General features: G+C 47.0%; 105 protein-coding genes, 2 tRNA genes, 3 pseudogenes and 1 riboswitch (1 of these 111 running past the window's edge). Of the genes and pseudogenes, 76 read left to right on the plus strand and 34 right to left on the minus strand.

Translation table 11 applies throughout. The features are described 5' to 3' along the window. Positions 1-196: 196 nt before the first annotated feature. The 9 genes from ET33_RS31640 to dnaA all read right to left on the minus strand — a co-directional run bounded on the left by ET33_RS31640 (position 197) and on the right by dnaA (position 11,250). The gene (locus ET33_RS31640) at positions 197-1,264 is read right to left on the minus strand and encodes an HD-GYP domain-containing protein (RefSeq protein ID WP_036691721.1); all 1,068 of its coding nucleotides are present in this window, start codon (positions 1,262-1,264) and stop codon (positions 197-199) included. Positions 1,265-1,420: 156 nt separating this feature from the next. Then, positions 1,421-3,904, minus strand: coding sequence for a DNA gyrase subunit A (gene gyrA, locus ET33_RS31645; protein WP_036691724.1), 2,484 nt, complete (start codon positions 3,902-3,904; stop codon positions 1,421-1,423). Between the two features lie 63 nt (positions 3,905-3,967). Next, positions 3,968-4,831 (minus strand): polysaccharide deacetylase family protein, encoded by an 864-nt coding sequence (locus ET33_RS31650; protein ID WP_036691728.1) that lies wholly within the window; start codon positions 4,829-4,831, stop codon positions 3,968-3,970. Between the two features lie 10 nt (positions 4,832-4,841). Continuing rightward, positions 4,842-6,752, minus strand: coding sequence for a DNA topoisomerase (ATP-hydrolyzing) subunit B (gene gyrB / locus ET33_RS31655; protein WP_036691730.1), 1,911 nt, complete (start codon positions 6,750-6,752; stop codon positions 4,842-4,844). Positions 6,753-6,810: 58 nt separating this feature from the next. Next, entirely contained in the window at positions 6,811-7,059 is a 249-nt protein-coding gene (remB, locus tag ET33_RS31660; protein WP_010502242.1) for an extracellular matrix regulator RemB, read from the minus strand. Between the two features lie 29 nt (positions 7,060-7,088). After that, complete coding sequence (gene recF, locus ET33_RS31665) at positions 7,089-8,195, minus strand: DNA replication/repair protein RecF (RefSeq protein WP_036691737.1); 1,107 nt, start codon at positions 8,193-8,195, stop codon at positions 7,089-7,091. Positions 8,196-8,293: 98 nt separating this feature from the next. Further along, positions 8,294-8,509, minus strand: a complete 216-nt coding sequence (gene yaaA, locus ET33_RS31670) for a S4 domain-containing protein YaaA (protein WP_036691741.1) — start codon at positions 8,507-8,509, stop codon at positions 8,294-8,296. Positions 8,510-8,526: 17 nt separating this feature from the next. After that, a complete protein-coding gene (gene dnaN, locus ET33_RS31675) occupies positions 8,527-9,669 on the minus strand; it encodes a DNA polymerase III subunit beta (protein WP_036691744.1) in 1,143 nt (380 codons plus the stop codon). 210 nt (positions 9,670-9,879) lie between these two features. Next, on the minus strand, positions 9,880-11,250 hold the full coding sequence (gene dnaA / locus ET33_RS31680; protein ID WP_036691747.1) for a chromosomal replication initiator protein DnaA: 1,371 nt from the start codon (positions 11,248-11,250) through the stop codon (positions 9,880-9,882). Between the two features lie 506 nt (positions 11,251-11,756). On the opposite strand from dnaA, the gene rpmH reads away from it, so the two are divergent. The 12 genes from rpmH to ET33_RS31740 all read left to right on the plus strand — a co-directional run bounded on the left by rpmH (position 11,757) and on the right by ET33_RS31740 (position 22,811). Then, positions 11,757-11,891 (plus strand): 50S ribosomal protein L34, encoded by a 135-nt coding sequence (gene rpmH, locus ET33_RS31685; RefSeq protein ID WP_010502230.1) that lies wholly within the window; start codon positions 11,757-11,759, stop codon positions 11,889-11,891. Between the two features lie 116 nt (positions 11,892-12,007). Further along, positions 12,008-12,373 carry a ribonuclease P protein component gene (gene rnpA / locus ET33_RS31690; RefSeq protein WP_036691752.1) on the plus strand — a complete coding sequence of 122 codons (366 nt, stop codon included), beginning with the start codon at positions 12,008-12,010 and terminating at the stop codon, positions 12,371-12,373. A 115-nt stretch (positions 12,374-12,488) separates the two neighbouring features. Continuing rightward, positions 12,489-13,223, plus strand: a complete 735-nt coding sequence (yidC, locus tag ET33_RS31695; RefSeq protein ID WP_036691755.1) for a membrane protein insertase YidC — start codon at positions 12,489-12,491, stop codon at positions 13,221-13,223. A gap of 12 nt (positions 13,224-13,235) precedes the next feature. Continuing rightward, the gene (gene jag / locus ET33_RS31700; RefSeq protein ID WP_036691758.1) at positions 13,236-13,853 is read left to right on the plus strand and encodes an RNA-binding cell elongation regulator Jag/EloR; all 618 of its coding nucleotides are present in this window, start codon (positions 13,236-13,238) and stop codon (positions 13,851-13,853) included. 84 nt (positions 13,854-13,937) lie between these two features. Beyond that, on the plus strand, positions 13,938-15,314 hold the full coding sequence (gene mnmE, locus ET33_RS31705) for a tRNA uridine-5-carboxymethylaminomethyl(34) synthesis GTPase MnmE (RefSeq protein WP_036691760.1): 1,377 nt from the start codon (positions 13,938-13,940) through the stop codon (positions 15,312-15,314). Between the two features lie 30 nt (positions 15,315-15,344). Further along, on the plus strand, positions 15,345-17,234 hold the full coding sequence (gene mnmG, locus ET33_RS31710) for a tRNA uridine-5-carboxymethylaminomethyl(34) synthesis enzyme MnmG (RefSeq protein ID WP_036691762.1): 1,890 nt from the start codon (positions 15,345-15,347) through the stop codon (positions 17,232-17,234). A gap of 2 nt (positions 17,235-17,236) precedes the next feature. After that, positions 17,237-17,959, plus strand: coding sequence for a 16S rRNA (guanine(527)-N(7))-methyltransferase RsmG (gene rsmG, locus ET33_RS31715; RefSeq protein WP_036691766.1), 723 nt, complete (start codon positions 17,237-17,239; stop codon positions 17,957-17,959). Between the two features lie 159 nt (positions 17,960-18,118). After that, complete coding sequence (noc, locus tag ET33_RS31720; RefSeq protein ID WP_036691769.1) at positions 18,119-18,940, plus strand: nucleoid occlusion protein; 822 nt, start codon at positions 18,119-18,121, stop codon at positions 18,938-18,940. A gap of 480 nt (positions 18,941-19,420) precedes the next feature. Next, positions 19,421-20,179, plus strand: coding sequence for a ParA family protein (locus tag ET33_RS31725; protein WP_036691772.1), 759 nt, complete (start codon positions 19,421-19,423; stop codon positions 20,177-20,179). Continuing rightward, the gene (locus tag ET33_RS31730; RefSeq protein WP_036691776.1) at positions 20,176-21,036 is read left to right on the plus strand and encodes a ParB/RepB/Spo0J family partition protein; all 861 of its coding nucleotides are present in this window, start codon (positions 20,176-20,178) and stop codon (positions 21,034-21,036) included. The genes ET33_RS31725 and ET33_RS31730 overlap by 4 nt, the downstream gene beginning before the upstream one ends. 105 nt (positions 21,037-21,141) lie before the next feature. After that, entirely contained in the window at positions 21,142-22,296 is a 1,155-nt protein-coding gene (locus ET33_RS31735; protein WP_036691778.1) for an aminotransferase class V-fold PLP-dependent enzyme, read from the plus strand. 20 nt (positions 22,297-22,316) lie between these two features. Next, positions 22,317-22,811, plus strand: coding sequence for a DUF4446 family protein (locus tag ET33_RS31740; RefSeq protein WP_036691780.1), 495 nt, complete (start codon positions 22,317-22,319; stop codon positions 22,809-22,811). Here ET33_RS31740 and yyaC read toward each other — a convergent pair. Further along, positions 22,786-23,400 (minus strand): spore protease YyaC, encoded by a 615-nt coding sequence (yyaC, locus tag ET33_RS31745; protein WP_036691782.1) that lies wholly within the window; start codon positions 23,398-23,400, stop codon positions 22,786-22,788. The two genes, ET33_RS31740 and yyaC, sit on opposite strands and share 26 nt — an antisense overlap. Before the next feature lie 128 nt (positions 23,401-23,528). Between yyaC and ET33_RS31750 the strand changes: the two genes are divergently transcribed. From ET33_RS31750 to ET33_RS31765, 4 genes are all read left to right on the plus strand, one after another. Beyond that, positions 23,529-23,771 carry a DUF3343 domain-containing protein gene (locus ET33_RS31750; protein WP_036691786.1) on the plus strand — a complete coding sequence of 81 codons (243 nt, stop codon included), beginning with the start codon at positions 23,529-23,531 and terminating at the stop codon, positions 23,769-23,771. A 14-nt stretch (positions 23,772-23,785) separates the two neighbouring features. Next, positions 23,786-24,685: a mechanosensitive ion channel family protein gene (locus ET33_RS31755; RefSeq protein ID WP_036691789.1), complete on the plus strand. Its 900-nt coding sequence runs from the start codon at positions 23,786-23,788 to the stop codon at positions 24,683-24,685. After that, positions 24,685-24,918: a DUF951 domain-containing protein gene (locus tag ET33_RS31760; protein ID WP_036691794.1), complete on the plus strand. Its 234-nt coding sequence runs from the start codon at positions 24,685-24,687 to the stop codon at positions 24,916-24,918. Before ET33_RS31755 ends, ET33_RS31760 begins: the two co-directional genes overlap by 1 nt. A gap of 74 nt (positions 24,919-24,992) precedes the next feature. Next, positions 24,993-25,083 (plus strand) — tRNA-Ser (locus ET33_RS31765). Between the two features lie 120 nt (positions 25,084-25,203). Here ET33_RS31765 and ET33_RS31770 read toward each other — a convergent pair. Further along, the gene (locus ET33_RS31770; protein WP_268808343.1) at positions 25,204-25,446 is read right to left on the minus strand and encodes a helix-turn-helix domain-containing protein; all 243 of its coding nucleotides are present in this window, start codon (positions 25,444-25,446) and stop codon (positions 25,204-25,206) included. A 173-nt stretch (positions 25,447-25,619) separates the two neighbouring features. Here ET33_RS31770 and ET33_RS31775 point away from each other — a divergent pair, with 173 nt between their 5' ends. Continuing rightward, entirely contained in the window at positions 25,620-25,934 is a 315-nt protein-coding gene (locus ET33_RS31775; RefSeq protein WP_036691802.1) for a hypothetical protein, read from the plus strand. A 186-nt stretch (positions 25,935-26,120) separates the two neighbouring features. Here ET33_RS31775 and ET33_RS31780 read toward each other — a convergent pair whose 3' ends face one another. Both ET33_RS31780 and ET33_RS31785 read right to left on the minus strand, forming a co-directional pair. Continuing rightward, positions 26,121-26,375, minus strand: a complete 255-nt coding sequence (locus tag ET33_RS31780; protein ID WP_036691805.1) for a hypothetical protein — start codon at positions 26,373-26,375, stop codon at positions 26,121-26,123. Between the two features lie 78 nt (positions 26,376-26,453). After that, positions 26,454-26,639 (minus strand): YjzC family protein, encoded by a 186-nt coding sequence (locus ET33_RS31785; RefSeq protein ID WP_036691808.1) that lies wholly within the window; start codon positions 26,637-26,639, stop codon positions 26,454-26,456. Positions 26,640-26,879: 240 nt separating this feature from the next. Here ET33_RS31785 and rpsF point away from each other — a divergent pair, with 240 nt between their 5' ends. The 12 genes from rpsF to ET33_RS31845 all read left to right on the plus strand — a co-directional run bounded on the left by rpsF (position 26,880) and on the right by ET33_RS31845 (position 38,061). Next, positions 26,880-27,164, plus strand: coding sequence for a 30S ribosomal protein S6 (rpsF, locus tag ET33_RS31790; RefSeq protein ID WP_036691811.1), 285 nt, complete (start codon positions 26,880-26,882; stop codon positions 27,162-27,164). An 82-nt stretch (positions 27,165-27,246) separates the two neighbouring features. Then, positions 27,247-27,732, plus strand: coding sequence for a single-stranded DNA-binding protein (gene ssb / locus ET33_RS31795; RefSeq protein WP_036691814.1), 486 nt, complete (start codon positions 27,247-27,249; stop codon positions 27,730-27,732). 44 nt (positions 27,733-27,776) lie between these two features. Beyond that, a complete protein-coding gene (rpsR, locus tag ET33_RS31800) occupies positions 27,777-28,058 on the plus strand; it encodes a 30S ribosomal protein S18 (RefSeq protein ID WP_036691817.1) in 282 nt (93 codons plus the stop codon). 111 nt (positions 28,059-28,169) lie between these two features. Continuing rightward, positions 28,170-29,882: a DUF4091 domain-containing protein gene (locus tag ET33_RS31805; protein ID WP_036691821.1), complete on the plus strand. Its 1,713-nt coding sequence runs from the start codon at positions 28,170-28,172 to the stop codon at positions 29,880-29,882. Between the two features lie 149 nt (positions 29,883-30,031). Further along, complete coding sequence (locus tag ET33_RS31810; RefSeq protein ID WP_036691825.1) at positions 30,032-30,448, plus strand: CBS domain-containing protein; 417 nt, start codon at positions 30,032-30,034, stop codon at positions 30,446-30,448. Positions 30,449-30,496: 48 nt separating this feature from the next. Further along, positions 30,497-30,808, plus strand: coding sequence for a MazG-like family protein (locus tag ET33_RS31815; protein ID WP_010501566.1), 312 nt, complete (start codon positions 30,497-30,499; stop codon positions 30,806-30,808). Between the two features lie 5 nt (positions 30,809-30,813). After that, the gene (locus ET33_RS31820; RefSeq protein ID WP_036691829.1) at positions 30,814-31,737 is read left to right on the plus strand and encodes a DUF2232 domain-containing protein; all 924 of its coding nucleotides are present in this window, start codon (positions 30,814-30,816) and stop codon (positions 31,735-31,737) included. A gap of 28 nt (positions 31,738-31,765) precedes the next feature. After that, the gene (locus ET33_RS31825) at positions 31,766-33,727 is read left to right on the plus strand and encodes a DHH family phosphoesterase (protein WP_036691832.1); all 1,962 of its coding nucleotides are present in this window, start codon (positions 31,766-31,768) and stop codon (positions 33,725-33,727) included. Next, positions 33,724-34,167: a 50S ribosomal protein L9 gene (gene rplI / locus ET33_RS31830; RefSeq protein WP_036691836.1), complete on the plus strand. Its 444-nt coding sequence runs from the start codon at positions 33,724-33,726 to the stop codon at positions 34,165-34,167. The genes ET33_RS31825 and rplI overlap by 4 nt, the downstream gene beginning before the upstream one ends. Before the next feature lie 117 nt (positions 34,168-34,284). Next, positions 34,285-35,643: a replicative DNA helicase gene (gene dnaB / locus ET33_RS31835; protein ID WP_036691841.1), complete on the plus strand. Its 1,359-nt coding sequence runs from the start codon at positions 34,285-34,287 to the stop codon at positions 35,641-35,643. Between the two features lie 272 nt (positions 35,644-35,915). Further along, positions 35,916-37,199: an adenylosuccinate synthase gene (locus tag ET33_RS31840; protein WP_036691843.1), complete on the plus strand. Its 1,284-nt coding sequence runs from the start codon at positions 35,916-35,918 to the stop codon at positions 37,197-37,199. Between the two features lie 166 nt (positions 37,200-37,365). Continuing rightward, positions 37,366-38,061, plus strand: coding sequence for a hypothetical protein (locus ET33_RS31845; RefSeq protein WP_036691847.1), 696 nt, complete (start codon positions 37,366-37,368; stop codon positions 38,059-38,061). A gap of 41 nt (positions 38,062-38,102) precedes the next feature. Here ET33_RS31845 and ET33_RS31850 read toward each other — a convergent pair whose 3' ends face one another. Next, entirely contained in the window at positions 38,103-38,366 is a 264-nt protein-coding gene (locus ET33_RS31850) for a hypothetical protein (protein ID WP_036691849.1), read from the minus strand. 307 nt (positions 38,367-38,673) lie between these two features. Between ET33_RS31850 and ET33_RS31855 the strand changes: the two genes are divergently transcribed. The 6 genes from ET33_RS31855 to ET33_RS31880 all read left to right on the plus strand — a co-directional run bounded on the left by ET33_RS31855 (position 38,674) and on the right by ET33_RS31880 (position 45,894). After that, on the plus strand, positions 38,674-40,245 hold the full coding sequence (locus ET33_RS31855; protein WP_036691851.1) for a M23 family metallopeptidase: 1,572 nt from the start codon (positions 38,674-38,676) through the stop codon (positions 40,243-40,245). A gap of 187 nt (positions 40,246-40,432) precedes the next feature. Beyond that, positions 40,433-41,170, plus strand: coding sequence for a response regulator YycF (yycF, locus tag ET33_RS31860; protein ID WP_036691853.1), 738 nt, complete (start codon positions 40,433-40,435; stop codon positions 41,168-41,170). A gap of 15 nt (positions 41,171-41,185) precedes the next feature. After that, complete coding sequence (gene walK, locus ET33_RS31865) at positions 41,186-43,030, plus strand: cell wall metabolism sensor histidine kinase WalK (RefSeq protein WP_036691855.1); 1,845 nt, start codon at positions 41,186-41,188, stop codon at positions 43,028-43,030. Beyond that, entirely contained in the window at positions 43,027-44,310 is a 1,284-nt protein-coding gene (locus ET33_RS31870; RefSeq protein WP_036691857.1) for a YycH family regulatory protein, read from the plus strand. The genes walK and ET33_RS31870 overlap by 4 nt, the downstream gene beginning before the upstream one ends. Positions 44,311-44,323: 13 nt before the next feature. Next, on the plus strand, positions 44,324-45,070 hold the full coding sequence (gene yycI, locus ET33_RS31875; protein ID WP_036691860.1) for a two-component system regulatory protein YycI: 747 nt from the start codon (positions 44,324-44,326) through the stop codon (positions 45,068-45,070). A 20-nt stretch (positions 45,071-45,090) separates the two neighbouring features. Beyond that, entirely contained in the window at positions 45,091-45,894 is an 804-nt protein-coding gene (locus ET33_RS31880; RefSeq protein WP_036691864.1) for an MBL fold metallo-hydrolase, read from the plus strand. 193 nt (positions 45,895-46,087) lie between these two features. Here the strand turns inward: ET33_RS31880 and ET33_RS31885 are convergent, their stop codons facing one another. Further along, a complete protein-coding gene (locus tag ET33_RS31885) occupies positions 46,088-46,318 on the minus strand; it encodes a hypothetical protein (RefSeq protein ID WP_051775895.1) in 231 nt (76 codons plus the stop codon). 174 nt (positions 46,319-46,492) lie between these two features. Here ET33_RS31885 and ET33_RS31890 point away from each other — a divergent pair, with 174 nt between their 5' ends. Both ET33_RS31890 and ET33_RS37085 read left to right on the plus strand, forming a co-directional pair. Continuing rightward, positions 46,493-47,719 carry a S1C family serine protease gene (locus tag ET33_RS31890; protein WP_036691871.1) on the plus strand — a complete coding sequence of 409 codons (1,227 nt, stop codon included), beginning with the start codon at positions 46,493-46,495 and terminating at the stop codon, positions 47,717-47,719. A gap of 119 nt (positions 47,720-47,838) precedes the next feature. Next, positions 47,839-48,006, plus strand: coding sequence for a CxxH/CxxC protein (locus tag ET33_RS37085; protein ID WP_010501530.1), 168 nt, complete (start codon positions 47,839-47,841; stop codon positions 48,004-48,006). A gap of 102 nt (positions 48,007-48,108) precedes the next feature. Here the strand turns inward: ET33_RS37085 and ET33_RS31895 are convergent, their stop codons facing one another. Further along, positions 48,109-48,825, minus strand: a complete 717-nt coding sequence (locus tag ET33_RS31895; RefSeq protein ID WP_036691873.1) for a hypothetical protein — start codon at positions 48,823-48,825, stop codon at positions 48,109-48,111. A gap of 167 nt (positions 48,826-48,992) precedes the next feature. Here ET33_RS31895 and rlmH point away from each other — a divergent pair, with 167 nt between their 5' ends. Both rlmH and ET33_RS31905 read left to right on the plus strand, forming a co-directional pair. Beyond that, entirely contained in the window at positions 48,993-49,472 is a 480-nt protein-coding gene (gene rlmH / locus ET33_RS31900) for a 23S rRNA (pseudouridine(1915)-N(3))-methyltransferase RlmH (protein ID WP_036691876.1), read from the plus strand. Between the two features lie 335 nt (positions 49,473-49,807). After that, positions 49,808-50,188 carry an Imm1 family immunity protein gene (locus ET33_RS31905; RefSeq protein WP_036691879.1) on the plus strand — a complete coding sequence of 127 codons (381 nt, stop codon included), beginning with the start codon at positions 49,808-49,810 and terminating at the stop codon, positions 50,186-50,188. 705 nt (positions 50,189-50,893) lie between these two features. Here the strand turns inward: ET33_RS31905 and ET33_RS31910 are convergent. Continuing rightward, positions 50,894-51,436, minus strand: coding sequence for a hypothetical protein (locus ET33_RS31910; protein ID WP_036691882.1), 543 nt, complete (start codon positions 51,434-51,436; stop codon positions 50,894-50,896). Between the two features lie 100 nt (positions 51,437-51,536). Next, entirely contained in the window at positions 51,537-51,965 is a 429-nt protein-coding gene (locus ET33_RS31915) for a DUF4259 domain-containing protein (RefSeq protein WP_081890591.1), read from the minus strand. 351 nt (positions 51,966-52,316) lie between these two features. Beyond that, positions 52,317-52,401: riboswitch (cyclic di-GMP riboswitch) on the plus strand. A 146-nt stretch (positions 52,402-52,547) separates the two neighbouring features. Between ET33_RS31915 and ET33_RS31920 the strand changes: the two genes are divergently transcribed. From ET33_RS31920 to ET33_RS31950, 7 genes are all read left to right on the plus strand, one after another. After that, on the plus strand, positions 52,548-54,680 hold the full coding sequence (locus ET33_RS31920) for a sensor domain-containing diguanylate cyclase (RefSeq protein WP_036691890.1): 2,133 nt from the start codon (positions 52,548-52,550) through the stop codon (positions 54,678-54,680). A 79-nt stretch (positions 54,681-54,759) separates the two neighbouring features. Further along, on the plus strand, positions 54,760-55,893 hold the full coding sequence (locus tag ET33_RS31925) for a hypothetical protein (protein ID WP_051775898.1): 1,134 nt from the start codon (positions 54,760-54,762) through the stop codon (positions 55,891-55,893). A 270-nt stretch (positions 55,894-56,163) separates the two neighbouring features. Beyond that, positions 56,164-57,465, plus strand: coding sequence for a DEAD/DEAH box helicase (locus ET33_RS31930; protein WP_036691894.1), 1,302 nt, complete (start codon positions 56,164-56,166; stop codon positions 57,463-57,465). 128 nt (positions 57,466-57,593) lie between these two features. Beyond that, positions 57,594-57,950 carry a nucleotide excision repair endonuclease gene (locus tag ET33_RS31935; protein WP_036691897.1) on the plus strand — a complete coding sequence of 119 codons (357 nt, stop codon included), beginning with the start codon at positions 57,594-57,596 and terminating at the stop codon, positions 57,948-57,950. Positions 57,951-58,142: 192 nt separating this feature from the next. Continuing rightward, positions 58,143-59,699: a hypothetical protein gene (locus ET33_RS31940; protein WP_036691902.1), complete on the plus strand. Its 1,557-nt coding sequence runs from the start codon at positions 58,143-58,145 to the stop codon at positions 59,697-59,699. Between the two features lie 286 nt (positions 59,700-59,985). Then, on the plus strand, positions 59,986-60,624 hold the full coding sequence (locus ET33_RS31945; protein WP_036691907.1) for an HD domain-containing protein: 639 nt from the start codon (positions 59,986-59,988) through the stop codon (positions 60,622-60,624). A gap of 124 nt (positions 60,625-60,748) precedes the next feature. After that, complete coding sequence (locus tag ET33_RS31950) at positions 60,749-61,639, plus strand: LysR family transcriptional regulator (RefSeq protein ID WP_235206873.1); 891 nt, start codon at positions 60,749-60,751, stop codon at positions 61,637-61,639. A 145-nt stretch (positions 61,640-61,784) separates the two neighbouring features. Here ET33_RS31950 and ET33_RS31955 read toward each other — a convergent pair whose 3' ends face one another. After that, the gene (locus ET33_RS31955) at positions 61,785-62,177 is read right to left on the minus strand and encodes a MerR family transcriptional regulator (RefSeq protein WP_036691915.1); all 393 of its coding nucleotides are present in this window, start codon (positions 62,175-62,177) and stop codon (positions 61,785-61,787) included. An 86-nt stretch (positions 62,178-62,263) separates the two neighbouring features. On the opposite strand from ET33_RS31955, the gene ET33_RS31960 reads away from it, so the two are divergent. The 3 genes from ET33_RS31960 (at position 62,264) to ET33_RS31970 (ending at position 65,867) form a co-directional block, all read left to right on the plus strand. After that, a complete protein-coding gene (locus tag ET33_RS31960) occupies positions 62,264-63,118 on the plus strand; it encodes an SDR family NAD(P)-dependent oxidoreductase (protein WP_036691920.1) in 855 nt (284 codons plus the stop codon). Positions 63,119-63,956: 838 nt separating this feature from the next. Continuing rightward, the gene (locus ET33_RS31965; protein ID WP_036691925.1) at positions 63,957-64,805 is read left to right on the plus strand and encodes a protein kinase family protein; all 849 of its coding nucleotides are present in this window, start codon (positions 63,957-63,959) and stop codon (positions 64,803-64,805) included. 474 nt (positions 64,806-65,279) lie between these two features. After that, positions 65,280-65,867, plus strand: a complete 588-nt coding sequence (locus tag ET33_RS31970) for a DUF4291 domain-containing protein (protein WP_036691929.1) — start codon at positions 65,280-65,282, stop codon at positions 65,865-65,867. Positions 65,868-66,248: 381 nt separating this feature from the next. Here the strand turns inward: ET33_RS31970 and ET33_RS31975 are convergent, their stop codons facing one another. After that, a complete protein-coding gene (locus tag ET33_RS31975; RefSeq protein WP_036691934.1) occupies positions 66,249-66,440 on the minus strand; it encodes a valine--tRNA ligase in 192 nt (63 codons plus the stop codon). A gap of 732 nt (positions 66,441-67,172) precedes the next feature. Between ET33_RS31975 and ET33_RS31985 the strand changes: the two genes are divergently transcribed. From ET33_RS31985 to ET33_RS32000, 4 genes are all read left to right on the plus strand, one after another. Beyond that, positions 67,173-68,108, plus strand: a complete 936-nt coding sequence (locus tag ET33_RS31985) for a LytTR family transcriptional regulator DNA-binding domain-containing protein (protein WP_036691941.1) — start codon at positions 67,173-67,175, stop codon at positions 68,106-68,108. Between the two features lie 138 nt (positions 68,109-68,246). Continuing rightward, on the plus strand, positions 68,247-69,092 hold the full coding sequence (locus tag ET33_RS31990) for an ABC transporter ATP-binding protein (protein ID WP_036691944.1): 846 nt from the start codon (positions 68,247-68,249) through the stop codon (positions 69,090-69,092). Further along, positions 69,089-69,799 carry an ABC transporter permease gene (locus ET33_RS31995; RefSeq protein ID WP_036691945.1) on the plus strand — a complete coding sequence of 237 codons (711 nt, stop codon included), beginning with the start codon at positions 69,089-69,091 and terminating at the stop codon, positions 69,797-69,799. Before ET33_RS31990 ends, ET33_RS31995 begins: the two co-directional genes overlap by 4 nt. Positions 69,800-69,854: 55 nt before the next feature. Continuing rightward, positions 69,855-72,149 (plus strand): preprotein translocase subunit SecA, encoded by a 2,295-nt coding sequence (locus ET33_RS32000; protein WP_036691948.1) that lies wholly within the window; start codon positions 69,855-69,857, stop codon positions 72,147-72,149. A 352-nt stretch (positions 72,150-72,501) separates the two neighbouring features. On the opposite strand, the gene ET33_RS32005 is transcribed toward ET33_RS32000, so the two are convergent. After that, the gene (locus tag ET33_RS32005; protein WP_051775900.1) at positions 72,502-75,594 is read right to left on the minus strand and encodes a hybrid sensor histidine kinase/response regulator; all 3,093 of its coding nucleotides are present in this window, start codon (positions 75,592-75,594) and stop codon (positions 72,502-72,504) included. 138 nt (positions 75,595-75,732) lie between these two features. On the opposite strand from ET33_RS32005, the pseudogene ET33_RS32010 reads away from it, so the two are divergent. Both ET33_RS32010 and ET33_RS32015 read left to right on the plus strand, forming a co-directional pair. Continuing rightward, positions 75,733-76,250: pseudogene (locus ET33_RS32010) on the plus strand (DbpA RNA binding domain-containing protein); the annotation flags it as partial. A gap of 29 nt (positions 76,251-76,279) precedes the next feature. Next, complete coding sequence (locus tag ET33_RS32015; RefSeq protein WP_036692130.1) at positions 76,280-76,636, plus strand: nucleotide excision repair endonuclease; 357 nt, start codon at positions 76,280-76,282, stop codon at positions 76,634-76,636. Positions 76,637-76,756: 120 nt separating this feature from the next. Here ET33_RS32015 and ET33_RS32020 read toward each other — a convergent pair. Next, positions 76,757-76,833 (minus strand) — tRNA-Met (locus ET33_RS32020). A gap of 781 nt (positions 76,834-77,614) precedes the next feature. Here ET33_RS32020 and ET33_RS32025 point away from each other — a divergent pair. The 5 genes from ET33_RS32025 (at position 77,615) to ET33_RS32045 (ending at position 83,528) form a co-directional block, all read left to right on the plus strand. Then, entirely contained in the window at positions 77,615-79,051 is a 1,437-nt protein-coding gene (locus ET33_RS32025; RefSeq protein ID WP_036691954.1) for a helix-turn-helix domain-containing protein, read from the plus strand. A 167-nt stretch (positions 79,052-79,218) separates the two neighbouring features. After that, the gene (gene deoD, locus ET33_RS32030) at positions 79,219-79,926 is read left to right on the plus strand and encodes a purine-nucleoside phosphorylase (RefSeq protein ID WP_036691957.1); all 708 of its coding nucleotides are present in this window, start codon (positions 79,219-79,221) and stop codon (positions 79,924-79,926) included. Between the two features lie 4 nt (positions 79,927-79,930). Beyond that, entirely contained in the window at positions 79,931-81,226 is a 1,296-nt protein-coding gene (locus ET33_RS32035; protein ID WP_036691961.1) for a purine/pyrimidine permease, read from the plus strand. Positions 81,227-81,312: 86 nt separating this feature from the next. Then, on the plus strand, positions 81,313-82,494 hold the full coding sequence (locus ET33_RS32040) for a NupC/NupG family nucleoside CNT transporter (protein ID WP_036691964.1): 1,182 nt from the start codon (positions 81,313-81,315) through the stop codon (positions 82,492-82,494). A 266-nt stretch (positions 82,495-82,760) separates the two neighbouring features. Further along, positions 82,761-83,528 (plus strand): class I SAM-dependent methyltransferase, encoded by a 768-nt coding sequence (locus ET33_RS32045; protein ID WP_036691966.1) that lies wholly within the window; start codon positions 82,761-82,763, stop codon positions 83,526-83,528. 645 nt (positions 83,529-84,173) lie between these two features. Here the strand turns inward: ET33_RS32045 and ET33_RS38065 are convergent. Both ET33_RS38065 and ET33_RS32050 read right to left on the minus strand, forming a co-directional pair. After that, a complete protein-coding gene (locus ET33_RS38065) occupies positions 84,174-84,599 on the minus strand; it encodes an exosporium protein C (protein ID WP_081890592.1) in 426 nt (141 codons plus the stop codon). Positions 84,600-84,868: 269 nt separating this feature from the next. Beyond that, complete coding sequence (locus tag ET33_RS32050; protein WP_036691969.1) at positions 84,869-87,223, minus strand: M13-type metalloendopeptidase; 2,355 nt, start codon at positions 87,221-87,223, stop codon at positions 84,869-84,871. Between the two features lie 385 nt (positions 87,224-87,608). Between ET33_RS32050 and ET33_RS32055 the strand changes: the two genes are divergently transcribed. The 4 genes from ET33_RS32055 to ET33_RS32070 all read left to right on the plus strand — a co-directional run bounded on the left by ET33_RS32055 (position 87,609) and on the right by ET33_RS32070 (position 94,458). Beyond that, positions 87,609-91,364 carry an NACHT domain-containing protein gene (locus ET33_RS32055; protein WP_036691973.1) on the plus strand — a complete coding sequence of 1,252 codons (3,756 nt, stop codon included), beginning with the start codon at positions 87,609-87,611 and terminating at the stop codon, positions 91,362-91,364. Positions 91,365-91,498: 134 nt separating this feature from the next. After that, positions 91,499-92,827, plus strand: coding sequence for an SMI1/KNR4 family protein (locus ET33_RS32060; protein ID WP_036691976.1), 1,329 nt, complete (start codon positions 91,499-91,501; stop codon positions 92,825-92,827). Between the two features lie 142 nt (positions 92,828-92,969). Then, positions 92,970-93,584 carry a hypothetical protein gene (locus ET33_RS32065; protein ID WP_235206874.1) on the plus strand — a complete coding sequence of 205 codons (615 nt, stop codon included), beginning with the start codon at positions 92,970-92,972 and terminating at the stop codon, positions 93,582-93,584. A gap of 40 nt (positions 93,585-93,624) precedes the next feature. Further along, positions 93,625-94,458, plus strand: coding sequence for a hypothetical protein (locus ET33_RS32070; RefSeq protein WP_036691984.1), 834 nt, complete (start codon positions 93,625-93,627; stop codon positions 94,456-94,458). A gap of 76 nt (positions 94,459-94,534) precedes the next feature. Here ET33_RS32070 and ET33_RS32075 read toward each other — a convergent pair whose 3' ends face one another. Together ET33_RS32075 and ET33_RS32080 are read right to left on the minus strand one after the other, a co-directional pair. Then, a complete protein-coding gene (locus tag ET33_RS32075; RefSeq protein WP_036691987.1) occupies positions 94,535-95,701 on the minus strand; it encodes an MFS transporter in 1,167 nt (388 codons plus the stop codon). Between the two features lie 138 nt (positions 95,702-95,839). Beyond that, a complete protein-coding gene (locus ET33_RS32080; RefSeq protein ID WP_036691990.1) occupies positions 95,840-96,430 on the minus strand; it encodes a TetR/AcrR family transcriptional regulator in 591 nt (196 codons plus the stop codon). Positions 96,431-96,623: 193 nt separating this feature from the next. Between ET33_RS32080 and ET33_RS32085 the strand changes: the two genes are divergently transcribed. The 6 genes from ET33_RS32085 (at position 96,624) to ET33_RS32110 (ending at position 103,379) form a co-directional block, all read left to right on the plus strand. Continuing rightward, positions 96,624-97,202: a TMEM175 family protein gene (locus ET33_RS32085; RefSeq protein ID WP_036691995.1), complete on the plus strand. Its 579-nt coding sequence runs from the start codon at positions 96,624-96,626 to the stop codon at positions 97,200-97,202. Between the two features lie 333 nt (positions 97,203-97,535). Next, on the plus strand, positions 97,536-98,426 hold the full coding sequence (locus ET33_RS32090) for a hypothetical protein (RefSeq protein ID WP_036691998.1): 891 nt from the start codon (positions 97,536-97,538) through the stop codon (positions 98,424-98,426). 336 nt (positions 98,427-98,762) lie between these two features. Continuing rightward, a complete protein-coding gene (locus ET33_RS32095; RefSeq protein ID WP_036692001.1) occupies positions 98,763-100,262 on the plus strand; it encodes a malate:quinone oxidoreductase in 1,500 nt (499 codons plus the stop codon). 278 nt (positions 100,263-100,540) lie between these two features. Further along, the gene (ahpC, locus tag ET33_RS32100) at positions 100,541-101,104 is read left to right on the plus strand and encodes an alkyl hydroperoxide reductase subunit C (RefSeq protein ID WP_036692003.1); all 564 of its coding nucleotides are present in this window, start codon (positions 100,541-100,543) and stop codon (positions 101,102-101,104) included. Between the two features lie 13 nt (positions 101,105-101,117). Continuing rightward, on the plus strand, positions 101,118-102,647 hold the full coding sequence (ahpF, locus tag ET33_RS32105; protein ID WP_036692007.1) for an alkyl hydroperoxide reductase subunit F: 1,530 nt from the start codon (positions 101,118-101,120) through the stop codon (positions 102,645-102,647). Between the two features lie 150 nt (positions 102,648-102,797). Further along, positions 102,798-103,379, plus strand: a complete 582-nt coding sequence (locus ET33_RS32110; protein WP_036692009.1) for a Crp/Fnr family transcriptional regulator — start codon at positions 102,798-102,800, stop codon at positions 103,377-103,379. An 11-nt stretch (positions 103,380-103,390) separates the two neighbouring features. On the opposite strand, the gene ET33_RS32115 is transcribed toward ET33_RS32110, so the two are convergent. Both ET33_RS32115 and ET33_RS32120 read right to left on the minus strand, forming a co-directional pair. Continuing rightward, positions 103,391-104,086, minus strand: coding sequence for a DUF4386 domain-containing protein (locus ET33_RS32115; protein ID WP_036692012.1), 696 nt, complete (start codon positions 104,084-104,086; stop codon positions 103,391-103,393). Positions 104,087-104,157: 71 nt separating this feature from the next. Next, positions 104,158-105,024, minus strand: coding sequence for an alpha/beta fold hydrolase (locus ET33_RS32120; protein WP_036692016.1), 867 nt, complete (start codon positions 105,022-105,024; stop codon positions 104,158-104,160). A 153-nt stretch (positions 105,025-105,177) separates the two neighbouring features. Between ET33_RS32120 and ET33_RS32125 the strand changes: the two genes are divergently transcribed. The 3 genes from ET33_RS32125 to ET33_RS32135 all read left to right on the plus strand — a co-directional run bounded on the left by ET33_RS32125 (position 105,178) and on the right by ET33_RS32135 (position 107,281). Beyond that, positions 105,178-105,897 carry a MerR family DNA-binding transcriptional regulator gene (locus tag ET33_RS32125; protein ID WP_036692018.1) on the plus strand — a complete coding sequence of 240 codons (720 nt, stop codon included), beginning with the start codon at positions 105,178-105,180 and terminating at the stop codon, positions 105,895-105,897. Positions 105,898-105,984: 87 nt separating this feature from the next. Beyond that, the gene (locus ET33_RS32130) at positions 105,985-106,305 is read left to right on the plus strand and encodes an ArsR/SmtB family transcription factor (RefSeq protein WP_036692021.1); all 321 of its coding nucleotides are present in this window, start codon (positions 105,985-105,987) and stop codon (positions 106,303-106,305) included. Positions 106,306-106,369: 64 nt separating this feature from the next. After that, complete coding sequence (locus tag ET33_RS32135) at positions 106,370-107,281, plus strand: DMT family transporter (protein ID WP_036692022.1); 912 nt, start codon at positions 106,370-106,372, stop codon at positions 107,279-107,281. 44 nt (positions 107,282-107,325) lie between these two features. Here ET33_RS32135 and ET33_RS32140 read toward each other — a convergent pair whose 3' ends face one another. After that, a complete protein-coding gene (locus tag ET33_RS32140; RefSeq protein ID WP_036692026.1) occupies positions 107,326-108,195 on the minus strand; it encodes a DMT family transporter in 870 nt (289 codons plus the stop codon). Between the two features lie 434 nt (positions 108,196-108,629). Between ET33_RS32140 and ET33_RS32145 the strand changes: the two genes are divergently transcribed. Next, positions 108,630-108,899, plus strand: a complete 270-nt coding sequence (locus tag ET33_RS32145; RefSeq protein ID WP_036692031.1) for a hypothetical protein — start codon at positions 108,630-108,632, stop codon at positions 108,897-108,899. A gap of 2 nt (positions 108,900-108,901) precedes the next feature. Here the strand turns inward: ET33_RS32145 and ET33_RS32150 are convergent. After that, positions 108,902-109,207, minus strand: a pseudogene (locus tag ET33_RS32150) (IS1634 family transposase); the annotation flags it as partial. Positions 109,208-109,211: 4 nt separating this feature from the next. Between ET33_RS32150 and ET33_RS40070 the strand changes: the two are divergent. Continuing rightward, positions 109,212-109,394: pseudogene (locus ET33_RS40070) on the plus strand (transposase); the annotation flags it as partial. Between the two features lie 877 nt (positions 109,395-110,271). On the opposite strand, the gene ET33_RS32155 reads toward ET33_RS40070, so the two are convergent. The 4 genes from ET33_RS32155 to ET33_RS40835 all read right to left on the minus strand — a co-directional run bounded on the left by ET33_RS32155 (position 110,272) and on the right by ET33_RS40835 (position 114,917). Next, complete coding sequence (locus ET33_RS32155) at positions 110,272-110,475, minus strand: DUF4177 domain-containing protein (protein ID WP_036692035.1); 204 nt, start codon at positions 110,473-110,475, stop codon at positions 110,272-110,274. Positions 110,476-112,170: 1,695 nt separating this feature from the next. Further along, positions 112,171-112,839, minus strand: a complete 669-nt coding sequence (locus tag ET33_RS38075; protein ID WP_081890595.1) for an ATP-binding cassette domain-containing protein — start codon at positions 112,837-112,839, stop codon at positions 112,171-112,173. A gap of 206 nt (positions 112,840-113,045) precedes the next feature. Beyond that, on the minus strand, positions 113,046-113,270 hold the full coding sequence (locus ET33_RS32165; protein WP_036692042.1) for a hypothetical protein: 225 nt from the start codon (positions 113,268-113,270) through the stop codon (positions 113,046-113,048). A gap of 690 nt (positions 113,271-113,960) precedes the next feature. Next, positions 113,961-114,917 (minus strand): EamA family transporter, encoded by a 957-nt coding sequence (locus ET33_RS40835; protein ID WP_456093754.1) that lies wholly within the window; start codon positions 114,915-114,917, stop codon positions 113,961-113,963. A 337-nt stretch (positions 114,918-115,254) separates the two neighbouring features. On the opposite strand from ET33_RS40835, the gene ET33_RS32175 reads away from it, so the two are divergent. Continuing rightward, on the plus strand, positions 115,255-115,343 hold the 5' portion of the coding sequence (locus ET33_RS32175; RefSeq protein WP_036692135.1) for an NUDIX hydrolase. The gene runs 376 nt beyond the window's last position; 89 of the gene's 465 nt are visible here — the first part of the coding sequence; it begins with the start codon at positions 115,255-115,257; its stop codon lies beyond the right edge, outside the window.

Here is a 115,343-nt window from a genome sequence, read left to right on the forward strand (position 1 = left end):
TCAGTTTTCAAAGGGCAATTTCCTTGTCGCCTTGTTTAGCGGCGACTTAATTAATATATCACATTCGCCTATTCAATTGCAAGTACTTTTTTTCTACCAAGATGATGTGGGAGAGAAAAAAATCTTCGCCTTTTGAGGGGCGAAGACTAATGTAACATATGATCGAATCTAAAGTCAAGCCTTGATCCGAATTTTTTTATTTATGAATAACCTCTTGAATATACAAATGGCGTTCTACCGTAAGATTAATGATTTTGCCGTTCACGTTAACCCATGGTCTCGTCGGATGCGTACGGTCGGAGAACACGATTTCGCCAAGCCGGTTATCGCTCAGTCGGACAAGCATGCCATTGTGGAATGCGGTTACTTTGCTTATAAACGTCTGAATGATAGCAGGCTGCATTTTGCCGAACGACTCTTTTTGAAGCTGCTCCAAAACAAGGTACGGCGAGACAGCCTTTTTGTGAAAACGGTCGTTCGTCATAGCGTGGAACATATCGGCAACGGCTACGATTTTGGAATACACATGAATTTTATCGCCATGAATACCAAGCGGATACCCGGAACCGTCCTCCCGCTCGTGGTGCTGGAGGGCACACAGCTTGACCCCTTCGTTGATCGCCGGAACAAGCTTCAACATGTTATAGCCGATAATAGTATGCCGCTTCATATCTTCGGCTTCCTCGGCGGTAAGCTTGGTAGGCTTGAACAAAATGGCGGCGTCCACTTTGGCATTGCCGATATCATGCAGCAATCCGGCAAGCGCAACCTGCATTAACTCCTTCGAAGATAACCCGTGCCATTTGGCCAAAAGATAGGAGGTCAAGCTAACCATAATGCTGTTGTGGTAAATAAAATCATTCAGTTGAAAGTGACGCGGATTGAATGTCAGCACGTTATACTGGTTAATATTTTTAATAAGCGCTTCAAGCGTCGAACGAATGTCCAGAATCGGCGGGTTATGTCCTCCCGATGCGGCAGTATTAAATACGCGGCGAAGCAAATGCAGCATTTTATGATAGTGCTCATGAAAAGGCAGGACGTTGTCGGCTTGCTCCTCAGACGTCGCTTCCTGCGCGTCAGGCTCCGCTTCCCCGTCTTTGGATTCGATCTGAACGGATGGTATGAGGAATGCCCGCAAAATATCCAGATCGCGCTCCGATACGATTTTTCCTTTCATGAACAAAATATTGTTAAACTTGGTGAGCACATTCTCGATAATTCTTTCGCCGGGTTTCAATTGGGAAACAGGAACGGTTACCATGGGATTCCCTCACCTTACCTCTTGTCAGCTTCCGCGGATCAAAGATTTTCAATAAAAATAATACTTTAGACCCATATGCTGTTATTATAAACGAAAAAGAATGGGGATGTAAGCCCCATTCTTCTCATCTTTCGTCTAAAATATTTAAAGGTTTTGCTATTCTTGCGTTTCTTGGCCTTCCGAAGCATCCTCGCCCTCTTCGAGCTCCGGCTGCTCCTCGCTCTTATCCACACGAGCCAAGGTAGATACCTCGTCCTCTTCACGAATGTTAATGAGCTTGACCCCTTGCGTGTTACGACCCATAAGCGAGATGCCGGACATGCTGGTCCGAATGATCGTGCCCAAAGCGGTAATGATCATGAGGTCTTCTTCTTCCTGGACAATCTTGAGACCGACAACCGGACCGTTCTTCGGCGTCACGTTAAGCGTCTTGATCCCTTTGCCGCCGCGGGATTGGAGACGGTACTCGGAAACCGGCGTGCGCTTACCGAACCCTTTGGAGGTTACGATCAGCACGCTGTTATCCTCATGCACGACATCCATATCGATGACCGCGTCGCCCTCGTCGAGATGAATCCCTTTGACGCCGGTGGCGCCCCGGCCCATCGCTCTGACTTCCTGCTCGGGGAAATGGATGGACATGCCCTGCTTCGTTCCCATAATGATCGATTGGTTGCCGTCCGTCAGCTTGACGCCGATCAAATCGTCGTCTTCCCGAAGGGTAATGGCAATGAGTCCGCCCTTGCGGATATTGGAATAATCGTCAAGCGGCGTCTTCTTCACCAAGCCATTCTTCGTCGCAAAGAACAAATACTTGTCGGAATCGAAGCTTTCGACCGGGATAACCGCATTGATCGTCTCGCCTTGTTCGATCTGAATCAAGTTGATGATCGGTGTTCCCCGTGCGGTACGGCTTAGATCCGGAATTTCATACGCCTTAAGACGATATACTTTCCCCTTGTCCGTAAAGAACATCAAATAATGGTGCGAGTTTGTTACGAACAGGTGTTCCACGAAGTCGTCGTCTTTCGTATCCATCCCGATCACGCCTTTGCCTCCGCGTCGCTGGCTGCGATATGTCGATACCGGCAGTCGCTTGATATAACCGGTATGTGAGATGGTAATGACAACATCGGTTTGAGGAATCAAGTCTTCGTCCTCGATGCTGTCTCCGCCGATCGTAATTTCGGAACGGCGGTCATCGCCGAATTTCTCTTTGATTTCGTTCAGCTCTTCGCTGATGATATTCAAAACGAGCTTCTCGTCGGCAAGAATCGCCTTGAATTCGGCAATTTTCTTCTGCAGCTCGGCATATTCCTCTTCGATCTTCTCGCGTTCCAACCCGGTGAGGCGCTGCAGACGCATGTCCAGAATCGCCTGGGCTTGATCGAAGCTGAGACTGAAGCGCTGCATCAAGCCGTCACGGGCCTCTTCGGTCGTACGGGACCCGCGGATCAAGGCAATGACTTCGTCCAAATGATCCAAGGCGATGCGGAGTCCTTCCAAGATGTGCGCGCGCGCTTCCGCTTTGCGAAGCTCGAATTCGGTTCTGCGGCGGATAACGACTTTCTGGTGCTCCAAGTAATGGAACAGCATATCGCGCAGGTTAAGCACTCTTGGCTCGCCGTTCACGAGCGCAAGCATGATGATACCGAAGTTCGACTGCATCGCTGTATGCTTATACAAATTGTTAAGCACAACATTCGGGTTCACGTCGCGGCGCAGCTCGATGACGATACGCATCCCGTTGCGGTCAGATTCGTCACGCAAATCGGTAATGCCGTCGATTTTTTTATCGCGGACCAGCTCGGCGATTTTTTCAATCAACCGGGCTTTGTTTACTTGATACGGCAGCTCGTGCACGATGATCCGCGCTTTATTGCCGTTTTCTTCGATCGTCGCTTTCGAGCGCATGGTCACGGAACCGCGTCCGGTCGCATACGCCTGCTTGATTCCTTCGCGGCCCATAATATAGCCGCCGGTCGGGAAGTCGGGGCCTTTGATCGATTGCATCAAATCGAGCGGCGTCACATCAGGGTTTTCGATCAACTGCTGGACACCATTGATGACCTCGATCATATTGTGCGGCGGAATATTGGTTGCCATACCGACCGCGATCCCGGACGCTCCGTTCACAAGCAGGTTCGGAAAACGCGCCGGCAGGACAGCAGGTTCTTGTTCTTCGCCGTCGTAGTTAGGCACAAAGTCGATCGTTTCTTTGTTGATGTCGCGAAGCAGCTCCATCGCAATCTTGGACAAGCGCGCTTCGGTGTAACGCATGGCCGCGGCCATGTCGCCGTCGATGGAGCCGAAGTTTCCGTGGCCGTCGATGAGCATGTAGCGCAAGGAGAAATCCTGCGCCATCCGGACCATGGTTTCATAAACGGCCGAGTCGCCATGCGGATGGTATTTACCGATGACTTCGCCGACGATTCTGGCGGATTTTTTATACGGCTTGTCCGGCGCCATACCCAGCTCAGACATCGCATACAAAATACGACGATGCACCGGCTTAAGCCCGTCCCGTACATCCGGCAGAGCGCGGCTGACAATGATGCTCATTGCGTAATCCATAAAGGAGGTGCGCATTTCCGAGCCGATATCGATTTCTCTAATCTGCGAACGAGATTCTTCCGACATGTGTACCCCTCCTACATGCTATCTGCTCTTAAGAACTACTGCTATGAAAGGTATAAGACGTTGCTATGAAGACTTACGGGCAATCGATTTAATAATTAAATTATTCAATGAGTTCTCTTTAACAAATGGACTGCCTGCGTTAATACGCGGAATTTGCATCGGGTCCGCATTCCGGCCGGTCAAGCCGCTTGCCGTCGTAAAACCGTAACGAATGCCTGCCTTGCGAAGCAAAGCGACCGATTGCTCGTCATAGTAGCCGAATGGATACGCATAAGCATCCACCGGGCGATCGTAAAGCTCTTTCAGCTTGTTGACGCATGCTTTCGTATCATCCGTAATCCGCTGTTCGTATTGCGACGTCCCTTCGAGGCCCCCATCCTTTGGCAGCCGGCCGGTCAGCAGAGGGCTGCCGCTAGGCCCCCGATCATGCAGACTGTCCGAGTGGCACTGGGCGTCGATGTCTTTCATTTCCCGGGTCATAAAACGGATCTGATCCCTGGAAAGCGAGGGAATCAGGCTCTGATCGGGATGCTCAAGATCTTTCGTGATAACAAAGTTCACGGCAGGAATATTCAGTTCTTTCAAGATCGGGTAAGCATTCGTATAGAAGCTCCGGTATCCGTCGTCAAACGTGACCAGCACGGCATTGGGCGGCACCTGCCCGCCGGCCATAAAATCGCGAAACTGCTGCAGCGATATGAAATGGTATCCCCGCTGCAGCAGATCGGTTAGTTGGCCACGAAAGCGCGCCGTCGTTATCGTAACGTCGCCCTGTGTGTGATCGTCGATATGGTGATAGGCGATGACCGCTACCCGGTCCGTGTACCAGACGTCCGTTCCGCGTACTTGGAACATGCCCGGGACGAGCAGCAGCAAAGCGACTGCCGAGAGCAGCCACAGCAAGCCGTATTTTTTCAAATGTCGCATGGCTGAGCCATTAAACATCCAAGTTCTGGACGAATTTGGCATGCAGCTGGATAAAGTCGCGCCGCGGCTCGACATTGCTGCCCATCAGCGTATCGAACATCGTATCGGCTTCGATCGCATCTTGAATGCTGACTTGAAGCATCGTACGGCTTTCCGGGTCCATGGTCGTCTCCCACAGCTGCTCCGGATTCATCTCGCCTAAACCTTTATAACGCTGAATATTTACTTTAACGCCGTCGCCGTATTCGGCCAAGATCGTTTCCCGCTGCTTGTCGTTGTAAGCGTAGCGCACCGTTTTGTTCCGTTCTAGCTTGTAAAGCGGTGGCTGGGCAATGTAGACGTAGCCGGCTTCGATCAGCTTGCGCATGTAACGGTAGAAGAACGTCAGGAGCAGCGTCCGGATATGGGCGCCGTCGACGTCGGCGTCCGTCATGATAATGATTTTATGGTAACGCGCTTTGGCAATATCAAAATCTTCCCCGATTCCCGTACCGAGCGCCGTAATGATAGCCCGGATTTCGTTGTCGGACAAAATTTTGTCCATACGCGCTTTTTCCACGTTAAGAATTTTACCGCGCAGCGGCAAAATGGCTTGGAAATGCCGATCGCGTCCTTGCTTCGCGGAGCCGCCGGCGGAGTCCCCTTCGACGATATACACTTCGCTGATCGAAGCGTCCTTGGAGGAACAGTCGGCCAGCTTTCCCGGCAAGGAGCTGACTTCGAGCGCGCTTTTGCGGCGCGTCAGCTCACGAGCTTTCCGTGCGGCTTCCCGAGCTCTTTGCGCCTGAACGCCTTTCTCGATGATTTTGCGTGCTACTGTCGGGTTTTCATCCATAAATTCCTGCAGCTTCTCGGCAAAAAGCGACTCGACAATGCCGCGAACTTCGCTGTTGCCGAGCTTCGTCTTCGTCTGGCCTTCGAACTGCGGTTCCGGAATTTTGACGGAAATAATCGCGGTGATTCCCTCGCGCACGTCGTCACCGGTCAAATTGGCGTCGCTGTCTTTAATCGCATTGAATTTCCGCGCAAAATCGTTCAATATGCGCGTCAATGCGCTTTTGAAGCCGGACTCGTGCGTACCGCCTTCGTGCGTGTTGATGTTGTTGGCGAACGAATAAATGTTCTCCGTATAGCTGTCGTTGTATTGCAAGGCGACTTCAACCTGGATATTGTCTTTTTGCCCTTCGACATAGATCGGCTGATGCAGCGCTTCCCGGTGCTGATTCAAAAACTCGACGAACGAAACGATCCCGCCTTCATAGAAAAACGATTGGGATACGTCCGTACGTTCGTCGGTCAGTGTAATTTCGATGCCTTTATTTAAGAACGCCAGCTCCCGAATCCGCGCTTGGAGCGTCTCGTACGAGTACTCCGTCGTTTCCGTGAAGATCTGTTCATCGGGCCAAAACGTTACTATCGTCCCCGTTTCATCGGACTCGCCGATGACTTGCAATTCATGCTGCGGAGCACCGTAACGATATTCCTGCTGGTGCACCTTGCCTTCCCGCTTGACCTCCACGATCAGCTTCTTGGAAAGAGCGTTAACGACGGAGACGCCTACCCCGTGCAAGCCGCCGGACACCTTGTAGCCTTCGCCGCCGAATTTGCCGCCGGCATGAAGCACGGTAAGGACGACCTCTACCGTCGATTTTTTCAGCTTCGGATTCTCGCCGACCGGAATGCCTCGTCCATTGTCGATAACGGTAATACTGTTATCCTGATGAACGATGACATGGATTCTGGTGCAGTATCCTGCCAAAGCTTCGTCTATACTATTGTCGACGACTTCCCATACCAGATGATGAAGGCCGCGGCTGCTCGTCGAGCCGATATACATCCCCGGACGCTTGCGAACGGCCTCCAGACCTTCAAGCACCTGGATTTGACTTTCGTCATAAGTTGTACCTGGATTCACAGACATGCAGACACCCACTTTTCCGTAGTTAAGAAAAGCTTCCTTACGAAGCGTTTCAAAAAATCTAGTTCGTTAACAGATGATGAGCCCGTTTCTTCAAGGTCATGGACGAAATCGGAGAATAGTATACTTTCGTCTGGGTCACCACGAGCGACTTGCTTTCCTCCTCGCCGATGACTTCCACCTTCTTGTCTTTATTGGCATACGTTATAAATTGTTTCGATATTTTCGATGATTTCTCAATGGAAAGGTCAAAAATGGCGACAAGCTCTGCGGCGCGAATAATTTTTTCTCCGCCCAAATGGATAAACACGCTGACCCACTCCTTATCGGCAAAACTATCTATGTCAAGCTTCCGTCCCGAACCTGAATCACAGAAGCGCTTTCCAGTTTTGACAAATCTATGCTTTCAATGCCAGTGGTTGTTATGAAGGTTTGGACCTTGCGTTGAAACGTCTCGATAAGCTGGGTTTGGCGGTAGCGGTCAAGCTCGGAGAGCACATCGTCGAGCAAGAGCAGGGGATATTCGCCGACCTCCTCGCGGATCAGCTCGATCTCGGCCAGCTTAAGCGACAAAGCCGTCGTCCGCTGCTGCCCTTGGGAGCCGAACGTCTGCACTTCTTTGTCGTTGATATAAAATCGCAGATCGTCGCGGTGCGGCCCGACCAACGACACGCCCCGGCGAAGCTCCTGATCCTTCACCTGTGATAACTTTATCATAAAATAGTCAAATAAAACAGCGTCTTCTTGTTCCAGCGCGTGGGACAAGGTGCAGTCGTACTCGATGCGAAGCTGCTCGGAGCCGTTCGTAATGCCGGCATGGATCTTTTCGGCCCATGCTTGCAGCTTCTTTATAAAGCTTTGACGTTTTTTCATAATTTTAACACCAAACTGCATTAATTGCTCATTCCATACGTCCAGCATGGAAGCTTTGCCCGGCGAGGAAAACAGCTGCTTCAAGTAATTGTTGCGCTGCTGCAATATTTTGTTGTACTGCGACAGGTCGTACAAATAGGACGGATAGACCTGCCCGATCTCCATATCGAGAAAGCGCCTGCGGATGCCGGGAGAGCCTTTGACGATCTCCAAATCTTCAGGCGCGAACATAACGACGTTTAAGGCCCCGATGAAATTGCTGAGCTTTTTTTGCTCCAGCCCGTTCACCTTGGCCTTTTTGCCTTGTTGCGATATGGATAAATCGAGCTGTACCGTACCGTAGCGCTTTTCGACTTCGGCGTGCAGCAGCGTGGAGGAAGCGTTCCACCGGATCAGCTCTTTGTCCTGATGCGTCCGGTGGGATTTGGTCAACGCCAGCACGAAGATCGATTCGAGCAGGTTCGTTTTGCCTTGCGCGTTCGGTCCGACAATGATGTTGACCATGTTGTCAGTTTGGAATTCCATCTGGTCGTAGTTACGGTAATCCTGCAATGAAAGCCGTTTTAACTGCAAAAGAGTTCCTCCTAAGGGCTTTGCGCAGCAAAGCCGACTTCGAAAGCATGTGCTTGGGCTTGCGAAACAATGCCAACTTCGAAAGCATATGCCGGGCTTTATTCTTGTATGACTTGGAACTCGCCGCAGCCCGCAACGTTGACGATGTCGCCGGCCACCAGCTTGCGGCCGCGGCGGTTATCCGGTTCGCCGTTGATGATGACGGTAGCCTCCTGCAGGAAGCTCTTGGCTTGTCCGCCGGTGGAAATACAGTCGGCGAGCTTCAAAAATTGCCCGAGCGTAATATATTCGGTGCGAATGCCGATATTTTTCATCCGTGAAAGGCGCTCCTTTAGCCTGTAGTCCGGTACGGCAAAATAAGCTGCAGCAGGCTCGAATTTTCGTCGGGACGAATGATGATCGGCTGCATCGCACCGGTAAAACCGATATGAATCTGCTCGCTGTCCATGACTTTGAGCGCATCCAGCATATATTTGGAGTTGAACGAAATGCGCAGCAGCTCCCCTGTAAGGCTGGCCGTCGTCAGATCCTCGGTGACTTTCCCCAGTTCGGACGAGCTTGAGGAAATTTCAATGGTTTGGTCCTCGTGCATGACGAGCTTCACGATATTCGTTTTTTCTTCCCGCGAAAGCAGGTAGGCGCGGTCGATTGCGTCCGCCAGATTGTCCGTGTTGACAACGAGCTCGGTCTGATACGCCTGCGGAATGAGCTTCGACGTATCCGGATACGTTCCGTCCAAGATACGGGTATAGAAAAGAATCGAGCTCATTTTGAACAGCACCTGATTTTCAGCGAACACGACATCGATCATTGTGTTTTGATCGGGCAGAATTTTGGACAGTTCATTCAAAGTTTTCCCAGATATGGAAACATTATTAAGAGAAAACTCGACATCGGTATCGATGGCCGTTTCCCTGGAAGCCAGACGGTGACGGTCACAGGCGGTAAATTTCAGCTTCCCGTTTGAAATGGTCCACAAAACTCCGGTCAAAATCGGCGTCGCTTCGTTCGTAGACACGGCAAACGACGTTTGTTTAATCATCGTTTTAAGCAGATCGCTCGGGATTTGAATCCGTTTGTTCTCTTCAATGCCCGGCATGATCGGATATTCCTCCGGATCGAGTCCGACCAGCTGAATTTCCGAAGAGCCGGAACGGATCGTCGTTTGGAAATGGTCTTTGACCTCAATCTCAATCTGCTGCGCCGGAAGCTTGCGGATAATTTCCACGAAAAACTTGGAAGGGAGCACAACACTGCCGGATTTCTTCAGATCGATGACTTGGAGCTCATTTTTTTCGTTGGGAATGAAGCTCTGAATCGAAATGTCGGTATCGCTGGCCGTCAGCGTAATACCGGTGGAATCGGCGTCTATTTTAATTCCGCTTAAAATGGGAATCGTGGTTTTGCTGGAAATGGCTTTGGAAACGTGCTGAATCGACTCATTTAAAAATTCTTTCAGTACGGTTAACTTCATAATTTCACTCCTACGGGTTCTAAAATGGGAGAGTCGCGCATATACCTCTATATTACATGTTTTTTTATAGTAATAGTAGTAGGGCCTCGGGATATGTGGATAAATGCGTGAACAAGGCAAAAAGAGAGCCTATCCACATGTGAATAAGTGTGTGCATAGGCTCCCCTTTATTCAGTTGTGGATTGAGGGCAGTGAATTAGACGCCAATCGTTACATCGTCACATTTTTCACTTTTTCGGTAAGGTTCTGGATGATCTTATATAATTCCTGGTCGGACTTGAGCGCTGCGGATATTTTTTCGTGCGCATGAATGACGGTCGTATGATCGCGTCCGCCGAACGCTTCGCCGATCTTCGGCAGTGAAAAGTCGGTCATCTCGCGGGCCAGATACATGGCGATTTGCCGCGGGAAAGCCACGGTTTTGGTTCGTTTCCTCGCTTTGAAATCCTCCAGCTTCAAGCCGTAAAATTCGCCGACCTTCTGCTGGATGTCATGAATCGTGATCACCCGCGGACGGCTGCTCGGGATAATATCCTTGAGCGCTTCGGCCGCCAAATGCGACGTAATGTCTTCGTTAATAAGCGACGAGTAAGCGACCACCCGAATCAAAGCGCCTTCGAGCTCCCGAATGTTCGAATCGATCTGGTTCGCTATGTAGACCATCGCTTCGTTAGGAATATCCAGGTTTTCGGCTCTCGCTTTTTTGCGCAAAATGGCAATCCGCGTCTCCAGGTCCGGAGGCTGAATGTCCGTGATGAGCCCCCATTCGAACCGGGAGCGCAGCCGTTCTTCGAGCGTCGGAATTTCTTTCGGCGGCCGGTCGCTGGAGATGATGATCTGCTTCCGCTCTTCATGCAGCGCGTTAAACGTGTGGAAAAATTCTTCCTGCGTCGATTCTTTTCCCGCAATAAACTGAATATCATCTATAAGAAGCACGTCGATATTGCGGTACTTGTTGCGGAAGCTTTCCCCCCGGTTGTCCCGGATCGCATTGATGAATTCGTTCGTAAATTTTTCGGACGAGATGTAAACGACCTTGGCGCTCGGATTATGCTCAAGCACGTAATGGCCGATCGCATGCATCAAGTGCGTTTTTCCCAGTCCCACGCCGCCATACAAAAACAGCGGGTTGTATGCTTTGGCCGGCGCTTCGGCAACCGCGAGCGAAGCGGCATGAGCGAAGCGATTGCCCGATCCGATGACGAATGAATCGAACAAATACTTGGGATTAAGCATGTGGCTTACCGTTTCCTCGGAAACGGCAGTTTTCGGCGCGCTTGCAGGAATGGTTGACGGGGAGGAAGAGCGGCTGAACGAATCGGCTTCGTCTTCGGACTCGATGATGAATTTTAATTCGACCTGCTTGCCGCAGTAATCGAATACGGCTTCCTTTATATGTTTGGTGTACCGGTTTTCAAGCCATTCCCGGGAAAAATTGTTGGGGGTACAGATGACGACCGTGGAATCGTTGAATGCCACGGCTCTTGTGGAAGTCAGCCACGTCTCGTAGCTTGGCTTGCTCACCCTTTTTTGCAATATGGAAAGAACTTGCTGCCACTGGTCGTTGGGATGGCTTTCCACAATCTATTCACTCCTTCAAAAAAATAACCGGTATGGCATAAGCCGCGACCCTGTAGAAAAAAATCAGATGCTGTCGAAACTATCCACAATGTGCAGGTTTACGAAAATTACATTATACAGAGGCACTGAAAATTGTTCACAGAGATATCCACAGGCTGTTGATAACATTGTTGAAAAAAATCCGTATCCACAAAAGAAAACATATTCATGATATCAAAAAAGACCCGCGTTCGCAATGGAATGTTTGGGATTATCCACATACCCAAGACCTTGTGTATATAAGTTATCAACAGCACTAGATATTGTTTATAATCTGTTTACAATTCGACAAGGGCGGTGGAAAACGCGATTTTTTTATTCACAGGGGAGAAATGGTCGAATTTGGCCGGCGTCTGTGCATAACTTTTTTGTAGGCTGGAAGTTGACTTTTGACACGTAAAGTGGTTTAATGTAAAAAGGTATTTTTGGGGATTGGGAACGAAATCCTTCGAGGAGGTGCACGATAGATGAGACCGACTTTCAAACCGAACGTTAGAAAGCGCAAAAAAGTTCATGGCTTCCGTAAAAGAATGAGCACGAAGAACGGCCGTAAAGTATTGGCTGCTCGCCGTCTAAAAGGAAGAAAAGTACTGAGCGCATAAGACGAGAGACCACTTCCAAGTGGTCTTTTTTGTTGCATTCGTTTAAATCGGGACAAATTCGCGAACGATAGGGAAGCCTAGGCGACCCAAGGATTGACCAAATGGAGCGATGCCTCGTGGAAAAGAAAAACCGACTGACCAAAAGAGAATATTTCGATAAGGTATATCGTCACGGCAAATCCGCTGCGAATCACCAGTTCGTTCTGTATTATAAAGCGCAGCCGCAGCAGGCTTCGTTTCGGCTTGGGGTTTCGGTCAGTAAGAAGGTCGGCAACGCCGTTGTGCGCAATCGGATCCGGCGCCTTTTAAAGGAGATCGTGCGATTGAACGCTGCCCGGATTCCGGGAGGGCATGATCTGATTATCATTGCGCGGAAGCCGGCTGCGGAAATGTCTTATCACGAGATGGAAAAGAGCGTACTGCACGTGTTCAAACGCGCGTCGCTACTGTTGCGTAAAGAAAATACTCCGGGACCCAACTGAGCTTTGCGATGGTTCGCTGCCTCCGGCGCAGGCGATTCGTGAGGATCGGTTTCTTTGTGTCCAAAGATATGATATAGTTGATTATTGGAAAAGATGATACTGGGAGGATACTCTTTTGACGCGTCGATTACTGAAATATATACCGCTCGTGTCGGTATTGCTGCTGCTGGCTGGATGCAGCCCCGCCAACGCCCCCATCGACCCGAACAACAGCATGTGGGACAAGTATGCCGTAGGGCCATTGGCCAATACGCTCGACTGGTTCGCCAACCTGTTCGGAGGGCAGTACGGATTATCGATTCTTGTCGTAACGATTATTATCCGGCTCATTATATTGCCGTTGACGTTGAAACAATACAAAAGCTCGAAGCGGATGCAGGAGCTGCAGCCGGAACTGCAGAAGATGAAGGAAAAATATAAAGACGATGCGAAGAAGCAGCAGGAAGAGACGATGAAGCTGTTCCAGAAGGAAGGCGTCAATCCGCTTGCCGGTTGTCTTCCGGTGCTTGTGCAGATGCCGATTTTGATTGCGCTTTACAACGCGATCATGCGCAACCATCACATCGGCGAGCATTCCTTCCTGTGGATGCAGCTCGGTACGAAAGATCCTTATTATATCCTGCCGATCCTGGCTGCGCTAACGACGTTCTTGCAGCAAAAAATGATGTCGTCGCAAATGAACCCGCAAATGCAAAGCCTGATGTTTATTTTCCCGATTCTTATTTTCGTGATGGCGATGAATTTCGCTTCGGCGCTGCCGCTTTACTGGGTATACAGCAACCTGTTCACCGTTGTTCAATCTTACTTTATTTATGGTGTACCTAATAAAAAGGGCGGATCTAAAAAGTAAGGGTGCGATGATATGAAGAAAATCGTGGTTACGGGTAAAACGATTGACGAGGCTGTCAAAAACGGACTCGGGCAGCTGGGCGTGCCGGAGGAACGAGTGAAGATCAGTGTGCTGGAGCAGCCCTCCAAGGGCTTGTTCGGCCTCATCGGGGCGAAGGACGCCCGGGTGGAGCTTGAACTGCTGCCCGATGCGATCGAGGAAGCGGTCGCGTTCCTGCAGGAAGTTCTTCGCAGCATGAAGCTGGATGTGCGGATCGAACAAAAGCAGGACAAAGACGGTACGCAGCTTCATCTGCACGGCTCGGAGCTCGGCATGCTGATCGGGCGCCGCGGCCAGACGCTGGATGCGCTGCAGTACTTGGTCAATATTGTCGCCAACCGCTTTTCGGACCGTCATGTGCGCATCGTTCTGGACGCCGAGCAGTTCCGCGAGCGCCGGACCAAGACGCTGCAGGAGCTGGCCGACCGGCTGGCGGAACGCGTCGTCCGGACGCGCAAGGAAGTGGTGCTGGAGCCGATGTCGCCTGCGGAGCGCAAGGTGATTCACGCTTGGCTGCAGCAGCACGACAAGGTTCGCACGTTCAGTCGAGGAGACGAGCCGAACCGTCGAATCGTTATCGTTTTACGTTGATTGCCACATTGCAATGATGTCATGTCCGTAATGACCTCATTGCTTTTTCTTTAATTACGAAGAAAGTCAGATAGAGGTGCTATCATGAATCAAGACACCATTGCGGCGATTGCCACCCCGATGGGCGAAGGAGGGATCGCGGTCATTCGCGTCAGCGGCGATGAAGCGGTACCCGTGTGCGATAAAATTTTTGCAGGGAAATCGAAGCTGACGGAAGTGCCGACGCATACGGTGAATTACGGCTATATCCGCGATCCGGAAACCGGTGCCGTAGTGGAGGAATCGCTCGTGACGGTGATGCGCGCGCCGCGCTCGTTTACGAAGGAAGACGTAGTCGAAATTAGCTGTCACGGGGGCTTCGTCTCGGTGCGGAAGGTGCTGGATCTGCTGCTGGAACACGGAGCGCGGCTTGCTGAGCCGGGCGAGTTCACGAAGCGTGCTTTTTTAAACGGCCGGATCGACTTGTCCCAGGCGGAGGCGGTCATCGACCTGATCCGCGCCAAGTCGGATCGGGCGTTTCGCATTGCGCTCAAGCAGTCGGAGGGCAGCTTATCGAAAACGATCAAGGAGCTTCGTCACCGTCTGGTCGAGCTGATGGCGCACATCGAGGTCAATATCGATTACCCGGAGCACGATGTGGAAGAGATGACGAACGCTTTTATTAAAGAAAAGTGTGCGGATGCGCTGTCGGATATCGAACGGATGCTGACGACGGCCCAGCAGGGTAAGATTTTGCGGGAAGGTCTGGTCACGGCGATCGTCGGCCGGCCGAATGTCGGTAAATCGTCTCTGCTCAATACGCTGGCGCAGGAGGAGCGGGCCATTGTCACCGATATTGCCGGGACGACCCGCGATGTGGTGGAGGAGTACGTGCATGTGAACGGTATTCCGCTCAAGCTGCTCGATACGGCCGGGATTCGGGAAACGTCGGATCTGGTCGAGCAGATCGGTGTGGAAAAGTCGCGCCAGGCGCTGTCGGATGCGGATTTGATCCTCTTCGTATGCAATGGGGCGGAGCCGCTGCAGCCGGATGAGTATGTGCTGATCGACCAGTTGAAGGACCGTCAAGTAATCGCGATTATCAACAAGCAGGATCTTCCGCAGCTTATTGAGGAAGAGGTTTTGAAGGAAGCATTCGGCGAGGACCGGGTTGTGCGGATGTCGCTGCTTGCCCAGCAGGGCATCACTGACTTGGAAAAAGCTATCGCTAGTATTTTTTTCAGTGGTCAGGTAGAATCAAGTGACCTGACGTATGTGAGCAACGCTCGGCATATTCATCTGCTGAAGCAGGCGAGATTGGCCCTGACGGAGGCACATGAAGCAGCGGAGGCTTTCGTGCCGATCGATATGATTCAAATCGACATTCGTAACGCTTGGGAGCACCTCGGAGAAATTATCGGGGACTCGGTAAGTGAATCTCTAATAGATCAGATTTTTTCGCAATTTTGTTTGGGTAAATAACTTCTCGTAAAGAGTTAGGAGGTTGGAAGAATGACTTACACTGCAGGTCAATATGATGTCATTGTGATCGGAGCCGGTCATGCCGGCAGCGAAGCGGCTTTGGCGGCGGCCCGGATGGGCTGCGAGACGCTGCTTCTTACGATCAATCTGGATATGATCGCCTTTATGCCGTGTAACCCTTCCGTCGGCGGACCGGCGAAAGGGCACGTTGTGCGCGAAATCGATGCGCTCGGCGGTGAAATGGGCCGCAACATCGACAAAACGTATATTCAAATGCGCATGCTGAACACAGGAAAAGGACCGGCTGTGCATGCTTTGCGGGCGCAAGCCGATAAATTTTTGTACCAACACGCGATGAAGGAAACGATTGAGAAGCAGGACCGCTTGACGCTTCGTCAAGGTATGGTGGAAGAGCTGATCGTCGAAGATGGCGTGTGCAAGGGTGTCATTACGAAAAGCGGCGCCGTATATATGGGGAAAACGGTCGTGCTAACGACCGGAACGTATCTACGCGGCAAGATCATTATGGGCGAGCTGATGTATGAGAGCGGACCGAACAACCAGCAGCCGGCCGTCAAGCTGTCGGAAAATCTGCGCAAGCACGGTCTGGACCTGGTCCGTTTTAAGACGGGGACGCCGCCGCGGGTGCATGAGGATACGATCGATTTTAGCAAAACGTCGATTCAGCCTGGGGATGAGAAGCCGAAATTTTTCTCCTACGATACGACGGAGGAAGTACCGAATCAGCTGCCTTGCTGGCTGACCTATACGTCGGAGGAAACGCACCAAATCATCAACGATAATTTGCACCGGGCTCCAATGTTCTCCGGAGCGATCGAAGGTACGGGACCGAGATACTGCCCGTCCATCGAAGATAAGATCGTGCGCTTCAGCGATAAGCCGAAGCACCAAATTTTCTTGGAGCCGGAAGGACGCAATACGAAGGAGTATTATGTTCAAGGGCTCTCCACGAGCATGCCTGAAGATGTGCAGCTGCAGATTCTCCGCTCGATTCCAGGGCTGGAGAAGGTCGAAATGATGCGCACCGGATATGCTATCGAGTACGATGCCGTGATTCCGACGCAGCTGAAGCCGTCGCTTGAAACGAAGGTGATCGATGGGCTGTTTACCGCTGGTCAAATTAACGGCACCTCCGGCTACGAAGAGGCGGCAGGACAAGGGATTATGGCGGGGATCAATGCGGCTCGCAAAGTGCAGGGCAAGGAACCGGTTGTTCTGGATCGTTCCGAAGCTTATATCGGAGTGATGCTCGACGACTTGGTGACGAAGGGGACGAACGAGCCTTACCGCCTGCTGACGTCGCGTGCCGAGTACCGTTTGCTGCTCCGCCACGACAATGCGGATCTGCGGTTGACCCAAATCGGCTACGATATCGGGCTGATAAGGGAAGACCGGTATGCGCGTTATCAGGAGAAAGTACGTCTTGTCGAAGCCGAGCTTGAGCGGCTCAAAACGACCAAGACAAAGCCGACGCCGGAGGTTCAAGCGATGCTTGCTTCGCTCGGCAGCGCCGAACTGAACAACTCCGTCGATCTGTTGTCTTTACTCCGCCGACCGGAAGTGACTTACGAGCACATTCATGGCATTTCTCCGGCTCCCTACGAGCTGACGGAGGACATGAAGGAACAAGTGGAAATTCAAGTGAAATACAGCGGCTATATTGAGAAGCAGCTCGCGCAAGTGGAACGGCTTCGGAAGATGGAGAAAAAGCGGATTCCGGACGATATCATTTACGATGAAATTCACGGAATCGCCACCGAAGCGAAGCAAAAGCTGGCGAAAATCCGCCCGATCTCTATCGGTCAAGCGTCCCGCATTGGTGGCGTTACGCCAGCGGACATCTCCATTTTGCTTGTTCACTTGGAGCATTACAATAAAGTCGTTGCAGCCAGAGGATAAATATGGACGCCGTACAACAACAATTTACCGAACTGTTAAAAGAGAAGGGCATCGAACTGACGGAAGCGCAGCTTCATCAGTTCGAGCTCTATTACCGGGAGCTCGTCGAATGGAACGAGCGAATGAATTTGACGGGGATTACAGAGAGAGAACAAGTGTACGTGAAACATTTTTATGATTCTCTCTCTGTTTCTTTTTTTATTCCGATGGAACACATTCGTTCCGTTGCGGATATAGGATCGGGAGCCGGATTTCCGAGCATTCCTTTGAAAATTGTTTACCCCCATTTACACATCACGATCGTCGACTCACTCAATAAGCGCATACAGTTTTTAACGCATCTGGGAAATACGCTTGGATTAACGGACGTGCGGTTTATTCATGGACGTGCGGAAGACGTTGCGCGGATGCCCGAACATCGGGACCGTTACGATCTTGCCACCGCGAGGGCTGTTGCCCGGCTAGCTGTTCTTAACGAATTCTGCCTACCCTTCGTGAAATCTGGTGGGAGGTTTGCTTCCATGAAAGGGCAGGACGTTCAAGCGGAGTTAGAGGAAGCGGCACTTAGTCTTAAAGAGTTGAAAGGTAAATGGAACCATACATATCGTTTTCAGCTTCCTTTGGAAGAATCGACTAGACACATTATCGATATAGAAAAGACAGCTTCAACTCCCAAAAAGTATCCCAGAAAATCGGGAACTCCTTTGAAAACGCCGCTAGTTTGACGGTGTTCCACGTGGAACATTTTGGAGCAGGCGGCTTCTTTTTTTGTGAAAGTCAATAATAAACTTCTTCGGAGACTTTTGCAGGATTTTGGGCATATTTGGAGAATTGTTATAGAGTGGAGATTCATTATCGGTGAAAAAGATCGGGTGGTTATCGTAATGAAGGAACAAATCTCAAAATTGTTTGGTTTTGCTGAAAAGGCGCCGACTGACGAAGTGAAAAATGTTCCTGTCAATGACATCGTTCCAAGTCCCTACCAACCTCGAACGATATTTGACGATGAGCGGATTGATGAACTGTGTCAAACGATTAAGACACATGGTGTTATTCAGCCGATTGTTGTGCGTCTTCGGAACAACCGTTACGAATTAATTGCCGGAGAACGCAGGTGGCGCGCTGTCAAAAAGCTGGGGAATGAAACAATCCCGGCTATTATTCGCGATTTTAACGATTCGCAAGCGGCATCTATCGCTCTGATCGAGAACCTGCAGCGGGAAGGCTTGACTGCGATCGAGGAAGCGATAGCTTATCAGCAGTTGATCGATCTGCACAGTTTGACGCAGGAAAGTTTGGCTCAGCGCCTTGGTAAAAGTCAATCGACGATTGCGAACAAAATCCGGCTTCTTCAACTGCGCGAGCCGGTGAAGAATGCGTTGATGGAACGAAAAATTACGGAACGGCACGCCAGAGCGTTGCTGGCTTTGGATCAAGAGGAGCAGCAGCTTCGCGTTCTGGAGGATATTGTAAATAAAGAGTTGAACGTAAAGCAAACGGAAGCGAGAATCGCCTTTTTGAAGGAAGCGGCGAAAATTAAAAACAGCAAGACGAAACGAGTCTCGTTTTCCAAGGATGTACGGTTAGCCCTGAATACGATTCGTCAATCGGTGGATATGGTGACTTCATCCGGCCTTACGATCAATACGACGGAACAGGATCACGAAGATCACTATGAGATTGTAATTCGGATTCCAAAGCGGTAAAATAGAGTGTAGGGATTTATTGAAGCCTCGAATGAGGCTTTTGTTTAGCTGTCAGAATACATATTCTCGCAAAAGCATCTATGAATTTCTGATAGTGAGGCCTGATTAAGGTACACAGCATAATGGTTTGTGTAAAAATGGATGGGTGTAGTCTCGTTTTCTATCGTTTCAAGTTGATTTGAATGGATATAGGGCATCTTTGACATGACATCGATTTGAGTTTTTCTGTCTTGATGGGAATGTTTGAGTTTGATAGAGCATTCTATCTTTACTGGAAAAGCTTTAGCTGAGGCACGAACGTATTTTCCTCAAAAAGGCTTCTATTCGAAGAAGCTTTTCTTACCAACCGATCATTGGGGAGGGAATGAAGCTCTCCAATGATTCTTTTTTTTCGCTACTGTCGCTAGCTGTATGTCTTCTATTCGACTCCTCGAAAGAATCGTTTTTACTCTAGTTTTTATTATTTGAGGTGAACAGATTTTGGCTAAAATCATCGCCATAACCAACCAGAAGGGTGGGGTTGGCAAAACAACGACATCCGTCAACTTAGGCGCATCATTGGCATCCTTGGGAAAGAAAGTGCTTCTTGTCGATATCGATCCGCAAGGAAATACGACAAGCGGGCTCGGCATTAATAAAGCAGATGTCGTTCACTGTATTTACGACGTTCTTATTAACGATATCCATCCGAATGAGGCTATGGCTGACACGGCACTGGAGAATTTGAAAATCATACCTGCAACGATTCAATTGGCCGGTGCGGAAATTGAACTTGTTCCGACCATTTCTAGGGAAGTGCGCTTAAAAAAGGCACTGCAGCTGGTCAAACATATGTTCGACTACATTTTAATCGATTGTCCGCCATCCTTGGGGATATTGACCGTCAATTCGTTAACGGCTGCCGATTCGGTAATTATTCCTATTCAATGTGAATATTATGCTCTGGAAGGATTGAGCCAATTACTTAACACGGTTCGGTTGGTTCAAAAACATCTCAATACGACGCTGCAAATTGAAGGCGTGTTGTTGACCATGTTCGATGCGAGAACGAACTTGGGCATGCAGGTCATTGAGGAAGTGAAAAAGTACTTCCAACAGAAGGTGTATCAGACAATCATACCAAGAAATATCAGATTGAGCGAGGCGCCCAGTCACGGTCAGCCGATCATTACGTATGATCCGAGATCGAAAGGGGCAGAGGTATACTTGGAGTTGGCAAAGGAAGTGATCGCACTTTGAGCAAAAAAATTGGATTAGGTAAAGGATTGGATGCACTGTTGCCTGCATTGAGCATTAACGAAGATGACAAAGTAGTAGAAATTCCATTGGCACAGCTTCGGCCAAACCCATATCAGCCTAGACGCAATTTCAACGATGAGACGATTCAGGAATTGGCCGATTCAATTAAAGAGCATGGTGTCATTCAGCCGATCATCGTTCGCAGTGTTCTCAAGGGATATGAAATTATCGCCGGTGAGCGAAGATTCCGAGCTTCTCAAGTTTGCGGAAAACCGACGATACCAGCAGTTGTGAAAAAATTCAGCGATCAGCAGGTTATGGAAATTGCGCTAATCGAGAACGTCCAGCGCGAAGACTTGAATGCCTTGGAAATCGCGATAGCTTATCAAGCTTTGATCGATCAATTTAAATTGACACAGGAGGAGCTGTCCTTAAAGGTAGGGAAGAGCCGTTCGCACATTGCAAACTTTCTTCGCCTGCTGCAACTCCCGGAAGATGTTAAAGAATATGTTTCACGTGGAACATTATCGATGGGACATGCTAAAGCGATCGTAGGCTTGAAGGATAAAAAGGTCATTAAAGCTTTAGCCGATACCGCGATAAAAGAGCAGTGGAGTGTTCGTGAGCTTGAAGAGGAAGTAAAGAAATTAGAAGAAAATGCGGATTCGAAAAAGACGAAGCTGAAGCCGAAGCGTAAAGACCCGTACATTAATCAACTGGAAGAAAGCTTGAGAGAAATGTACCGGACGACGGTGAAAATCAAACATAGCAATAACAAAGGGAAGATCGAGTTATTGTATTATTCGAAAGATGATTTGGATCGTCTGTTGGAGCTGCTCCAAGGGAAAACTTCCTAAATGATTATGGTATAGCATACCCGGGTCATGCCTGATAAGTACAGGTTAAACTAGGTATGCTATATTTGTGTAACGGATCTGAATTGACAGTAGAGGTGAGAACAAATGTCGGTCATCTACTTGGATCATGCGGCGTCCTCCTGGCCAAAGCCGCCTGAAGTGTTGAAAGCGATGCATGATTGCATGGAGCAGTATGCTGCCAATCCGGGGAGAGGCAGTCATGAACTGGCTGTCAAAGCTAGCCGCGTATTGTTTGAAGGACGGAAGCAGCTAGCCAAGCTGTTTAATATCAAAAATCCTAACGATATCGCATATGCTCACAATACGACCTTCGCCTTGAATCTGGCAATTAAAGGGTTCGTCAAAGAAGGGGATCACATTCTTTGTACGGCCGTCGAGCATAACTCCGTTAGAAGACCGTTGGAATACTTGAAGAGAACCAAAAATGTCCAAGTGACCTATGTAAAAACCGATGAACAAGGACAGCTGAACTTGGATGATGTGCGTCACGAAATTAGACCGCATACAAGCTTGATTGTAAGCACACACAGCTCCAATCTGTTAGGCAGTATTATGCCAATCGAGGAATTGGGACAGTTGTGCAGAGATCATCAGATTAAGCTGCTGGTCGATGCTGCGCAAACAGCCGGGACGATGGAAGTCGATGTACAGAGGCTGGGTATTCATATGCTTGCTTTTCCGGGACACAAAGGTTTACTCGGGCCGCAAGGAACGGGCGGACTGTATATCGATCCTGAGATCGATCTGGAGCCGCTGCTTCACGGAGGTACTGGCAGTCAATCCGAAGCCGCGGAACAGCCTGACGTTCGCCCAGATCGGTATGAAGCCGGAACACAAAATACGGTAGGGGTTGCCGGACTTGTGGAAGGCGTGAAGTACATACACAAGCAAACGGTAGAGCAAATTCATGCGAAAGAATGGAAGCTCACCCAAAGGATCATGCATGGATTGATGGAAATTGATGGAGTGACCATTTTGGGACCGCAAATCGGGCAAAATAAAACAGGAATTGTTGCCTTTACCATTGCCGGTGCCGATTCGTCCGAAGTCGCTTTCATCTTGGATCAATCGTTTCATATTGCGGTTCGTGCCGGCTTTCATTGTACGCCGCTTGCTCACGAGATGGTCGGCACATTGGAACGCGGAGCCGTAAGGGCTAGTGTCGGCTGCTTTACAACGGAACAGGAGACGGATCAACTGCTCTATGCGGTTCGTGAAATTGCCAAGCATTTTAAATAGGAGAGCAGGAGGCTTTTAGCGTGGGGGATGTCATACTGGAAATGCCCGTGGAGGTGCTGTTGTTCATCACAGCAGCCATCTCTTTGTTGTTTTTAATTTTTGTTATCGTATTGTGGGTAAAATTAAATAAGCTCCGCCGAAATTATAAAAGCATGCTGAACGGGACAGGGAGCTTGAGTATCGAACAGATTTTGATTGAGCTGCAGGAGAAAGGGAATATTTTGCAGGAAAACGATAGCCGAAACGAACAGCAAATTCAAACGATACGCCGGGACATGTCCACAATGAAATCGCATGTCGGCATACACCGGTACAATGCTTTTGCGGAAACGGGAAGCGATCTGAGCTTTTCCGTAGCGATCTTGGACGAGCAGCAGACAGGAGTCGTTCTTTCGGGCATTCATGGTCGCGATGAAACGTATGTGTATGCGAAGCCGATCGAGCAGGGCCAGTCCAAGTATGCTTTGTCCCCAGAAGAGAAGGAAGCGATTAGTCGATCCGTACCAAAGAGGTAGGTGACCATTGGCGTTTGCCGCTGAATGCGGTTTGAAACGATTTGGCAATAACCTCGGCCATGCTCACAACCAGACTCAATCGGGTGTTTTGCAGGACGAAGTACTCCATAAATCCGCCTACATTCACAATACCGGTAACGTGCATATGACCGACGGGAGGGAGCTCTTTGTTAACGCCGGCGCCCGGTTTGACCGGACCGTCGCCTACTTGGATAAAGCCGACGCTGGTCAACTGGCCGAGACAGGCATCGATCGCGATGACGAAAGGATCGTTGAAATGCTGTTGAATCGTCGTTAAGGTTTCGTTCAGATTCATGGCGTGAACCGGATGCTCCAATGTGCCATATAGATGGAGGCCCTCGATGCCTTGCTTTTGAAGCTGACTCCCGACCAGAGGTCCGAGCGCATCGCCTGTGGAACGGTCCGTGCCTACGCAAACGATGACAATGGGCTGCTGAGCCGGAATCGTTCGCAAAACAGCGCTTAGTCTATCCGAAAGTAGGTCGATGCTGTTCGCTTCGGAGTGCATAATTTTTAAGGTTTCGCTGGCTTTAGGCTTGTGAGCATCTCTCTGAAAGGGCAGTTTCATAGGAACGCCTCCTGCGGAAATGGGTAGAGTGATAATCAGAAACGCCAGAAAATGGGTTGTTACTAGTATACGGTTGCTAGGAACGAAATATACGCGGGGCAGAAAAAAAGAGAAAGGGGGTGGGAAGGGTGCTGCTGATGGCTTTCGATTCAACACAACAAGCTTTGAGGGCGGAAATGCTCCTCGATTATGCGGATATCGAAAACGATATGTGTCCTACCCCCAAAGAAATTACGGCTGGGTGTGCGTTATCGCTGGAATTTCAGGAGGCGGATCTTTCGGAGGTAAAGCGCATTATTAAAGAAGAACGGGTGGATATCCACGGGCTCTATAGTAAAGAGGACGGGCATTATGTTAACATAGAGTTGTAAGGTGGGAGATCTTAATGGATGAAATGCTGAAAGAAAGTGGTTTATCCACATGGGGACAATTTCAAGAAAAGCTGATCAACTATGTTTCCAACCCCGAATTGTGGACAGGACTGCTGTTCACCGTCATAAAAATCATACTGATTTATATCGCGGCGAGGGTGATCATTAAGGTTGCGGAGAAAGCGCTGCAGCATATGATGGTGGCACGGGATAAAGGGCCGATCAAGTTCGATGCGAGACGTTCGAAAACGATAGGTAAGCTCGTGGGAAATATTATTACTTACGTTGTTAACTTTATTATGATTTTAATGATTTTAAGCCAATTTCAAGTGAATCTCGGACCGGTCTTGGCTGGCGCCGGGGTGGTTGGGCTAGCGATCGGTTTCGGCGCGCAAAGCTTGGTGAAGGACGTCATCACCGGATTTTTCATTATTTTTGAAGACCAGTTTGCGGTAGGCGACGTTATTCAAGTAGGCAATTATAAAGGAACGGTCGAAGAAATCGGCCTGCGGGTAACCCGGGTGAAAAGCTGGACAGGGGAAGTGCACATCCTACCGAACGGGACGATTGCGCAGGTGACCAACTTTTCCGTCAATAACTCGCTTGCCGTCATTGATGTCTCGGTATCGTATGAAACGGATATCGATTTTGCGATGAAAATTCTTGCGGATACCGTCAAAGCATTTTACGATACAAGTGTGGACATGGTAAAACAGCCTGAAGTGCTCGGGATTCATACGATGGGAGCAACGGAAATTACGCTGCGGATTACGGCGGAGTGCAAGCCTAACCAGCAGTCCGGGGTAGCAAGGAAGCTGAATGCGGAGATCAAAAAAGCGTTCGAGGCCAACGGGATTCAAATTCCTTATCCACGGATGATCACTTATCATAGAACGGAAAAGGCGGAATCGTGATGGAAAAGAAGCAGTATCAGTTAGGCGACGTCGTACAGATGAAGAAGCCGCATCCCTGCGGTACGAACGAGATGGAGATCATCCGGATGGGGATGGATATTCGCATCAAGTGTGTCGGGTGCAAGCACAGCGTGCTCGTTCCCCGGTCCAAGTTCGAGAGCAAGCTGAAAAAAGTGCTTCGTTCCGCCGCGCCGGCTGAAGATTCTGCGGCAATGGATGAGGGAGAAGCTTGATCGCTGGTAAATATTAAAAAGCACTTGCATACATGCGGGTGTGTATGCTATTATATTTCTTGTCCCTTTAATGCGGAAAGGTACCCAAGAGGCCCAAGGGGGCTGACTCGAAATCAGCTAGGCGGCGCAAGCCGTGCGTGGGTTCGAATCCCACTCTTTCCGCCATAACATAAAAAAACGAGACGACCACGTGGTCGTTTTTTTGTTTGTGTGGAAAGTGGGAAGGCAAAAGACAATTTACTAGTACATAAGACAAATCCCCGTTTTCAGGACTTTATGTCGCTGTTACGGGGATTTTGTGTTATGGTCGTCAGGTGTATATTCTAGCAGGTCTCCGGGTGTGCAATCTAAGACTTGGCATATTAAATTAAGTACCTCAACGCTTATAGCTTTAACGTGCTTATCCTCTTCTCGCAGTTTGTCATTATTAACCCATTGACTAAGTGTATTGGGGCGAATCCCTGTTTTCTTACTAAGTTGGTACATTGTCATTTGACGTTGATCTAATAAATCGGCAAGCTTAAACACGATCAATTTAACATCACGCTCCCAATAATTAAGTCTAGCATAAACATAACGCTTGACGTTATTATCAAATAGAGTTATTATCAATTTAAGTTATTAACTTTAAAGGTTATTATTTCGTGCACTACGCATAAAGCGTAGCCCAAGAGATTTTTATTAGAGGAGGGACAAGGATTATGCTCAAACGAATTAAAATGGTGATTGAGCAAGGGGAAAACGAATTTGAATTAGTTGACGCTTATTTAACTCCTGATGGGTCGCACGCGTTTTATATTTACGAAGGCATCATTAACTATACGATAGCCGTCCGGACGCAAAACGAACGGGTTTATGTTGAAAGTCAGGTATCCATGCAATTAGGGGATACGAACCGAGGAGAGGTAACCATTTATGATTTACATGATAAATTGATCGGTATGAGCGCATACCAGCTTTTAAATTTTCATGTCATTCACCATATGGATGATCTCAAATTAATAAGCGAAAACTAACGTTAAGTTCGGAATAAAAAAGGAAATTTGAATATACGATGGCTAGGGGATGGGACCCGGCAGAAGACCAACGATAACAAGAGGACGAAAAAAGAGGATCTTCCTGAATGGATATTAAAAAGGAACCCAGTCAAGGTTCCTTTTATCTTTATGTCATAAATTGTTAGTATACTTTAGCTTAGGGACTCATTCCCCGTCCTTCGCCCGTCTATATACAGAGAATCGGTCAACGGCATAACCGATGATCGTCCACGAAAGAATGGTGAGCAGATAAAGCGGCCACGGATTGATATTGGTGTAGGTGAAGATCGGGTAAAACCAAGCGGGCACGCTGAGTGAATAGAAGAGCAGATACACCGGATCGTATTCATGTCCGATATAATGGATAAAACACAGCACAATGCCCACAACGGTTAAGATTTTCGTATATTTATAGCGCATCGGTTGCGCCTCCTTTGTCCAAGTTGCAGAGGAAGCAGGCTCCCCGCCGATCATCCATCCGGAAGGGAGCAAGCCGCTTTAGCCTCGAAACAGCTTTTTCCACTTGCGGTTGTGGTTCGTTGTTTCCGGGAAGGGATCTCCCTTTTTCAAATTGATGATCTTCGGATTATTGATGCCCATATGAAAGGCATTCTCGCCGACTTCCATATATTCGCCGTCGTTCGGCGCTTTGTCTCCCGGACGGAACTGACTCCATTCCCCCACAGCAAGCCACCTCCTGTACTGAAGTCTAATGTTAGATTTTCCATAAAGCTTCGGAAGCATGCGGGCTAATAATTGGCAGGACACCGCATAAAAAAGGGCGCGCGTGCGGATTTTGCTTGCGTTGTGTGCTCGATTTTGCTATAGTATTATGGTGCGAGTTTGGATATTATCGATTCTCGCTCCTTGCTCCTGACGGTACAAGCCGACTCAGGGGCCGTTAGTCCAAAAGGAGGTGGCAACATGCGCAAATACGAAGTGATGTACATCATCCGTCCTGACCTGGAACAGGAAGCTGTTCAGGCTACGGTGGAGAAGTTCCAAAACATCATCAACAACGGTGGCGAAATTACGAAACACGACCTGATGGGTAAGCGCCGTCTTGCGTATGAGATCAACAAGCTGCGTGACGGTCATTATGTGTTGGTTCATTTCAACGCAACCAATGAAGTCATTAGCGAGCTTGACCGCGTAATGAAGATTTCCGACGAAATCATTCGTTACCTGATCGTAAGAGACGTAGCCTAAGGCTTCGTGCCGTAATTGAGTTTGTTGACAACGAGCATCGTCAGACGATGCGGCCGTTGCAACGATCCGGGAGGGAATGCGGATGTTGAATCGTGTAATTCTGATCGGAAGGCTGACACGTGATCCCGAATTACGTTATACGCCGGCAGGTGTAGCTGTAACCCAGTTTACGCTTGCGGTAGACCGCCCCTTCTCAAGCAACCAAGGGCAGCGGGAAGCGGATTTCATTCCGGTCGTAACTTGGCGCCAGCTTGCGGAGACTTGCGCAAACTACCTTCGCAAAGGGCGTTTGGCTGCAGTCGAAGGCCGTATTCAAGTACGCAACTATGACAACAATGAAGGACGTCGCGTCTATGTGACTGAGGTCATTGCGGACAATGTGCGTTTCTTGGAATCCGCGAACAGCGCAAACCGCGACGACAGCGGTATGGGCATGAGCGGCGGTGGTGGCGGTGGCAACAGTGGCGGCGGGAACCGCGGAGGCTACGGCGGAGGACGCGAACAACAGGATCCTTTCCAGGATGACGGCAGACCGATCGACATTTCCGATGATGATTTGCCGTTCTAGTGATAGAGCGGTAGGACAATCTACGTAGAGAGGACTGAAAACAAGTGGAACAAAGAGAGAGACGTAATCCGGAAGAGCGCGGCGAAAGAAAATTCGGCGGTCGCGGCAAAAAAGGCGGCAAGCGCCGGAAAGTGTGCTACTTCACGGTTAACAAAATTACGCACATCGACTACAAAGACATCGAGACGCTCAAGAAGTTCATCAGCGAGCGCGGCAAGATTCTTCCTCGTCGTGTGACAGGTACTTCCGCTAAATATCAGCGTATGCTGACCGTTGCGATCAAACGCTCGCGTCAAGTAGCACTGCTGCCTTATACAACGGAATAGAAAGATTGGAAAAAGACAGCTGGCATCATGCCGACTGTCTTTTTCTATATCTTCTTCAAGATGCTCTTCAGATCCTGCATGCCTAATCTGAACCGGAGGACGATGACCTTGATGCATTATGGCCTGCAAAACATGTTCTACAAATACATATGGTCGGCAAACTGGTGGAATCAAGGGGCGAAGGATGCGGCGGTTTCCCATCTCGATCTTCGCTGCCAGAAGCGCGATAGCGCTGCATTTCAGGCGCTGGTCAGCTCGGATCAGGACGAGTTCCTGCTGACGATCGGCGGGGATGCGATCCTGAGCAAAAGCGGTCCGATTCAGATCGTACGCTGTGAGGTAGAGACTGACGCGCCATGTGAGGTAGAGGTCAAGCTGATCGGCTTGATCGAAGACGACGATCGGACGCTCAAGTCCGATGTGCTGCTGGAGGACCGGTATGCCTATGTGCAGAAGCGGAAAATTCAATCGCTTTGGATCGAGCTGCATGCAGGGGAGTTAGCCGCGGCCGGAACGTACGGTGGGAAGGTGAAGTTTTACGCGCATTCGATGTTCGAGGACGAGGTGCTGGAGCGGGAGCTGACATTCAGCTTGACGATCGGCGACCGCGTGCTGCCGGAACCGCGGGAATATTCGTTTTACTTGGATCTGTGGCAGCATAACTGCAATATTGCCAGGAAATATAATGTGGCCTACTGGTCGGACGAGCATTTTGCGATCTTGGACTCCTACCTGCTCAGCCTAGGCCAGCTCGGGCAAAAAGCGCTGACCCTGATCGTATCCGAGGAGCCATGGTGCGGCCAGCGCTCGTTCATCGACTCGGAACCGTCTGATTTGAACGAATACAGCATCGTGCCCATCGTGAAGCGCCACTCCGGCGAGTTCGCGTACGATTTTTCCCGGTTGGACCGGTACGTCGAGCTTGGGGAGAAGCATGGCATTCGCGAGGAACTGGAGATTTTCGGCCTGATTAACATCTGGGAGCATGAAGAGGAGGGCTTCGGAAGCCTCGTGCAGGACTACCCCGATGCGATTCGCGTTCGTTATTACGACGAAGCTGCGGGAAGCTACCGATTCATCCGCGATCAAAACGATCTTGCGGCCTATGTGCAGGCGCTGGAGCGGCATTTCATCGAAAAGGGATGGATCGATCGGGTTCGGGTCGTGGCCGACGAGCCGGAGGATTTCGATTTGTTCGCCAAACGGATGGCATGTTTACGGGAGATGGCGCCTGCTTTCCAATACAAGGCGGCGATTCATCAAAGCGAATTTATTCGTAAAGGGGTCCAAGGCATCGTCGATTATGTGCCGATTCTGGACTGCGCGGCGGGCGAGTTCGAGCAGCTGATGCAGGTGCGCTCGGAGGCGAAAGGACGGATGATGTATTACGTCTGCTGCGTGCCGGACAAGCCGAATACGTTTGTCAGCTCGCCGGCGATCGAATCGAGGGTCATTCCTTGGCTGGCGGAAAGGCTGCAGATGGACGGATTTTTGCGGTGGAATTATACGGTTTGGCCGGACAATCCGCTCGAAAAGCTGTCTTACCGGCCTTCGCTGTGGAAGGCGGGAGACACGAACTTCGTTTATCCGGGCAAAGGGGGCCGGCCGCTGCTGTCGCTTCGCTACAAATGGCTGCAGCGGGGGATTCGGGATTTCGAGTATATGCAGCTGCTCAAGCGAAGCGGCCTTGAGGAGCACGTGGAACAGGCGCTGAAGCGCGTTTTCAAGTTCGATCATCCGGCGCAATTATGTCCCGGTTCGGGAAAAACGGCAGAGCAATTATACAGTTTTCATCTGGAGGATTACGACCGGCTTTATATGTAAATGGCGCCAACCACAGGCTCAAGGGCTTGTGGTTTTTGCTTATCCCGGCGAGTCTGGCACGATTTTTCTTCGGGGCTCGTATCATGATATGATGGAAGAGTGGACCGCCCGGCCTCGGGGGTCAAGTAAGAGGAAAGTAGGGAGATCCGTTGAATATTGCATTTTTCCTTGTCCCGAAGGACGATGTCATTTATTTTTCCCCTCATCATACGATGCGTCAAGCGCTGGAGCGCATGGAATATCACCGGTATTCGGCCGTTCCGCTCGTGGACGATCACGGCAAGTATGTCGGGACGATTACGGAAGGGGACTTGCTCTGGAAGCTGAAGCATTCGCCGGAGATCGGCTTCGAGAATGTGCATAAGGTGCAGCTCAAAGACGTGCCGCAGCATATGATGATCCATCCGGTGAGAATTAACCAGCAGATGCAGGATTTGATCACGCTGGCTACCAACCAGAACTTCGTACCGGTACTCGACGACAACGAGGTATTCATCGGCATTATCCGTCGCCGCGAAATCATCGATTATTGCTTCAAGCTGTGGCAGTCGGAACAAAAGGTGTAAATATGTGTTATAATTAACGAAAGCGTCTGGGTAAGGGGAGAAGCGCCCATGTCCAATCTGGATCGTGACGTCGATTTGGCGAAACGGGCCAAAATCATCGAATGGCTCAAAACCGAACTGGTCGATCAGCTGGCTCATCTGCTGAAAGGCATGTGGGAAGGCAGCCATGCCAAAATTGTTGACGGGCTGTCCAGTCTTATCGCCTGCTGCTATATCCTGGGAAGACGGCTTGGCATCTCTTCGCGCAGTTTGGATGAGGCGGTATTGGATAAAATGAAAAAGCACCGCGAAGAAGGACATCAATTGGAAGAGTGGTATGGCGACATATCCGCCGTGGAAGATCATTTGCGTAAGAGGTGAAGTGCTTGGAAGGAACCCAAAAACCGCGTATGCTCGGGTGGAGCATTGCGTATATCATTTTGCTTTTATCGATCTTTTTGCCGCCGCTGAGCTTGATTACGGCCGCTCTGCTGATGGTGCCGGTGCTGATCATGTATGTGAAGCTCGGAACCCGCCGGTTTTTGGTTCATTACGTCGTTAGCTTGGCTGTCGTGTATTTCGTCGCCTCGCTGCTGGCCGGATGGCTCGGGGCGCTGCTCGTCTCGGTGTCGATCTTTTTCCTGCCGCCGGTCATTCAGATGGGCAATCTGTATAAAAAGCGGGCTGCGGCGCGAACGGTGCTAACGGCAGGAACGCTTACCTTGCTTGGCGAGCTGCTGCTTACTCTGGTCGTCTGCTCCATGTTCGGCCTGAATCCGATCGGGAGCATAAAACGGTCCATGATGGACAGCGTGCAGACGCTGCCGGCTCAGGTGCAAGGCCTGATGGCTATCGATATGGACACTCTAGTGCAACTGATGGTTCAGATGCTGCCGCTGTATATGATCGGCTTTTCGCTGTTCTACGTCGTCATATCGCACTGGTTGGCGCGTAAGGTGCTGGTACGCTCGGGCGAGTCGATTCCGGCGTTCAAACCGATTAAGGATTGGATGCTGCCCAAATCGTTCGTATGGCTATATCTGCTTGCGCTCATCCTGGAGATGTTCGTGAAGGACTCGCGATCGATGGTCTTCACCGTGATTCTCAACCTGCTTCCGCTGCTGATGGCGGCGTTTGCGATTCAGGCGATTGCTTTTTTATTTTTCGTTGCGCATGTGAAACGATGGAACAAAACGCTGCCGATTGTGGGCATTCTTCTTCTATTCCTCCCGCCGGCTTACTTTATGTTCAGCTTGCTGGGCGTTTTCGACGTAGCTTTTCCGATCCGTGACCGTATGACCAGCAAATGACTTATCTTAGGGATTAGGAGCGAATGAAATGCCGAAGTTCCTGTTGAAGCGTTGGCACGGAATGCATATCGTATGGATTTTTGCGCTGCTCACGGTGCTGATTCTCATTCTTTTCTTGTACTCGTGGATCATCAGCGTGATCGCGCTGGTTCTGTGCGGCGTTCTGGGGTACTACACCTTGCAGGCGGAACAGGCGTTCCGTAAGGATTTGAACGAATACGTCAGCACGCTGTCCCATCGGGTCAAGCGGGCGGGGAGCGAGGTCATTCACGAGCTGCCGCTCGGGATTCTTTTGTATAACGAGGATAAGATCATCGAATGGCACAACCCGTTTGTCGCCAAAATGCTGGGCAAAGATTCGCTAATCGGCGAGTCGATCAACGAGATATTTCCCGTGCTCAAAACACGCAAGGACAAAGAGCTTAAGCTTGAAATGACGATCGACAAGCAGATTTATGAAGTGCAGGTCCGCGCGGATGAGCGGCTGCTTTATTTTACGGATATCACGGCGCTGAAATCACTGCAGCTCCGCTATGAGGAAGAGAAGCTGGCGATCGGCATCGTCATGATGGACAATCTTGACGAGGCGACGCAGGGGCTGGACGACCAGACGCGCAGCATCATGATGGCTAAAGTGACGGGCGAGATCACCGAATGGGCGCAAAAGCATCAAATGTACCTGCGCCGGACGGCGTCGGACCGTTATTTTATCATGATGGACCAAAAAGGGCTGAAGGCGCTGGAGCAGTCGCGTTTTGAGATTCTCGACGAGGTGCGGGACATCACGATTGAGAACAAGCTGCCGATGACGCTGAGTATCGGCATTGCCTCGGGCACGTCGTCGCTCACCGAGCTCGGCCATTGGGCGCAAACGAGCTTGGATATGGCGCTCGGGCGCGGCGGCGATCAGGCGGCCGTGAAGGTCGGGGAGCGGCTGTCGTTCTACGGCGGCCGGACGAATGCGATCGAGAAGCGGACGCGGGTGCGGGCCCGGGTCATTTCCCATGCGCTGCGGGATTTGATCAAGGATTGCGATAAGGTCGTGATCATGGGGCATCGGATTCCGGACATGGATGCGATCGGCGCAGCCATCGGGGTGCTTAAGATGGCGCACGTCAGCAACAAGGAAGGCTATATCGTGCTGGAAGGGGTCAATCCGTCCATCCAGAAGCTGATGGAGACGATAAACGAGGACGAGAAGCTGAACCGGTGGTTCATTACGCCGGATCAGGCGATGCAGATTACGAATTCGCGCACGCTTGCGGTCATTGTCGATACGCACCGGGCCTCGATGACGCCGGAGCCGCGGCTGCTGCAGCTCACGCCGCGCAAAGTGGTGGTCGACCATCACCGCCGCAGCGAGGACTTCATCCACGATGCCACGCTCGTCTATATGGAGCCGTACGCTTCGTCCACCTGCGAGCTGGTGACGGAGCTGCTGCAATATTTCCACGAGCGGCTGACGATGGGCGTGTTGGAGGCGACGGCGCTGCTGTCCGGTATCGTCGTCGATACGAGAAGCTTCAGCCTGCGCACGGGCGCACGGACGTTCGAAGCCGCGTCGTTCCTGCGTCGGAGCGGGGCCGATTCTTCGTTAATCCAGCGGCTGCTGAAGGAAGATCTGGAGCATTACATTCAGAAGGCGGACGTGATCAAGAACGCCGTCGTGATCTTCGACCATATTGCGCTTGCGGTGAATGAGCCGGGACGTAAATATTCACAGTTGCTCATTGCCCAAGTTGCTGATACATTGTTAACTATGACAGGAATTATGGCGTCGTTCGTCATCAGCGAACGGCCGGACGGCCTGATCGGCATCAGTGCGCGGTCGCTCGGCGAGATGAACGTTCAGGTCGTGATGGAGCGGATGGGCGGCGGCGGCCATTTGACCAATGCGGCTACGCAATTGGAAGGTACGCTTGCGGAAGCCACGCAGCGGTTAAAGCAAATACTTAGCGAGATTCATGCGGAGGAGGGGTTGTTCGAATGAAAGTCATTTTGTTGAAGGACGTCAAAGGCCAGGGAAAGAAAGGCGAAGTGAAAGAGGTTTCCGAAGGCTACGCGACGAATTTCTTATTTAAACAGCAGTTGGCCGCACCGGCCAGCGATGCGGCGATGAAGACGCTGGAGCAGCAGAAGAAGGCCGAGGACCGTAAAAAAGCGCAGGAGAAAGCGGACGCGCAGGAGCTCGGCAAGAAGATCGGCGAGTTGACGGTTCAGCTGAAAGCAAAATCCGGAGCGGACGGCCGCTTGTTCGGTGCCGTATCGAACAAGCAGGTAGCGGAAGCGCTGGAGAAGCAGGGGATCAAGCTGGATAAGCGCAAAATCGTAATGGACGAGCCGATCCGTACGCTCGGCGTGACCGAAGTGGTCGTCAAGCTGCATCCGGAAGTGACCACCAAGCTGAAGGTTCAAGTGGTGGAAGAATAGATCGGCTGGACCGATGATTATACGGTATTTTGGGGAAATGACAGTGCAGGAGCGGGCGGTGAAAAGCAGCCGGCTCCTGCGTCGTTATAAGGCAGTATCCAGTGGGGAGGATAACGGATGAACGAGAGTTTGTTTATGGATCGCATCCCTCCGCAAAATTTGGAAGCCGAGCAGGCGGTGCTCGGCGCTATTTTGCTTGACGGCGACGCGCTGGTCACGTCGATGGAGCGGGTGACGAGCGACGACTTCTACCGCGGCTCGCACCAGCGCATCTTCGAAGCGATGATCGAAATTGCGGAGGCGAATGAGCCGGTCGATTTGATCACGCTAACGGCCCGGCTGCAGGATAAGAAGCAGCTGGAGGAAGTCGGCGGCATCAGCTATTTGTCGGAGCTGGCCAATGCGGTGCCGACGGCAGCCAACGTCGATTACTACGCGCAGATCGTGGAAGAGAAGTCGATGCTCCGCCGCCTGATCCGCGCCGCGACCCAGATCGTCACGAACGGGTATTCCGGCGAGGACGAAGTGGGAACGCTGCTCAGCGACGCCGAGCAGCGGATTATGGAGATTTCGCAGGCGCGTTCGGGGTCAGGCTTTATTGCCATCAAAGACGTGCTGATGGAGGTTTTCGACAAGGTCGAGTTCCTTTTCAACCAGAAGGGGAGCACGACGGGAGTCCGTTCCGGCTTTGCCGATCTCGACAAGATGACGTCCGGGTTTCAGCGTTCGGACCTCATTATTGTTGCGGCGCGTCCTTCAGTAGGGAAAACGGCCTTCGCCCTGAACATCGCGCAGAACGTCGGGGTGCGGGAAAAGGAAACCGTGGCCATCTTCAGTCTCGAGATGGGCGCGGCCCAGCTCGTGCAGCGGATGATCTGTGCGGAGGCGAATGTGGACGCCGGCCGGATGCGGACGGGCTTTCTGGAGCCGGACGACTGGGAGAAGCTGACGATGGCGATCGGATCGCTGTCGGAGGCGAATATCTACATCGACGATTCGCCGTCCGTCACGGTGGCGGACATTCGGGCGAAGTGCCGTAGGCTGAAGAAGGAGAAAGGCCTCGGCATGATTCTGATCGATTACCTGCAGCTGATTCACGGCCGCGGCAAGGGCGATAACCGGCAGCAGGAAGTATCGGAAATTTCGCGGACGCTGAAGCAAATCGCGCGTGAGCTGGACGTGCCGGTCATTGCACTGTCGCAGCTCAGCCGGGGCGTAGAGCAACGGCAGGATAAGCGGCCGATGATGTCCGACCTTCGGGAATCCGGTTCGATCGAGCAGGACGCCGATATCGTGGCGTTCCTGTACCGGGACGATTACTATGACAAGGAATCCGAGAAGAAGAACATCATTGAGATCATTATCGCCAAGCAGCGGAACGGCCCGGTCGGGACGGTGGAGCTGGCGTTTCTCAAAAATTACAACAAATTCGTCAATCTCGACCGGTCGCACCAGGAGATGGCGATGGCGCGTTAACCGTAGCAATGGTACATTTTGTTGCACGGGGAACATTTTTGCGGAAATTGGTTTAGGTTAGCATAAAGGACGGCATCCTGCGGTAGAATACGCGCAGGTGCCGTTTTTTTGCGTTAGAAGGGTTCGTCGATGTTTTCCGAACAATGCTGGGCGATGGATTATAATTGTTCGTTTTTATTGACTTTGTGCTAGTCAACTGCTAAACTATTCATGGTGCGTTGCACCGTAAAGGCTAATATTAGGTGGTTTCCCACCTCACGGGGGTAGTGAAGATGTCAACGGTAGTGGTTGTCGGAACCCAATGGGGAGACGAAGGAAAAGGAAAGATTACCGACTTTCTGGCAGAGTCCGCTGAGGTTGTCGCGCGCTATCAGGGCGGGAACAACGCAGGACACACCATTCTCATTAACGATAAAAAGTATAAGCTGACGATGATTCCTTCCGGCATTTTTTATGAAGATAAAGTATGTGTCATCGGCAACGGGATGGTTATTAATCCGGGTGCGTTGCTTGAAGAAATCCGCTATATTCACGAGAACGGCTTCTCCACAAAAAAACTGCGCATCAGTGACCGCGCGCATGTCATCATGCCGTATCATTTGTTGCTCGACGGTCTGGAAGAAGAGCGCAAAGGCGATAACAAAATCGGCACGACCCGCAAAGGGATCGGCCCTTGCTATATGGACAAAGCGGCGCGTAATGGCGTCCGGATTGCCGATCTGATGGATGCGGAAGAATTCGAGAGCAAAGTGCGCCGGCTCGTCGCCGAGAAGAACACGCTGATCGAGCAAGTATACGGCTCCAAAGGGATCGACGCCGATTCGATCATTCAGGAATACCTCGGATACGCCGAGCAGCTTCGTCCTTACGTAACCGATACGTCGGTGGTCTTGAACGATCTGATCGACGCCGACAAGAAGGTGCTGTTCGAAGGGGCGCAGGGCGTCATGCTCGACATCGACCAAGGCACATATCCGTTCGTTACTTCGTCGAACCCTTCGGCGGGCGGCGTCTGCATCGGTTCGGGCGTCGGTCCTTCGAAGATTCAGCAAATCATCGGCGTGGCCAAATCGTATACGACGCGCGTAGGCGATGGTCCGTTCCCGACCGAGCTGATGAACGAAACCGGCGACTGGATTCGCGAGCGCGGCAACGAGTACGGCACGGTAACCGGCAGACCGCGCCGCGTCGGCTGGTTCGACAGCGTCGTCGTCCGTCACGCCCGCCGGGTGAGCGGCATCACGGGCTTGTCCTTGAACTCGCTCGACGTGCTCGCCGGTCTGGAAACGGTCAAAATCTGCACCGCGTATACGTTCCGCGGCGAGACGATCAGCCATTATCCGGCAAGCCTGAAAATGCTGGCCGAGTGCCAGCCGGTGTACGAAGAGCTCCCGGGCTGGAGTGAAGACTTGTCCGGCGTCCGCAAGCTTGAGAATTTGCCGGAGAACGCCAGACGTTACGTCGAGCGCGTGTCCGAGCTGACAGGCATTCCGATCGCGATCTTCTCGGTTGGCCGCAATCGCGAGCAGACGAATCTGGTGAAGCCGATTTATTAATTCGGAAGTTGAAATACGCAACCCCTCGCACCGTTCTTGAATGACGGCGGCGAGGGGTTTTTCATGTCCGCAGTTGCATTTTTCCCCGGCATCCCCCGGTTGGTTTCCCAGAAAAAGGTCAATACTGTGAATACAGTAGCAGAAGGCAAGATGGGAGATGTCTGGGATGAAATGGCTGATAGGGATCGCCAAGCTGGCGGTCAGTGCGGCGATTACCTCGCTTTGCTGTGTGGCGCTGACGTTCGCCGCTGCCAATACCTATGTGGACTTATTGCTCGACCAATATCATATTCCGCGTCCGGTCGGTCAGAAGATCGAATGGGGCGCCTTCATGAGCCGGTTCACGGCGCAGCTGGGGCTTGGCGCGGGGGGCGGGAACGGTGTGCCCACGAAGCCTAAAGACTTGGCGGTATCCGTGCCTCCAGCCGGAAATACGCCTTCCTCTTCGGAAACCGGCACGAAAGAGCGCACGCAGACGGACGGCAAAACGACGGCCCCAGGCAGCGGCAAGGCGAACGACGACCCTTATAAGGTGCCGGAGGACGCGGTCGCCGTCTGGAGCCGCCAGTCCGGGAAGACGAGCAGCAAGAAGGACAGTCTCACGGGGCAGGAACAGAGGATCGTGGTCTCGAGCGAGGAAGTGACGAAGAAGAAGGAGCAGTTGTCCGAAGCGGACAAAGCGAAAATCTTTTCCTTGATGGTCTCGCGCGTGCCGCAGGAAGACATGCAGACGATATCCAAGCTGATGGAGGACGGCATTACGGCCGGCGAGCTGAAGGAAATCGAGCGGCTTCTCCAAAAATCGTTGAAGTCTGACGAGTATAAGCAGTTGATGGATTTAATTCAAAAGGAAACGCCCTGACGAGAGCAGGGCGTTTATTTTTTGCCTCGTTCGGAGTCCCCCTATTCAATCGATCCCCCGAAGCGGGTCACCGTGTCTTCGGCTTGTCGAATCCGCGATGATTCGACAACGACCTGCAGCAAGCAGCCGGGACTTTCGGCTATTGACAAATGAGATAGTCCGCCGCCCAGAAGGGATGTTGACATCGGCTGATGCGGTTCCACCCCCGGCTCGATCTGGAGATCGATGACGCCCTGCTTGCGCAGCGCATCTATGGCTTGCTGCAGGTCATGTTCGCTTCGGAAAGACGCCGTAAAATTTTCCATCGATTGTCTTCACACTCCTGTCACTTTCTCCGCCTTCATGTGGGATAAGATACGATTTTGTTGAAATCGGCAAAGTCAATGTGGTAAATTTATAAAGTAGTTTTTAACCCATTGGGTTATTGTCCCTTTTTTTAGTGTTTTTATGTGCACATCGTAAGCGAACCTGAGAACGTACGCCCAGACAACATGAGACTATAGACTTAGAGAGAAGAAACGTGTCATCAGGAGAAGCATCGCATCCGTCGGTCTTAAGACCGGGGAAGCTGAGGTTCGAATGCGGCAAAAAACGGCTTAAAAGGAGAAGAACATGAAATTTTTCAAAGGAGCGGATCGAATCAAGGGCCTCTTGGACAAGCTTCGTACTCCAAGGTCTGCGGATCGGTCGAACAGTTTGGATGAAAGCGTAAAGCCAGCTGCGGTGTCGGAAGCACCGGGAGCGACAGCGCTTGAACGGATGAAAAATCGAATTATTTTACATAAATGGCTGGTCATCAAATCGGTCTCTGCGCTGGGCTTGATGGCGGCAGTTGTGGTTAGCGGACATGAATTGGTCGAAGCTAATATGAACGATTATTATCAGGTATATGCGAACGGAGAGCTGGTCGGAGTCGTATCCGATCCTTCCAAGGTCGAGGAATATAAGCAAAAGAAGCGGGAACAGTTGTCCAAGGGCGAGTCCGATCTTCGGATGGTCGTAACGGAACCGAAGCTCGAATTAACCCCTGAAAGGGTTTTCAATCACAATACTCAAGACGAAGCCGTGCTCGATAAGCTCAGCGGCTATTTCTCCTCGTACCCCGTAGGCGTGCAGCTTGTGGTGGACGGCAAACCGATGGGGATCGTAAAGGACGAAGCGACGGCGAAGACCGTGCTGGAGCAAATCAAGAACAATGCGATCGCATCAATGCAAACGAAGAAGATGTCGGGGCGCGTAAGCATCTTGTCGGCGACACCCGCGGCGAGTACACCTGCGCAAACGGAGCTGCAAAAAGCGGACTTCGTGCAAAAAGTCGATCTTCAGGAAGTGAAGATCGAGCCGAAGCAACTGGTGAATCCGGAGGACATGCGCAAAAAGCTGGAGACCGGCGATGTTCAGCCGACGAAATATACGGTGGAGAAGGGCGATTGCGTCTCATGCATCGCAAAGAAGTTGGATATTCCGAAGCAGGTCATTTATCAGAATAATCCTACGATCAGCGACGATATGATCAAGGTCGGCCAGCAGCTTGACTTGACTGTCTTGAAGCCGACGCTTGCCGTGCGGACGGTCGAAAAAGTGGTGGAAAACCAAGAGATCGCCTACGAGACCGAAGTGAAGCAGGATGATAATATGCGTCTCGGCGAGTCCGAGGTATTGAGTCCCGGTAAGAACGGTCTCAAGAAAATGACCTATCAACTTACGAAAGTAAACGGGCTATTGGAGGCGGAGACGGTCTTAAGCGAAGAGATCGTTCAACAGCCGGTCAAAGCCGTCGTGAAGAAAGGCACCAAAGTGATCAAAGGCGAAGGAACGGGCAAATTCGCTTGGCCGGTACTGTCGGCATCGATTTCAAGCACGTTCGGCACCCGTTGGGGCGCGTTCCATAAGGGTGTCGATTTGACCGGCAACCGCAACATTATGGCGTCGGATAACGGCAAAGTCGTGTTTGCCGGCGAGAAGAGCGGATACGGCAACTGCATTATCATCGATCATATGAACGGCTACCGCACGCTGTACGGCCATTTGAACCAGATCAATACGAGCGTCGGCAAGATCGTCGAGAAGGGTGAAAAGATCGGTTATATGGGCAGCACCGGAGATTCGACGGGTGTGCATCTGCACTTCGAGGTGCAGAAGAACGAAACACCGGACAATCCGCTGAAATATTTGAATCAATAAGAAAGCTGGAGAGATAGAGGGGCATGGAAGTCACAGGAAACCTGGGCTTCCGTGTCTCTTTTTGCTTCAGGATGTGGTAAAATAATAGAATAGCTTACCATGGATAGGATATCGTTGACATTCGGCCGCGCGAAGTAAGGAGCGTAGTACGGATGCAACGCAGTCTCTGACAGGCGGTGAACGAAGCATGGCCAAAATTCTCGTCGTCGACGATGAACAGCCGATTGCCGATATATTGAAATTCAACTTGGAAAAAGAAGGCCACGAGGTCATCTGCGCTTATGACGGCGCAGCGGCCGTGGATCTTGCCTATTCCGAAAACCCGGACCTGATTCTGCTCGACCTGATGCTGCCGGTCAAGGACGGTATGGACGTCTGCCGGGAGGTGCGGGTGAAGCTGAACACACCGATCATCATGCTGACAGCCAAGGATAACGAAATCGACAAGGTGCTCGGCTTGGAGCTTGGAGCCGACGATTACGTGACGAAGCCGTTCGGTACGCGCGAGCTGTTGGCCCGGGTGAAAGCGCATTTGCGCCGTCATACGAAGTCGGCGATGCCGGCGGCAGCCCAGATGCAGCCGAACGAAGAAGAAGCCCGGCAGGGTCTGCGTATCCAGAGCTTGTTTATCGATACGGACATGTATGTTGTATATAAGGACGACGTTCCGCTCGATCTGACGCACCGGGAATTCGAGCTGGTGCAGTACATGGCCAAGAACAGCGGCAAAGTCATGACGCGGGAGCATCTGCTTCAAGCGGTATGGGGCTTCGAGTATTTCGGCGATGTGCGGACGGTCGACGTGACGATCCGCAGACTACGCGAGAAGCTTGAGGACGATCCGAGCCGTCCGGAGTACATTATTACCCGACGTGGGCTCGGGTACATGATGCGCAATTCGAAAGCAAGCGCCGGCGGCTATTAAGCAGAGGCCGCGCCGATGAAACCGATCCGTTTCTTCCAATCGATTCAAGCCAAGCTGATTATTATTTATTTGCTGATGATTTTGGTCGCGCTCCAGCTCATCGGGGTTTATTTTATTAAGACGCTGGAAACGTCGCTCAAAAACGAGTTTATCGAGAACCGGAACTCGCAGGCGCAGCTGCTCGCGCAGTATGCGGAGACATACCTGACGGAAAATCAGGAAAATAAAAACTCGGACACGACCAAGAAATCGTATGCCGATTTGAACGATTTTGTAAACAGCCTCTTCGCGACGAGCAAAGCGGAAATCCAGATTATCGATGCGAACGGTGTCGTGCTTACGACGACCAGGCCGATGAACCAATCGGTCGTGAACAGCAAAAATACGCAGACCGAAGTAACACGGGCGTTACAGGGGATTAAGGATAACCAGCGTCTATTCACCGACTTCGACGGCGTCCGCAAAATCGTTATCGCCAAGCCGATTGGCTCGGGCGTCAAGGTGCTCGGCGCCGTATACATCATTGCTTCGATGGACGATGTCTACAAAACGCTGACCCAGATCAATAACTTCTTCATCTCCGGTACGTTAATCGCGCTCGCGCTTACGGCGGGTCTCGGCGTGATTTTGTCGTCCACGATTACGAACCCGATCAAGGCCATTACGAGACAGGCTACGGCCGTAGCCGAAGGCCGGTACGAATACGAGGAAAAAATCCGGGTGATGGGCGAGGACGAGATCGGTCAGCTCGGCAATACGTTCAATTTCATGATGGAGCGGCTGCGAGAGGCGTTATCCCTGAACGAAGAGGAGAAGGAAAAGCTCGCTTCGATCTTGTCCAACATGAACGACGGGCTGATCGCCACGGACGACCACGGACGCATCATTGTGATCAATCGGCGGGCGAAGCAGATCCTGCAGGTCAACGAGGATACGACGCTGGGCATGTCGCTTGGCGAGCTGCTCGGCATGCAGCAGGAGAAGATGCAGGTGCTGGAAGGCACGGAGGATCATTCGACGATGCTGCATCTGTATCATGAGGCCGAGGAAGATCCGCTGTTTGTTAAAGTGACGTATACGACGATTCACAGCAAGGGCAAAGGTTCCGCCGGGACGATTGCGGTGCTGCAGGATGTCACCGGTCAGGAGAAGCTCGAACAAGCGCGCCGGGAATTCGTAGCGAACGTATCCCACGAGCTGCGGACGCCGCTTACGACGATCAAGAGCTATCTCGAAGCGCTGGAGGACGGAGCCCTGGAGGAGCCGCAGCTTGCAGGCAAGTTCGTCAATGTAGCAAGGAACGAAACGGAGCGGATGATCCGGCTCGTCACGGACCTGCTGCAGCTGTCCAGGCTCGATTCGAAGCAGGCGATTATCAGCAAGGAAACGACCGATGTGACCGAGATGCTCGAGGAAGTGGCGGACCGTTTCTCGTTTCAACTGGAGCAGCGCATGATCGCCATCGAAATCGACGTCGAGAAGCACGTGGGCGAAATTATGCTGGACCGCGACCGGATCGACCAAGTTCTTGACAACCTGGTCTCCAATGCGATCAAATACACGCCGGAGGGCGGGCATATCCGCATTCATGCGGGCCGTAGAGAACACGCCGTGCTGGAAATTTCCGTTCAAGATAACGGCATCGGGATTCCGCGAAAAGATTTGAGCCGGATCTTCGAACGCTTTTACCGGGTAGATAAAGCCCGTTCCCGCAGCATGGGTGGGACAGGTCTCGGCTTATCGATTGCCCGGGAAATAGTGAAGGCGCACGGCGGCACCATTCAGTTGGAGTCGGAGCTCGGGCAAGGGACGCGGGTAACGTTCACGCTGCCGTATCAACAGGAGGAGGCGGCCGTATGATCGAGAAACTGAAAACCGCCGCGCTAACGCTGCTGGTGCTGCTCAGTCTTCTGCAAAGCTACCTGCTGGCTTACAGCTACCCGAAATACGACCCGGTCAAGCCGGAGGAATACGTGAAAACCGACATCCTCGGCACTCATGCATCCCTGAAGGATATGCTGTTTCCGGATCAGTTGGTGCTGCATCTGGGCAATCAGCAGCATACGGTGCTCTACCCGAATACCGTGAAGTACAATGAAGTGATGGAGATTTTGAAGCAGCGGTTTTTGGAAGGGTTCCGGAAGACAAGCGTCACTTCGCTCGGTTATAACTGGGACGATGTGCGGAATAAGCAGCAGGGAGTCGAGATCCGGTTCCGCGACGGACTGCCGATGAACGTTCTTCAGGAGGTTATGCAGCTGAAGGGCGATCTGCAGGGCGAGAACGACTTGATTACACGCATTTTGATTTTTGCCAAGGATACGAACGAGGTCAGAGCGATTCTGTTTACGGATACGGCGAACACGGTATACGAAGCGATCAAAGCCGACTTTACGGTGAAGGACATCGAGAAGTTCGTACAGACGGACGAATCGTTCACCCCTTATAAGGCGATGACCGGGGACTATTATTTGCCGATGAAGCCTCTGACGATCCCAAGCTTCAAGATGACGTATACGCAGTTCACGGCGGATCAATTGAAGCGTACGTTTTTTGTCGATCCGACGCTGACGCGCAATGTGACGGAGCGGGACGGCTCGGAAATTTATACGGACGGAAAGCGCGGGCTGAAGCTGAGAAACGAGCAGCACTGGATGACGTATACCGATCCGGTGGCCGCGACGGAGAACAATAAGGTCGATTTGCGTGAGAGTCTGTTGTCGGCCGTGCAGTTCATCAACCAGCATGGGGGATGGAACGGCAAGTACGGGGTGCAGAAGGTACCGCAGCGGCTGCTTCCAGGCAGTCAGCAGTATGTGTTCCGGCAGTACTACGATTCGTACCCGGTCATCAATACGCGGAACGAGAATACGGGCTTTATGAAAATATCTTTGCAAAAAGGCATTGTAGCCAGCTACGATCGTTCACTGCTTACTCCCGATCTGCGAAGTGCTGTCCGTACCGAAGTGCAGTTGGCGGGAGGAGAGCAGTTGGAGCAGAAGCTGGCCGCGTTCGCTAAAAAGGCGCGGGTGTATACGATCTTCCCGGCTTACCGCATGGTCGTGACGGAGCAGGCAATGATTCTTGTTCCGGCCTGGGTCGCCGAGCTGCAAGACGGGACGTACGAATTTTTGGACTAAGGAGGATGCCGGCGTGGAATGGGGACGGGCCAAAACGATATTGATATTGTCCTTCCTGCTGCTGAACGTGGTGCTCGGCATCCAGCTGTGGTCCAGCCGTGCGGACCTTCTCGATCTGGAGACGAACGCGATCGGGGCGGCGGAGGAGATTCAAAGGCTGTCGAAGAGTAAAAATATACAGGTGCCGCCGGATATTCCGAAGGATGTGCCGAAGCTGCGGGAGATTGTCGTCCGGTTCGACGATAATTTCAATCCGGAGAAGGCGGTGCCGCTGGCGGCGCCGTTCAAATTCGATCCGTTGATCAGCAAGGGTTCGTTCCGGGACGTATTGGCGAAAACGGGAATTCCGAAGATCGAGTCGTACCAATTCGATCCGATGACGAGTCTTGGCGGTACTTATGTGTTTCACCAATTGTACGGCACGTTACCGATGTTCGACGTGCAGCTGAGGCTGTTCGAGAAAAACGGGCAAATCACTTCCTACCAGCAGGGTTATGTGGAGGTGCAGTCCGACGGGCAGCAGAAGGAGCAGAAGGTCATTACCGCCTATATCGCTTTGCGGAGTCTGATCGAGAACTACTTGCCGTCGGGAGCGGTCATTACGAGCGTCCGGCTCGGGTATCACGGACAGGTGTACAATTCGCAGACGTTGAATATGTGGCCGTCCTGGCGGGTGTCGCTGGGGAATGCGGACGGAGACGTGTATTACGTTCATGCTTTGAACGGTGCGGTGGAAGGGCCGCAGAAGAGCAAAAAGTAAGCGGCTAAGGAGTTTTGAACATGGGGATACGGTTTTGTGTGCTGGGCAGCGGCTCGACGGGCAACGCCACGGTCGTTGCGACCGAGGAGGGCAAAGTGCTGATCGACGCCGGGCTCAGCGCAAAAAAGATAGATCAGCTGTTGAAGGAACGGGGCATGTCGGCCAGCGAGCTGGATGCGATTGTGGTGACGCACGAGCATGCCGATCATATTAAAGGGCTGGGTGCGGTGGCGCGCAAGCACGACCTGCCCGTCTATGCCAATGAGAAGACATGGGCCGAGCTCGACCGGCAAATCGGCGAGATTGCGGAGGAGAATCGCTGCGTGATGAAGACGGGGGAAATGCTCGAATTCGGCTCGCTGCAGGTGGAATCGTACGGCATATCGCACGATGCGGCCGAGCCGGTCGGCTACTGCTTTTATCACGAGGAAGAAAAGCTGAGCGTCGCGACGGATCTCGGCTATATGAGCTCCAAGGTGAAGGAAAAAATTCAGGACAGCGACGTGCTCGTCCTGGAGTCCAACCACGATATCGAGATGCTGCGGATGGGCCGGTATCCGTGGAACATCAAGCGGCGCATCTTGAGCGATGTCGGCCACTTGTCCAACGAAGCGGCCGGGATCGGCCTCGTCGACGTGATGACGGCGAAGACGAAGCGAGTGTATCTCGCGCATCTCAGCCGGGACCACAACCTGATGGATTTGGCCAGGCTGACCGTGAATAGTATGGTAGAGGAGCGGCTCGCTCCAGACGATCACCGCGCCAAGCTGATGGACACGTATCATGACCGGGCGACGGAGTGGGACGTAGTGAAGGACGATTAGCCGTTCCCGAGATAAGGGAGCGGGGATGAATGCTTTTGGAGCCTCGTAAGTAAGGATCGGGTCGGATGAAGCGCTGTACATAAACGGTTCGAGCAGGATGTCGCATGGCGAATCACAAGGGCGGTTCAAGTGAAGCTTGTTGATGTTGTGTTGGGGAAGCTCCGTGTTTTTTGGCGGTCCGCGGCGAATGGCATTAATGCCGGTGACGGTTGCCGTTGCTAGTCGGGAGGATGGACTGATCGGATGCCTCCAGCGTGTGGATTTTGGCGGCTAATTCTTGGGCGGTGAGAAGCCCTTTTTCCAGCAGCAGCTCGAGAATGGCTCCCAGTAAAAGGGAGTTCCGGTAATGGTCTTCCTTGAGGTCCGCAAGCTTGGCGATCCAAGCGACTTCATCCAGATGGGACGATATGCGGCGGTTCGACATCTCCATCATCCTTCCTTGATCGGGTACAGGTTATGTTCTTATTCTAGTCTAGCTTTAGGAAAATCATTCCTCTTTTTTAGTTTTTGAGATTGTCAGATTTTGAGGTACAATGGATACAGCAGATTTTTCGGCCTCAGATGGGGCGCGGAACGGGATGGAACAGGGGGCGGCAGCGTGAGTTTGTTTGACGACGATTTTTATTCGACGAAGGCACCCCGAAAGGAGACTTGGCGCTTGCCGTCCAGCCGGTCCGGTATCAGGTTGCCGACGTGGCTGCTTCCGGCCGCTGGCGGGGCCGTTGTCACGGCGGCCTTGTTCATGCTGTTCGATCGGGAGGCAGGGCGCAATGTGATGCCGCAGGCGGTTTCGGTGATGGCCGCACCGGCTCCAGGAGCGGCGACCGGCGGAGGCGTCGACACCGAGCGGCTGACGAGCGATTCAGTGGTAGGTGCGGCAGCAAAGGTATCGCCGACGATTGTGAGCATTATCGGCTCCCACCGGGAGGGAGAGAAGGAAAACTCGCGCGGCGGCGCGGTGGGCCTCGGGTCGGGCGTTATTTTTGTCCGGGCGGGGGATCAGGTGCGCATTGTGACGAACAACCACGTCGTGGAAGGGTTCCAGCAGCTGGACGTCATTACGATCACCGGCGAGCGCCGTAAGGCGACGTTGGTCGGGCGCGATCAGATTACGGATCTGGCCGTACTGGAGATTGACGGAAGCGGGATCAAGCAGATTGCCGAATTCGGCGATTCGGATGCGCTCAAGCCGGGAGAGACGGCATTAGCCGTAGGCAATCCGCTCGGACTCGGGTATGCGCCGACGGTGACTCGGGGCATTATCAGCTGGCCCAAGCGGACAATTCCCGTATCGCTTGGGAAGGACGGCGAGTTCGACTGGGAGATGGAGGTCATCCAGACGGATGCGGCCATCAATCAAGGGAACAGCGGAGGCGCCCTCGTGAATCTGGACGGCAAGGTCGTCGGCATCAACACGCTCAAGGTCGCCGATATGGGCGTAGAGGGCCTCGGCTTCGCGATCCCGATCAATCAGGCCAAATCGGTCATTGAGACGCTGATCAAGGATCATAAAATCAAGCGCCCTTACATCGGTGTGGTGACACAGGATCTGCAGTCGTATGCGGGCATCGAAAGCTTGAAGCTGCCGTCGGATGTCAAGAAAGGCGTTCTGGTGATCGAGGCCGTCGGTCCGGGCAAGGACGCGGGGCTGAAAACGAGCGACGTGATCGTAGAGTTGGACGGCAAGCCGGTTGATGGCACGCTGGCACTGCGTAAGTACATTTATGGACATAAAAAGATCGGAGAAAAGCTCGCCGTCACGTATTATCGGGGAGCGAAGAAGAACACGGTTCAGGTCACGCTGGCTGAGTTAAAGGACCGCTAACGGGATCAGGGAAAGCTGTAAGTCGCGGCCCCTTTTGGGGAACAATGAAAGCAAAGGCTGTCTAGAAGCGAAACGGTATGTGATTTTATTAGGGTTAAAAGAAAAAGGGGTCTTATCTAATGCACGTAGTTTGTAAAGAGCATCTGGAGCTTGCCATCGATATGTTCGTGGACGAATACGAGGATGCGCCGGACATCGTGGACTTGGAGGAAGTGAAGTTTACGGGCTGGGATCCGCCTCCGCATTGCGAACGGTGTGCCGAGCCGGGGCGGTTCCTGGTTGTGTAGGGATTTGTCGAGGTATGGAGAAGAATATAAGGTAATTGTCGGAGGGCTGGCTTGGTGCGGCCTTCCTTTTTTGTAGCTGGTTATGGTGCAGCGGCGGTGATTTTATAAGTAGAAGTCTCTAGCGTATTCAACGGCTTTGGGGATTTTGGCGTAAACGGTTTGTTGGCCGCGGTCATAGGAGGCAGTATAGAGGATTCGATCTCCGCTATATACATGGTAAACGTCGGTTCGATTCACAACGGTTGTCCCTAAATCATACTGGATCGCACCGTAGTAATCACGATGGTTATGAACGGATTCCGAAGCAGAGTATACTTTTGCTTTGGAATAGATGTGTTTAAATGATCCGTTCGTCTGACCAGTCCATACGAGATTGATGAGTTTTTTTAATTCAGTACCAACGTTAGATTGAATCTGGACGTTGGCGCGAACTTCGACCGGGTTTACAATGGTAGTAGTGCCGCCTTTTGGAGCACTGCACAAGAAGGAATCTTGTTCCCTTGGCCCGACATTGTCATTGCCGTCTTCAATAACTTTATAAGGAATGGAGTACGTCGAATAGGCGTATCGCTCCGTTAGATTACCTTGGGGAGTAAGAAGCGTAGAGTCATTTCCCTTTAACGCTTGATCAACAAAGGTTATGGTGAGGTTATTCTGACCTTGGGGTTTGCCGACAATAACAGGTACAGTTGGGGTGGCTACTTGTTCACTTGAGACGGGTGCGTTTCCCAAGTTTGGCGCTGTAGCGACTGGAGAAGCAGCGAGTGTTAGAGCTGCGAAAGAAGCGGCCAGAATGGCAAGGATGCGGTTATGGGCCATTGCTTTTACCTTCTTTCGAGCAATAATATAGTTCAATTTACATAATATCACATTTGTTTCTTGTTAAGTTAAAGTTTCTTTGGAGAAAACAATGAAAAGGTGAAGGAAATTCCACGATACCTCGAACAGAACAAGTAAAGGGTAGACGAGAGAGGAAGAGCAAGCGGATGAATATTCAAATTATCACAGTAGGCAAGTTGAAGGAAACTTATCTGGTGCAGGGGATCGCCGAGTACGTCAAGCGTTTGGGGCCGTATGCCAAGGTACAGATCGTCGAGGTGCCGGACGAGAAGGCGCCGGAATCCATGAGCGCCGCGGAGGAGGTGCAGGTGAAGCAGCGTGAGGGCGAGCGCATTCTCGCGAAGCTGCACGCCGACGCTTACGTCGTGGCGCTTGCCATCGACGGGAAGCCGCTGTCGAGCGAGGAGCTCGCGCGGCAGGTGCAAGACCTTGCCACGTACGGGCGCAGCCAAGTGGCTTTTGTTATCGGGGGCTCGCTGGGCCTCGCCCCAGAAGTGCTTGCGCGCGCCGACCTCAAGCTCTCGTTCGGGCGCATGACACTGCCGCACCAGCTTATGCGTCTGGTGCTGGTGGAGCAGGTGTACCGGGCGTTTAAGATTATGCGGGGGGAACCGTATCATAAGTGACGGCGAAAAATTGGGGAAAACAGATAATGTTGTAGGGGCCGTAATTGAGTGATTAACGAGCCTCCAAAAGCTTGGGCTTGGGGCATTAGTTCTTTCCCACTAACGGCCTAATAGATAAGGAATTACTTTCATCTTTCCAAAATTCAATTAATAATATCAACGATATGATCAATATGCTAGTTGGTGTAGCTGCCGCGGCTCCTTTCACATTTTTCGCCGATAGACCCATTAAGCTAAAAATAAGGAGGGCTCTCAGACACTTTTTAACTTGAGTGCCTCAAGAACTGTATAGGTGAGAGAATCCCTTTTTATGTTACTGAAAGTAGGTCTTACAAATGTATGCTAATGATTTTAATGGAGAAATTGTAATAAATACAGAATCGCAGGTAGTTGAGTTTATTCGAAATCGTCCAGCATTTAATGCCAATCAGTTTATTTTTACCTTTGAAGAAATTGGTATCCCTCAATTATGTGCTTTTGTTCGGGATGATTATTGTGTGTTGTATTTTTTAGATTCTGAACAAAAGGGAACTTTTGCTTCTTACGGTGAGGACAATATTAGGGACGAAACGATTACCTTTTACGAGAATGTTCATGGCGCAGAAGTAGTTTTAGCAAGTACAATGGTTATTACAGTCAAACAAATGACTGATGCGTGCACAGAATTTTTCAAGACGAAAACTCGTCCAACATGTATTAAATGGATGGAATTGTAGTTTATTAGTATATCGCTTTGACGTTGCAGGATGGGAGGGCGGTTCCATGTAGTCCTCGTCATGTCCGTTCATGGCGATTCGTTGCTCGGGCATTAGGACTGGGTCTTTGAGTTGGACGTAAAATGGCTCGGCCAGCTCGACGATGAACTTTCTGCGCTCGCTCGGCATGACGCTCGGCATCACGACGTTCGGCTTACTGCAGAGCCATCGGTAGCCGTCTTGGATGGAGGGGCTGATCCCGCAGGCGGCCAAGCCAGAGGCACGGATTCGCTTCCCGAGGGCTTCGACTTGAAAACTATGAAGCATGATCGTAGCTGTTGTAATGGGTATAAAAGATTGGAAACTATGCGCCACGGCTGTTCCTTTCTCATTTTTCGCCGATAGCCCCGTTAAGCTGAACCGTATCATAAGTGACGGCGAAATTTTTGGCATTAATCGCTTGCTCTGTTCCCATGCAACAAAAGCGGAATCAAAGCCTCCGAGAGTTAAAATGGAAGTAAACCCAAGGTAATAGCAACAGGTAGGGGGTCATCCTCCCTTTTTCTGTCACTTAATGAGTTACGGTTGATTTTTATGCGTCACGAAGCACGTATACGGCTTAAAACAACCAATTTAATCGACAAGTAAACAATCTACCGGAACAACCATCGATGACATTTTCTAAGGTCGTCGATGGTTGTATTTTTTAGCCCAACATGCCTGCCTCTACTCGCTGACACCTTCCGGTTCGAGCAGAAGCAGCAGCTCCCGAATAGCCGGAGCAAGCTTATCGTTACCGTTCATTATCGCGGTGTAGATAGGAATTGCGTCCTTAAGCAGCAAATAACTGAAGTAATAATAGCTGAAAAATGCCTCTTTCGCATAACCCGGCGGCTCCTCTTCCTCCCACAGCAGTTCATCTTCGTCCTCGTCCTCTGGCCATAAGTACTTTTCATCCAGGAGCTCGTTCATTGTTCCAACCGTATCTTGCGAATCCATATGATCCACGGTTATAGCAGAAGCTACAGCCAAGTACAACTGAACTTCCTTCGAAGAGACCTTATCCGGTTTCTGTTTGGCAAGTTCCCGCAGGAGAATAAGCAGAGCCCATGGCGTCGCCTGCCACAAGGTGCTTTGGTGCTCGATCAGATTGGCGATTTCCTCATATTGCCCCGTCTCCATGAGCCGCGGAATGTCCGTCCCTCTTCCATAGGCGGTAGTCAGCCGCTGCCATGGAACACGGTTTGTCGTTTGGGCCAAAAGGTTCATCTCCATCCCCTCCTTAAAAGTCATATTATACCAAAAAAGCCGCATTTAGCGACTTCTTATAGGATGCAATCGGCCGCTTTAAGCAGCGGCATCCGGCGATTTATAACCGTTCCGACAAAATACGAACGACTTGTTCCAAATGTTCAATCCAGTCCGGATTTCCATCCCACAGTTCATAGAGCTCGCGTTCTCCGCCTTTATTATCCAGTACCTGCTGAACCAATTGCCTCAACTCGAGCAAATCTTCCGTTTCCCAGACGATCTCCTTCAGACCGCTCAATTCCTCGTACTGCGTCTTGCCGTATTGGATATAGGCGCATACAATTTCAGTGAGAGCAACGGCTGTATTATCGTAAAGGAAATCTTCCTCCTCAGGATCCTCCGAGAGAAATCCCAACTCTCTGTAATGAGTTAGAAGATCCTTCAACTTGACGGACTTGCGGTCCTTTGCATATTCGATTAACGCATCAAGAACATCAAGCCCTTCGTCGCTTTCCAGCGATGCCTTTCCCCACGATCCTATCGTAATCCCGCCTTCCTTTTTGTACTACTATTCTAACACAAATTGGAATCATACTGCTGCATTTTGACTTGCATGGAAACGGGGAGGTTTTAGATAACTTGCCGCTACAACCAGTGCGGGGAACCGTACCATAAGTGACGGCGAAAAATTGGGTTGTGGGTATGGTGTTGAAGGAGAACCGTATCACAAGTGAGGTAAAGGAACCATTTGAATTAATTATAGAAATAAATCTCGTCAAGTGACACTTTAAAATAATTTACATGATTGGAATCTAGCCCGCCAATGATGCTCGACAAAAATGTCACTCTCTCCTACTGGAAAAACACTATAACATTTCCTAATTATTCATTATAATAGAGTGAACTAAGTCAATTTTTTCACTCATAAAAGAGTTGGATAGCCACGGATCTAAGGTGTTAACTAGGATAGCCGGGTTGCAACATTTATAATTTTTTTTACAAAAGGTGGGATGGCTATTAATGATATTTAATGCCATCTTTTTATTTGTACCTCCTCGCTGCTCCAAGTGGGTAAAATTGCTTATTTAGACTCAAGATTAATACAATCGAGAAACTAGGTGAAGATGAAATGTGGCTGGAGGAGTTAAACAAAGAGCTGGGCAAGTTGAAGGATGATGAGAATTACATCATCAAAATATGTGAAAAAATAAGAGGAACTGAGTCTAAAGTTGCAATAGAAGCCTACGAAGCAGCTACTAAATTTGTAAGAGAAAATAATATGTTAACCTGTGCTTACCCATGGATTCTTTATAATAAAGGTTGGTTATACTTTGATTCGACAGACTTTAAAACTGCGACCACTCTTTATGAAGAGGCTTATCATATTTTTAAAGAAAATAACAATATAGATGGCCAATTGGCGACTAGCAGTGCATTTGTAAGTGTTTATTCGGTACAACAAAAACTTTCCAAAGCCATTGAGCATGGTATGGAGGGTATAGAACTAGCAGAAAAAGTGGGTAACTATGAGCGACTAACTCAAATCAAAGGGAACCTTGCAGCGCTGTATATGGAAATCGATGAGTATGAAAAGGCAAAAGAGCTATTAGATCAGATCGTAAACATACCTCGTGTTTATAGTAATGCTATTAAAGTGGCTTGTTACATTAATCAAGCTGAATGTTGCAACCATTTGGGCAATCTGGATCAGGCGATAGTGTATATAACGAAGGCGCTTGAGTTAGCAGAAGTATACACTCCCAAAATGGTGCCCAATGTGTTAAAAGAAATGGCTCATATTTACGCGACTAAAGGGTGCTATGGTACAGCGGAAGAATATTTCGTCAAGAGTGTAGAGATGGCGAAAGCGGGAGGAGCGCAACTGTATCTTCAAGATGCACTATTGTACTGGGCAGAGCTAGATTTGGTACAAGGTCGGTTTAAGGAGACTGTTGATAAGCTGCAACAAGTAGAAGAAGGGATAGAAAAGTCCAAATCTATAAGGAATTTAAATAAAGTGTATTTGAATATGAGCAAAGGTTTTAAAGGACTGGGAAATTATGAACAAGCCTATGCGTATTTAGAAAGACATATGGAATTAGAAAAACAAATGCAGGCTATTCGCAGTGCTGAGAGTATGGTAATGCTGAATCGAAAAAGAGAAGAGGAAGAGGGAAAAATCTACAAGTTTCTCTATAATCAAACTGAAGCATTGAATGGTGTGGGCCAGAATATCCTGTCTAACTTGAACAAGGAAAGTATCTTTAATATTGTTGCCAAAGAAATACAGGATTTGATCCAAGCGGATATTATTCAAATTGGCATTTATAACGAAGAGGAAGGGATCCTTAACAGCGAGTTGTCAATCGAAAAGGGACAACGGTTGGTCATAGGGCCTATGTCTATATTAGAAGATAGCTTTTGGGCATATAGTGTCAAGCACAAGCAGGATATCCTTATTAAGGATACTGAAAAGGAATATAGCCGTTATTTTGAAGATTTTAAGGAATACTTAGAGAAGATAAGGAAGAAAAAGGAGTATGTAATAGAGACAATACCTTATTCTCTTATATTTGTACCTATTATTATGAAAGATAAGGTAATAGGGGTGATAAGTACTCAAGCTTATAAGAAAAATTTTTTTAACTTAAAAGACTTGAGTACATTAAAGACCCTATCTAATTATCTAGGAATTGGGTTAGAGAATGCTAGACTATATAGGGAAGTTGAATATGCATCTAAGTATGATGTGTTAACCAAAGTCTTTAATCGAAAAGAGTTATTTAAAGAAACAACCCAAATGTACGTGCAACTTAAAGAAAGCAAGAACGCAAATAGAACACTATGTATCCTGATGATTGATGTGGATAATTTTAAGAGGATAAATGATGTTTATGGTCATCAGGAAGGAGATAGGGTGCTAGAGCGTGTGGCAGATCTGCTTCAAGCTAGTATAGGAGAAAAGGATAGGGTAGGCAGATATGGCGGGGAAGAGTTTATGGTGGGAATTCCCGACGAAACGTTGAAGCAATGTATTCAAAAAGCAGAGATTATCCGAAAAAATGTGGAGAAGGCAGTTATAACATCAGCTCTAGGGATACCCATTCCTATTACCGTAAGTATAGGGGGAGCCAACCTAAATACAAAGAAATATGCCTTAGAGCAAATGATTAATTATGCTGATAAAGAATTATTCAAAGCTAAAGACTCAGGAAAGAATAACGTATTTGTATATCATCAAGAAGAAGGTACGGGCGTTTAGATAGGGCACTCCGATTAGATGTGGCTATACCATTGAAATATATGGAAATTCGACCAGTGAAGAGGATGTGTCGAGAATTATGGGAAACCGGACGTTTTTGAGTGTTACTTCGGAGGCAGTAGATGGACAGTATGAAGATGTTGCCTTTGAGACGAACAATTTTCTCGCACCTTTGTGGTTCAGCTTTGTCAGTCAGGAGCAATTTCAACGTTATCGCGAGAGGCTTATATCAACTTGGAATACAGTTAAACCCCACCTGGAAAATGAGGATCTTGAGGATTTACCCGAATGGGAGGTATTTGCGAAGGCATTACATTGGCATATTCCATGGGGAGAGGCTGTAACGCAATTGCGACAGAGCTTGCCTGTTACATTGGCACGTTTCCCAGAGCTTGGTCCTTATATGCTAGAATGGCTGGAAACTTTATTTACACATGTGCAAACGCATCAATCTCCTGTTGTTCATTTGGAACTAACTCAGTATTTTTATTTTTACACGGACCCCCTTCCGTACTTGGAACAAATTGAGCAGTGCCTTCATCTTTGGTGGAGTCCATACGAATTATGGTTTGAGCGCTGGAACGATAACATGAATCCGTATCTGCTGGGAGGCGAGCATTTACCAAAGAGAGTAGGGAATGACGAAGACCGAAAACAAGAAGAAGCAATAGTTACGCCGGAGATAGGGAAAACAAGGGTTGATAATTCAACTTCTTCGAAAAAGAGTTCTTCGAAACAGTTGGAAAGGTTATATTTCTGGCTGTTTGCTATCTTATCGGGGGCACTTTTTTTAGGAACTTTGCTAATGACCTCAAGCAAGTGGCTGGCCGTTCTAGCCTTCCTTCTTCCTGCTATCTGTGTCGTTTTATGGGAGCTGCTGATTCGTCCAAAGAAGAAGATCCCCCACTCTACCAAGAAAGAAAAACCGGTTCCATCACTTGCAACAAGTAAGATCGCGTATTACGATGGAACTTCGCCGATAAAACTTCAAGGCATCGAAGCCGTCAATTTGGATAAAACCGATTCTTTCACTGTACTTTGGCCTCATATTCTGCGTGCTCAAGTTAGTCAGCCGAATCAACTCGTGCTTGTACTCCATACTGAATTTGAGAATTTGTATCCGTCGCCTGCAACTGTTGTCCTAAATAACGAATTAGCAGCTGAGCTTATCGCCACTGTAGTTAATTCTATTGCCAACCTTCCGCGGCTTTAGTCACAGAAAAAGTTCTCCGAGACTCTGCCGCTGTATGCTCCTTTCACATTTTTCGCCGATACCCCCGTTAAGCTGAACCGTACCATAAGTGACGCAAATTTTTATGATAAACAGGGAAGCCCAAAAACCAGGGGTCGCTCTTAAGGATTCCGTCTATACATTTTAAGTAGAAATTGCCGTTACAGAGAATGCAGCGCGCCACCTCATATCTGGTGTATAATACAAGAAGTGAAACTTCCGCATCGACGGTGGCATGACGAAGGAGATTTTATGACATTTGAGCAATTGAAACTGATTCCCCCCATTCTTAAAGCGCTGGCCAAGGAAAATTATAGACAGCCCACTCCCATACAGGAGCAAGCAATTCCGTCGGTGCTGGCGGGCCGAGATTTGTTCGGCTGCGCTCAGACGGGGACCGGCAAGACAGCAGCGTTCTTGCTTCCAATTATCCAACTGCTGAGCGCGCAGCAGGGACGACCGAGCGGCAAGCGCGTCATTCGTTCGCTGATCCTGACGCCTACGCGAGAGCTGGCCATTCAGATATCCGACAACTTTAAATCTTACGGACGCTTTTTGAATCTGCGAAGTGCCGTGATTTTAGGCGGTGTCTCGCAAAAAGCACAGGAGCAGGCACTGGAGCAAGGCATGGACATTCTGATAGCGACGCCGGGCCGACTAATCGACCTGATGAACCAAGGGTTCGCCGATCTGCGTCACGTGCAGATTCTCGTGCTGGACGAAGCAGACCGCATGCTAGATATGGGCTTCATTCACGACATGAGAAGGATCATAGCCAAGCTGCCTGCCAAACGACAGACGCTGTTCTTTTCGGCGACGATGCCGCCCGAGATCACGTCTCTGGTTGACTCACTGCTGACGAATCCAATGAAAATCGAAATTACGCCCGTTTCCTCGACGGCGGAGCGGATCAAGCAGACACTCTACTTTGTGGACAAACCGAACAAGCTGCCGCTGTTGATCGACCTGCTACAAGACAAGTCGATCGAGAGCGCGCTTGTGTTCACCCGAACGAAGCATGGCGCGGACCGGCTGGTGAGGGGCCTGACGAAGGCGACGATTACCGCGCAGGCGATTCATGGCGACAAGTCGCAGAACGCCCGCCAAGCTGCGCTGAATAACTTCAAGCAAGGTGTGACTCGCATGCTGGTGGCGACAGACATTGCGGCCCGGGGCATCGACATCGAGGAGCTGTCGCACGTCATTAACTACAATTTGCCGAATATCCCGGAGACGTATGTGCATCGGATCGGCCGCACCGGACGAGCGGGATTAAGCGGAATAGCGATTTCGTTTTGCGAGTACGAGGAGATTCCTTATCTGAAAGATATCGAGAAGCTGATCAAGCAGAAGATTCCGGTGATTGGGGATCATCCGTATCCGATGACCATTCATGAGTCGACTCCAACGACAGTTAGGGAGAGCAGAACCAGTGTCACGTCTTCCGAGGATCGTGTCACCCGCGGCCATCGCGAAGGCGCTACTCAAAACGACTCTGCTGGCAGAAAAGGAACCTTCGGAGGTTCCGGCCGCCGCTCGAGACGGCGATCCTAAATCAACATCTTTTAAAATAAAGAACTAGTTTGGTATCGTAATGAGTTGAAGCTTGCTGTTACAGGTGCCGCGTTAAATCGTAACTAAGTAAGGATAAGGAATTAATAATAAAAAGGGAGTGAATGTACATGATACAAATAACGATTCCAACACCGGATGTCACCATACACAAACAGAAAGACCCTGAGTTAAGCAATATTTATGGGTTTACGGATTTTCACCTGATTTCAAGAGATAAAGCGGGGATTTTTATGTTTTACAATGATCGGGATGAACTCCTATTCGTTGGCAAAGCACGAAAGCTAAGACCCCGAATCAAAAAACATTTTGAAGATACAGTATCCATCATGAAAAATTACAGGGGCGAAGTTACCAAAATCGAGGTTTGTATTGTCGAGGACCCCGTTCATAGAGAAATTTATGAAACATTTATTATTAACGAACTCAAGGCCAGATACAATATAGATAAAGTGTTATACAAATAAGGATAAACGATACGTAAAACAAATTTGAGCCCCTCCTAATAGGGCTCTTTGTTAATTAGTGCGAGGTATCCTCTTTGTGAGCCCGGGAAGTTGTTTATGGCATGGAGTGCATTAAAGGTTATTATAGACGTAGGTTAGAGAAAATAAATATACAGGAATCAAATAACTTCCAGAGGACAGGAAATCGTTTAAATGACAATTCATAATAAACAACGTTACCGCTTTAGTGAAGCACCTATATGGAATATTCAGAGGGAATATTATGAACAAGAAGGATTGAAGGCTTGGAACAACGACCAAGTTCCTCAATATATCACGTGCAATCCAATGATCGCTGCGGCCTATGCAGAAATGATATTCGGCTTTCTTCAAGACCGGGCAAATAAGGAAGATAGCTCAGAGCCTGTTCTTATTGTGGAGCTTGGAGCAGGAGCGGGGCGTTTTGCTTTCCATGTGTTACACGAGTTATGTCAGTTGATTGACTATGCAGGGATAACGTTACCTTCGTTTCGATATATCATGACGGACTTGGCGATGAACAATGTGTTGGCATGGAAGGGTCATCCAGCTCTACAAGCTTTTATTGCCAAAGGAATACTCGATTTTGCGCGATTTGATGCTGTTCATGACACGGTTCTGAATTTGATTGTATCAGACGCAACCATTAGTAAAGGAGATTTAAAACAGCCTATTGTCATTGTGGCTAACTATTTTTTTGATAGTATTCCGCAAGAGCTGCTTTATGTGGCTGAAGGTAAAATTTATGAAGCTGATGTTTTCATTGAGTATCCTAAACTTAAGGATTCACTTAAACCATCAGAATTACTTGATCAAATATCTTTACATTATAAGCATCGGCGGGCGCCGGAGTATGAGCAAGAAACTTATCCTTATCGTGATGTCATAGCCTTATATCAGGAACAATTGGAAGATTCGCATATTTTATTTCCAGTCGCCGGATTAACTTGTTTAGAACGTTTGAACCAGATGTCGCAGGAGGGACTTCTATTAATAACAGCAGACAAAGGGGATCATTTTCTTGAAAATTGGAAATTCGCGGAACCACCGGAGTTGATCCTTCATGGAAGTTTTTCTTTAACGGCAAACTACCATGCGATTCAGCAAGTTATGGAACAGAACGGAGCCCTCGCGTTATTTCCCCCGCATCATTATAAAAATATAAATATTGGTTGTATTATCAATATGGATACACCGATGGACTACATCCAGACAAGATTAGCTTATCGTCGATTTATTGAGCGCTTTGGTCCGGACGAATTTTTTAGCTTGAAGGAGTGGGTAGATCTCAATCTAGATAGCATGGAACTTCAGCAAATATTAAGTTTTTGGCGTTTAGGTGGATATGACGCGGAGTTCTTCATTCAAAGCACGAAGCAGGTCTCTAGTCTGTTACTAGATGCAAATGATCAGGAAAAGCAGGATATTTTTCGGGGTATACAGCTTATGTGGTCGTCGTACTACGTAATGGAGCAGCGTTATGACATCGCACTTGAGGCTGGGTTGTTACTGTTTGAGATGGAAATGTACGGGGACTCCAAACGGTTTTTAGAAATATCAATATATGAAGATCAAGAGAAGATCGTTTCCACTGTATATTATTGTCTAGCTATTTGTTGCTTTGAGTTAGAATTAGAAGAAGATGCTTTGAATTACACTAGAATGTTATTAAAACATGAGCCTGATCATGAAGAGGCACTGGCGTTGTTACACACATTTGAGCAAGAATAGTTCCGCCATTGCAATGTTACGGTGAACCGTATCATAAGTAACGGCGAAAATTTTTGTTGGAGGAAAGTGCGGAGGAGGTTGTGGGGCGCGTGCGCGTGACCGTGACCGTTTCGATTCATCTCAAAGCCAATGCCAACAAGAAAGAGCTTTTTTTAAGGGAGTAGAGATCCTATTTATCATGCACAACATCTATCGTTATTATAGAAACGATAATATTGATCAATAATTCCTCCGCGCTATACAATCAAGGTGCAAGCAAATTGAAAGCATCAAGGAGGATGAAGTGATGAGCAGTATCGTCGCAGACATCAAAATTCCGGACAGCAAGTTGGCAGTGGGGGCAGCCGAACTGCTTCGCGAGCACGGTAATGATTTATTGTGGAACCACTCCCACCGCGTATTTTTGTTTGGCGCCCTACAAGGAAAAAGTGCCGGGGTCAAATTTGATTCCGAGCTGCTTTACATCAGTGAATTATTCCATGATTTGGGTCTGACCAAGCATTACAGCAGCCCGGACAAACGCTTTGAGGTGGATGGTGCGAATGCCGCTCGCAGCTATCTTCAGTCGCAGGGGGTTTCGGCTGAGTCGATCCAACGGGTATGGGATGCAGTAGCTCTTCATACTACTATCGGCATTGCCCAGTATAAAGAGCCTGAGGTTGCGCTGATTTATTCCGGTGTCGGCTATGATGTTATGGGAGAGAATTTTGACTGTCTCACGAAGGATGTTAGGGAGCAGGTTGTGACGGCGTTCCCAAGAGATAACTTCAAGCACAAGATATTGCCTGCATTCCTCGAAGGTTTCAAGCATAAACCGGAGACCACCTTTGGCAACATCAAGGCCGATGTGTGCGCTTTGCTGATGCCGGGCTTCCAGAGAACAAACTTCTGTGATTGCGTTCTGCATTCGCCTTGGACGGAATAATGACGGGATTAGAAAAGACATCCAAATTATTGGGTGTTTTTTCTGATCTCGTCATGCCAATGGGAAGTGTTATAAGCCAGGAGATACTGCGGCTTAGGGGGACATATAAATGGAGATTAGACAATTGGAATATTTTATGGCTGTATGCAAGGAACTGCACTTCACCCGCGCGTCCGAGCAATTGGGGGTAACCCAGCCGACGCTAAGCCATCAGATCAAGGCGCTGGAAATCGAAATTGGGATGCCGCTGTTCGACCGGATCGGCAAAAAGATCGTTTTGACAGAAGCGGGAAAAATTTTGTTCTGGCACGGCACGCATATCTTTCAGAGCATCCAGAGCGCCATGGAGGAAATTCATGAGCTTCAGGAGTTAAAGTGTGGGAAGCTATCGATCGGTGTACTGAAAGGGGAGCTTAACCAGCTTGTATCAGCCTTGCTGTTGTCCTTTCATCAGCAATACCCGAATATTCAGCTTACAGTGGTTGGCAAGGATGATATTGTAGACGGCATCATTCAAAATGAAATCGATCTCGCCCTGGCGATTGTCCCAATCCATGATGGGCGGCTGACGACTGTTCCTTTATATGAAGAGGATTTGTATTTGACCGTTTCACACCGACATTCCCTGGCGGATCAGCAAACGATCCGATTGGAGCAGATCAAGAATGAGCCATTTATCATTTTTCCGAAAAATTATCAGTGCCGCCAGCAGATTGATGCGGCCTTCAAACTGATAGATGCGCCGCTTCGGCCGATTATTGAAACCGATGCGACGGAGTCCATCCTTAATCTTGTACAGGCGGAGGCGGGCGTGTCGATTCTATCGAAAACGCTGCTACACATGTGGGGCAATGACCAGCTCAGAATGATCAAAATTGAGAATCCGTCTGTCCGCAGGCAGATTGGGTTTGTCTATCATAAAGAGAAATATATCGGCTTTGCGGCGCAGCAATTCATTCGCCTGCTAAAACAAACCATTGCCGATGAAGGTCTGGGTTCAAGCGACAGGGCATGAATACAGCAGCGAATGCTACGACTACCCGATTTGCGGCTTTGAGGTTCGTTCGGGCTGTGCGTCGAAAGGGCCATCCCGCAAAGGATGACCCTAAAACTTGCCGTTACAGACAGCGCGGAGAGTCGTACCGCAAGTAACGGCGAATTTATTGACCCTTTTCGTTTTGGGTATTTTCGGCAGGATGAATCCAGCCGTTGTAAGATTGGACCTTATTGTTAATAACTTCCATCTGCTGCACGAGGTCGTCAAGCTTTTGCCTAGTGATTTGCTGCTGCTTCACTAACAATTGGTACCTTGCGGGGATTGTCTCCTCGCCCTGGTTATACAGATCCAGGTAATGACGAATCATATCAATCGACATCCCTGCGGTTCGAAACGCAATAATGGTTCGCAGCCAGCCGAGTGCAGCGTCATCAAACATCCTGCGGCCATTCTGATCCCGCGTGACGCCAGGTATCAGCTCCTGATCTGTATAGTAACGCACCGTATGAGGCGAGATACGGAACATTTCGGCGACTTCCTTGACCGAATAAGACATGGATGACCACCTTTAAATTAATGTTGACTTCGAGTAACTCGAATTTATTATACTACATCTCAACAAGACCATAAGAGGTGAACGAAATGAGAAACAAAGTTTGGTTGGTTACCGGGAGTTCTCGAGGATTGGGAAGAGAGATTGCATCGACAGCTTTGCAGCATGGCGATTGTGTTATTGCAACCGCACGCAATCTTGCTTCTTTAGAGGAATTATCGGTTAAGTATGAAGATAGGGTTTTCACGCTCAAGCTGGATGTTACGGACGCTGAAGAAGTACAGGCAGCCGTCCAAAAGGGCTTTAGCCATTTTGGCAGAATCGATGTTCTCGTCAATAATGCGGGTTATGCCAACGTCGCTTCTATTGAGGATGTAGGCATCCATGATTTTCAAAATCAAGTGGCCACGAATTTTTTTGGCGTGGTGTATATGACGAAAGCCGTTCTGCCGATTATGCGAGAGCAGAAGCAGGGTTCGATTGTTAACATCTCCTCGATTGGCGGACGCTTCGGTAGTGCAGGTCTTGGCGCTTACCAAAGCTCCAAATTTGCCGTCAACGGTTTTACGGAGGTATTGGCGAAAGAAGTTGCTGCCTTTGGTATCAAGGTCACTACAGTTGAGCCCGGCGGCATCGCGACGGATTGGGCAGGTTCGTCCATGGCTATCCCTCAGATAAGCGAACCATACCTTCCGGTAATTGGTCCAGTTGTGACACACTTGCGGAGCATGAATGCCTCCACTCCAGAAGAGAGAATGGGAATTTTAAGCGATCCTGCCAAAATAGCGGAAACGGTGTGGGAGCTAACAGAGATGGCCGAACCACCACTGCATTTATTAATGGGGACAAGTGCCTGGCAGATTGCGCAGGAAGGGGCAAAGCGGTTGGCGGAATCGGATTTAAAATATGAGGAACTGACGAAGTCGACCGTTTATATGGAATAAAGCATCCGTCCGATCCACTATTTCAAATCGAAGACTAGAACTACCGGCGTCTCTATCCCGAGAGGTCATTCGTGCTAGGCTGTCCTAGAAGTGATATGCTTCCCATACGGTAGACAGGTGAAATAATAAAAACCTGATGATGCCGTGAGGGGAGCATATTTCAACGCTTAGTTTCGTTGGGGACGATAGTGGAATCATGAGTCCAAAACCAAACACCAAAGGTGTTGGACTCGACAGCTCCTTTCACATTTGTCGCCGATGTGACCGTTAAGATGAACCGTACCATAAGTGACGGCAAGTTTTTTTGGTGGCGATCGGGCGAAAAGCTTGTGGGACATGGCCTTTCGTAGTTCCATTCAATCACCTCCCTTAAGCGGGCGCTACCGGCAGAAGTCTTCGACGTCCTGCCGGGCGTTGATGGTTCGCATGTTCATCCCTCCTGAAAAAGTTGAAGACCCCTCACGAAAGGGGTCTTTGTGTGCTTCATGACAATAATATATGCTTGTGCCCAGTGGGCTTTGTGTCTCTACAAGTCAGCGTGATATAATGCAAAATATGGGTATTTTATGGGAGCATTTATGGATATCAGAAGAGAAACTCCTTTCTCGAACATTAAGACATGAACTAAGGGGTGCCTTGAGGCACCCCTTAAAACTTAGACAGCGCGGTGAACCTTACCATAAGTGACGGCGAATAATTTGACTAGTAAAAAAGATTAGCTTACCTTTGAACCATACGGCTTGAATGGATAGGGTATCCGAGATATAATCACCGAAGTTTTTTGAGTGAAAACGAGCATGAGCACAGAACTTAAGAATGAAATGGAAGGAGTACCGATATGCTGCAAACATTTATCGATGAAGTAATAGAGCTGGGGTTTCTTTCACAGCCGGTTTCTGTTTGGAGAGAGCTGAAGGGGGGTACGCAAAGCACGGTCGGAGTCTTCGGCACGGAAGACCGTCCTCATTTGTATGTGCTAAAGGCGAATACAAAAGAACTGATAGAGAGTGAGACACGATTCCTTTCCCTGTATCGGGGCATTGAGCTTCTACCTACGGTCCTTTACGCTGACCCGGCACATCGTTATTTCGTTTATGATTTTATTCCGGATAACACAGGCTATGTCCGCGGGAATAAGAAAAAGTTAATGACAGAGCTTGTGGACGGGATTCTTGCTCACTATGTCCACCCGGAGTCGTACGACGCATACAAGTCGATTGAGACATCCGAACATACGGAGGATTCGATCCGGTATGCGGCGTCCTTTATCGGCGGGCAGCTCGGCGAGGAAGATCACAGTCTGGCTACGGCGTTAAGTCGGGAACGTTCTGGCGTCACGGACCGCGGAGACCTCTATGTGCTACACGGCGATTTCGGCGTCCATAACTTTCTTTTCACCGACAATGGGTTGGCAGGGGTCATCGATCCTATTCCGGTCATTGGAGGCAAACGATACGACTTGTTGTATGCCTTCTGCTCGTCTCCGGATGAGCTTACCCTTCCAATATTGCTTCATGCTGTGCAACGGGTAGAGGAGGGGAGAGAAGTCGACATCAGGTTGTTGTCCCGGGACATGATCCTTGAACTATTTAGAAGGATGTCGACATGCCTGCGCTTTCATCCAGAAGATTTCCCCCAGTACCTGCAGGCCTGGGAAGAGTGGAAGAAGATCTATGCAAGCTCGTAAAGGATTTTGCTTACCTAAATTGATGGTAGAGACTGCGATACTGAATCTGTGGATTGAGGCTTAGGTATAACCATACTCGATACATGTGGAGTCGGTCATATTGATGGTTCGAAAATGAGGTGTGACAGTATCGCTAAATGCTGTGTGTTGCTGGCGAGAACTTAGTGATTTAGAGCTACATTTACCAAGGGAACGCCTAAGCCATATTTCTAAATCTTAGTTTAGCATGAGAATACGTCTTGTTAGTAGCGAAGGGGTTACCCTACATAAGGGGATATAGTTTAGGAGGAAGACAGGTCGGCTGCTACGTTCAGTCAGCTTTTGGATTCCGCCTAGCTCCACCAAAGAAAAAGTTGAAAGCTGTCGAGAGTGAGAAAAAGCGTTTAGCCGATTTTGACTTTTTTGATAGGATAGACACATTACGGATAAGGCAGATAAGACGCAGTGCGGCAAATCGGAATTTAGGGAGACAGCATGGAATATATAAAAGAGGTATTTGCACAATACGATAGACAATGTATTCGGGTTTATCAGGCTTATAATCCAGTAATTGCAAAAGAAGCAGTTGCCTTACAGACTTTTGGCGAAAACTTTAATCTCAATCGCATGACATGGATAAAACCTTCCTTTTTGTGGATGATGTATCGGTCTAATTGGGGAACAAAGAAAAATCAGGAATGTATTTTGGCTTTGGATGTATATATGGAAAAATTTAATGAATTGTTGAGGAAAGCGGTGCTAACTTCACCAGACTCAATGATTTACAAAGGTTCAACTGAATGGGAAAAAGCATTTGAGGAAACAACAGTTTATTGCCAATGGGATCCCGATAGAAATGTGAATGGCAATTCCATAAATCGTGCAGCAATTCAAATCGGTCTAAAAGGAACCACTTTAAAAGAATTTCTGGCCGATGGAATTTATCGCATTGAGGATTTGACACCGCTTGTGAAGAAATGGAATGTACAGCGAAAGCAGGGAAAACTAAACTCCAAAAATTTACCAATAGAAAGAATTTACCCTATTAAAAACAACGAAATTAGAAAAAGGCTGGATATGTGACAACAAACTAAATTTCAGCTTGTCGGATCGTCATTACGTTCGTTCACCTTATTTGTAAAGTGCGTACATAATGAGCATTTTACAAATTTACTGTATCGAGGAAGACTGTTATTTCTCGCTAATGAAGCTTTAGTATGCGGTTGATAATCAAGTCGGCGTAGAAGAACAATATTTGCCTCTGAAAACGAGAATGGAACGAGAGATGGAGCTTCCGATCAGCTGGGGATATCGTCCGTTGGTATGAACAGTGGGTGTCGAATGTATCGGCATTCTCGATACGAACCGGCGATTGATCCAATTTGTACGGTCAGAGGCTGTGCAGTAGAATACAGATTGGGAATGAAGCCGCGTATAGAAGGTTGCTCTTCAGGAGACCGGGACTTATCCGTCGATCTCTTTAGGAGCAGCCTTTTTTGTCGATGCGTAAGCTTCCCATTGTTTTTTGAATCTCCTAAGAAAACCTCGTTGTTTCTTTTCCTTCCCGATGATCCGCAAATATCTCATTAGCAGACGGTATCTCTGCTCGTCATCATGGCTAAGTTTATGCATTTCGTTGAGAACGTTCCGATCCATCGTATTCCCCCTCATGTAAATCATAAATTCGAGTAATTTATTATATACGACAAAACTCTACATATTCTAAACAAACCCGAATTTTCTAGCCCTTAAAGCCCCTGTGAGTTTTGCCTCACAGGGATCTTTTTCATGCGATTGTATGCCAATAGCACCGCAATCGCATTAGGATAGCAAAATGCAAGTTACTTGAAGAAGCAGCAATACGGCCTTGCGGCACAATTAGGACGATTCTTCACCGATAGACCTGTTAAGCTGAACCGTATCATAAATAAGGGCAAGTTTTTTGCGGCTTCCTTGCGGGGCATGGGTTTGAATATATGTGTGCAGGCGATTTTATTCAGCGCTCTTAGGTTCAACAAGGCTGCAGTTGCGTAGAGTTTAGTTGTGTTAGCGATAAAGAATCGGCTAGCAGAGCTCATATTACCGGCCGCTCCGCTCCATGACAGTCGTCCATCTCCTGATTCCACTTGCAGAACCGCCCCAAAAATACGTTTATGATCTACCGCGAGTGAATGAGCCGATCCAAATTTTGAATGCGTTGTTGCATGAAAAATCCCCTCTCATCGTATTTTCCCGACCTATGCATTGTTGATATCTATTCTATGGCCCAAATAAATACTGATATGGCTTAGAGAAGACATGCCGTTTTTCAATAGAAACTGACAAAAAAGTATCCCAACATTATAATTGTTATATATATCCTATAGCGGCACTGACCGGGAGGACGGCATGCAATTTCAACCAATGTATTATGATGGGGAAATATTTCTACCGAAGATCGAATTAAATATGACATCGAACCAATCGATTGGCATTATAACGGACTTGAAGCGAAAGCAGCTTTTAATGAATCAATTAGTGAATCATTCCCAATATTATTTATTTCGAGCTCAACAAGGCGAGTATATGCGTTTAACGGTGGAAGAGCTAATCACTTTTCTAATCAAAGTAACGGAGAGGAATGAGCATGTCGCTCTGTTAATGGATTATTTTGCTTTAAAAGAAGAACGGAAGGTAAAAATCAAGGATCTAAGCTCATCGAAAAGGATGTATGTGACATTGCTGCGTGTCTTTTTTGCGCATCAGCCTACACTCGTACTGGAGGAACCCTATTTTTACTTGGAAGAACAAGATCGTCGTCATTTTAAACGGATTTTAGATGACCTTTCGAAAGAAAAGCAGATTTTAATTTTAACTTCGAATTTAGAGGATGCCATTATTTCCTGTGATACCATTTATCGATTGAACGAACTCGGACTTCATCCATTGGATATTCGGGACTCAGAAGAGGATAAGCAGGAAGTGCAGGAACAAGATCGGGCCAATATAACCTTGCAGAAGATTTATACGAAAAGAAATGACAAAGTGATTTTATTTAATCCGCCTGAAATCGATTACATAGAAAGTATAGATGGTTCCATCCTTGTTCATGTGGGTGGGGAAAATTATGACTGTGCTTTGACGCTAACCGAGCTCGAGCAGAGATTGTTAAATTTCGGATTTTTTAGATGTCATCGATCCTACATCGTTAACTTGCAAAAAGTAAGAGAGATTATTACTTGGACGAAGAATAGCTACAGCTTGCGATTAAATACAGGCAAAGATGCGGTGGTTCCGTTATCTCGTTCAAAATTGCATGAATTAAAAGCACTTCTTAACATTTAATTTCCGGGGTAATATCGAACCAATCAAGCATTCCATGGTACCATTCAGACGATAACAGCTACATTTCGGCGGGTTTTGATGGCTGGAGGCATGCAATCTTTATATGCTTAAGGCATCAACTCTAAGGAAGTGGTGTTCATGGATGTTATCCAAGTAGAACATATTCGAAAGAGATTTGGAAATAAGGACGCATTGGCAGATGTGTCTTTTTCAATTCCGAAAGGAGAAATTTTTGGTTTCCTGGGTCCGAGTGGTTCAGGAAAAACAACATTAATAAAGATTTTAACTGCGCAATTAAATCCGACAAGTGGACAGGCAAGTGTATTTAACCAGCCAGCGGAGATGATGAATCAGTCTGCACAGAAGATGCGCTTTGGCATTTTGACGGATAACAGTGGTCTGTATGAGAGATTAACTATAGAGGAAAATCTAGAGCTGTATCGCCAATTATATGATCTTCCCAGATCTTCGATCGATAAGGTGCTTCAGTTTGTAAACTTAAGCGGAGAGCGCAAAAAGAAAGTCAATCTCTTATCGAAAGGAATGCGTCAGCGTGTCATGTTGGCATGCGCGATTATCCATGAGCCAGAATTATTATTTTTAGATGAACCTACTTCGGCTTTAGATCTAGTAAACTCAACACATATTTATAAAGGCTTACGCTACTTAAATGAGAAAGGGACAACGATTTTTTTAACTACGCATGATATGGCTGAGGCCGAATTGATATGTAACCGTGTAGCGATTTTGTATCAAGGACAAATCCAAACCATCGGCTCACCAAAGGAACTTAAAAAACAGCATCGGGAAAACGTAGTTTGTGTTGACTTAACCAATGGGGAAGCCTACGAGTTCCCGATCGATGAGGGGACGGCTGATCAAATAGCCGATTGGATGAAACGAGGGTCAATTGATCGATTAGAAACGAAAGAACCAAGTCTAGGTGATATCTTCATTAAAATGACAGGAAGTGAGTTACTATGAGTATCTCATTAAAACGTGCTCGAGCGATATTTGTGAAGGATTACAAAGAATTTTCACGCAATTATGCGGTCTCCTTTAGTCTGATTGTTCCAATTCTCTTCGCATTTCTTTTTCGAAGTGCAGGCCCGTCTTTGCCTGGAGCTATCGGTTTTCTCCTAAATACTTCGTTTGTGTTACTAACGTGTTTAGTACAAGCATGCTTGATTGCGGAAGAAAAGGAGCGTAACACTTTACGATCATTAATGATGACTCCGGCCACGACCATGGATGTTTTAATCGGTAAAAGTACTTTAGTCTTTGTAGTGTCTGCTGTTGCTCTGGCTATTGCTACGTATATATTGGGCTATGAGCCAGCTAGTATATGGGCGTTTGTGGCAGCAATCATTCTTTCGATTATTCTATACACAGCCGCCGGGACGATATGTGGTTTATTCTCCAAGACGTTACTTGAAGCCTCATTATCTATAATGCCTGTGGCGCTCGTATTCACTGGGGCACCATGGGGAGTGTTGCTAGTGAAAGATTATCCGATCTTCAAAGTGCTGGAGTATGCACCAAGCGTTCAACTTGTGCGTTTGCTAGATATACAAAATATAGGCTTTACGACGGGAGATTTATTAAAACCCCTCCTCATTATTTTGGCATGGACGGTTGTATTAACGATTGTGTCTGTTGTTTTGTATCAACGACGGTTAAAGGATGGGTAGGAAAAAATTTGCAAAAGAGCATCGCGTATTTCTACCGAGGAGGGATCAAATTCCGATGAATTTAGCCGTCAAGTTGATGCGAGAATTCAAAGACCGCGATACCCGGCATAAGCTGAAAGGCTATCGGGACAAAGCGGAGCTCATCAGGAAACGGAATTTGGAAGCATGGGACGAAAGGCAGCTGCAAGCGGAATCTCTCCGGCTGAAAAAGGAAGCAAAATCGGGTACGCCTTTGGACGAGCTGCTTGTCGATGCCTATGCGCTAGTTTGTGAGGCAGCGAAGAGAACGCTCGGATTACAGCCCTACGATGTCCAGATCATGGCTGCCATCGCTCTGCACGAGAGAATGTTGATCGAGCAGCATACCGGCGAAGGAAAAACGCTCTCTGCTGTTATGCCTGCTTATCTACATGCGCTGACCGGCGAAGGCGTTCATGTGCTGACTTTTAACGATTATTTGGCAAATCGAGATGCGGAGTGGATGGGCCCGATCTATCGTTTCCTCGGGTTAACGGTAAACTCGGTTCAAGCGGGCATGAGCTTGTCCGAGAAACGGGAAGCGTACGCCGCCGATATAACTTATGTTACGGCCAAAGAGGCGGGATTCGATTATTTGCGCGACACGATCGCACTCAACGAAGCCGATACCGTGCATCGTCCTTTCCACTACGTTATCGTCGACGAAGCGGATTCACTGCTTCTCGACGAAGCGCGGGTGCCGCTAGTCATCACAGGCGAGTCGGGCTCTTCCGGCAACGACGGCATTCCTTTCGCAGAAGTGGCTCGGCAGCTCGAGCCAGTAGAGCATTACGACTTTGACGAGTTCCAGCGGAACGTTTACTTGAATGAAGCAGGTTCTGCGAAAGCGGAGTCGCTGCTGGGATGCGGCAATTTGTACGATAGCCATAATAGTCATTTGTTAACGTTATTAAATTGCGCGCTGCATGTGGAATCGTTATTAAAAAAAGACGTCGATTACATCGTCCGGGACGGTAAAATCGAGCTGATCGAAGAATATACCGGCCGCGTGGCGGAGAACAGGCATTTGCCGGACGGGCTGCAAGCCGCGCTTTCGGCCAAAGAAGGACTACAGTCGAAAGCCGGTGGGAAAATTCTCGGTACGATCACCCTTCAACACTTCCTTAGCCTATATCCAAAGATTTGCGGAATGACGGCTACCGCGCACGCTTCCGCAATGGAATTCGAAGATATTTATGAGCTGCAGGTCGTGCAAATTCCGCCGAACCGGCCAAACATACGGATCGACCATCCGCACCGGATTTATACCCATAAAGAAGCCAAACTTAAGGCGCTTGTACAAGAAATTTCGTCCGTCCATGCGACGGGACGTCCAATTCTCATTGGTACGTCAAGCGTCGAGGAGTCTGACATGCTGGCGGAGGCGCTTGCGGTTGCCGATGTACCTTGCCATGTTCTGAATGCGAAGAACGACGCAGAAGAAGCCGAGATCATCGCCAAAGCGGGAGAAATCGGTGCCGTGACGGTGTCTACGAATATGGCGGGACGAGGCGTCGACATTCGGCTCGGCGGCGGCAACCCCACGCAAGCAGAAGTTGTCGCCAAGCTGGGCGGGTTGTACGTGATAGGTACGCATATGCACCAAAGCGTGCGGATTGACAACCAACTGCGCGGGCGATCAGGCCGCCAAGGCGACCCGGGAGCTTCCGTATTTTTCGTAAGCTTGGAAGACGGGTTGATGCTTAGGTTCGGCATCGATAAAGCGATTCCGCCCGCCTATCGCCATCTCAGGCAGGATGAGGCTCACGGAGAGTCGGTGCTCCGCAGCAAAATTGCGCATATTCAGCGGGTTATTATGGGCCAAAACTTCCATATCCGCCAGGAACTGAACTGTTATTCGGATATGATGGAGGAACAGAGGCGTATTCTATACGAGGAGCGGCTCGGAATTTTGAAAGGCAAGACGCCGATGAGCCCTTCGGAGCAGCGGGTACGGCTTTATTATATCGACAAGTTCTGGGCTGACCATCTAGCATACGTTTCTTACATTCGCGAAAGCATCCATTTGACGAGCCTTACTAACCGCAATCCGATCGACGAATTTCATGCGCAAATCATCCAAGCATACGAGCAAATTCCGTCTAAAATAAATAGAGAGTCGGCAAATATGCTCGTAAAGCTCGGAGGTTCGAATGATCCGGCGAAGTGGGAAAAGTTCGGGCTGAAGAGCCCTACTTCCACTTGGACTTATATTATCAACGATCAATACATGGAGTACTTGCAGAATCCCAGTTCATGGACCTCAGGGACGATAATCGCTTATTGGCTTCGCAAGATTTTGAGGAGGGTATTCGGGTGGTCAAAATTTTGATGCAGCGTAGCTTTTTCGAGGATGCTCGGGACGAATATGAGCGAACGCTCGATTCATCCTGCGCTGAAAATGTTGAAGCGAAGCGTTGACTCTGTGTTGACTTCGGATAATAAAAAATACATCGCAAGGACGTACAGGCCCCATGGCGATGTATTCAAAGTTGAAGTACTTTGAGTTAAATCTGTTTCCCTAGAATCTGATTATATATCTTGTTCGCTTGGATTTCTCAATTTTATAATCGGTATAAACATACCACTGCCGCTTCAGATACATTCTTAACTATGCAGTGCCTGCAGGCAAGAACGTGGCTACCCCAAGGAGCTTGCTGAACAAACCCGTGGTTGTCCAGAAGCTACTTCAATATCTGGAACGAAACGATTGTTCCTTCGTTAAGTCTGCTCTCAATACGCAGCCCTTGTCCGTAAAGCTGCTTCAGCCGCTGGTCGGTATTGATCAGCCCGATCCCCTTCTGCTCCTTCGCGGAACTGCGAACCAGGATGTGTCGGATGGTTGTTTCGTCCATTCCCACGCCATCATCCTCGATATAAACCTCCGCTCTATCCTCATATTCGGCAATCCGGATTTGGATGGTGCCTCCGCGCGCTCGTTTCAAAATCCCGTGCCGGGCCGCGTTCTCAACCAGTGGCTGAATGGATAGAGGTGGTACAAGCATCTCCAAGGATGCCTTTACGTCCCACTGCACCTGAAGGCGTTCCTCAAACCGTTCCTTCTCAATCGACAAATAGGCTTGGACCAGCTCCAACTCGCTACTCAAGGACACAAGCTTGTCCGAGTTCTTGAAGTCGAAACTGGCGTGCAAATATAAGCTGAATGCATCTGCAAGCTTGTGCATACGGTGCGTATCGATCTCGCTGAGCGCGACGATGGAGTTGAGTGTGTTGAAGAAAAAATGCGGCTTGATTTGCGCTTGCAGCCACGCTGCCTCCATGTACATTCGATCGCGGACAGCTAGCGTCAGATCGGTAAGTGCTCGAATTCTCGATTTTAGCTCCAGCGTGTTCGTTGGCTTGATAATGTAGTCGTTGGCTCCCGCGAGGAAGCCGGAATGAATATCCTCCGGCTGACTGCGCGCTGTAAGCAGCAGCACGGGGAGCTCGGCTAGCGAATAGCGCTGCCGGACTCGCTGGGTCAGATCGTAGCCGGACATGCCGGGCATCATGACGTCGATGATCATAATGTCCCACTTGACCGTATCCAACAGCGCAATAGCTTCGTTTCCGCTTATTGCTGTGCCGATAATATATGGCTCGGAAGCCAGTGCATGAGTCAACACCCGCAAGTTGACCGGATCGTCGTCCACAGCCAGTATGCGGATTTTGTCGATGGCCGGAGACGGCAGCTCGCTGACTGCCAGCAATTCGGTAGAATCGCCCGCCTTGGAGGCCGCGGCAGCTGTGTCCACTGCGTGCGCGGGCAAAGATGCAGCATCCGGCGAAGGGTCATCCCTCTTCGTCGTGTCTGCCGTCATCGCAAGCGGCAGCGTAAAGATGAAGGTCGATCCGTGATTGAGAACGGATTCGGCATAAATGGTACCACCCTGCAGCTCGACGAGTTGCTTGCAGACGCTCAGTCCAAGCCCGATGCCGCCGCCTAACGAAGTTACGCTCGAATCGGCTTGCTCGTAGGGGAGAAAGATTCTTTGTATCGTCGCTTTATCAATCCCGACGCCCGTATCAGAGACGGTTATGCGCGCATATCCATTCTGTACAGTGGCGCGGAGTTCGATACGGCCGCGCATCGTAAATTTGACCGCGTTATGAAGAAGGTTGAATAAAATTTGTATCAGCCGATTCTCGTCCGCCTGCACGGGGGGGAACGATTCCGGGATTTCGTTGATGATTCGGATCGGCTTGCCTTCTGACATGAAGCCCAGCATGTCGATGACGCCGGAAGCCACCGCCTGTACGCAGATGGGAGCAGGCTGAATGTGAATGGAATTCTCCTTAAGCCGGCTGATGTCTAGCAGATCGTTAAGCAAAAACGACATACTTCGGCCGACGGAAATAAGCAATCGCAAGCTTTCCTTATGTCTGCTCTCACTCCGGTCGGCTTCATCGTCGAGCACCGCTTGGGCAATATTAAGCATGCCGTGAAGCGGGTTGCGAAGCTCGTGGGACGTATGGGCAAGAAAATCGTCCTTACGCTTGTCGGCCTTCTGCAGCTTCTCGGTGAGGAGCCTCAACGCTGTCGTGGAGTTGATATGGCGTTTGAGCCAATATGCGGCTACAGCCAGTACGGCGAATATGAAGTCAAACGGATAATAGCCGAATTCGGGAAAGTAAAATGTGTTAACGATGCCCCATATCGCGTTGATGGTAATCGTTACTCCTCCGATCAGCAGGAACATCGCATCCCGGTTGCCTTTTTTGGCTGAGCGAAACGCCAGGGTTGGAACGGCCACAATCGTGAACAGGTATAAAAGAATGTTGAAATAACCCAATTTCAACAGCGGTTGCAAAGGCAGAAACAAGACAATGCCGACATAAAGCCAGCAGATGTAATCGAACCAGCGGTAACGGCTAGATGATGTGCGTTCCACCATAAGCAGCATTGCATTTTTGAACAAAAAATAGAAGACGCCAAGATAGGATAAATGGAACAGCCGACTCGTCCAATCATAGTTTATCGGCAGCCAGATAAGCAGAAGCCGGTCATCATCGATAAGAATCGAGATAATGGTGCTGACGATCAGCAGAATGAAGCTTAATAGTCCAGGAATCCGACCGCCAATGAACAGGAGCAGGCAAGCATAGAAGGCGTGTATCAATAGGACGGCGCAAACGAGCATCTGCATGCTGCGGGAGTACCATATGTTCTTCTCAATCGCTTGTTGAGTGCCGATCAGGACGGGAGAAGTGAGACCTCCCTTGAAATAGTCATAATAATTGGCAACTTGGATGACAACTTCTATGGTTTCTCCCTCGGGATAGAAATTGGCGTAATAAGGAACTTTGCGCGCTGTGAAAGAATCGATGTCCTTCCCCGGAGTTCCGGAATAAGCCAGCAATTGTCCATTGATATACAGCTCGGAAGCGGTGGGAATGGACGGCACCCGAATGCCGAGCAGTTGCTTCTCGTTTGCATGAATGTGAATGAGAAGTCGGTATGAGCCGTAGCCGATCGGCGAATGCCCTGCCGGATTTAACGTCTGTCCCCAGTTGCTTGGCACGTGAATATAATCAGGCTTTGGCGGCGTTGGAAGCTTTCCATATTCATTCATATAGAATGCATGCGTGTAAAACTCCCACTCCCCATTTAAAGGAATCGCCTGGTTCGCCGAGTAGTCCCAGGTGGTGAGATCGATGGTACCTTGAATGGCATTGGGACAGGGTGGCGGAAAATTCCATGCGACCCAGATGAGACGGATACTAGTTATAATCAGCAGATAAATGCCGAGAATGAGTAAGATTCGCTTTGTTTTCATAAATATCATAATTCGACAATTGATGAACGTTTCCTTTGCAAGGGATGGCGTCATTTAGGTTTTAAGGCAAAAAAAGCGGAACAGAGCTTAGGCAGTTCGGCAGAGAAGGTACCCAGTCGGATGCCTTTAGATTTCGCCCTATGCCATGTCATCAACTATGATTTTCCACAAGAGAACGAAAGCTATGTCCATCGGACCGGTCGAACGGGAAGGGCCGGACATTCGGGACAGCGATCTCCTTCGCCACGCCGACCGAAGAGAAATTCGTTGCAAACGTCGAGTGATATATCGGGTTCGAGATTCCCAAGAGAAATAACCCTTCCAAAGAAGCGATCGCACGTACCAGTCCTGCTTTTGAAGCGAAGATAAGGAACCGGCGAACCATCAAGAAGGACCGGAGCTCCCGTTCGAATCAGGAAGTTCTGAAGCTCTATTTTAACGGGGGGAAGAAAAAGAAGATCAGAGCGGTAGACTTCGTTGGCACCATTGCTAAGATTGACGGGGTATTGGCGGATGACATTGGGATTATCACGATAGAGGATAACGCCTCCTACGTGGATATCCTCAATGGCAAAGGGTGCCTCGTTCTTGATAAGATGAAGGATACGACGATCAAAGGCAAGCTGCTGAAGGTACATGAGGCGAACCGAAAATAACAATGACGCAGAAGAGAGAGTGAATGTTCATGATACAAATAACGATTCCGACTCCGGATGTCACGATTTACAAACAGAAGGCCCCTGAATTAAGCCATATTTACGGGTTTACGGATTTCATTCTGATTCCTAGAGATAAAGCGGGGATCTTTATGTTCTACAATGATAAGGATGAACTCCTATTCGTTGGCAAGGCACGGAAGCTAAGACCCCGAATCAAGAAGCATTTCGAGGATACGGTATCGGTCATCAAAGAGAAGCGGGAGGAAGTGATCAGAATCGAGGTTTGTTTAGTCGAGGATCCCGTCCATAGAGAAATATACGAGACGTACATTATCAACGAATATAAGGCTAAGTACAATGTAGATAAGGTGTTATACAAATAATAGACAGAGCTCTTATCGCCCAAGGAGCCATGAAATTATATGATAACGCAAAAATGCCTTTAATCCACGTTCAGCGGGTTAAAGGCATTTTGATATATATGCCGAGCTAGAATTGTAAGTTGGTTGCGGGGGCAGGATTTGAACCTGCGGCCTTCGGGTTATGAGCCCGACGAGCTACCGGGCTGCTCCACCCCGCGATAGTATAACTAAGCATTGTGATCTTTAACGTTGACCAGCTCTCTTATACTACAGCAATTCGAGCCAATATGCAAGCTATTTAAAATGAAGTTTCTCTCGAGGGCTGAGGGGTTTTGACGTTTGCCTGCTCCGTAAGCTAGGCAATTGTTGTCTTAGACCCCTATAAAAATTCGCAGTTAGAGTGATACGGAGAACCGTATCATAAGTGACGGCGAATAATTTGACTAGTAAAAATGACTTGAGTGAAAACGAGCATGAGCACAGAGCTTAAGAATGAAATGGAAGGAGTATCGATATGCTGCAAACATTTATCGATGAAGTAATAGAGCTGGGGTTTCTTTCACAGCTTTGAGTAATTTATTATATACGACAAAACTCTACATATTCTAAACAAACCCGAATTTCCAATACGAACCAGTAATTGATTCGATTATACGTCAGGGGCTGTCCTGTTCGAGGGAGGAATCGGAGGTACGCGGATTATTCGGAATGATTACAGCGGTTATGGTTTTTATAGCTGGCTTGCTGCAAATGTTTGGGATCATCGGGTCCTATTCGGCGGTAAAGGGATTGATGGCGCTGCCTGTGGGCGTTTATGAGATGAGCCTGGCAGTCTGGCTAATTGTGAAGATTCTAAGTTGGCTAGTATATTGATTCATACTTTTAAATCATGATGAAAGTTTTAGATAATTAGTTCTTGTGTATACTATAAACATTCACATTTTACTTAAATCCCATTCGTATTTTCCAAATCGAAATATTTAATAAAAAGGTGAGAAGATGGATAAGGAATTCAAACTAGCCAGCCAATTATTGACTTTGCTTGATACGGAACAGCGATGGTTTACCCTAGCCGAAATTGAAAAAAAATTAGGAATCTCAGATAAAACCATTCGCAAAATGGTAGAGGAGATCAGCAATCATTTACCACCTGCTATAGCCATTGAAGTCTCCAGAGGGAAGGGGGTCTTACTTCAACGTGATGGGCGAAGCCAAACGGTTAATGAAGTGATTTCTATCATGGTAAAGCAAACTGTATTTTATCGACTGATGAATTTATTGTTTACTCATACAGGTCGATACTCAGCAGAAGAACTGGCTGAAGCCATGTTCATGAGTTCTTCTTCCTTGAAGAAACTGATCTCACAACTTAATAATAATGATCTGAAACCGTATCATATACGAATTACTTATTCCTCGCCTGCGATAAAAGGGAACGAAGTTAATATTCGATACTTCTATTGGAAGCTGTATTGTGATGCGTACGAGTTTACGGGCTGGCCTTTTGAGACAGTCGATCAGACTTCGATAAATCAGTTAATCACAAATATAGAGAATGAGATGAATATCGTCTTTTTTATCAATTCTAAAAGAAGGCTGTCCTTTTTAACGGCTATCGTTTTGGAAAGAGTTATGAAAGGAAATGATATTGAAATCACGGAAAAAATATATCCTTGGGAACAAGGTATTTTTTATTTGCCAATGATTAACATGACAAGTGGGCTTGAACAAATGATGGGCATGAATTTATCAAAAAGTGAATTATTCTTTATGCAATCCATGTTTAGCCTCAGCCAATACAATTATTACGAAGGATCAGAGATGGCACTCATGAAAGAGGCTGAAATGCACAAAAATAAAGAAGTGCATCAAATGGCGGACCAGTTTTTAACGATCCTGGTTGAGGCTTATCCAAATATTGATGTGAAGGAGCGCTTTATCTGGGAGCTATATGAGTTCTTTGACAAGCTCCTCATTGATAATGCAATTCCTGAGTTGCTGTTGATTTCACAAAGCAACTTAACTTCCTATGTCCAGAATGAATGTCAGCAGATTTATCAGGGGCTGCAAGCCTGCATGCAAAACTGGAGATCAGCTTACCCGTCAGTACTGTATAATGACTTTCATTTAACAAAACTAACGCTATTAGTAAGCTCAAACCTACGTTATAAAAGCAAAAAGGCTTTCATTGTCATTGGAGAGGAATTCTCCATCCGTCATTACATAGCAAATTTGATAAAGAAGGAAATCGGTGACAAGCTCATCATTAATACTTCAATTATGAAAGGGCTAAATGATGAAATTGTGAAGCAGCATCAGATTGATTTCGTCATAAGTAATTTCCCTGTTGAATTACAGAGTGTGCCGGTTGTTATTATTTCTACGATTCCCACGAAAAGGGATTTCGATAATATCCGTAAAGAATTGCTTTTATAATTTGGTCAACTTTCTCCTGTTCTCTGCGTAAAATTTTGGTCTAGTTTGTTCATATAGAAAAACCGTAAACTCTAGGTAGCTTCTGATTTTAATTGGAGCGGGGGTTGAAAACGGTCTCCCTAGTTGGCAACAAAGAATGGGAACGGAAATAAGAGGGAGGAACAGATATGAGCGTGCATTTAGGCGCAAAGAATGGAGAAATAGCCGAACGCGTGCTGCTGCCAGGTGACCCTTTGCGGGCAAAATTTGTAGCAGAGCATTTCTTGGATGAGGCTTATTGTTATAACGAAGTTAGAGGAATGTACGGGTACACCGGCATGTACAAGGGTGTAGCGGTTTCCGTTCAAGGAACAGGGATGGGAAATCCATCGATGAGCATCTATGTATCTGAATTGATTAATGATTACGGGGCTAAGAAGCTGATTCGCATTGGCACATGCGGCGCTATGCAAAAAGAGCTCAATATCCGGGATATCATATTAGCTCAAGCCGTTTCCTCAGACAGCAATCTGACCGAGAAAATCTTCTATGGCTGCAATTATGCGCCGACGGCGGATTTCTCCTTGCTATTAAAGGCATACCAGCAAGCACAGGCTAAACAGGTAAATGTATTCGTAGGCAACATCTATAACTCGGATGAATTCTACCGTGAAACATTGGACAGGCTGCACAAGTTTATGGATTTCGGAGTGTTGGCGGTAGAGATGGAGAGCACCTCCCTGTATACGTTAGCTGCTAAATATGGCGTACAGGCATTATCTATTCTGACAGTAGGAAGTCAATTGCTAACCAATGAACGTCTGACCCATAAGGAAAGTGAGCAATCCTTCTACGAAATGGTCGAAATCGCCCTGAATACAGTTATTGGTGACTAAGGAAATGAGGATACTTCTATCTGGATTGCAGTGGATGATCTTTATGATCGCCGGTGCAATTGCTGCGCCAATCGCGATTGCAGATTTGTACAATTTAACGCCCGTAGAGACTGCGGAGCTTATCCACAGCACCCTTATTGCGTTAGGAATCGCAGGCTTTCTACAAGGGTTGATTGGCCATAAGTTACCCATTCATGAGGGTCCGGCAGGTTTGTGGTGGAGCATCTTTACCATATACGCCAGTCTAGTGGGGGTATTATTCACTTCGCATCTTGCTGCCTTGCAGGCGTTAGGCGGAGGAATGATGATGAGCGGCGGTTTATTTATCTTGCTCTCCCTGTTTAAGCTGATGGATAGGATCGCCCGCCTCTTTACCCCAACCGTAACCTTTATCTATTTACTGTTATTGATATTGCAATTAAGCGGTTCTTTCATGAAAGGGATGATGGGAATTACATCAAGCCGCACGATGTTAGATGGCAAGGTGCTCTTACTTAGTGTGATTGTAGTCTGCATAACCTTTTGGCTGGGGAATAGCCGAATGTTGGTACTGCAACGGTTCTCGGTAATCATTAGCATATTCTTCGGTTGGCTGTTGTTTGCTATTTGCGGGAATATGCCAGCGATTCCACAGGCGGATACGATATTTAAACTTCCGGAGATTTTCCCATTCGGCAGACCCCACTTCGATATTGGAACCATTGCTACTGCGTGTTTATTAACCCTGTTGTTAATAACCAATGCCATAGCGTCCATTCGTTTGATGGAGACCGTTATGAAGCAAAAGGGCGCAGTAGACCATCAGCGTTATTTACGTGCAGGATATACTTCTGGAATTAGCCATTTCATTTGCGGCTGTTTAGGGGCCATCGGTTCAGTCCCTATTTCAGGAGCGGCAGGATTTGTTGAACAAACAGGGATGAGAGAGCGCAAACCGTTTTTAATTGGCTGCAGCTTAGTGATCGGCATCTCCCTGCTCCCGCCAATGATGAATATCATTGCGGCTATACCAGCTCCTATTGGCTATGCGGTTACATTCGTTATTTTTGTCAAAATGGTTGGATTGTCTCTGAAGGAGTTACAAAGTGTGATTCATCAAGAACGAACTTTAATAGTTAGCGGTGTGTCTTTGTTAGTTGGCGTTGGATTAATGTTTATGCCGGCATCAGCCACCATTCACTTATCTCCGATTGTGGTCGCTATTCTGAATAATGGGTTAATCTGTGGAAGCCTGTTAGCCATTATTCTAGAACAAGGCTTGATATGGAAAGGAAAGCATGGGACAAAGCATCGTCACTAAATTGTAACCGCTTTCTTCACCTTGGGCAGTACATGCACATTATGGTGGAGAAGGAGCAAACAACATCCGATTGGAGGAATATAGACATGCATTATATACTTTCGGTTGCTGGTTTGATTATTGTTCTCTTGCTGGCCTGGCTCGCGAGTAATGATAGGAGAAAGATTAAATACCGCCCAATCCTTACAATGATTGTTATTCAGATTGGGTTAGGATTGATTTTACTAAAAACGAGTGTAGGGGAATTTTTAATTAAAGGTTTTGCAAACAGCTTTGCAAAATTGCTTGGGTATGCCAACGAGGGTATTAATTTTGTCTTTGGCGGGATTGCCAACGAAGGGGCGCATACATTCTTCCTTTTTGTTCTGATGCCAATTGTATTTATGTCAGCATTAATAGGGATTCTGCAGCATTATAAAATACTTCCTTTTATTATAAGGTATGTTGGTTTAGTGCTAAGCAAAATAAATGGAATGGGAAAATTGGAGTCTTATAACGCGGTTGCGGCAGCCATTGTAGGGCAAAATGAAGTGTTTATATCCGTTAAAGATCAACTAGGATTATTGTCCAAAAACCGCTTATACACACTGTGCGCGTCAGCCATGTCGACGGTATCGATGTCCATTGTTGGGTCATATATGACTATGCTGGAGCCGAGATATGTCGTGGCCGCATTGTTTTTAAACTTATTTGGCGGTTTTATCGTGGCCTCCATAATTAATCCGTACGAAGTGAAACCGGAAGAGGATATTATTGATGTTCAGGATGAAGAAAAACAGACATTCTTCGAAATGCTGGGCGAATATATTATGGATGGTTTTAAAGTAGCTATAGTCGTTGGGGTCATGTTAGTTGGTTTTGTTGGATTAATTGCTTTAATTAATGGAATCTTCAGTAGCGTATTCGGCATTTCATTCCAAGGTATTTTAGGATATGCCTTCGCGCCAGTTGCTTTTCTTATGGGTGTACCATGGCATGAGGCTGCTAAGGCTGGCAGTATCATGGCGACAAAACTTGTTGCGAACGAATTTGTTGCCATGCTTGATTTCGTTAAGATCCAAAGCAGTTTAAGTGAGCGTACCACTGCCATTGTATCCGTATTTCTGATTTCATTTGCTAACTTTGGATCTATTGGTACCATTGTGGGGGCCGTCAAAGGATTGAATGAAAAACAAGGTAACGTCGTTGCCCGTTTCGGGCTGAAATTGTTATATGGTGCGACGCTTGTAAGTATTCTCTCTGCAGTAATCATCGGTATCATATTCTAATATAGACGACTTGCAGAAGCGCGGGAGCGTATCGACGTGGCCGTGAATCTATGATATGGTGAAGGAAACCCAATTGCTGACAGTACTGCTGGAGGACCTTCATAGGAATCCGGTAACCTTGACTGTATGAATTGAGAGGAGCACTTCTATGCGATCGATCGAGCACGAATACTAAGTCCTATCTCCTTATGCGCGTGGCCCACCGGACGGTATCTGTAAATGGAGTCATATTCGATTTGCAGATCACGATATTGGAGGGCTTTTAGATGAGAAGAGAAGACAAGCAATTTGAACATTGGATCGGGCAAGCGAATCAGCCATTCTCGGGATGGGATTTTTCCCATATTGTAGAAACGGGACGAATGAATAGCGACTGCTTGGCATGGTCATATGGAAGCATGGCCATCCCTCTCATGCGGGATGCCGAGTCGATGCTGGATATGGGAACCGGCGGCGGTGAGCTGTTGTCGATGTTGAAGCCGTGGCCGAGATCCGTTTGCGCCACCGAGGGCTATCGGCCGAATTTGTCTGTCGCCAAGGAACGATTGGAGCCGCTGGGTGTGACTGTCCTTTCGGTGGAGGATGACGAGCATCTTCCTTTTGAGACCAGCCAGTTCGATCTGGTGCTGAACAAGCATGAAGCTTATTCGCCGCGGGAGGTTCGGCGGGTGCTCACCGATGGCGGCTATTTCCTCACTCAACAGTCGGGAGGCACCGATTGCTTCGAGATCAATGAACGATTCGGTGTGCCGTTAAATACAGCATTTGCGGAATGGAAGCTCGATGCCGCCATGCGGGGAATGCGGGAGAATCACTTTGAAGTTGTGAAACAGTCTGAGCAATTTCTTAGTCAACGATTCTATGATGTCGGCGCACTGGTCTATTATTTGAAGGCCGTTCCGTGGCAGATTCCGGATTTCGAAGTCGATAAATACAGAGAAGAGCTGTACAGCATTCACCTGCTTATTGAACAGCAAGGTTACTTTGAGGTGACACAGCACCGGTTCTACTTGCTGGCCAAAGCGTTGTCTTAGAGTATATTCAAATATTGGATAGTTGCATGGTAATCAAACTTTAAACATCAATCCGCAAACTTTTAAAAGCCTATGGGATGGATTGATCAAGCCTCATTTTTGAAGACATTGAAAAAAGCCCTTAAATTGCAAGCTGGCACCGGAATTCTACCGGTGTCAGCTTGTTTAACTTTCTTTGAATCCTCTCACCGTTTGTAGTAGCCACTGCACGCGCAGTCGGCGGAAGCAGCTTACGTTTCACTAAAGCTCCTGAAGGGAGTCTTGGATATTCGCCAAATAGATGCAGCGCGCGATTATGAAAGTGAGAATAATGAAAGAAATTTATAGGAATTCGGCTACTAAGGCGATGAGATCATCAAGAGACAAAGGCACGGGGTAGATGACCGGATCGGAGCTTCGCGGCGATGAACCAGGCGTCTACCCTGCCGTTTTTAGCGGGCGTGACGGCTGGAGAACGGCCCGGTCGCTTCTAAGCCGAAGCGGATGTGCGTGAGACCGTGCTTTTGCATTAACGCCACGATCCGCTTGTGGAAAGCAAACACGCCGGGCTCGTCATTGGCGGGGGTAAATCAACTCAATGGCTTGGTGCTATCACCTCCGGGAAGGACAGAGTTAGCACGTGGCGCCGATGGTAACGAGGTGCTGTTAGTTTCTGGTTTTAACAGCTAACCCGCTAAATGATATTGGTCCTACAACATCTACTCTTGTATTCGCAGCACGGTTTTCTGCTGTGACTGTGTAAGCATGAGTACCTGCTTTTACATTTCTATCTTCAGCTTGGAAGGTAATTATATAATTTTGCTCTGAGCCCGCAGATTCGATACCTTGCTGTGTGTTGAAAATTTCTGTATTACCGCGGAAGACTCTAAAGCGAATTTGCCCAATGCCTGTGACACCTCTAACACCAACGGATGCCACCAAATCTACCCGGTTCGGTTGAGAATTCACTGGAATCCGTATTGGGATCGCTGCGATGCCAGATTTTTGTGGGGAACGTCGAATAGTAAACGATTTGGCCGGGTTGAAACGACTAAGCGACTGGACGGCCGCTTTGTCAAGAATACGTACCACAATATCAACTCCTCTTTTTTAATGCTCCAATTTATGTAAGAGGCAAAGGGAATGATTGGGCACATGTAAGATGTTTACCCCGGACCAGCTTCGACAGAATGCTTCCCTCAGAACCTGGGCTTATCGCATTGCCATGTTTGGCGCAAAACAAAATGAAGCGCAAAAAAGCGCCAGCGAAAACACCTGGATAGCTAATGTGTCGGTAGACACCAAGAATCAGGTTTTTTCAACTGGCGCGATTCGCTAATGATCCCTATCCGCCCTTATTTTTACCAGATCGAGACGCGATCCTCCGGAGCGACAAACATGCCATCCCCAGGCTTAATTCCATAGGTTTCATAGAATTCCGGGAAGTTCACAATCGTGCGGTTGACTCGAACTTTATTGGCTGAATGTACATCGTTTGTGCTTAGGGTCGCTACAAATTCTTTTGTCGTTGTGGATTTCCACATTTTCGCATTGCTTTCGAAATACGCTTTATAATCCGGATTGCTCATTTCGGATACAACTTGCAGTGAAGCGGCCATTCCGCCTAAATCGGCGACATTCTCGCTTAGTGTAAGCAGACCGTCGTTCACCACACCCGGAACAATCTCAATTCCATTGTAGAACTTGATCAGTTCCTGGTTTTTCTCTTTGAACTTCTTAAAGTCCTCTTCCGTCCACCAGTTATTTGCATTGCCATTCTCATCGTATGCCGATCCGTTGTTATCAAATGCATGGCTGATCTCGTGGCCGATGATCATGCCAATTGCGCCAAAGTTTTCTTCAGGTTTAGCGTTAATGTCATAGAAAGGCGCTTGGAGAATACCGGCAGGGAACGTAATTTCGTTATTAAGCGCATTGTAGAAAGCATTTACTGTATAAACGCTGGTTCCCCATTCCGTTCTATCCACCGATTTTCCCAGCTTTGCTTTCAACTTATCAATGGATGCTGTGGTTACTGCTAAGGAATTAGAGAACAGCGAACCGCCTTTGTCGTATGTCTTGATAGCTATTTTGTCTAATGTCGTATCCCACTTATCCGGATATCCGATCTTAACAGTCATTGTATCCAGCTTCTTAATTGCCTTAGCTTTTGTTGTTTCTGACATCCAATCAAGCGATTTTATTCTTTTCTCATATGTAGCGATTAATTTCTTTACCATTTGCTCAACATCTTTTTTAGCTTCCGGCGAAAAATGTTTCTCGGCAAACATTTGCTCCAAATATCCGCTCATCGTGCTCTTTGTCATGGATACGGCAATTTCCCGATCTGTTTTTTTTCCTGAAACGCCGTATAGTGCTGTGGAAAACTCATTTGCGGCGTCTCTGAATTCATCCGACAATAAACCGCCTGTTGCCGTAAGCAGTTGTACTTTGGAATAAGCTTTAAGCACTTCAAGATTAGATTCGGTCAAGAACTCTGCGCCTTTTTGCGCCAACTTCACATCGAATACGATAGCCTTATCGGTATTGTCGACTTTCATCGATTTCAAGGCCTGTTTCATATCTACTTCTTTAAACAGCTCATCGAATTGTTCGATCGTATACGGATTATAGTATTTATTGACGTCGCCTTGTTCATGAGGTTCAAGCGACACGGAAGCTAAGCTTTTCTCCATTTCATAAACCTTCTCGGCACGGGCTTTCGCTGCAGACTCATCTTCCCCCGTCAGCACAAGAATTTTGGTCATATATTGAAAATAGGCTTCTTTCGCTTTCGCGTCTTCCGTTACAAAGCTGTTTTTGTCCAGACCTGTGGCTAATCCGGTGTAATACAAAGCATTTTCACTGCTGTTCTTGGCATCGCCCATGATTGCAAAGCGGAATAGCATGCTTAGACCTAATTCTTTCTCCATGGCAAGATCTGCTTGAACAAGCTCGTCAAGAGTTTTCGCCCCGTTAATTGCCGTTAAATATTTTTGAATGGGCTGAATCCCTTGTTTGTTTCTATTTTCGGTATCCAACGCCGTCGCATAAAAGTCGGCAAGCTTCTGTTCTTTTGTTCCTTCTGCGAATTGTTTGCCGGTCAGCCCATCTATTATTTTTGCTATTTTATCGTTATTTTGTTTGTGCAGCTCCGGAAATCCGCCACCCATGATTTCTCCTGCCGGAATTGTCGATTTATTTAACCATTGCTTATTGATTGCTTCATAAAAATCGTCATTTAAATGGGAGCCTTCGAGCGCCCACACTCTGGCGATAATGGTTTGGAACTCAGCGATCGTCATATTGTCGTTTACGCCTAAGGTGCCGTCAGGGTTGCCCGTCAGCACGCCTGCTTTGGCCAGCTTTTCGATATCTTCCTTAGCCCAAGCCGGTACATCGGTGAACTCGACGCCAAATGTTCCACTGCGCAGATCGTTTCCGACAGGCTTCGGCAATTCGCCGAATGCCCTGCTCAACATGACTAATGCTTCAACCTTCTTAGCCGGCTCCTTCTCTCTCAATGCTCCGTCTTCATAGCCTTGAATAACGGCTTCTTTATTAATTCCGGATGTATAATCGTCGGCTGCCGTCAACAAGGTAGTAACGATCTCTCCTCTTGTCGCTGGCGGCGGCATTTCATCAGCATATACGGATACGCTGACTGGTAGGACCATTGTAATGGCCATGAGTAGGGATAAACACTTCTGTTTCATCGTCGGGCTCCTCCAAGGTGTAGTTTTATGTATAAAAACAGATAAATGAATAGGATTTCTCCCATTCATATCCTTTCATTATAGCTGAAACAGTTCTGTTTGAAAATGTTGTAAGGAGCCTGTTCATTTTCAAGAGAGCATAAATGTATCGTCAACTACGTTAATCAATTGATTTTCTAGGAACTGTTGCGCCGCGGCAAGCTCGTTTCGTAATTTTCGCCGATAGACCCGTTAAGCTTGACCGTATCATAGGTGATGGTAACGGATTACAATATTCTACAAAATATTTAAATGGGATAGTAAGCGTAGAAGGAAAATTGGAAAATTTGTAGAAAACTTGTTGTACCTACAATAGATTATGTTTTGTACAGGGGGGAAAGAAGTTGTGAATTATTTGTTAGAGAATTTAGGAGATGAACGATTTCAAGAATTATGTCAGGCTCTTTTGATAAAAGAGTTTCCCAATGTTCAATGTTTCCCTATAGGTCAACCAGATGGTGGACGTGATGCGGTAGTTTATTTTAATTCAGCTAGAAATAATAAGGAATTTGCAGTATTTCAGGTTAAATTTGTGAAAAATCCACAAAGAATAAATGATCCACATAAATGGTTATTAGAGGTATTGGAGGGGGAGTTACCAAAAATTAAGGAGCTAATCCCAAGAGGGGCAAAGTCATATTATTTATTAACAAACGTTACGGGAACAGGGCATTTAGATAGTGGTTCAATTGATAAAGTACATAGTCTACTTGAAGAAAACTTAGATATTCCTGTTCTTTGCTGGTGGCGGGATGATTTATGTAAAAGGCTTGATTCTTCTTGGGATTTAAAATGGTTATATCCAGATCTAGTAACTGGTACAGACCTTTTTAGATACATTGTTGATCAAGGGGGATTAACCGATAGTTCTAAACGTTTTGATGCAATAACGGCTTTTGTTAGAGCACAGTATGAAGAAGATCTGGAAGTTCGTTTTAAACAGGTTGAATTACAAAATAATCTTTTAGATTTATTTGTAGATGTCCCTATTCATTTTAATGACACCAAGGAAGATAGACATCTTCAGTATTTATTTAGAGGTGTTCTCCGGGAATTTGGAAGCCAAGAAGATAATAACGTTATTGGTGCAGCCACGTTATTCTCGAAGTCTTTATTTCAGGAAAATGTACCTCAATTAGTGTTAGAAGGTGCACCAGGGCAAGGGAAGTCGACCTTAGCACAGTTTCTTTGTCAAATTTATCGAATGAAGTTACTAAAGTTAGAACAAGAGTTTAATACTCTACCTATATCTGTTCGACCTAGCAATTTGCGTATTCCGATAAAGGTTGATTTACGCAATCTCGCTTCTTGGCTAAGTAAGGACAACCCATTTTCCTCAGATGAAGATGATGAAGCGTTATATCAATGGGAAAAATCTCTCGAGTCTTTTTTAATAGCTCAAATTAAATATTATTCTGGAGGTTTTGAGTTTTCTGTTTCAGATTTACATGCAGTTGCAAAAGTAAGTTCATTACTAATTGTGTTAGATGGGCTAGATGAAGTTGCTGATATTCAGATGAGAAAAGAGCTGGTCAACGAAGTAGTAAAGGGTATAAATAGGCTTCGGCAAACGTCTGCATCCTTACAGGTAATAATTACAAGCCGCCCGTCCGTTTTCGAAAATTCACCTGGATTTCCAATTAAGAAATTCCCTCATTTCAGATTGGTTTCGTTAACAAAAAACCTAATTGACAACTATACTACGCAATGGCTTAGGGCAAAAAAAATTTATGGTAGTCAAGCATCCGAGGTAAAGAAAATACTTAAAAATAAACTAGAGAAGCCACACTTAAGGGATTTGGCAAGAAATCCAATGCAGCTAGCTATACTATTGAGCCTTATTCATACAAAAGGCTCTTCCTTACCAGATAAACGGACGGCTCTGTACGATAGTTATGTAGATTTGTTTTTCGATAGAGAGGCGGAAAAAGACAATACTGTGAGGGAGAATAGAGAACTATTAATAGATATTCATCGGTTTTTAGCTTGGATTTTACATTCAGAGTCTGAGCAGGGTAAACATGAAGGTAGAATTAATACAGAACGTTTGCAAAGTCTCCTTTCTGAATATCTTAAATCAGAAGGTAGAGATAGCTCCATGACAGAATCGTTGTTTACTGGTGTCGTAGAGAGAGTAGTATTTTTGGTATCTAGAATTCAAGGTACATTCGAATTTGAAGTTCAACCACTAAGAGAGTATTTTGTAGCTCGACATCTTTATGAGACAGCACCATATTCCCCTCCAGGTAATGAAAAAAAAGGTACAAAACCGGATAGATTTGATGCTATTGCAAAGAATTTTTATTGGTTAAACGTTACAAGATTCTTCTGTGGGTGTTTTAGCAAAGGTGAGTTACCATCGTTAGTGGAGAGATTAAATGTATTGTTAGAAGACGTCCAATACAAAAATATTAGTCATCCTCGAGCTTTAACAGCGATGCTTTTGTCAGATTGGGTTTTTTCACAAAATCAGTATTCGATGCGTGAAGCAGTAAAACTAGTTTTGAAGGGCATTACACTTCGTCATGTACTGGGAAGTGGAAAAAGAAATAGTGACGTATTAGTATTACCTTCAGGCTGTGGAAGGGAACAATTAGTGGATGAATGTTTCAATATATTAAAGGAAAAGCCTACAATTGATTATGCATGGGAGATAATAGATTTAATAGTGGCCAATTCTCCAAAGGAAGAAAGAAAAAATCATTGGTACAATTATATATCTGGCATAGAAGGGGAGAAGGAATTTTCATCTTGGTTAACTTACGGACTTTATATGGGAGTTTTGCCTGATTTGACATCTGAAGAATTGAATTTACTGATTATTCGGCATGAATTTAGTATAAACAATTTAGTAACGTTATTAAGGGCAGGGCATTCAAAGATAATTGAATCGGATGAAAAGTTTTCTTCAATCGTTATAGATCATATTTTAAATGAATGTATAGAAATTCCTCTGAAACGTAAAGAGACCTCAATACTTTTGAATTTTATTCATGGCATAAATCCCAAATCATATGGCTTAGCCTTTGATATTTCAAAACCCGGGCCACTAAGAGAAATTAGGTCTAGATATGGATATCATTTTGATATTTTATTTGATGGTGGTTATGATGATTCCTTAACAATACAGACTCAAATTGCTATACCAGAAAATCAAGAACTTAAAATGTGTTATGAATTTTTACAATACTCTTCTAATGAGACAGATAAGCATGCAACCGAATGGGTAAATGGTTTAGCACCATGGGAAACGATAGTTGAAAATTTACGGGTACTATGGGGGGACAGATGGTCTATTTATTCGCTGGCAATAACTTCAAGTAATGTTAAAATACCAAAAGATAAAGAGGAGATCGATTTGTTTGATGTATCTACCCCTCTTTGTAAACGAACATTCTATGCAAGAAATGCATCTTCTATTTGGTGGAGAAAACAAATAGAGAGTGCTAGCACTGAAATGGATTTCATGTTTCTTTCTCTTTTGTTTTTAACATCAGCTAATTCCAACCTCTTAAAAAACGTTTTAGATTATATACAACCAGTATTTGATAAGATCTCTAATGATAATTGGGAGAAAGTAACAAAGCAATTGGAATATACTCGTAGGGTCGGTAATAGACGTGATTTGGCATTAAATATGTCAAAACTACCTGGGGAATTAACAGCAAGAACAGTTGCTGCTATTGGTATTTGTGTAAATGATCGAGATTCAATTAAGTTATATGAGGTGCACTTGCACGATTATGTTGGAACAGATGTATCTGTGTTAAAATTTTGCCAAAGGGTTGCATTTACGTTGGTTGAACATGATCCTAGTAGATGGAATCAAGCAATTTCAATCATCTCGAGGATTTACTCTCAAGGGGGAACTTTTGATGCATATTACCATAGTATTTATAGAAGAAGATACATGGGATATCCTGTACAAATTCCAGTAGATGTTGCAAAGCAAATAGCTAATCAACCAGAAAACTATCCAAGGTTTTTAGTTGATCTAGCAGAAAGAGCATGTCGTGATGAAGTAGCATCGCAAATTGTACCAATAGGAACATTGGCGAAAAAAGAAAGATGGTTTGAAAATGCTAATTTATTAACAGTATAACACCCGTTAATTTTGGCGTTGAATATTTTCTTAGTTACCGATATATGAAAGGGTTTTATCCCTTTAACTAGGGCATATTTTTAGATGATAAGCAAACGAAGGAAGCCCGGCTATAGTCAACAAGGGAGGTCAATATGTTGTTTTGGAAGAAAGAAACGCAGCTTGATCGAATAAAAAACAAACTCGAAAAGGCCATGCGCAAAGATACGGATTTTTTGGTGTTTGGAGCATCCTCACACAAATACAGGGTTGATGAAAAGCTTACAGCAAACGAGCTTGCGGACTGGCAAGCAAAAAATCAGGTCATACTCCCGGAGCCTTATGCGCAGTTTTTAACGAAAGTCGGAAATGGAGGTGCCGGGCCGTATTACGGGATTTATTCGATTGAAAAGGCCACTTCCTATACCGATAGAAATGCATTCGCTGCAAAATGCGTTCTGCACCCCAGAATGACAAAAGAGGAATGGAACCATCTAACCGAACCCCTGATCAATGATGAGGACATCTCTGACCCGGAATACGACGCCGCCCGTAATATGGTGATGGGCGGCATGTTGTGCATTGGCACACAAGGCTGCGAATACGATATGTATCTCGTACTTGAAGGAGAACACAGAGGGAAAATCGTTTACACTTCAGATTTTTATCCTGATCATCCCTTTTTCTTTGTCTATGAAGACAACTTTCTGGACTGGTATGAGCGCTGGCTGGACGAAATTATTCTGGATTATGATATCGCGTGGTTTGGCAGCAAAATGCCGGGCGATGAAAATGCGTTGATACAGGTTTATCAAAACGCCTCAAACGAAGAAATCAAATCAAAAGCGCTTGATGGAATGTTCAAGTTTAAGAAAATCTCGCAGCCAACCATTGATTTTTTAAAAAACGTAGCTGATCAAGGACAAAAATCTCGCATCACCGCCATTCAGCTAATCTGCAAAACCTCTGTTGACGCGGGAAGAGGCTATCTTCTGGAGCTGTTGCATTCGGATAGAAATGAGGATTTATTACACGCTTTACAGATTCTGAACTGGTATGGTAAATCTGTTGATTTATCGGAATTTATAAAAGTGATAGTGCAGAGTCTCGACAGGGTACACGACCCGGAAACGTTACGTCATGTGGGGTATGTATTGGAACCTTCCGGCGCGATTACACTCCAAAACTTTGCTCCCTTTTTATGCCACGCCGACTCGAATATACAAACCGCCGCAATCTATGCCACACGCAGCTGCAATGACAAATCGGACAGTTGGGAGATCATTGAACAGATGTTAATGGGTGGCGACAAGGAGGTTGTGAAAAACTCTATTCTATTTTGGGACATTATCCCTCATGAGAAGTTATTGCCTTATTATAAGGCTGCATGGCCGGAATATAAAAACAATATTAATTTCAGGGAAAAATTTATAGGTTGTTTGAAACAATTAAATTTGCCGGATGATTATTTTGACAAAGAATAATTTCACTACTTATATCTACAGTTGTATCATAAAAAGTTAGCCCAGGAGTTGAATTACAATACTGCTAAAAGATACCGATCAACTGGATGATTTAAAGACTTTTCTAACCAACTGGTACGGAAAGTACGATAGCTCCTACGGTGTGCCTGAGGACGAGATTCCAGCGTACCTACCAGAGGCGTTGCGTGAGTTATATGCGTTTGCAGGACGCTGGAAAGATGGTTCGGACGATCACCTGGAGAACTCTCCAGAGATATTTCAACATCAGGATTGCCTATATTCGGTGGAGCGTCTGAAAAAGGATAAGAATAGGATCACGTTTCTTGAGGAAAATCAAGCAAACTGGACATGCCAAGTGGAGGCAGGCAACAACCATTCTTCTGTCTACTGTGACGCATGCCTGCTTTGGGATGACAATGTAGAAGGACACATCATCGTAAATGACTCTTTATATCATTTTTTGAAAACGTTTTGCTTACAGGAGGTAGTTTTTGGCTGCAAACATCTTTATACGGTAGAAGGAAAAATAGATAATATCCAGAAGCTGTTTGATAAGCCGATTGAAGAAGTGTGGCTTAATGGGTACTATATTAGCCCCAAAGAAGATGGGCCTACTCATTCATTTTACTGCTGCGAGGACGTATTGGTGATGGAGCTTCATGGGGAATATTGGTTGGGACATCATTGTGATGCACCTGCGGCCTTTAATGGTGATGTCCTTTCTTCCATAGCACTTAGAAAGATTACATCGAATTGAGTCCTTTCATTAAAATACCTTCATGGAACGGAGGGAGAGCTTGCTTAAGTGGAGTAGCGATGTATGGGCAAAGCTGACAGGACCGTACGGTTCTGCAGAGAACGTACCTGTGTTATTGCAGCAGCTCATGGGGCAATATAGCCAGGAGATTTTTGACGAACTCTTTCAGGAGCATTTGTTCCATCAAAATACGATCTATACGGCTACCTACGCGGCGATGCCGTTTTTGGCACAGCTAGCATGTTCTACATCGGATGCGGAAGTGCGCAAAGAGCTGTTTATCAATGGCGGTATAATCGAGGCAAGCCGTGATGGGCGCGATGAGGCGCCATTTCCGGAAGCTTGGGCTGAACTGGCCGAAGATGCAGGCAGCTCCGTTTGTGCTGAATTGTATCGTGAATATATAGAGGCAGTAGGCAAGCTCAAGGCGCTTACCGGGGAAGTATTCGCCTATGCAGCCCATCATTCCATCGATGAGACGGAGAAACGTTATATTCTTGTAGCGGATGCTGCTTATCGGGGCTCGTATATCGTTGCCAACATGCTGATGACGTTTATTCACGGGGATGAGTATGTGGCCGTGTGCCCGGCCTGCGGGGAAGATGTATTCCTATGGCCTGATGAAGATCATGCAGAAATCCTTCAAGCCCACGAACACGATCCCGTCTTTCACACTGGCCAGGAATCACATGTCATCGTTCCGGCAACGTCATTGGCAGATGAAGAAATACGAACATTAGCGGAGCGGGCCGTAGCGATCGGAGAGCCGACGTTAGCTGGGCATCTGCATTATTTAGCGGGGGAAACATCATGTCCGTCCTGCCGTGAGCGAATTTCGATATGGCCGTCTTTACTTAGCACATTTACAGTGTAGAGCTGCAGGTTAAGTGGGAGAGAAACTAGGAGCTGTCACGCCGCGACAAGCTCCTTCACATTTATCGATGGAAAAATTAACACTTGCTCTTCACCGCGATGGCTGGCGCTCCAGCTCTCTTGAAGTAAGGCAGCAATGAAATCAAGCCCAGAATCGCCAGAACGAAGCCTACCCATAACGGAGAACGGAGTCCGTATCCTGCGTCGATGGTCAGTCCTCCGATGGAAGAGCCAGCGACGACGCCGAGGCTAATAACGGATCCGTGAACGGTCGTAACCAGCGTGCCGGTCCCTGCAACTCGGGTGATGCGGGTCGACATCGCGGGATTCAGGGTCACTCCCGTTAGTCCAATCAGAATGACAGCAATGACAGAAACGTACGGACTGTGGGCATAGATTCCGAACATCATCAGCGCCGCAGTCAAGAGCATCAATCCCATGGTTAAGGTTGGCATCATATACCGATCGGCAAGTCTGCCGGTAACCAGGTTTCCTGCGACGGTCGCCATGCCGTATATCCCTAACAGAAGCGGAATCGTCGCTGTGTCGAAGCCGGAGAGGTCGGTAAGAATAGGTGCGAAATAACTGAATGTGGCAAACGTCGCGCCGATAATGAGAAGGCTGGTCGCATAGGCAGCCCATAGATTTGGATTTTTGAAACTCGCCAGTTCACCGCGCAAACTAACGGACTCCGGCTTGGATGCGGCGGGGATCACTTTCATGCCCAAAAGGCCAGACAGCAAAACCAGTACGACAACCGCCCAAAAACTGGAGCGCCATCCGAAGTATTGGTTGAAGAGCATCGCCACGGGCAAGCCGAGCGCGGTAGCCACCATTAAACCGCCAAGGACGATGGATGCGGCACGACCGCGATACTGAGGACTGACGAAGTCGAAGCAAATGCCAAGCGAAACGCCGAAGCAAGCAGCGGAGGAAACGCCGGTAATGATCCGGGCAACCATCATCATCTCATAACCGATGGCTAACGCGCCAAGTGTTTGACCGAAGAGGAATATGGCCGAAATCCATAAGAAAGCCCGCTTCTTCGACACTTTGGATAAACCAATCGCTAACAAAGGACCCCCCACAATCATCCCCGCAGCATAAGCGGATATAAGGTATCCGACGGAAGCAATGGATACGTCAAATTCCTTCGATAACGAAGTCATAATTCCAGCCACCGTGAATTCGGCAGTGGTCATGGAAAAGATCATCATTCCCAGTACATAAATAGCAAACGGCATATGAATAACCTCCGGTTCTCGAACAAATTGTAATGGTTAGTACAAAATTAGGTGTGGTAATGCTTCTACGGAGCTCCGGTTCAGACGCTCTTACTTTTTTATTAATCAGTACAAAATTAGCCGTAAAAAAGTGCAACGTTAGAACAAGACTTCCAACGTTGCTTTGGCCATTTGAACAGCCCTGTCACGATTCTGAGCAGCGGCATTGAGTACCCGGAGTCCATAATAATTACTTAGAAAGAGGTGGGCTAAATCCGAAGCCGGATGTGTCCGCGAGATTTCTCCCGACATCTGCCCTGTCTCAATCGCCTGTTGTAGAGCCTGCTCCAGCAAATCCACGTGTCGTTTGAATAGGCGTTCGACCGCCGGATCTCTTTGCGCGCGCTCCATGGCAGCATTGATCAATAGGCAGCCTCTTCGATTCTCGTTTGAAAAGTCCTCTTGGATCGCCCAATTGAGCAAAACACGAAGCCGGTCTTTTACAGGTCCTTGCCGGTTAAGAATCTCAATCTGGGCTTGGATGCCGGTCTCATGGTAACGCAAGAGGGCTTGTTCATAAAGCTCGTGCTTACTTCCGTAGGCATTGTATAAGCTTCCTCTTCCAAGACCGGTTTGTTTGCACAGATCCTCTGTCGAGCAAGCTTCGTAGCCATTTTCCCAGAATAATTCCATAGCCGCATCGATAACGGCGGTATCTTTAAACTCCCGCGGTCTTCCGCTTTTACTCACCTCATTCCACTCCCTTCCTGCACAATCTAATAAAAACATCATAATAATTTTGTACTGATCTGTCAAATATAAGCTTGAAGCGGATACTGTTCGGGTGCGCGAGAGTTTAGCTTGACAAGATGTATGGTTTTATGCAAAGTTACTGGTGTCGAAAAGGCTAAACGAGCGCGAGAAGCGAGAAAAGGTGAACCTTATGAAAGCGAACCGGATGGAAGCGTTCAGCGATGGCGTGTTGGCGATTATCATTACGATCATGGTGCTGGAATTCAAATTACCGGCAGGCCATGACTGGTATGCGCTAATCGGACTTGGCCCGAAAATTCTCAGCTACATCTTCAGTTTCGTATATATCGGCATCTACTGGAATAATCATCATCACCTGCTGCACATGGTTCGAACGGTGCATGGGCGGTTGATGTGGCTTAACCTGCTGCTGCTCTTCTGGCTATCTCTTATACCGTTCACGACAGCTTGGATGGGGGAAAGCCATTTTGCATCCACTCCAACGGCGTTGTACGGCATTATTCTGCTGCTATCGGCGTTCTCGTACCGGCTGCTTCAGCGCGCGATTATTAAACAGCATTCCGGCGATTCCTCCTTCGTCGTATCGATGGGCAAAGACTGGAAGGTGAAATTATCTCCTTTTCTCTACTTGACCGCGGTGTTGACCGCCTATGTGAGTCCTTGGATATCGTGCTTCTTTTTCGTACTCGTTGCTGTCATCTGGTTCGTACCGGATAAGCGAATCGAGCATGCTCTGAGAGGCCAGTAAGAATAGCTCTTCGATTCTCGCGTATAAGCGGGCTTCGAAGAGCTTTTTTTGAACATTGGAACAGCCATCTACAGGATCGCATTTAACCCGTCTTGAGCGGTTTGAAGAAGCAGCCGCGGGAAGGCCTAATGGCGGGTGACGAATTTCAGGCGATCCGTTAGAATGAAATAGACTCTACGAGAGCCCTTATTGAAAGCTTTCTCACGGAGAAGGACCGTGAGAGCAACGGAGCCATTTCCAACCTTGTACGTATCTTGTGCGAGCGCGATCAAAAAGAGATGATGGCGGGGAACTGGTTTCGTAGAACTTACTAATAGAAAGGTTGAGGCATGGATGGGTATGCACGAAATTGAAGGCGCTGTCGATGGCGTTGTTCTTGTATTGGATGAAAGTCCCCTCAGCGCGACATTGGATATGCGCTCCATTTACGATTCCCTAGCTCGTTTTGTGGGAAGATGGGACGCTTCGTTTCAACATTTTCACGTTCTTGCGTCTTTGGTGAAGCATAGGTATACCTATGCGTTTCCGGTAACGGAGCACCCCGAGTACGAGCGGCATAAGGCGTACTTTGACGGGTTGAGAAAACAGGAGTTCCTGCTGCGTCATCCCGACCGCGAGTGGAACTGGGAGACCAATCGTGAGGTAGGCATCTACTGCCATCCGATGGAAGCTTGGGGAGGTCAATATTTGGACCAGATACCGGATCATCTGCAGAATGTCGGCATGATATATTTTGATGCGGGCAGTGAGCTTTGGCAGATGTCGGTGGACGTAGGGAAATTGACCGGCAAAGATGCGGAACCTCCCCGGGAAATTCCTTTGGAAGAGATCATCAGCATGACGCTGTCGGAAGCGCGCAAGCAGAATGAGAAGTTTCTGATCAGCATCTGGTATCCTCTCATGGCTGCCTATGCTATCTTGAATGCGATGGATAAGGCCTGGCAAGCCGGACATATGGAGAGCGGCATGCCGCAGGACGGCTACAGTGCCCAAGCGGTGATGGCAAATCCGCATTTTCAAGCGATACGGAGTCTGATCATTGAAACTCGCGCTTACGAATACAACAACGATTACGGTCTCACCCGATTGCCTGCCGAGGAGGAGTTCCAGACAGGGTTCGAAATGCTGGACGACAGGCTTGCGGAACAGGGATGGGGCCAGTTTCTCGATTGGTGGTATGAACCGCTCAAGAACAGTTATGCGGATAAACGAAATCAGGCGTAGCGATGCTTCCAAAATCAGCATGGAGATCGGTACCCAAAACAGCAAACCAAAGCCAAGACCCTGGCAAGCAGCCGGGTTAAGGCCTTGGTTTTTTGTGTATTCCTAGGGTTTTATGGGTGATTTCTCACTTCTTAACTGCAATCACTGAAATTTTCCGGCTTTTAAATAGCAGGCAACTATCATATAATAGTAGATATATTAATCTTGATTTAAGAATGACAGGTTATAATTGATCCAGAAAAGGGTGTGACTAGGTCGCGCCCTAGCTTGCTGTGGAGCCTAAAGCAAGAGTGCCCACATCTTTTCTTCAAATAATAGCGCGTAAGGACGGTTAAAATGAGTAACAGACAAACCAAAACAGACGTTATCTTAATTGGTGCTGGAATCATGAGTGCGACTTTAGGAACGCTGCTGAAGGAATTAGTACCGGACTGGAACATTACAGTTTTTGAGAAGCTCGCAACCGCAGGAGAGGAAAGCTCTAACGAATGGAATAATGCGGGAACGGGGCATGCTGCACTGTGCGAGCTTAACTACACCGTCGAAAAACAGGACGGGTCCATAGATATTAGCAAAGCGATCAAAATTAACGAAGAGTATCAGGTTTCAAAGCAGTTTTGGTCTTATCTTGTAAAAAGCAATCTGATTCGCAATCCGCAGGATTTTATCATGCCATTGCCCCATTTGAGTTTGGTGCAAGGGGAAGAAAATGTAACGTTTTTGAAAAAACGTTTTGAAGCGATGTCTGACAATCCTCTGTTTCAAGGGATGGAATTTTCCGATGACCCGGGAAAACTGATGGAATGGATTCCGTTGATTATGGAAGGCCGGACTATGAATGAACCTATGGCGGCCACAAGAATCGAATCCGGAACGGATGTCAACTTTGGCGCTTTAACGCGTATATTGTTTGATCACTTAAAGAGCAAGAACGTCGATATCAAATTCAAACATAGTGTAGATGATATTAAACGTGCTAGCGACGGCTCGTGGGAATTGAAAGTGCGGAATGTCGATAACGGTACCGTCGAGCACCATACGGCGAAATTCGTCTTTATCGGCGGCGGTGGAGGAAGCTTGCCTTTACTGCAAAAATCCGGTATCCCTGAAGGGAAACATATTGGAGGATTCCCGGTTAGCGGACTATTTATGGTGTGCAATAATCCGGATGTTGTCGAGCAGCACCATGCCAAAGTATACGGTAAAGCCAAGGTTGGCGCTCCTCCAATGTCTGTTCCGCATCTGGACACAAGATTTATCGACAATAAAAAATCGCTGCTCTTTGGACCGTTTGCCGGCTTCTCACCTAAGTTTTTGAAGACTGGCTCCATGTTTGATTTGATAGGTTCCGTAAAGCCGAATAATGTCTTTACGATGTTGGCGGCAGGCGCCAAAAACGTTCCATTGACGAAATACCTGATCCAGCAAGTGATGTTATCGAAAGAACAGCGTATGGAAGAGTTGCGCGAGTTTATCCCGAACGCCAAAAGCGAGGATTGGGGTATGGTAGTAGCGGGCCAACGTGTGCAAGTGATCAAAGATACGGCTGCCGGCAAAGGAACGCTTCAATTCGGTACGGAAGTGATTAGTGCCGCTGATGGCTCGATCGCTGCATTGCTCGGCGCTTCTCCGGGAGCTTCGACTGCCGTTTCCGTTATGCTTGAATTAGTAAAACGATGCTTCCCGCAGCAATTAAAAGCGTGGGAACCGAAAATAAAGGAAATGATTCCTTCTTACGGCGTGTCACTGCTGAAAAACCCGGAGCTTATCGAAGAAATTCATACTTCGACAGGGCGGACGCTTGGTTTAAGCAAGGAACTGCAACCTGCCATATAGACGATACCATAAAATAAGCTAAGCGGCCTTCGTTCCGAATCCACGGGATTAAGGCCTTTTTGCTTTGACTACCGTCTTTCGCAATGAATAAAGGCAGATGATTTTGGGAAAACTTGCAACGGGCTTGAAAAGGTACTTTGCTACGCTTGGTCTAGCCTAACGATCTTCATCATACCTTCATAATATCCTCATCGTAGCTTCATGATCAAAAGGGCGATTTGCGTTATTATTTATACATAAGCGAAAATTCAACCCAAATTTAAGGAGGAAAAATCAGTATGTCTCTTATCGGAACAGAAGTAAAACCATTCAAAGCATCGGCTTATCACAACGGCAAGTTTATCGATGTTACGGAAGCTGATTTCAAAGGAAAATGGAGCGTCGTTTGCTTCTACCCGGCTGACTTCACGTTCGTATGCCCGACGGAGCTTGAGGATCTGCAAAACCAATACGAAACGTTGAAAGGCCTCGGCGTTGAAGTATACTCCGTTTCCACGGATACTCACTTTACGCATAAAGCATGGCACGATAGCTCCGAGACAATCGGCAAAATCACTTATATCATGATCGGCGATCCTTCGCATACGATTTCCCGCAATTTCGACGTGTTGATCGAAGCTGACGGTCTGGCGGATCGTGGTACGTTCATTATCGATCCGGACGGCGTGATTCAAGCTGTTGAGATCAATGCAGGCGGTATCGGTCGCGATGCAAGCATTCTGGTGAATAAGATCAAAGCTGCCCAATATGTTCGGAACAACCCGGGCGAAGTGTGCCCTGCGAAATGGCAAGAAGGTTCCGCAACCCTGAAGCCGAGCCTCGATCTTGTCGGAAAGATCTAAGGAGTGAAAACTTATGGCACTGGACGCAGATATTAGAGAACAACTAAGTCAATACCTGCAGCTCATGGAAGGCGATGTGCAGATCCAAGTGAGTGCGGGGTCCGATGCCGTATCCCATGAAATGCTGGAGCTGGTGGATGAAATCGCCGGCTTATCCTCCAAAATCACGGTGGAGAGAACCGAATTGTCCCGAACGCCGAGCTTCCATGTGAACCGCGCGGGGGAAGAGACGGGGATTGCTTTTGCCGGCATCCCCTTAGGACATGAGTTCACTTCCTTGGTGCTTGCGCTGCTGCAAGCGAGCGGAAGGCCGCCCAAGGTGGAACAGCACCTCATCGATCAGATCAAGAACATCCGCGGCGAATATCGCTTCGAGACCTACGTCAGCCTGAGCTGTCACAATTGTCCCGACGTCGTGCAGGCACTGAACGTCATGAGCGTCCTAAACCCTGGCATCTCGCATACGATGATCGACGGTGCGGCGTACAAAGCTGAGGTCGAGAGCAAAAACGTCATGGCGGTGCCATCCGTTTACCTCAATGGCGAATTTTTCGGCAGTGGTCGAATGTCGCTTGAAGAGATTCTCGCCAAGCTGGGGACGGCTCCCGACGCATCCGAATTTGCGAACAAGGAGCCGTACGACGTGCTTGTCGTCGGCGGAGGTCCCGCCGGCGCCAGCGCGGCGATCTATGCGGCACGTAAAGGCATTCGTACCGGGATTGTCGCCGAACGCTTCGGCGGTCAGGTCATGGATACCATGGGCATCGAGAACTTCATCAGCGTCAAATACACCGAAGGTCCCAAGCTTGTGGCGAGCCTTGAGGAGCATGTCAAAGAATACGGCATCGACGTGATGAAGCTCCAACGCGCCAAGCGTTTGGAGAAGAAGGATCTCATCGAAGTCGAGCTCGAAAACGGTGCTGTGCTAAGGAGCAAGACCGTCATTGTCTCCACCGGTGCGCGCTGGCGCAATGTGGGCGTTCCCGGCGAAGCAGAGTTCAAGAACAAAGGCGTAGCCTACTGCCCTCACTGTGACGGTCCCTTGTTTACAGGGAAAGACGTAGCCGTGATCGGCGGCGGCAATTCCGGCATCGAGGCAGCCATTGATCTTGCAGGCATCGTGAAGCACGTGACGGTGCTGGAGTTCATGCCTGAGCTGAAAGCCGATGCCGTCCTGCAGAAGCGACTGTACAGTCTCCCGAACGTGACGGTGCTCAAGAACGTTCAAACGAAAGAGATTACCGGCACGGACAAAGTCAACGGGATTACGTATGTCGACCGCGATTCGGGAGCGGAGCATCATGTCGAATTGCAGGGCGTGTTTGTTCAGATCGGACTTGTTCCCAATACCGATTGGTTAGCGGATACGGTTGAACGCACACGCTTCGGCGAGATCGTCGTAGACCTTCATGGCGCTACGAACGTCCCCGGTGTGTTTGCGGCAGGCGACTGCACCAATAGTCCTTATAAGCAGATCATCATTTCCATGGGATCGGGCGCAAACGCAGCCTTGGGCGCATTCGATTATCTCATACGAAATTAAATTAAACTTACGTAAACTCTGAAAGAGCCCCTGTCTTAGGGGCTTTTTTGCTTATAGTGGTGAATTGTAAGCTACTTTGAACAAATTTATCAATACAGGTTTATAATATATATTGGGGATTCGGCTATCATGAGAGGAAAGGAACGAAACATGAAAAGCATATTGTTCAAGTTGATGACTAAATTTACCTCTCTTAACGATGAGGAACAACAGGCGATCGCTGAAGATATCCTTATGGAGGAATACAAGAAGGGAACCGTGCTCCTTAGACAAGGGGATGTCCCCACAAAATGTTATTTCGTGCTGAAGGGATGTGTAAGGCAGTACGCGATAGACGAATCGGGAAAAGAAGTCACATCCAATTTCTACACGGAAGAGCAAGCGGCCTCGATTTTTAATCGTCATCAACAAAATAAGCCATCTGCGTACACTTTAACTTGTCTGGAAGACTGTGTGTTGGTTGTTGGCGATCTTGATGCGGAAAAGGATATGTTTCACAAACATTCCCAACTGGAGACCATGATACGCAAGATGGTGGAAGAAAACCTGGGCGAGGTACAAGACGAATGGACTTCATTTATCGCTTCGACACCCGAAGAACGTTACAAAGCGCTATTGCGAAAAAGACCTCATCTGGTCAACCGTGTACCTCAGCATCAGTTGGCGAGTTATCTTGGTATGACTCCAGAGTCACTAAGCAGAATCAAGAAACGAATTCATACCAGCGAATGATAAGAAAGCTGTCATGCGCTTTTTGGGAGTTTTCCTCCTCTGAGCAGAAGCCATATCCCAAAGCCCAGTTCTCCGGCAATCATGGGGATAGCAAATACAAGATTAAGTATGGCAATAGCCCCGTCATATTGGGGAAGAAACGTTTTGCTTAGGTGAACAACCATATAGCCTATGGAAGCAAGCAGCAATAAAATGCCGATCACTTTAGGAATGCTGCCGGATTTCAAAGCCACATAGCCTATAATCAATAGATGCCCGCCAAATACGATCAAACCAATGGACCAAATCGATTCGAATGCCTCAAGAAATAGCATCATAAGGGATTGAATTTGTTCGGTTTGAAATAAGGCTAAATAAGTTCCAGGCCCTGAGAGATGCAGCACCACGATCAAGTTCAGGATGGCCATTCCCAATATAGCTGAATAGGTAAGACGAAGCCATGCGCCGAGCAAGGAAAGGTTTTTATTCATGGGCTTTAGGAAGATATAGAGAGCCCATGCGACGACAATGTCACTGATCAGGATGATGACCCATCCCACAATTTCGGCTTTGAACAGGCTGTTCGATGTTACGATGTTGTTAAATGTGGCGCCGGCATCGCCTTTCACGACAAGGCTTCCATGGACAAATCCGTAGGAAAAAAATGAGACAAGCGCCATGATGATAAGGGATATGCCCGCGGTTAAAGCAGATTTTCGCTCAGCCATAAGATAGCCTCCTAGATGACATGATTTATTTTCATTGTATTAGGAGGAGGTTGGCCGGTCATTGACTTAAGTCAAGAATGCTTCATTAACCAAGGTTTTATCAAGGGCAAGACGCTCGTAGGCTGCATGGCTTTGGTATGATCCATGTCGTTTCCTTTCAAAATTTCGACGTCCCACCCGAAGGATTGCAATTGTTTTACATTTTTTTGCAATAAACCGATGATATCCACCGTGACGCTTCCAAAGTTCTCGCCATACACAATGGTATCTTTTTCACCTGCGAAAGCCAGTTTAGGGAAGTTCAATCTGTCTTGAATTTTTTTGTCGTCGAAATCCATTAAGCTCTGATACATCGTGAAAAATTGTTTCGTTTGACTGGGATCGATTTTCACCTGGATGTTATTCCAATCGATTTCCTCAGGGCTAGTATGTTGTTCGTGTGGATATTCAGGGATGCTTTGATGATTGATTGCTTGCTCGTAAGTTTTTTCCGTTACGGCTAACATTTCTTTATAGGGTCCTTCATACGGCGGGTATCCGCCCATAATCAGACTTTCCAGCCGGTTTGTTTTGATCGCCAACTGCAATCCGACCAAAGCCAACCAGGAGTAGCCATAATAACTGAATTTCCGTACATTCATTTCGTCAGCTATGCGTAAGAGATCTTGTGCCATATTTTCTGGGGTGAGACTATCCGGTTGGGGATGTTCAAATAGGTGACCTTCATAGTCAAAATACATAACTTGAAACGTGTCGGAAAGTCCTTCGACAAAATTTTTTCCCAATTCAGGATCTACGCCCCACAATTTCAAGCTGTCAGCTTCCTGGCCGTAAACCGATTTTTTCGCTACCGGCAGCATAATGACCTTGCCGGAAGGATTTCCGGTTAGTCCAACCTCCAAGGTTGAACCGTCATGTAATTCTACGATTTTTTTCATGATCATCACTCCTAAGCCGTTTATACTACTACCATACAACATTCATGCAATCTTTCGGTTTCTCAGGGTGAAACAGCCAAGGATGTACTCATTTGATGATTTTGTGTTAACGTAGCACTTGAAGGTTTCACTTCAAGGATAAGGAGTGGGAAGGTGCAAAAAACCTATACGCCTACACAAATTGCAAATGTACTAAACGTCAGTACGACCACGTTGAGGAGATATGAAGAGCAGGGATTAGTTCCTGATGTGCCGAGAACCGCAGGAAATCATAGAACCTACATGCCCATTCATTTTCAAGCTTTTATGACGATTCGCTCCTTATTGAAGGGATATGAGATTCCCGTTGTTTATGATGTTATGAGAAAAATTAAGAATGGAGATATCATTCATGGCCTTTGGTTAGTGAATCAGCAGCTGCATCAAATTCAAGAAGAAAAGCAACGAGTGGAAGAAATACTTGCCATGATCAAAAACGCCGATTTTACCACGTATAGAAATGTTAACATAACGAATGCGATGTCCATTGGAAAGGTAGCGGAAATTGCCGGAATAAACACTTCCGCGATCAGACATTGGGAGAAAGAGGGGCTGATTCGCTCCGAAAGAGATAAAGACAATGGATACAGGATCTTTACTGTACCTGAATTAAGAAAAATATTGGTCATAAGCAGCTTAAGAAAAACCATCTATTATATTGAAAATATGAAGCAGCTTTTACATGATTTGGACTTACATAGTTATTCCAAAATAGATCGATCGTTTCAGCTTGCGCTCCAAAATTTAAACCAGCAGCTTACCATGAAATTCGCGGGAATCGCGGAAATCATGAAATATATCGATTTTTACAAAATAGAGAAGGACGTTACCTGATCGTCTAAATGGTTTTCGTTTGACAAAATAAGCGCTTGGGGCCATAATAAATGTGTTTAAAAGCTTAAACATATAAGGGTGGTTGCGATGGAAGTCTCGAATTGTCAAAACAGAGAGCGTGTGTTGGAAACATTCCAATTAACGACGTCGGTTTTTCAAGCCCTAGGCGATGAGAATCGGCAGCATATTATTATGCTCCTGCTGGAGCACGGCAGCCTGAACGTCAATCAAATCACCGATCAGATGGCAATTTCCAGACCGGCCGTTTCGCATCACTTGAAAATATTGAGACAAGCCGGCTTGATTTCCTTCGACAGGAATGGGAATGAGAAGTTTTATTCGATAAGCTCGGGTGACTTCCTGGTCAAAATTAAAAACCTCATTACAGCGATTGAAACAGGGATATAATTTTTTTTGAAATTTATGTTTAAATTTTTAAACATATAAACATTGTGATGATAGGAGGATGGTTATGAAGAGCCATAGCAGTAAACCGTGGAAGGGCATTTATTGGCTGATGCTGGCTGTACCTTTATTTTGGGGTGGATCTTTCTCGATGGCGGAGCATGTCGTGTCGGAAATTCCGCCGCTTGTCGCTGCGACCCTTCGTTTTGCCCTCGCTGGCTTGTTGTTAATGCTGGTCGTCACTTTGAAATCGGAATGGAACATGTCCGTGTTAAAGCAAAGATGGAAGGGACTGCTTTTTGTATCGTTAACCGGCATTTTTGGCTATAATGCTTTATTCTTTTTGGGTCTGAAATATACGTCTGCGATTAATGGATCGTTGATCATCGCGACCATGCCTGTTTTTGTTACGGTAGGGGCCGTGTTCTTCTTGAAGGAAGCGTGGAGCGGGAGGACAGGACTTAGCTTGGTTTTATCGCTGGTTGGCGTGGTCATTGTCATTACGAAAGGGTCTTTCCATACGTTTAGCACCCTATCCTTTAATGTGGGAGACCTTTTGTTTTTTGCCGCGTTGGCTTGTGGCGTTATCTATGGTTTGCTTGGAAAAGCAGTCATGAAGGAAGTATCCCCGCTATTGGCAACGACTCTGATGACTTTCATCGGCTCGGTGTTCCTTGGGGGCAGCTCGTTGGTTGAAGGGGGATGGGCAAAAGTTCCATATCTATCCTATCAAGGGTGGCTGGAAATACTATATATGGTCCTATTCGGTACGCTGATCGGCTATGTTATCTTTAATAAAGGGGTTGAACAGATTGGGGCGAGCCGGGCTAGCATGTACTTGAATCTGACGCCCATTGTGACGACCTTGTTCTCTGTCGTACTATATGACACAACGATGACATGGCAGCAAGTGCTCGGAATGGCCATGGTGTTGGCTGGAGTTGGCATGGCTACTGCTAAAAAAGCTGACGACCGCTAAAGTGCGGGCGCCAGCTCGTAGAGAAGAGTTTTCCTTTGTCTGCGCTAGACAGACTTTTTATTCCTGCTTGCTTCGCTTATGAACGTTGATCCCAGCAACAGGACAGCGCCCAGCATTTGAACGAAGGTCATCCTTTCGCCGATAACAAATGCGGAGATCAATAAGGAAGCCACAGGATCTATATAGCTTAATACAGCGATACTTTGGCCTTCCAGCCCTCTCATTCCGGAGAAAAACAGGTAAAATCCTACCCCTGTATGCAGTACCCCCAAGATCAAAATGAGGACCATGGAGTTCCCCGAAATCCGAAATAGTTCGAATCCCTCGGTCATCAGAACGTAAGGGATAAGCCATACCGATGATAATAAAAGCTGGGAGAGCGTGCTTTCCAGCCCATTCATGCTTCGGATAAATTTGTTGGTCAAAGTCAGGATGGCATAGAAAGCTGCCGCAATCAGGCCATAGACGATCCCGAGCAGATGATGCCCGGCGCCTTCATTTCCGCCGCTCTGTACAATCAAAAGCAATCCCAAGAGAGCCGTGCCAACGCATATCGCTTTTTTGAGCGAAAGCTTCTCTTTCAGCACAATAGGCGATAGGACAATAACCAAAACAGGAGCAAAATAATAGCTTAAAGCGGCATTCGCGATAGTGGTTTCCTTATAAGACTGAAAAAGAAAGATCCAATTTCCACTCAAGGCGATGCTGGAGAGCAGCAGTATAGGAGCATTCTTTTTCATGGTTTGCCACGAAATATTCTGCTTGGTGCCGATGCAGATGATGAACAAAAACAAGCTGCCGATCAGGCTCATGAATAAAGCGATTTCGCTTGCAGCCAGATCAATATACTTGGCAAAAACGCCGACTGCACCGAAGATGAGCATCGACAAAATGAAATAGATTTTTTCTCTCACTTACTTTTCCCGCTTTCTACTAATATGATGGGGCGACTTAGGAAATGTCGTCTGCGCATGCATACAGTAGAATCTACGGAAAAGGACCGCAAACCTCATGGAAGTACCTTGACAGCAGATTCTACTGTTGAGGTACTACGGGCGGGGCAATAAAGTTATACATCGTTTTCCCTCCTCCACAATGTACAGCCAATGATGTAATAAGCTTATTATATAGCTAAGACAAGTACCCGGAAAGCTGCAGGTCAGTTATCTTCCGTGGCTAAAAAGACTTTAAGAGTCAATTTATGCTAAGATATGGGTATTGAATGTATTTCCAAAAATTTACGATAAACAGTTTTCAAATAATGTACGAATATGGAGGGCACCATGGCTAAATTCATAAAAGTAAAAATGTTAAAGAATGATTCACTTGGAAAAAAGGGTGAAACACAATGGTTGAAGAAAGATATGCCCAATTATATCTTTTCCCAAGAAGCAAAGCGGTTCTTATTGAAGTAAGCGATAAAAATAAATTAGAGGCGGGATATCCGATTCCAAAACACTTGAAGGACATTCTCATCCCGACGGGTAAGAACAATGACGAGAACCGTGTAGATGAGGTTTATGGCCATAAAAAAGGCAAAGACATTTATATAGGCGAATATAAAAATGACTCTGTGTTGATGATTAAAGAATGGCTGGAAATCCTAAATCCCCAGTAAAATTATAACGAGGCAGGCGCTGAGATTTCCAGCGCTTCATAAAGTTCAATTTGGCGTCTGGTGATCTCTCCGAATCCGAATTTTAAATCCTGCCCAGACCGTTCGTAGCACTCGATAAAGTCCAGTTCATCGCGCAGTCTTTGCATCGTATAGCGCTGGAAGAGCTTTTTCTCGCGCATGTCCTTTTTGATGTACGACAGATAGATCAGTGCCACGAATTCAACAAACAGCTTTCCGTCCAGACTGCGCTCAGAGGAAACCTCCATCCGACGAAAGTTCAGACGCTCCTTCAGATTTCCGAATGCTTTTTAGCTGCAAAACCACTACGATGGTGTTGTTTGATGGCTTTCATCTAAACTGACGAATGGTCTGCTTGAAGGAGTGAATAGCTTATTCCAAGCGGCCAAACATAAGGCGCGTGGTTACCGCTCTGACAAGAACATCATCGCCATGGTATACATCCTGGCAGGTAAATTGAACTTTGCCTTGAAATAAGAAAAGAATTGGCAACAGTATGGAGCCACGCATCGCTCGCATCTGAACCAATTCCCTTGTCCGATTTTCAAAGAGTTTCTGAAAATTCATATTGGCTAATTTACGCTCGTAGCATCGCTAGTGGCGAAGAGCCCATATCTTCTTCTACACAAAGGGGGAGACAAAAGATGCAAACAAAATTAGTATTCCGCTTACCTTTATCGCCATAAATTCTGACCCGTTCAGCAAGCCCTACTAAACGATGTTGTCACCCTGCTTGACGCTGTTAAGGTCCTATTGTCGACAATCTTCAATATTGAAATTCTGAAGAAGCCGTCGAAGCTATTGCTAACGGATTCGTTTGGCTGGAATAGTCATGGCGCATGTTAAGAAAGAGCTCAATGATAATAGGCGTCAATCCTAATAATGATCTTAATTTATTCGAAATTTTTAATTGCAAGGCATTCAGCTTTGTGTTAAAATCAGAAAAAATTCATAAGTATATCTTGCACATGTACTTATGAAATAGGCAATTATTATGGTGCCAAACCTGTATTACGGGCAGGCTTAAGCCTGCCCTCCTTTGTTCACGATAGAACAATATGACTATGAAAGAATGTGAGCAAACAATGGTTGCTTATTGTTTTGTTGACGCATGGACAATCAGAAACAAGACGTAGATTCAAGAGAGTAGCATTGTTTTTAAAGGTATTTCTTGCCCGACAAATCCTTGTCTTAATTGTTGTATGTACATTACTTTATAGATGTGTAAAGTCGTTTAAATTTACGATAATAGTTTGTTTTTTACACATAATGAAACAAACACATCGTATGCTATTCAATCCTTAAGTGCTTTTCGTTACAATTTTATCCTTTCTTCCTCACTACTTCATTAATACTATTCTTCTTTTTTTAGTATAATCGCTTTTTCAAAAATTATTTCAAAATATGATGCTGCTCCATAAGTTGACGTTCCAGGTGCAAAAATTTGAACTAAACGCCAACCTTCCTTTGCGTGATTTTCAATTATTTCATGATATTCTTGTTTTGGTGTGTTACCAAATAGTTTTAGATCTATTTTAACAAATTTGTACTCATACATTTTGTTATTTTCCTCCCCGTAGTTTTCTTAATTATGAATAAGATTCATGGTTTATGATTCTTCTAGTAGGATGACTTATTCAAAATAAAAATAACTAGACGCCATATAATAGTTACTGTAATTGCTCCTAGAGAATATAAGATCCATTTCTTCATTCGTTTCCTCCCTGTCTGCTTATTTTAAATCACTATAGTTTACTTGAGTAAATTTATTATACAATCCCCAATAAAGGTAGACCCGCTAACTCAGCGAAGCTTATTAGTAGCTTTCATATAATATACTATCAAAAGAGCATAAATAAAGGGTGAAAAATATACAAATTTTTGATTTAGAAGTATCAATACTAAGGATAAAATAGAATATATTATTTGTATAATTGTTTTTTTGAATTTAGTAAAGTCATGCTTAGATGGCAAGATGATCATTAATAAATAACATCCGACAACAGACCAGACCTCAAGGAAATAGTTACTCAATGAATACTGTAAAATAATATATTGTAATGAAATTAATAAAAATGAAAAAATCAAGTATAGACTACCACTAGCAAGATCAACTGATATTTTTAGTCTTTTATCTGTGAGTGGAAAATATTTTAGAAGTACATCCTTATCAAAGAAACTAATCAAGCGAAATTCAGAAAAAAAGAATAAACCTAGTAACCAAGATGTACTACTGTATAGATTGGTTTTATTTATTAAACCGTAAATATAAATCAAAATTGTTGCCAACATTATTCTTCCAAATTTAGAAACCAAAGTATAGTCGCGAAGATATATTTTATTAAGAAGTATTATAATATACGAATCTTTATTTAAAAATTTAAAAAGTAAAAAAATGAATTTATTAATTAATATTAAAATATTGTTTATTACAAGATTATTATTTACTCGCCTTTCATTTGTACGTAATATACTGTTTATAACTACTAGTGAAATTATAAATAATAATACTGTAACAAACAATAGTACAAAATCTATTTGATAGGAAAATGTGGTCATGTTATAGTTGTTAAAAATTAAAGGTATTTTTACTCGGATAGTTATCAAGGAAATACATATTATAATAACTTGCAAAAAGAATTGATAACGTATGTTGGTTTTTATGAAATAAACAATATATTCAACCATTTGAGGTATAAACATTGCTAGGTGGAGACGTATGAAAAAAATCAATATGCAATAAATTGGTATTCTTAAAAATAAGAGTATGCACATGAAAAACACTTGCGTAATAATTTGATCGGTATTCCAACAGCGATAAATATAGTGATAGTAAATTATTTTTTTGGAACTAATAGGAAAATACTTCGTAAAAGATAAAAATTTTGAAAGATTATTTGAATATGGGTCACTTAGCAACGCCACTATCATATACAAAAAGAAAATAGTAGCAGGAAAATAAAACATAAAGAGCAAACCAATTGTGCCGATTAAGAAATATAAAAAAACAGCCAATACTAATATGGTTATAATTTTGGATATTATACTGGTTTTTTCATCAAAGAATTTCTTGTATGTACCGATCAATGAGTATTTTCTCATTTTATATTCCTCGATTCTGACAACCAAAGAAGCAAACTTCTCTAAATAAAAATTTTCACTATTGTTTATTCAACATTTTTCAGGAAACTATAATTGGATAGGGTGAATACCACTTTCGTAAGCACTATTTTATTGATAACGGGGTAATAGTTTATTCCCATGATGCATTAGTAATACATCCATTTTCCAGAACGCAGTACTTATCTGATATTTCCTTTGCGAGAGAGGAAATATGAGTAGTTAAAAAAACAGAACAATTATTTTGAACATAATTTTTAATAATTTCCAAAATATTAGTTACTGATTTACTATCTAATCCCTCGAATATTTCATCACAAAATAAAATTTTTGGTTGATACAATAATACTCCCAGCAATTGTATTTTTTTTCTTGTTCCAAAAGACAAATTTACAATAGGTGTTTTTAAATGTGGCTCCACAAATAATTTTCTTGATGTTTGATCTATAAAATTTATTGCGTAATTACTAGGTATTTGAAAAATATTAATTATAAATTCGAAATATTCAGACGGTGTTAATAGATTAAGGTGATCAATATGATCAGAAGCCACTAATCCTGTTTGTCTTCTTAAAAATAATCGATCTCTATTTAAAGATCCATTTATTTCTACTGTGCCCTCACTTATTGTTTCCAATCCTAACAAACATCTAATCAAAACACTTTTACCTACACCATTTGAACCTATCAAAACAAAAATCTCATTATTTAAAATTTCGAAACTAACTTGATTTAAAATAATTTTATTTTCAATAATTTTAGTTAATGAATTTGCCTTTAATACTATGTTACTGGATATCATTGAATGCTCCTTCTTAAAATTATGACGGTTTTAAATGGCGTGGAATGATTTAGGAGATAAGGTCATGAGAAAAAAATCCGCATTATTAATCGCCTTCATCTTTAGGAGTGTATTCTGTAACAGTAGCTAGAGGGGGACAGTAGTTTTGTAACCTTAAATTTGATTTAGTATACCTTGCACGTATACTAATGAGAAATAGACAGTTATTATGGGGCCAAACCTAAATTTTGAAGGATTTTATAAATTGCCTCAATGTACGGTAAGCTGCTGTTTTGATAGAGCCAATTTGCAAATCCAGACCAATCAGCATTTTTAATGAAATCATAGATTGCATTTCCTGTAATACCGGCAATAACACCTTGCCAAAACCCAGGGATCTTGTTCCAAACTTCAACTAGAATTCTAGCTACAGTAATGAATATTTGGGGCATTACTAGAAATCCTCCTATTTTATTACAAAACTACTGTCCTAAATTAACTATAATATACAATTTATGGCATGTCAAATATTTTCTAACTAATAAGGTTATATTAGGTTGAAAAATATCAAAACGACACAAAAAAAGTAAAAAAATGTACGATATTAGGGGCTAAAAACCAAAATCAGTGCTCGACATATTCCATCTACGATACAGTGTGTTTAGATGTCAGTAAAATGAGCTTTAAGCACTCTGAAGAAACCAATAGAATTGAACCGAAATTTCGAAAGAGCTTTGTAGCAAGGGTCGTCCATAAAACGAGCGTCATGTACACTGTAAAAAGAAGGGTATTTCCCAGCGTAATAGAGTCCATTTCATAAATTGCGGGTAGTTCTTCCCCTTCCCCATTCAAGAGGCTGCGCGGTTTGTATGTTAGATTATGGGAATCATCATCCAGTAGGGCCACTCTCGCCTCGATGCGCTTCATGCGTACCGGTTGGCAAAGTTTTTTGCCAGCTTAAGTACAACGGCTCGGCTGTGTTGGATGATCAGTAATTGGAAAAATTTTCATCAAACTATACAGCTAATAGCTTTCAACATTTCCAGCAGGTTACGTTAATTCATGTGGTATAGTAAAAAAGTAGGCATACAAATAACCCTCCAATTCACCTCGCTTTGGAAGGTTCTTCCAATGTTGATGTGCTAAACAGTTCGGAATGTCTTTTTGGAATTTAAGATGGCGTAAACCCAATGAACCAACTTGTTTGCACATGCGACTAAAGCTACTTTGTGTGGCTTTCCTTCGGTTCTTTCTGATCGTAGAATTCCGTTGATCCCAGTAACAGGACAGCGCCCAGCATTTGAACGAAGGTCATTTTTTCGCCGATAACAAATGCGGAGATCAATAAGGAAGCCACAGGATCTATATAGCTTAATACAGCGATACTTTGGCCTTCCAGCCCTCTCATTCCGGAAAAAAACAGGTAAAATCCTACTCCGGTATGCAGTACCCCCAAGATCAAAAATGAGGACCATGGAGTTCCCCGAAATCCGAAATAGTTCGAATCCCTCGGTCATCAGAACGTAAGGGATAAGCCATACCGACGATAATAAAAGCTGGGAGAGCGTGCTTTCCAGCCCATTCATGCTTCGGATAAATTTGTTGGTCAAAGTCAGGATGGCATAGAAAGCTGCCGCAATCAGGCCATAGACGATCCCGAGCAGATGATGCCCGGCGCCTTCATTTCCGCCGCTCTGTATAATCAAAAGCAATCCCAAGAGAGCCGTGCCGACGCATATCGCTTTTTTGAGCGAAAGCTTCTCTTTCAGCACAATAGGCGATAGGACAATAACCAAAACAGGAGCAAAATAATAGCTTAAAGCGGCATTCGCGATAGTGGTTTCCTTATAGGACTGAAAAAGAAAGATCCAATTTCCACTCAAGGCGATGCTGGAGAGCAGCAGTACAGGAGCATTCTTTTTCATGGTTTGCCACGAAATATTCTGCTTGGTGCCGATGCAGATAATGAACAAAAACAAGCTGCCGATCAGGCTCATGAATAAAGCGATTTCGCTTGCAGCCAGATCAATATACTTGGCAAAAACGCCGACTGCACCGAAGATGAGCATCGACAAAATGAAATAGATTTTTTCTCTCACTTACTTTTCCCGCTTTCTACTAAATATGATGGGGCGACCTTGGAAATGTCGTCTGCGCATGCATACAGTAGAATCTACGGAAAAGGACCGCAAACCTCATGGAAGTACCTTGACAGCAGATTCTACTGTTGAGGTACTACGGGCGGGGCAATAAAGTTATACATCGTTTTCCCTCCTCCACAATGTATAGCCAATGCATGTAATAAGCTTATTATATAGCTAAGACAAGTACCCGGAAAGCTGCAGTCAGTTATCTTCCGTGGCAAAAAAGACTTTAAGAGTCAATTTATGCTAAGATATGGAGGAAGGTTACATCTTGGTGTACGGGGGTGCTAGAATGGGATATATTGAGGAATTGCGAAGCCTTGTAGGACATCGGCCTTTAATTTTTGTCGGTTCTGTAGTTATTGTTCAGGACAGCAATGA

This window comes from Paenibacillus tyrphae, from assembly GCF_000722545.1.
Classification (GTDB): domain Bacteria; phylum Bacillota; class Bacilli; order Paenibacillales; family NBRC-103111; genus Paenibacillus_G; species Paenibacillus_G tyrfis.

Bases quoted from the DNA above. Each gene is read 5' to 3' on its own strand.
- mnmG (WP_036691762.1), top strand. From the start codon at position 15,345: ATGACTTACACTGCAGGTCAATATGATGTCATTGTGATCGGAGCCGGT.
- ET33_RS32135 (WP_036692022.1), top strand. From the start codon at position 106,370: ATGAAGAGCCATAGCAGTAAACCGTGGAAGGGCATTTATTGGCTGATG.
- ET33_RS37085 (WP_010501530.1), top strand. From the start codon at position 47,839: ATGCACGTAGTTTGTAAAGAGCATCTGGAGCTTGCCATCGATATGTTC.
- ET33_RS31925 (WP_051775898.1), top strand. From the start codon at position 54,760: ATGGGAAACCGGACGTTTTTGAGTGTTACTTCGGAGGCAGTAGATGGA.
- ET33_RS31945 (WP_036691907.1), top strand. From the start codon at position 59,986: ATGAGCAGTATCGTCGCAGACATCAAAATTCCGGACAGCAAGTTGGCA.
- ET33_RS31775 (WP_036691802.1), top strand. From the start codon at position 25,620: ATGCTCAAACGAATTAAAATGGTGATTGAGCAAGGGGAAAACGAATTT.
- yaaA (WP_036691741.1), bottom strand. From the start codon at position 8,509: ATGAAAAATATCGGCATTCGCACCGAATATATTACGCTCGGGCAATTT.
- ET33_RS32060 (WP_036691976.1), top strand. From the start codon at position 91,499: ATGTTGTTTTGGAAGAAAGAAACGCAGCTTGATCGAATAAAAAACAAA.
- ET33_RS31995 (WP_036691945.1), top strand. From the start codon at position 69,089: ATGAGTATCTCATTAAAACGTGCTCGAGCGATATTTGTGAAGGATTAC.
- ET33_RS32110 (WP_036692009.1), top strand. From the start codon at position 102,798: ATGAAAAGCATATTGTTCAAGTTGATGACTAAATTTACCTCTCTTAAC.
- dnaN (WP_036691744.1), bottom strand. From the start codon at position 9,669: ATGAAGTTAACCGTACTGAAAGAATTTTTAAATGAGTCGATTCAGCAC.
- ssb (WP_036691814.1), top strand. From the start codon at position 27,247: ATGTTGAATCGTGTAATTCTGATCGGAAGGCTGACACGTGATCCCGAA.
- ET33_RS31840 (WP_036691843.1), top strand. From the start codon at position 35,916: ATGTCAACGGTAGTGGTTGTCGGAACCCAATGGGGAGACGAAGGAAAA.
- ET33_RS31855 (WP_036691851.1), top strand. From the start codon at position 38,674: ATGAAATTTTTCAAAGGAGCGGATCGAATCAAGGGCCTCTTGGACAAG.
- ET33_RS31920 (WP_036691890.1), top strand. From the start codon at position 52,548: ATGTGGCTGGAGGAGTTAAACAAAGAGCTGGGCAAGTTGAAGGATGAT.
- gyrB (WP_036691730.1), bottom strand. From the start codon at position 6,752: ATGTCTGTGAATCCAGGTACAACTTATGACGAAAGTCAAATCCAGGTG.
- ET33_RS31970 (WP_036691929.1), top strand. From the start codon at position 65,280: ATGGAATATATAAAAGAGGTATTTGCACAATACGATAGACAATGTATT.
- ET33_RS31895 (WP_036691873.1), bottom strand. From the start codon at position 48,825: ATGGCCCATAACCGCATCCTTGCCATTCTGGCCGCTTCTTTCGCAGCT.
- ET33_RS31805 (WP_036691821.1), top strand. From the start codon at position 28,170: ATGCATTATGGCCTGCAAAACATGTTCTACAAATACATATGGTCGGCA.
- ET33_RS31990 (WP_036691944.1), top strand. From the start codon at position 68,247: ATGGATGTTATCCAAGTAGAACATATTCGAAAGAGATTTGGAAATAAG.
- ET33_RS31960 (WP_036691920.1), top strand. From the start codon at position 62,264: ATGAGAAACAAAGTTTGGTTGGTTACCGGGAGTTCTCGAGGATTGGGA.
- ET33_RS32045 (WP_036691966.1), top strand. From the start codon at position 82,761: ATGAGAAGAGAAGACAAGCAATTTGAACATTGGATCGGGCAAGCGAAT.
- ahpC (WP_036692003.1), top strand. From the start codon at position 100,541: ATGTCTCTTATCGGAACAGAAGTAAAACCATTCAAAGCATCGGCTTAT.
- ET33_RS31815 (WP_010501566.1), top strand. From the start codon at position 30,497: ATGTCCAATCTGGATCGTGACGTCGATTTGGCGAAACGGGCCAAAATC.
- ET33_RS31965 (WP_036691925.1), top strand. From the start codon at position 63,957: ATGCTGCAAACATTTATCGATGAAGTAATAGAGCTGGGGTTTCTTTCA.
- ET33_RS32000 (WP_036691948.1), top strand. From the start codon at position 69,855: ATGAATTTAGCCGTCAAGTTGATGCGAGAATTCAAAGACCGCGATACC.
- ET33_RS32145 (WP_036692031.1), top strand. From the start codon at position 108,630: ATGGTTGAAGAAAGATATGCCCAATTATATCTTTTCCCAAGAAGCAAA.
- ET33_RS31975 (WP_036691934.1), bottom strand. From the start codon at position 66,440: ATGGATCGGAACGTTCTCAACGAAATGCATAAACTTAGCCATGATGAC.
- ET33_RS31780 (WP_036691805.1), bottom strand. From the start codon at position 26,375: ATGCGCTATAAATATACGAAAATCTTAACCGTTGTGGGCATTGTGCTG.
- noc (WP_036691769.1), top strand. From the start codon at position 18,119: ATGAAGGAACAAATCTCAAAATTGTTTGGTTTTGCTGAAAAGGCGCCG.
- yycF (WP_036691853.1), top strand. From the start codon at position 40,433: ATGGCCAAAATTCTCGTCGTCGACGATGAACAGCCGATTGCCGATATA.
- rsmG (WP_036691766.1), top strand. From the start codon at position 17,237: ATGGACGCCGTACAACAACAATTTACCGAACTGTTAAAAGAGAAGGGC.
- ET33_RS32120 (WP_036692016.1), bottom strand. From the start codon at position 105,024: ATGAAAAAAATCGTAGAATTACATGACGGTTCAACCTTGGAGGTTGGA.
- jag (WP_036691758.1), top strand. From the start codon at position 13,236: ATGAAGAAAATCGTGGTTACGGGTAAAACGATTGACGAGGCTGTCAAA.
- deoD (WP_036691957.1), top strand. From the start codon at position 79,219: ATGAGCGTGCATTTAGGCGCAAAGAATGGAGAAATAGCCGAACGCGTG.
- ET33_RS31935 (WP_036691897.1), top strand. From the start codon at position 57,594: ATGATACAAATAACGATTCCAACACCGGATGTCACCATACACAAACAG.
- ET33_RS31760 (WP_036691794.1), top strand. From the start codon at position 24,685: ATGGAAAAGAAGCAGTATCAGTTAGGCGACGTCGTACAGATGAAGAAG.
- ahpF (WP_036692007.1), top strand. From the start codon at position 101,118: ATGGCACTGGACGCAGATATTAGAGAACAACTAAGTCAATACCTGCAG.
- walK (WP_036691855.1), top strand. From the start codon at position 41,186: ATGAAACCGATCCGTTTCTTCCAATCGATTCAAGCCAAGCTGATTATT.
- ET33_RS31880 (WP_036691864.1), top strand. From the start codon at position 45,091: ATGGGGATACGGTTTTGTGTGCTGGGCAGCGGCTCGACGGGCAACGCC.
- ET33_RS31905 (WP_036691879.1), top strand. From the start codon at position 49,808: ATGTATGCTAATGATTTTAATGGAGAAATTGTAATAAATACAGAATCG.
- ET33_RS31640 (WP_036691721.1), bottom strand. From the start codon at position 1,264: ATGGTAACCGTTCCTGTTTCCCAATTGAAACCCGGCGAAAGAATTATC.
- rpmH (WP_010502230.1), top strand. From the start codon at position 11,757: ATGAGACCGACTTTCAAACCGAACGTTAGAAAGCGCAAAAAAGTTCAT.
- ET33_RS31930 (WP_036691894.1), top strand. From the start codon at position 56,164: ATGACATTTGAGCAATTGAAACTGATTCCCCCCATTCTTAAAGCGCTG.
- ET33_RS31910 (WP_036691882.1), bottom strand. From the start codon at position 51,436: ATGAACCTTTTGGCCCAAACGACAAACCGTGTTCCATGGCAGCGGCTG.
- ET33_RS32035 (WP_036691961.1), top strand. From the start codon at position 79,931: ATGAGGATACTTCTATCTGGATTGCAGTGGATGATCTTTATGATCGCC.
- ET33_RS31735 (WP_036691778.1), top strand. From the start codon at position 21,142: ATGTCGGTCATCTACTTGGATCATGCGGCGTCCTCCTGGCCAAAGCCG.
- ET33_RS38075 (WP_081890595.1), bottom strand. From the start codon at position 112,839: ATGATATCCAGTAACATAGTATTAAAGGCAAATTCATTAACTAAAATT.
- ET33_RS32005 (WP_051775900.1), bottom strand. From the start codon at position 75,594: ATGAAAACAAAGCGAATCTTACTCATTCTCGGCATTTATCTGCTGATT.
- ET33_RS32130 (WP_036692021.1), top strand. From the start codon at position 105,985: ATGGAAGTCTCGAATTGTCAAAACAGAGAGCGTGTGTTGGAAACATTC.
- rpsF (WP_036691811.1), top strand. From the start codon at position 26,880: ATGCGCAAATACGAAGTGATGTACATCATCCGTCCTGACCTGGAACAG.
- ET33_RS32095 (WP_036692001.1), top strand. From the start codon at position 98,763: ATGAGTAACAGACAAACCAAAACAGACGTTATCTTAATTGGTGCTGGA.
- mnmE (WP_036691760.1), top strand. From the start codon at position 13,938: ATGAATCAAGACACCATTGCGGCGATTGCCACCCCGATGGGCGAAGGA.
- ET33_RS32155 (WP_036692035.1), bottom strand. From the start codon at position 110,475: ATGTATGAGTACAAATTTGTTAAAATAGATCTAAAACTATTTGGTAAC.
- dnaB (WP_036691841.1), top strand. From the start codon at position 34,285: ATGAACGAGAGTTTGTTTATGGATCGCATCCCTCCGCAAAATTTGGAA.
- ET33_RS31940 (WP_036691902.1), top strand. From the start codon at position 58,143: ATGACAATTCATAATAAACAACGTTACCGCTTTAGTGAAGCACCTATA.
- ET33_RS31870 (WP_036691857.1), top strand. From the start codon at position 43,027: ATGATCGAGAAACTGAAAACCGCCGCGCTAACGCTGCTGGTGCTGCTC.
- rlmH (WP_036691876.1), top strand. From the start codon at position 48,993: ATGAATATTCAAATTATCACAGTAGGCAAGTTGAAGGAAACTTATCTG.
- ET33_RS32115 (WP_036692012.1), bottom strand. From the start codon at position 104,086: ATGGCTGAGCGAAAATCTGCTTTAACCGCGGGCATATCCCTTATCATC.
- ET33_RS32085 (WP_036691995.1), top strand. From the start codon at position 96,624: ATGAAAGCGAACCGGATGGAAGCGTTCAGCGATGGCGTGTTGGCGATT.
- ET33_RS32050 (WP_036691969.1), bottom strand. From the start codon at position 87,223: ATGAAACAGAAGTGTTTATCCCTACTCATGGCCATTACAATGGTCCTA.
- ET33_RS32025 (WP_036691954.1), top strand. From the start codon at position 77,615: ATGGATAAGGAATTCAAACTAGCCAGCCAATTATTGACTTTGCTTGAT.
- ET33_RS31825 (WP_036691832.1), top strand. From the start codon at position 31,766: ATGCCGAAGTTCCTGTTGAAGCGTTGGCACGGAATGCATATCGTATGG.
- ET33_RS32015 (WP_036692130.1), top strand. From the start codon at position 76,280: ATGATACAAATAACGATTCCGACTCCGGATGTCACGATTTACAAACAG.
- ET33_RS31845 (WP_036691847.1), top strand. From the start codon at position 37,366: ATGAAATGGCTGATAGGGATCGCCAAGCTGGCGGTCAGTGCGGCGATT.
- ET33_RS31885 (WP_051775895.1), bottom strand. From the start codon at position 46,318: ATGTCGAACCGCCGCATATCGTCCCATCTGGATGAAGTCGCTTGGATC.
- ET33_RS31850 (WP_036691849.1), bottom strand. From the start codon at position 38,366: ATGGAAAATTTTACGGCGTCTTTCCGAAGCGAACATGACCTGCAGCAA.
- ET33_RS32090 (WP_036691998.1), top strand. From the start codon at position 97,536: ATGGGTATGCACGAAATTGAAGGCGCTGTCGATGGCGTTGTTCTTGTA.
- ET33_RS32040 (WP_036691964.1), top strand. From the start codon at position 81,313: ATGCATTATATACTTTCGGTTGCTGGTTTGATTATTGTTCTCTTGCTG.
- ET33_RS32165 (WP_036692042.1), bottom strand. From the start codon at position 113,270: ATGCCCCAAATATTCATTACTGTAGCTAGAATTCTAGTTGAAGTTTGG.
- ET33_RS31955 (WP_036691915.1), bottom strand. From the start codon at position 62,177: ATGTCTTATTCGGTCAAGGAAGTCGCCGAAATGTTCCGTATCTCGCCT.
- ET33_RS31755 (WP_036691789.1), top strand. From the start codon at position 23,786: ATGGATGAAATGCTGAAAGAAAGTGGTTTATCCACATGGGGACAATTT.
- yyaC (WP_036691782.1), bottom strand. From the start codon at position 23,400: ATGAAACTGCCCTTTCAGAGAGATGCTCACAAGCCTAAAGCCAGCGAA.
- rplI (WP_036691836.1), top strand. From the start codon at position 33,724: ATGAAAGTCATTTTGTTGAAGGACGTCAAAGGCCAGGGAAAGAAAGGC.
- ET33_RS31650 (WP_036691728.1), bottom strand. From the start codon at position 4,831: ATGCGACATTTGAAAAAATACGGCTTGCTGTGGCTGCTCTCGGCAGTC.
- ET33_RS32075 (WP_036691987.1), bottom strand. From the start codon at position 95,701: ATGCCGTTTGCTATTTATGTACTGGGAATGATGATCTTTTCCATGACC.
- ET33_RS31985 (WP_036691941.1), top strand. From the start codon at position 67,173: ATGCAATTTCAACCAATGTATTATGATGGGGAAATATTTCTACCGAAG.
- gyrA (WP_036691724.1), bottom strand. From the start codon at position 3,904: ATGTCGGAAGAATCTCGTTCGCAGATTAGAGAAATCGATATCGGCTCG.